At 70.4% G+C, this 113483-nt stretch carries 114 protein-coding genes and 3 tRNA genes (2 of these 117 running past the window's edge); 71 read left to right on the top strand and 46 right to left on the bottom strand.

Annotated features, from left to right (window positions below; all coding sequences use genetic code 11):
- Both KBX34_RS05030 and KBX34_RS05025 read right to left on the bottom strand, forming a co-directional pair.
- Positions 1-177, bottom strand: partial view of a metallophosphoesterase family protein gene (locus KBX34_RS05030; RefSeq protein WP_141911741.1) — the 5' portion only. It extends 1797 nt beyond the left edge of the window; only the first 177 of its 1974 coding nucleotides appear in the window; its start codon is at positions 175-177; the stop codon falls past the left edge of the window.
- A gap of 144 nt (positions 178-321) precedes the next feature.
- Positions 322-1620, bottom strand: a complete 1299-nt coding sequence (locus KBX34_RS05025) for a HupE/UreJ family protein (RefSeq protein WP_247671461.1) — start codon at positions 1618-1620, stop codon at positions 322-324.
- Between the two features lie 101 nt (positions 1621-1721).
- On the opposite strand from KBX34_RS05025, the gene KBX34_RS05020 reads away from it, so the two are divergent.
- On the top strand, positions 1722-2384 hold the full coding sequence (locus KBX34_RS05020; protein WP_088950647.1) for a hypothetical protein: 663 nt from the start codon (positions 1722-1724) through the stop codon (positions 2382-2384).
- Between the two features lie 19 nt (positions 2385-2403).
- On the opposite strand, the gene KBX34_RS05015 is transcribed toward KBX34_RS05020, so the two are convergent.
- Positions 2404-3024, bottom strand: a complete 621-nt coding sequence (locus KBX34_RS05015; protein ID WP_210923513.1) for a hypothetical protein — start codon at positions 3022-3024, stop codon at positions 2404-2406.
- On the opposite strand from KBX34_RS05015, the gene KBX34_RS05010 reads away from it, so the two are divergent.
- Complete coding sequence (locus KBX34_RS05010) at positions 3023-4306, top strand: hypothetical protein (RefSeq protein WP_210923512.1); 1284 nt, start codon at positions 3023-3025, stop codon at positions 4304-4306. The genes KBX34_RS05015 and KBX34_RS05010 overlap by 2 nt on opposite strands.
- Positions 4307-4400: 94 nt before the next feature.
- Here KBX34_RS05010 and KBX34_RS05005 read toward each other — a convergent pair whose 3' ends face one another.
- Positions 4401-5156, bottom strand: coding sequence for an SDR family NAD(P)-dependent oxidoreductase (locus KBX34_RS05005; protein ID WP_210923511.1), 756 nt, complete (start codon positions 5154-5156; stop codon positions 4401-4403).
- Positions 5157-5499: 343 nt separating this feature from the next.
- On the opposite strand from KBX34_RS05005, the gene KBX34_RS05000 reads away from it, so the two are divergent.
- The 8 genes from KBX34_RS05000 (at position 5500) to KBX34_RS04965 (ending at position 12397) form a co-directional block, all read left to right on the top strand.
- Positions 5500-6987: an MFS transporter gene (locus KBX34_RS05000; protein WP_210923510.1), complete on the top strand. Its 1488-nt coding sequence runs from the start codon at positions 5500-5502 to the stop codon at positions 6985-6987.
- Between the two features lie 114 nt (positions 6988-7101).
- Complete coding sequence (locus tag KBX34_RS04995) at positions 7102-7701, top strand: trans-aconitate 2-methyltransferase (RefSeq protein ID WP_210791522.1); 600 nt, start codon at positions 7102-7104, stop codon at positions 7699-7701.
- A 157-nt stretch (positions 7702-7858) separates the two neighbouring features.
- Entirely contained in the window at positions 7859-8194 is a 336-nt protein-coding gene (locus KBX34_RS04990; protein ID WP_088950652.1) for a hypothetical protein, read from the top strand.
- Positions 8195-8215: 21 nt separating this feature from the next.
- Positions 8216-8521, top strand: a complete 306-nt coding sequence (locus KBX34_RS04985; RefSeq protein ID WP_088950653.1) for a pore-forming ESAT-6 family protein — start codon at positions 8216-8218, stop codon at positions 8519-8521.
- 37 nt (positions 8522-8558) lie between these two features.
- Positions 8559-8918 carry a DUF6507 family protein gene (locus KBX34_RS04980; protein ID WP_088950654.1) on the top strand — a complete coding sequence of 120 codons (360 nt, stop codon included), beginning with the start codon at positions 8559-8561 and terminating at the stop codon, positions 8916-8918.
- Positions 8915-11269 (top strand): hypothetical protein, encoded by a 2355-nt coding sequence (locus KBX34_RS04975; protein ID WP_210923509.1) that lies wholly within the window; start codon positions 8915-8917, stop codon positions 11267-11269. The genes KBX34_RS04980 and KBX34_RS04975 overlap by 4 nt, the downstream gene beginning before the upstream one ends.
- Complete coding sequence (locus KBX34_RS04970; protein WP_210923507.1) at positions 11266-11961, top strand: hypothetical protein; 696 nt, start codon at positions 11266-11268, stop codon at positions 11959-11961. Before KBX34_RS04975 ends, KBX34_RS04970 begins: the two co-directional genes overlap by 4 nt.
- 100 nt (positions 11962-12061) lie before the next feature.
- Complete coding sequence (locus tag KBX34_RS04965) at positions 12062-12397, top strand: toxin-antitoxin system YwqK family antitoxin (RefSeq protein WP_210923505.1); 336 nt, start codon at positions 12062-12064, stop codon at positions 12395-12397.
- A 39-nt stretch (positions 12398-12436) separates the two neighbouring features.
- Here KBX34_RS04965 and KBX34_RS04960 read toward each other — a convergent pair whose 3' ends face one another.
- Both KBX34_RS04960 and KBX34_RS04955 read right to left on the bottom strand, forming a co-directional pair.
- Entirely contained in the window at positions 12437-12703 is a 267-nt protein-coding gene (locus KBX34_RS04960) for a hypothetical protein (protein ID WP_210923504.1), read from the bottom strand.
- Between the two features lie 132 nt (positions 12704-12835).
- Positions 12836-13543, bottom strand: coding sequence for a DUF899 family protein (locus KBX34_RS04955; protein ID WP_210923503.1), 708 nt, complete (start codon positions 13541-13543; stop codon positions 12836-12838).
- Between the two features lie 136 nt (positions 13544-13679).
- Here KBX34_RS04955 and KBX34_RS04950 point away from each other — a divergent pair, with 136 nt between their 5' ends.
- Positions 13680-14609 carry an RNA polymerase subunit sigma-70 gene (locus KBX34_RS04950; protein ID WP_210791531.1) on the top strand — a complete coding sequence of 310 codons (930 nt, stop codon included), beginning with the start codon at positions 13680-13682 and terminating at the stop codon, positions 14607-14609.
- Positions 14610-14695: 86 nt separating this feature from the next.
- Here KBX34_RS04950 and KBX34_RS04945 read toward each other — a convergent pair whose 3' ends face one another.
- The 7 genes from KBX34_RS04945 to KBX34_RS04915 form a co-directional block, all read right to left on the bottom strand.
- Complete coding sequence (locus KBX34_RS04945; protein ID WP_210923502.1) at positions 14696-15661, bottom strand: DUF6177 family protein; 966 nt, start codon at positions 15659-15661, stop codon at positions 14696-14698.
- Positions 15658-16017 carry a hypothetical protein gene (locus KBX34_RS04940; RefSeq protein ID WP_088950662.1) on the bottom strand — a complete coding sequence of 120 codons (360 nt, stop codon included), beginning with the start codon at positions 16015-16017 and terminating at the stop codon, positions 15658-15660. Before KBX34_RS04940 ends, KBX34_RS04945 begins: the two co-directional genes overlap by 4 nt.
- On the bottom strand, positions 16017-19976 hold the full coding sequence (gene eccCa, locus KBX34_RS04935; protein ID WP_210923501.1) for a type VII secretion protein EccCa: 3960 nt from the start codon (positions 19974-19976) through the stop codon (positions 16017-16019). Before eccCa ends, KBX34_RS04940 begins: the two co-directional genes overlap by 1 nt.
- Before the next feature lie 15 nt (positions 19977-19991).
- Positions 19992-21077 carry a hypothetical protein gene (locus KBX34_RS04930; protein ID WP_210923500.1) on the bottom strand — a complete coding sequence of 362 codons (1086 nt, stop codon included), beginning with the start codon at positions 21075-21077 and terminating at the stop codon, positions 19992-19994.
- Positions 21078-21090: 13 nt separating this feature from the next.
- Positions 21091-22416 (bottom strand): type VII secretion integral membrane protein EccD, encoded by a 1326-nt coding sequence (gene eccD / locus KBX34_RS04925; protein WP_210923499.1) that lies wholly within the window; start codon positions 22414-22416, stop codon positions 21091-21093.
- Positions 22413-22667: a hypothetical protein gene (locus KBX34_RS04920; RefSeq protein ID WP_088950666.1), complete on the bottom strand. Its 255-nt coding sequence runs from the start codon at positions 22665-22667 to the stop codon at positions 22413-22415. The genes eccD and KBX34_RS04920 overlap by 4 nt, the downstream gene beginning before the upstream one ends.
- 242 nt (positions 22668-22909) lie before the next feature.
- On the bottom strand, positions 22910-24451 hold the full coding sequence (locus KBX34_RS04915; RefSeq protein ID WP_141911773.1) for a non-reducing end alpha-L-arabinofuranosidase family hydrolase: 1542 nt from the start codon (positions 24449-24451) through the stop codon (positions 22910-22912).
- A gap of 654 nt (positions 24452-25105) precedes the next feature.
- On the opposite strand from KBX34_RS04915, the gene KBX34_RS04910 reads away from it, so the two are divergent.
- On the top strand, positions 25106-25873 hold the full coding sequence (locus KBX34_RS04910; protein ID WP_210923498.1) for a class I SAM-dependent methyltransferase: 768 nt from the start codon (positions 25106-25108) through the stop codon (positions 25871-25873).
- Here KBX34_RS04910 and KBX34_RS04905 read toward each other — a convergent pair.
- The 5 genes from KBX34_RS04905 to KBX34_RS04885 form a co-directional block, all read right to left on the bottom strand.
- Positions 25845-27083: an MFS transporter gene (locus KBX34_RS04905; protein WP_247671460.1), complete on the bottom strand. Its 1239-nt coding sequence runs from the start codon at positions 27081-27083 to the stop codon at positions 25845-25847. The genes KBX34_RS04910 and KBX34_RS04905 overlap by 29 nt on opposite strands.
- 224 nt (positions 27084-27307) lie before the next feature.
- Positions 27308-28087, bottom strand: coding sequence for an alpha/beta fold hydrolase (locus tag KBX34_RS04900; protein ID WP_210923489.1), 780 nt, complete (start codon positions 28085-28087; stop codon positions 27308-27310).
- Positions 28088-28090: 3 nt separating this feature from the next.
- Positions 28091-29026, bottom strand: a complete 936-nt coding sequence (locus KBX34_RS04895; RefSeq protein ID WP_307871328.1) for a sigma-70 family RNA polymerase sigma factor — start codon at positions 29024-29026, stop codon at positions 28091-28093.
- Between the two features lie 138 nt (positions 29027-29164).
- Positions 29165-29665, bottom strand: coding sequence for a DUF1772 domain-containing protein (locus KBX34_RS04890; protein WP_141911780.1), 501 nt, complete (start codon positions 29663-29665; stop codon positions 29165-29167).
- The gene (locus tag KBX34_RS04885; RefSeq protein WP_210923485.1) at positions 29662-30510 is read right to left on the bottom strand and encodes an NAD(P)H-binding protein; all 849 of its coding nucleotides are present in this window, start codon (positions 30508-30510) and stop codon (positions 29662-29664) included. Before KBX34_RS04885 ends, KBX34_RS04890 begins: the two co-directional genes overlap by 4 nt.
- 72 nt (positions 30511-30582) lie before the next feature.
- On the opposite strand from KBX34_RS04885, the gene KBX34_RS04880 reads away from it, so the two are divergent.
- From KBX34_RS04880 to KBX34_RS04870, 3 genes are all read left to right on the top strand, one after another.
- Positions 30583-31521: an AraC family transcriptional regulator gene (locus tag KBX34_RS04880; RefSeq protein WP_210923483.1), complete on the top strand. Its 939-nt coding sequence runs from the start codon at positions 30583-30585 to the stop codon at positions 31519-31521.
- Between the two features lie 91 nt (positions 31522-31612).
- Entirely contained in the window at positions 31613-32083 is a 471-nt protein-coding gene (locus KBX34_RS04875) for a TspO/MBR family protein (protein ID WP_088950673.1), read from the top strand.
- 731 nt (positions 32084-32814) lie between these two features.
- Entirely contained in the window at positions 32815-33207 is a 393-nt protein-coding gene (locus KBX34_RS04870; protein WP_307871331.1) for a dihydrofolate reductase family protein, read from the top strand.
- A gap of 80 nt (positions 33208-33287) precedes the next feature.
- Here the strand turns inward: KBX34_RS04870 and KBX34_RS04865 are convergent, their stop codons facing one another.
- Positions 33288-33899, bottom strand: coding sequence for a TetR/AcrR family transcriptional regulator (locus tag KBX34_RS04865; RefSeq protein ID WP_210791555.1), 612 nt, complete (start codon positions 33897-33899; stop codon positions 33288-33290).
- A gap of 208 nt (positions 33900-34107) precedes the next feature.
- Here KBX34_RS04865 and KBX34_RS04860 point away from each other — a divergent pair, with 208 nt between their 5' ends.
- The 5 genes from KBX34_RS04860 to KBX34_RS04840 all read left to right on the top strand — a co-directional run bounded on the left by KBX34_RS04860 (position 34108) and on the right by KBX34_RS04840 (position 41127).
- A complete protein-coding gene (locus KBX34_RS04860) occupies positions 34108-34710 on the top strand; it encodes an NADPH-dependent F420 reductase (RefSeq protein ID WP_141911792.1) in 603 nt (200 codons plus the stop codon).
- Positions 34711-34736: 26 nt separating this feature from the next.
- Entirely contained in the window at positions 34737-35717 is a 981-nt protein-coding gene (locus KBX34_RS04855; RefSeq protein WP_210923481.1) for an alcohol dehydrogenase catalytic domain-containing protein, read from the top strand.
- Positions 35718-35750: 33 nt separating this feature from the next.
- Positions 35751-36659 carry an NAD(P)H-binding protein gene (locus KBX34_RS04850; RefSeq protein ID WP_210791559.1) on the top strand — a complete coding sequence of 303 codons (909 nt, stop codon included), beginning with the start codon at positions 35751-35753 and terminating at the stop codon, positions 36657-36659.
- A 339-nt stretch (positions 36660-36998) separates the two neighbouring features.
- A complete protein-coding gene (locus KBX34_RS04845; RefSeq protein WP_210923479.1) occupies positions 36999-39947 on the top strand; it encodes a DUF4132 domain-containing protein in 2949 nt (982 codons plus the stop codon).
- 229 nt (positions 39948-40176) lie between these two features.
- Positions 40177-41127 carry a DUF1963 domain-containing protein gene (locus KBX34_RS04840; RefSeq protein ID WP_210923477.1) on the top strand — a complete coding sequence of 317 codons (951 nt, stop codon included), beginning with the start codon at positions 40177-40179 and terminating at the stop codon, positions 41125-41127.
- Positions 41128-41293: 166 nt separating this feature from the next.
- On the opposite strand, the gene KBX34_RS04835 is transcribed toward KBX34_RS04840, so the two are convergent.
- A tRNA-Arg gene (locus KBX34_RS04835) sits at positions 41294-41366 on the bottom strand.
- A 35-nt stretch (positions 41367-41401) separates the two neighbouring features.
- Positions 41402-41492, bottom strand: a tRNA-Ser gene (locus KBX34_RS04830).
- A gap of 145 nt (positions 41493-41637) precedes the next feature.
- Here KBX34_RS04830 and KBX34_RS33375 point away from each other — a divergent pair.
- Complete coding sequence (locus KBX34_RS33375) at positions 41638-43008, top strand: hypothetical protein (protein ID WP_247671459.1); 1371 nt, start codon at positions 41638-41640, stop codon at positions 43006-43008.
- 4 nt (positions 43009-43012) lie between these two features.
- Here the strand turns inward: KBX34_RS33375 and KBX34_RS04820 are convergent, their stop codons facing one another.
- A complete protein-coding gene (locus KBX34_RS04820) occupies positions 43013-43783 on the bottom strand; it encodes a CPBP family intramembrane glutamic endopeptidase (RefSeq protein WP_088950679.1) in 771 nt (256 codons plus the stop codon).
- Positions 43784-43928: 145 nt separating this feature from the next.
- Between KBX34_RS04820 and KBX34_RS04815 the strand changes: the two genes are divergently transcribed.
- Positions 43929-45044 carry a globin domain-containing protein gene (locus KBX34_RS04815; protein WP_088950680.1) on the top strand — a complete coding sequence of 372 codons (1116 nt, stop codon included), beginning with the start codon at positions 43929-43931 and terminating at the stop codon, positions 45042-45044.
- Between the two features lie 68 nt (positions 45045-45112).
- Here KBX34_RS04815 and KBX34_RS04810 read toward each other — a convergent pair whose 3' ends face one another.
- The gene (locus KBX34_RS04810; RefSeq protein ID WP_099849334.1) at positions 45113-46642 is read right to left on the bottom strand and encodes a peptide deformylase; all 1530 of its coding nucleotides are present in this window, start codon (positions 46640-46642) and stop codon (positions 45113-45115) included.
- Positions 46643-46973: 331 nt separating this feature from the next.
- Here KBX34_RS04810 and KBX34_RS04805 point away from each other — a divergent pair, with 331 nt between their 5' ends.
- Positions 46974-47750 (top strand): hypothetical protein, encoded by a 777-nt coding sequence (locus KBX34_RS04805; RefSeq protein ID WP_088952084.1) that lies wholly within the window; start codon positions 46974-46976, stop codon positions 47748-47750.
- Positions 47751-47756: 6 nt separating this feature from the next.
- On the opposite strand, the gene KBX34_RS04800 is transcribed toward KBX34_RS04805, so the two are convergent.
- Positions 47757-49586: a hypothetical protein gene (locus KBX34_RS04800; protein WP_247671458.1), complete on the bottom strand. Its 1830-nt coding sequence runs from the start codon at positions 49584-49586 to the stop codon at positions 47757-47759.
- A 213-nt stretch (positions 49587-49799) separates the two neighbouring features.
- On the opposite strand from KBX34_RS04800, the gene KBX34_RS04795 reads away from it, so the two are divergent.
- A complete protein-coding gene (locus KBX34_RS04795; RefSeq protein ID WP_088950682.1) occupies positions 49800-50510 on the top strand; it encodes a class I SAM-dependent methyltransferase in 711 nt (236 codons plus the stop codon).
- Positions 50511-50571: 61 nt separating this feature from the next.
- Here KBX34_RS04795 and KBX34_RS04790 read toward each other — a convergent pair whose 3' ends face one another.
- Positions 50572-51114 carry a YbhB/YbcL family Raf kinase inhibitor-like protein gene (locus KBX34_RS04790; protein WP_141911806.1) on the bottom strand — a complete coding sequence of 181 codons (543 nt, stop codon included), beginning with the start codon at positions 51112-51114 and terminating at the stop codon, positions 50572-50574.
- 143 nt (positions 51115-51257) lie between these two features.
- On the opposite strand from KBX34_RS04790, the gene KBX34_RS04785 reads away from it, so the two are divergent.
- The gene (locus tag KBX34_RS04785; protein ID WP_157744092.1) at positions 51258-51413 is read left to right on the top strand and encodes a hypothetical protein; all 156 of its coding nucleotides are present in this window, start codon (positions 51258-51260) and stop codon (positions 51411-51413) included.
- 94 nt (positions 51414-51507) lie between these two features.
- On the opposite strand, the gene KBX34_RS04780 is transcribed toward KBX34_RS04785, so the two are convergent.
- Positions 51508-51597 (bottom strand) — tRNA-Ser (locus tag KBX34_RS04780).
- 163 nt (positions 51598-51760) lie between these two features.
- Here KBX34_RS04780 and KBX34_RS04775 point away from each other — a divergent pair.
- A complete protein-coding gene (locus tag KBX34_RS04775) occupies positions 51761-52735 on the top strand; it encodes an NAD(P)H-quinone oxidoreductase (RefSeq protein WP_141911808.1) in 975 nt (324 codons plus the stop codon).
- 10 nt (positions 52736-52745) lie between these two features.
- Here the strand turns inward: KBX34_RS04775 and soxR are convergent, their stop codons facing one another.
- Positions 52746-53219 (bottom strand): redox-sensitive transcriptional activator SoxR, encoded by a 474-nt coding sequence (gene soxR, locus KBX34_RS04770; protein ID WP_088950686.1) that lies wholly within the window; start codon positions 53217-53219, stop codon positions 52746-52748.
- A gap of 47 nt (positions 53220-53266) precedes the next feature.
- Here soxR and KBX34_RS04765 point away from each other — a divergent pair, with 47 nt between their 5' ends.
- Together KBX34_RS04765 and KBX34_RS04760 are read left to right on the top strand one after the other, a co-directional pair.
- Complete coding sequence (locus tag KBX34_RS04765) at positions 53267-53962, top strand: transketolase (RefSeq protein ID WP_141911810.1); 696 nt, start codon at positions 53267-53269, stop codon at positions 53960-53962.
- Positions 53963-53967: 5 nt separating this feature from the next.
- Entirely contained in the window at positions 53968-54861 is an 894-nt protein-coding gene (locus KBX34_RS04760) for a transketolase family protein (RefSeq protein WP_210791607.1), read from the top strand.
- On the opposite strand, the gene KBX34_RS04755 is transcribed toward KBX34_RS04760, so the two are convergent.
- Entirely contained in the window at positions 54847-55554 is a 708-nt protein-coding gene (locus KBX34_RS04755) for a glycosyltransferase family 2 protein (RefSeq protein ID WP_088952086.1), read from the bottom strand. The genes KBX34_RS04760 and KBX34_RS04755 overlap by 15 nt on opposite strands.
- A 125-nt stretch (positions 55555-55679) precedes the next feature.
- On the opposite strand from KBX34_RS04755, the gene KBX34_RS04750 reads away from it, so the two are divergent.
- The gene (locus KBX34_RS04750) at positions 55680-57938 is read left to right on the top strand and encodes a glycosyltransferase family 39 protein (protein WP_210923475.1); all 2259 of its coding nucleotides are present in this window, start codon (positions 55680-55682) and stop codon (positions 57936-57938) included.
- A 164-nt stretch (positions 57939-58102) separates the two neighbouring features.
- Positions 58103-59704, top strand: a complete 1602-nt coding sequence (locus KBX34_RS04745) for a ricin-type beta-trefoil lectin domain protein (protein WP_210923473.1) — start codon at positions 58103-58105, stop codon at positions 59702-59704.
- A gap of 39 nt (positions 59705-59743) precedes the next feature.
- Here KBX34_RS04745 and KBX34_RS04740 read toward each other — a convergent pair whose 3' ends face one another.
- The 6 genes from KBX34_RS04740 to KBX34_RS04715 form a co-directional block, all read right to left on the bottom strand.
- On the bottom strand, positions 59744-60343 hold the full coding sequence (locus tag KBX34_RS04740) for a hypothetical protein (protein WP_210791613.1): 600 nt from the start codon (positions 60341-60343) through the stop codon (positions 59744-59746).
- Between the two features lie 56 nt (positions 60344-60399).
- Positions 60400-61866 (bottom strand): histidine kinase dimerization/phospho-acceptor domain-containing protein, encoded by a 1467-nt coding sequence (locus KBX34_RS04735; protein WP_374223654.1) that lies wholly within the window; start codon positions 61864-61866, stop codon positions 60400-60402.
- Positions 61859-62551: a response regulator transcription factor gene (locus KBX34_RS04730; protein WP_088950691.1), complete on the bottom strand. Its 693-nt coding sequence runs from the start codon at positions 62549-62551 to the stop codon at positions 61859-61861. Before KBX34_RS04730 ends, KBX34_RS04735 begins: the two co-directional genes overlap by 8 nt.
- 85 nt (positions 62552-62636) lie before the next feature.
- Entirely contained in the window at positions 62637-63149 is a 513-nt protein-coding gene (locus KBX34_RS04725; RefSeq protein WP_088950692.1) for a hypothetical protein, read from the bottom strand.
- 111 nt (positions 63150-63260) lie between these two features.
- Positions 63261-64274, bottom strand: a complete 1014-nt coding sequence (locus KBX34_RS04720; RefSeq protein ID WP_210923471.1) for a phosphotransferase — start codon at positions 64272-64274, stop codon at positions 63261-63263.
- A gap of 56 nt (positions 64275-64330) precedes the next feature.
- Positions 64331-65503, bottom strand: coding sequence for an acetyl-CoA C-acyltransferase (locus KBX34_RS04715; RefSeq protein ID WP_088950694.1), 1173 nt, complete (start codon positions 65501-65503; stop codon positions 64331-64333).
- A 112-nt stretch (positions 65504-65615) separates the two neighbouring features.
- Here KBX34_RS04715 and KBX34_RS04710 point away from each other — a divergent pair, with 112 nt between their 5' ends.
- Entirely contained in the window at positions 65616-66044 is a 429-nt protein-coding gene (locus KBX34_RS04710) for a PH domain-containing protein (RefSeq protein WP_374223653.1), read from the top strand.
- A gap of 4 nt (positions 66045-66048) precedes the next feature.
- On the opposite strand, the gene KBX34_RS04705 is transcribed toward KBX34_RS04710, so the two are convergent.
- Positions 66049-66960 carry a rhomboid family intramembrane serine protease gene (locus KBX34_RS04705; RefSeq protein ID WP_141911823.1) on the bottom strand — a complete coding sequence of 304 codons (912 nt, stop codon included), beginning with the start codon at positions 66958-66960 and terminating at the stop codon, positions 66049-66051.
- Positions 66961-67060: 100 nt separating this feature from the next.
- Positions 67061-67591 carry a peptidylprolyl isomerase gene (locus tag KBX34_RS04700; protein ID WP_088950697.1) on the bottom strand — a complete coding sequence of 177 codons (531 nt, stop codon included), beginning with the start codon at positions 67589-67591 and terminating at the stop codon, positions 67061-67063.
- Between the two features lie 84 nt (positions 67592-67675).
- Here KBX34_RS04700 and KBX34_RS04695 point away from each other — a divergent pair, with 84 nt between their 5' ends.
- Positions 67676-68488 (top strand): hypothetical protein, encoded by an 813-nt coding sequence (locus KBX34_RS04695; protein ID WP_210791619.1) that lies wholly within the window; start codon positions 67676-67678, stop codon positions 68486-68488.
- Positions 68489-68622: 134 nt separating this feature from the next.
- Here the strand turns inward: KBX34_RS04695 and corA are convergent, their stop codons facing one another.
- From corA to KBX34_RS04675, 4 genes are all read right to left on the bottom strand, one after another.
- Positions 68623-69771: a magnesium/cobalt transporter CorA gene (corA, locus tag KBX34_RS04690; protein ID WP_210791627.1), complete on the bottom strand. Its 1149-nt coding sequence runs from the start codon at positions 69769-69771 to the stop codon at positions 68623-68625.
- A 324-nt stretch (positions 69772-70095) separates the two neighbouring features.
- Positions 70096-71190: a PLP-dependent aminotransferase family protein gene (locus KBX34_RS04685; protein WP_210923468.1), complete on the bottom strand. Its 1095-nt coding sequence runs from the start codon at positions 71188-71190 to the stop codon at positions 70096-70098.
- A gap of 106 nt (positions 71191-71296) precedes the next feature.
- Complete coding sequence (locus KBX34_RS04680) at positions 71297-71755, bottom strand: ester cyclase (RefSeq protein WP_210791629.1); 459 nt, start codon at positions 71753-71755, stop codon at positions 71297-71299.
- A gap of 106 nt (positions 71756-71861) precedes the next feature.
- A complete protein-coding gene (locus KBX34_RS04675) occupies positions 71862-72257 on the bottom strand; it encodes a cyclic nucleotide-binding/CBS domain-containing protein (protein ID WP_088950701.1) in 396 nt (131 codons plus the stop codon).
- 113 nt (positions 72258-72370) lie between these two features.
- Between KBX34_RS04675 and KBX34_RS04670 the strand changes: the two genes are divergently transcribed.
- The 5 genes from KBX34_RS04670 to KBX34_RS04650 all read left to right on the top strand — a co-directional run bounded on the left by KBX34_RS04670 (position 72371) and on the right by KBX34_RS04650 (position 76156).
- Complete coding sequence (locus KBX34_RS04670) at positions 72371-72820, top strand: NUDIX hydrolase (protein WP_210791631.1); 450 nt, start codon at positions 72371-72373, stop codon at positions 72818-72820.
- Entirely contained in the window at positions 72817-73584 is a 768-nt protein-coding gene (locus KBX34_RS04665) for a hypothetical protein (protein WP_088950703.1), read from the top strand. Before KBX34_RS04670 ends, KBX34_RS04665 begins: the two co-directional genes overlap by 4 nt.
- 88 nt (positions 73585-73672) lie before the next feature.
- Positions 73673-74404, top strand: a complete 732-nt coding sequence (locus tag KBX34_RS04660; RefSeq protein WP_088950704.1) for a sugar phosphate nucleotidyltransferase — start codon at positions 73673-73675, stop codon at positions 74402-74404.
- Positions 74392-75459 carry an iron-containing alcohol dehydrogenase family protein gene (locus KBX34_RS04655; RefSeq protein WP_141911830.1) on the top strand — a complete coding sequence of 356 codons (1068 nt, stop codon included), beginning with the start codon at positions 74392-74394 and terminating at the stop codon, positions 75457-75459. The genes KBX34_RS04660 and KBX34_RS04655 overlap by 13 nt, the downstream gene beginning before the upstream one ends.
- Positions 75434-76156: a CDP-alcohol phosphatidyltransferase family protein gene (locus tag KBX34_RS04650; RefSeq protein ID WP_088950706.1), complete on the top strand. Its 723-nt coding sequence runs from the start codon at positions 75434-75436 to the stop codon at positions 76154-76156. Before KBX34_RS04655 ends, KBX34_RS04650 begins: the two co-directional genes overlap by 26 nt.
- A gap of 393 nt (positions 76157-76549) precedes the next feature.
- On the opposite strand, the gene KBX34_RS04645 is transcribed toward KBX34_RS04650, so the two are convergent.
- On the bottom strand, positions 76550-77821 hold the full coding sequence (locus KBX34_RS04645; protein WP_210923467.1) for a glycosyltransferase: 1272 nt from the start codon (positions 77819-77821) through the stop codon (positions 76550-76552).
- 164 nt (positions 77822-77985) lie between these two features.
- Here KBX34_RS04645 and KBX34_RS04640 point away from each other — a divergent pair, with 164 nt between their 5' ends.
- The 17 genes from KBX34_RS04640 to KBX34_RS04560 all read left to right on the top strand — a co-directional run bounded on the left by KBX34_RS04640 (position 77986) and on the right by KBX34_RS04560 (position 93988).
- Positions 77986-78846 carry an Fpg/Nei family DNA glycosylase gene (locus KBX34_RS04640; protein ID WP_088950708.1) on the top strand — a complete coding sequence of 287 codons (861 nt, stop codon included), beginning with the start codon at positions 77986-77988 and terminating at the stop codon, positions 78844-78846.
- A 264-nt stretch (positions 78847-79110) separates the two neighbouring features.
- A complete protein-coding gene (locus KBX34_RS04635) occupies positions 79111-80682 on the top strand; it encodes a sugar transferase (RefSeq protein WP_210923534.1) in 1572 nt (523 codons plus the stop codon).
- Positions 80683-80721: 39 nt separating this feature from the next.
- Complete coding sequence (locus KBX34_RS04630) at positions 80722-81948, top strand: sensor histidine kinase (protein WP_141911837.1); 1227 nt, start codon at positions 80722-80724, stop codon at positions 81946-81948.
- Positions 81949-81971: 23 nt separating this feature from the next.
- A complete protein-coding gene (locus tag KBX34_RS04625) occupies positions 81972-82733 on the top strand; it encodes a LytTR family DNA-binding domain-containing protein (protein WP_088950711.1) in 762 nt (253 codons plus the stop codon).
- A gap of 64 nt (positions 82734-82797) precedes the next feature.
- Positions 82798-83460 (top strand): DUF5701 family protein, encoded by a 663-nt coding sequence (locus tag KBX34_RS04620; protein ID WP_210923465.1) that lies wholly within the window; start codon positions 82798-82800, stop codon positions 83458-83460.
- Between the two features lie 196 nt (positions 83461-83656).
- Positions 83657-84334 (top strand): response regulator transcription factor, encoded by a 678-nt coding sequence (locus tag KBX34_RS04615; RefSeq protein WP_088950714.1) that lies wholly within the window; start codon positions 83657-83659, stop codon positions 84332-84334.
- Complete coding sequence (locus tag KBX34_RS04610) at positions 84331-85413, top strand: cell wall metabolism sensor histidine kinase WalK (protein ID WP_210923544.1); 1083 nt, start codon at positions 84331-84333, stop codon at positions 85411-85413. Before KBX34_RS04615 ends, KBX34_RS04610 begins: the two co-directional genes overlap by 4 nt.
- Positions 85410-87161 (top strand): DUF4153 domain-containing protein, encoded by a 1752-nt coding sequence (locus KBX34_RS04605; RefSeq protein ID WP_210923462.1) that lies wholly within the window; start codon positions 85410-85412, stop codon positions 87159-87161. The genes KBX34_RS04610 and KBX34_RS04605 overlap by 4 nt, the downstream gene beginning before the upstream one ends.
- Positions 87162-87205: 44 nt before the next feature.
- The gene (locus KBX34_RS04600; RefSeq protein WP_231927173.1) at positions 87206-87619 is read left to right on the top strand and encodes a hypothetical protein; all 414 of its coding nucleotides are present in this window, start codon (positions 87206-87208) and stop codon (positions 87617-87619) included.
- A gap of 1 nt (position 87620) precedes the next feature.
- Entirely contained in the window at positions 87621-89261 is a 1641-nt protein-coding gene (locus tag KBX34_RS04595; RefSeq protein ID WP_210791646.1) for a cation acetate symporter, read from the top strand.
- Positions 89262-89343: 82 nt separating this feature from the next.
- Positions 89344-89757, top strand: a complete 414-nt coding sequence (locus tag KBX34_RS04590) for a YbaB/EbfC family nucleoid-associated protein (protein ID WP_210791648.1) — start codon at positions 89344-89346, stop codon at positions 89755-89757.
- Position 89758: 1 nt separating this feature from the next.
- A complete protein-coding gene (locus tag KBX34_RS04585; protein ID WP_210791650.1) occupies positions 89759-90079 on the top strand; it encodes a hypothetical protein in 321 nt (106 codons plus the stop codon).
- A 6-nt stretch (positions 90080-90085) separates the two neighbouring features.
- Positions 90086-90580 (top strand): hypothetical protein, encoded by a 495-nt coding sequence (locus KBX34_RS04580; RefSeq protein ID WP_210923461.1) that lies wholly within the window; start codon positions 90086-90088, stop codon positions 90578-90580.
- Positions 90573-91073 (top strand): EndoU domain-containing protein, encoded by a 501-nt coding sequence (locus tag KBX34_RS04575; protein ID WP_307871327.1) that lies wholly within the window; start codon positions 90573-90575, stop codon positions 91071-91073. The genes KBX34_RS04580 and KBX34_RS04575 overlap by 8 nt, the downstream gene beginning before the upstream one ends.
- Positions 91070-91462 (top strand): hypothetical protein, encoded by a 393-nt coding sequence (locus KBX34_RS04570; protein ID WP_210791656.1) that lies wholly within the window; start codon positions 91070-91072, stop codon positions 91460-91462. Before KBX34_RS04575 ends, KBX34_RS04570 begins: the two co-directional genes overlap by 4 nt.
- Positions 91463-91544: 82 nt before the next feature.
- The gene (locus KBX34_RS04565) at positions 91545-92309 is read left to right on the top strand and encodes an ABC transporter ATP-binding protein (RefSeq protein ID WP_088950716.1); all 765 of its coding nucleotides are present in this window, start codon (positions 91545-91547) and stop codon (positions 92307-92309) included.
- Entirely contained in the window at positions 92294-93988 is a 1695-nt protein-coding gene (locus KBX34_RS04560) for an ABC transporter permease (protein WP_210923459.1), read from the top strand. Before KBX34_RS04565 ends, KBX34_RS04560 begins: the two co-directional genes overlap by 16 nt.
- On the opposite strand, the gene KBX34_RS04555 is transcribed toward KBX34_RS04560, so the two are convergent.
- On the bottom strand, positions 93985-94191 hold the full coding sequence (locus tag KBX34_RS04555) for a DUF397 domain-containing protein (protein WP_210791660.1): 207 nt from the start codon (positions 94189-94191) through the stop codon (positions 93985-93987). The two genes, KBX34_RS04560 and KBX34_RS04555, sit on opposite strands and share 4 nt — an antisense overlap.
- A complete protein-coding gene (locus tag KBX34_RS04550; protein WP_210791662.1) occupies positions 94188-94973 on the bottom strand; it encodes a helix-turn-helix transcriptional regulator in 786 nt (261 codons plus the stop codon). Before KBX34_RS04550 ends, KBX34_RS04555 begins: the two co-directional genes overlap by 4 nt.
- Before the next feature lie 414 nt (positions 94974-95387).
- On the opposite strand from KBX34_RS04550, the gene KBX34_RS04545 reads away from it, so the two are divergent.
- The 12 genes from KBX34_RS04545 to KBX34_RS04490 all read left to right on the top strand — a co-directional run bounded on the left by KBX34_RS04545 (position 95388) and on the right by KBX34_RS04490 (position 107471).
- Positions 95388-96140 (top strand): flavin reductase family protein, encoded by a 753-nt coding sequence (locus KBX34_RS04545; protein ID WP_210923533.1) that lies wholly within the window; start codon positions 95388-95390, stop codon positions 96138-96140.
- Positions 96141-96316: 176 nt separating this feature from the next.
- Positions 96317-96682, top strand: coding sequence for a DUF485 domain-containing protein (locus tag KBX34_RS04540; protein ID WP_088950720.1), 366 nt, complete (start codon positions 96317-96319; stop codon positions 96680-96682).
- Positions 96660-98351 (top strand): cation acetate symporter, encoded by a 1692-nt coding sequence (locus tag KBX34_RS04535; protein ID WP_210923457.1) that lies wholly within the window; start codon positions 96660-96662, stop codon positions 98349-98351. The genes KBX34_RS04540 and KBX34_RS04535 overlap by 23 nt, the downstream gene beginning before the upstream one ends.
- A gap of 80 nt (positions 98352-98431) precedes the next feature.
- Complete coding sequence (locus KBX34_RS04530) at positions 98432-99409, top strand: NAD-dependent epimerase/dehydratase family protein (protein WP_210923455.1); 978 nt, start codon at positions 98432-98434, stop codon at positions 99407-99409.
- A 76-nt stretch (positions 99410-99485) separates the two neighbouring features.
- The gene (locus KBX34_RS04525; RefSeq protein WP_210923453.1) at positions 99486-100712 is read left to right on the top strand and encodes an LCP family protein; all 1227 of its coding nucleotides are present in this window, start codon (positions 99486-99488) and stop codon (positions 100710-100712) included.
- 180 nt (positions 100713-100892) lie between these two features.
- Positions 100893-102170 (top strand): LCP family protein, encoded by a 1278-nt coding sequence (locus tag KBX34_RS04520; RefSeq protein ID WP_210791671.1) that lies wholly within the window; start codon positions 100893-100895, stop codon positions 102168-102170.
- Positions 102171-102370: 200 nt separating this feature from the next.
- Positions 102371-103309: an LCP family protein gene (locus tag KBX34_RS04515; protein WP_210792031.1), complete on the top strand. Its 939-nt coding sequence runs from the start codon at positions 102371-102373 to the stop codon at positions 103307-103309.
- 58 nt (positions 103310-103367) lie between these two features.
- Complete coding sequence (locus KBX34_RS04510) at positions 103368-103703, top strand: rhodanese-like domain-containing protein (RefSeq protein ID WP_030487745.1); 336 nt, start codon at positions 103368-103370, stop codon at positions 103701-103703.
- Between the two features lie 10 nt (positions 103704-103713).
- On the top strand, positions 103714-104502 hold the full coding sequence (locus tag KBX34_RS04505) for a glycerophosphodiester phosphodiesterase family protein (RefSeq protein WP_210923448.1): 789 nt from the start codon (positions 103714-103716) through the stop codon (positions 104500-104502).
- A 46-nt stretch (positions 104503-104548) separates the two neighbouring features.
- Positions 104549-106003: a PAS domain-containing sensor histidine kinase gene (locus tag KBX34_RS04500; RefSeq protein WP_210923447.1), complete on the top strand. Its 1455-nt coding sequence runs from the start codon at positions 104549-104551 to the stop codon at positions 106001-106003.
- Between the two features lie 60 nt (positions 106004-106063).
- A complete protein-coding gene (locus KBX34_RS04495) occupies positions 106064-106480 on the top strand; it encodes an ATP-binding protein (RefSeq protein ID WP_088950728.1) in 417 nt (138 codons plus the stop codon).
- 103 nt (positions 106481-106583) lie between these two features.
- Positions 106584-107471: a DUF5926 family protein gene (locus tag KBX34_RS04490; protein ID WP_088950729.1), complete on the top strand. Its 888-nt coding sequence runs from the start codon at positions 106584-106586 to the stop codon at positions 107469-107471.
- Here the strand turns inward: KBX34_RS04490 and KBX34_RS04485 are convergent.
- Positions 107458-108699, bottom strand: a complete 1242-nt coding sequence (locus KBX34_RS04485; RefSeq protein WP_088950730.1) for an arginine deiminase — start codon at positions 108697-108699, stop codon at positions 107458-107460. The genes KBX34_RS04490 and KBX34_RS04485 overlap by 14 nt on opposite strands.
- A 167-nt stretch (positions 108700-108866) precedes the next feature.
- On the opposite strand from KBX34_RS04485, the gene KBX34_RS04480 reads away from it, so the two are divergent.
- The 5 genes from KBX34_RS04480 to pheA all read left to right on the top strand — a co-directional run bounded on the left by KBX34_RS04480 (position 108867) and on the right by pheA (position 112376).
- On the top strand, positions 108867-109604 hold the full coding sequence (locus tag KBX34_RS04480; protein WP_088950731.1) for a hypothetical protein: 738 nt from the start codon (positions 108867-108869) through the stop codon (positions 109602-109604).
- A 169-nt stretch (positions 109605-109773) separates the two neighbouring features.
- Positions 109774-110232, top strand: coding sequence for a hypothetical protein (locus tag KBX34_RS04475; RefSeq protein ID WP_088950732.1), 459 nt, complete (start codon positions 109774-109776; stop codon positions 110230-110232).
- Positions 110233-110307: 75 nt separating this feature from the next.
- A complete protein-coding gene (locus KBX34_RS04470; RefSeq protein WP_210923446.1) occupies positions 110308-110697 on the top strand; it encodes an ACT domain-containing protein in 390 nt (129 codons plus the stop codon).
- A 202-nt stretch (positions 110698-110899) separates the two neighbouring features.
- Entirely contained in the window at positions 110900-111409 is a 510-nt protein-coding gene (locus tag KBX34_RS04465; protein WP_247671470.1) for a hypothetical protein, read from the top strand.
- Between the two features lie 10 nt (positions 111410-111419).
- The gene (pheA, locus tag KBX34_RS04460; protein WP_099856839.1) at positions 111420-112376 is read left to right on the top strand and encodes a prephenate dehydratase; all 957 of its coding nucleotides are present in this window, start codon (positions 111420-111422) and stop codon (positions 112374-112376) included.
- A 50-nt stretch (positions 112377-112426) separates the two neighbouring features.
- Here the strand turns inward: pheA and KBX34_RS04455 are convergent, their stop codons facing one another.
- Both KBX34_RS04455 and KBX34_RS04450 read right to left on the bottom strand, forming a co-directional pair.
- Complete coding sequence (locus tag KBX34_RS04455) at positions 112427-113149, bottom strand: AIM24 family protein (RefSeq protein WP_210923445.1); 723 nt, start codon at positions 113147-113149, stop codon at positions 112427-112429.
- 111 nt (positions 113150-113260) lie between these two features.
- Positions 113261-113483: the 3' portion of a metallopeptidase family protein gene (locus KBX34_RS04450; protein ID WP_172862248.1), read on the bottom strand. It continues 125 nt past the right edge of the window; the window shows 223 of its 348 coding nt (coding positions 126-348); its start codon lies off the right edge, out of view; its stop codon occupies positions 113261-113263.

Genomic DNA, 113483 nt, shown 5'->3' with positions numbered 1-113483 from the left:
CTCGTTGGCGCCGACGCCGAGGACCACGCTGCTGATCGTGGTGGACTCAGCCGCACTCGCGGTGGCCAGCAGGCCACTGCCGAGGGCCGCGCCCATTCCCAGGAAGCCGGCTGCGACCCCGGCCACCAGACGCCGCCGCACGAGCCCGGAGGCCCGTGTCGAGGTCTTCAATGTCATCGACATTGTTCCCTTTTCAAATAGAGAAATGGATCGTGCCTTCACCCGACGCTGGGGAAGCAGATCCACGCTTTCGCCGCCTGATGAACCAACCATGAACGTGATCTTGCGAAAGACTGCACTTCACGAACTACTTAGCCCTACTCATGATCCAGAAATGCGCTGGACAAACCAGATCAATCCCATAATGGACACGCCCGCAGAAACAACCCCGGTCGCCCAGAGGCCGGCTTTCGGCGCACGGCGGCGCAACACGAACAGCAGCGGGAACACGACAGCGATAATCGTCAACTGAACGACCTCGATGCCGACGTTGAACACCAGCAGCGACCACAGCAGGGTCCACGACCACGCCTCGTCGATGCCCAACGCGCCGGCGAAGCCCAGACCGTGCACCAGGCCGAAGCAGAACACCACCGCGAGGCGGATCCAGCCCGCTCGGTCGAGGCTGAAATGACCGGCCCCGGCCGTATCCAGGTCGGCCGCGTGCGCACCGCGCCGCCAGATCCCCCACAGGTGCCAGCCGGCGACGACGGCGATCGACAACGCGATGACCGGCTCCACGATCGCCGCCGGCACCTCGACCATGCCGAGGGCGGCGAGCATGAACGTCACCGAGTGCGCCAGGGTGAAGCTGGTGGCGGCGAGCACGATCTCGCGAAGGCGCCGCGATCCCGCGATCAACGCCAGCAGGAACAGGATGTGGTCGATCCCGGAGAGCAGATGCTCGGCGCCCAGCAGGAAGAACTCGCCGAACCGCTGGTACCAGGCCTGCCCGGTGGAGAAGGCCGGGTGGTCGGCGTCGAGCGCCGCACTGCCCGACCGGCCGTCGATCTCGTACGTGACGATCGTCTTGGTGCCCTTGACGTAGCCCTCGCCATCGGGGAAGAGACCGCTGCGCACCTCGTGCTCGTCGCCCCGCTCAGGGCAGGTCCAGTCCAGCAGCAGATCCGCGTACGGCACGCCCTCGCGCTCGCCGATCGCCGCGTCGCCCACCCCTGTCGGTCGGCAGGCCGCACTTCCCGACGTGACCGAGAAGCGGTCGGCGACGTACGCGAGGACCGTCGAGGCATGGCTCTTCAGGGCCGTCGCCTGGGCGGTGGCGTCACCCGCCTCGAACGCGGCCGTTCCCGCCTGGAAGAGCGGATCGGCGTCAGCGGAATCGGCGGCGGACACCACGAGGAGGTCGTATTCGAGCTCCAACGCCGTGCGGATGTGACCCTCGTCTCCCGCAGATATTTTCGCGTAGACCGTCGACGAAAAGCCGTGCGCGGACGCGGTTCCGGCGCCCAGAAAAGGAATCACCGCTGCGGCGATCCCGACAGCGGCGACGATTACGGTACGGCGGACGCGCCCTGACATGCGACTCCCTCGGTTGGCCAGTGCACGTTGCACGGCGCGGGTGAACACCAGCCCGCGCGCCGACGAACCGCCGGAAAACAAAGACCCCGAGCACCGATCCACGGATAGTTGGCGACCAGAATTGAGATAGGAATAGGAAGACGTACGCGCACTTTCCGCCACCACTCGAAAGGACGATCGCCTTGCGCCCCCCGCTCCGGGCCGTTGCCATGCTGGCCGCGACCGTCGCCCTGATCACCGGCTGCGACTCCGGCGACGACTGGTCACAGCCACACCCCGAGCCCGCCGCCATCGGCACTCTCGGCCCAGGATTCGTCGCCCCCTCCACCACACCCGCTCCGGAGGCGACGATCACGCCGCAGCCGGGCTCCTGGGACGGCGTCCACCCGCCGAAGGACTACCGGGTGGTGTTGCTGACCTCCGGGGACGACGACCCGACCAAGGTGCTCGTGACAGCCGTCAAGGAGTGGGCCGACGACGAGCACGTCGACCTCCGGACGATCGTCGTCGGCACTGCGCACGACGCCGTCTCCAGCATCGCCAAGGCCATGGAGATGGGCCCGGACCTCATCGTCGGCGCCGGCAACGACCTCATCGACCCCCTCGCGCTGGTCACCCCGAGCCACCTGGACGAGAAGTTCCTGGTGGTGGGCGCGGAACTGGCCGAGCCCACCCACAACGTCACAGCGGTGGACTGGGACGGCGCGTCGTTCCGCGGGGAAGGGCTGGGCGCGTCCTCGACGTACGACCCGAAGTCGTTCACGGCCGAGCGCTGCGCGGCCGCCATCCGGGCCGGCGTGGCCGCGGTCCTCAACGACCTGACCGGGATCGTCGTCTGGCTCTGATCCCGTCGGTCAGGTCTGCTCAGCGGGCCGGTCCGCGATCCTCGAACTCGTACGTGGTGGTCAGGCCCTCGGGCAGGTCGGGAACCAGGGCGTTGGTGCCGTCGACCACCTGGACGTAGCGCTTGCCCTGGAAGATCGAGTAGCTGCCGTCGGGGACCTGATCGATCCGGAAGAGCTGCGTCTCGGCGGCCGGGTCGCACCCCTGGCCGCGCACGCTGCCCGGCGCGGCGTCGTGCACGACGGTCATGCAGACCGCACCGGCACCCGTGGCCGAGGCGATCTGGTACCTGTCGCCCTGCGGGCGTAGGACCCAGAGCGACACGTCGTCGGTGCCCGGCTCGCTGGCGGCCCGCACCTGGTCGGTGCCAGGGCCGATCACCAACGCGGCTCCGCTCATGCCGGGCACCACGATCCGGACCTGACGCCTGCCACCGAGGATCTCCTGCGGACCGGCGGTGGCGGTCACGGATGGCACGACAGCCGGTGGGGCCTGGCTGGCCGGGCCGACATCGGGCGTGTCGACGTCGGCCCGTACCTGCGACAGCGCGGTGCCTGCGGCAACGGCCACGACAGCCAGCCCGGCTGCGGTGGCGGCCGCCCGGCGTCGGCCTCGTGGATGGTGCTCCAGAGCGCGTAACATGTCGACCCTGCTCGTGCAGCCGGTCCTGGACGTACGCGGTCCGGTCACCGAGGCGCTCGACGCCCGTAACGCCAAACCGGTCGCGTTGACCGTGCCGGAGCGCGACGCCGCAGCCATCTCGATCAACGTGAGCGCCAACTGGGACGACGGCTTCCGCTATCCAGGCGTGCAGCTCAGCGGCGTGTCCTTCGCGGACGTCTTCTTCGGCCGGATCGGGCCCGCGGTCGCGGCACCCGAGTTCACCGCCACGCTCGGTGTCGGGCTCGCCCGACCGGGCAGGGACGGCACCTTCCGGAACAGCCCCTACACGTACGACCTGGCGTACGTCCGCCCGGGCGACATGTTCACGGGCCTGACCAGGAAGCTCTCACCGAAGAACCTGGCCACCGTACGGACGACCTACCGGAGCCAGTCCACGGCGACGACGGCCGTCCGGTTGCACCGTGCGGCGGCGCCTGGCGGCTCGGGCCCGATCGGTTCGAGGACGCCGGTCGACCTGCCGTTCCGCGGCACCGAGTACCACAACACCGACGGTGGTATCAGCTGGACGTCCACGTTCGTCGAGGGCGACAACTCCACCACGCAGACGTCGACCTTCACGGCGGGCCGGTCGTACACCCAGACCTGGAACGCGGCGCCCTTCGGGCCCACCGTGGCCCAGGCACCGACGCTGTCGCCCCTGGGGTACGCGGGCCGCGACGGCGACACCATCTCGGTCGCGTCGTTGCCCCTGTTCGGGGATGCCACGGGTCGCCCCGCGAACCGCGATGACCGGCCGGTGCAGATCCGGCTGCTGCGTGACGGCAAGGAGATCGGCACCTCGGACAGCCCGTGGGCGGAGTTCGGGGTGCCCGCCGGCAAGGCGACCTACCGGCTGGAGGCGACGGCCACCCGGGGCGCACCGGACACCCTGTCGACGTCGGTCTCGGTGGCCTGGACCTTCACGTCGGCGCACACCACGTCGCCGCAACGGTTGCCGCTGACGACGGTCCGGTCGACGCCCGTGCTCGACGACACCAACACGGGCCGGGCGGGCCGGATCACGACCATCCCGCTGGCGCTGGATCGGCAGGCGGGCTCGACGGCGGCGGCCAACCGCAGTCTCGGCGTGTCCGCGTCGTTCGACGACGGCAGGACGTGGATCGCGTTGCCGGTGCTCCGGAACGTCGCCCTCATCAGTCACCCCCGGCGAGCCGGGTTCGTCTCGCTGCGGCTGACGGCCACCGACACCGCCGGCAACACGGTCACGGAGACGATCCAGCGGGCCTACCGGATCGCCTGACACACTGCCCGGTCCGGGGTGGCGGCCGTTTGAGCCGCCGCCCCGGACCGGACCTCAGTACCTCGGTGCCTCGGTGCCTCGGTGCCTCGGTGCTTCAGGCGGTGAGGGCACCGTCGATGGCGATGGACGCGCCGCTGATGAACGTGGCCTCGTCGCTGAGCAGGAACGTGGTGAGCGCCGCCACCTCGTCGGAGGTGCCGGCCCGTCCAGTCGGCTGCACCGACAGGTAGCGCTCCGCGGTCGACGGGGCCTGATTCACCACGTTCTGCCACAGTGGGGTGTCGATAAGGCCGGTGACCAGGGCGTTGACCCGCACACCGGAGCGCGCCACGTCGAGGGCCGCCGAGCGCGTCAGACCGATGACCCCGTGCTTCGACGCGTTGTACGCGGCCTGGGTCGCGTCACCCTTCACACCGGACACGGAGGCGTTGTTGACGATCGCGCCACCGCCGGAGGCGATGATTGCTGGCAGTTCGTACTTGAGGCCGTAGAACACGCTGGTCAGGTTGAGGGCCAGCGACCGGTGCCAGTCGGCACTGTCGGCGTCGCGGACACTGGCCATCGGACTCCCGCCGGCGTTGTTGAACGCGCCGTCCAGTCGCCCGAACTCCGACACCGCGCTGTCGACGAGCCGCGCCATCTCCTCCTCGACCGTCACGTCGGTGGGCACGAACAGCGCGTCGCCGCCCGCCTTCCTGATCTGCGCGGCCACCTCCTCGCCCCGGTCCTTGTCCCGGGCGCCGATGACGACGCTGGCACCTTCGGCGGCCGCCCGCTGCGCGAACGCCAGGCCCATGCCCTGCGTGCCGCCGGTCACGACCAGCACCTTTGCTTCCAACCGTCCGGACATCTCGTCTCACATTCACTCGACTGGTCAGCCGCCGCGCGGCTCAGGATCGAAGATCGCGGGTTGCCGGCGGTCGAACGTGTCCGGCCGGCCCGCAGGACCCACGAGGCGGAACGCTAGCCTTTTCTGGAACGGTCGACAAAGTAACGCCACTCACAGCTTTGGGGTTGAGGTGGCGATATCAGGCGTGGTTGGCCGGCTTCTAGCGCCCAGATCCCTCCAGGCGCGGTTGGCTGACCACCCCAACCCCCTGTAATCGAAGGCACATTCTGTGGCTGTCGTTCCACAACTTCGTTAGCGTTGGGCGGGTTGCGCAAATACCCATAAACCGCCCTTAAGGAATGCCATGCCCACACGTCACGCCGCCCCGCAGTCCCAGCGGTGGAAGGCACTGCTGTTCATCTCCATCGCTCAACTGATGGTGGTGCTCGACGGGGCCGTCATGAACATCGCGCTCCCCTCGGCGCAGCAGTCGCTGCACTTCACGGACGGGAGCAGGCAGTGGGTGGTCACCGCGTACGGTCTGGCCTTCGGCGGTCTGCTGCTGGTCGGTGGCCGGATCGGTGACATGGTCGGGCGCAAGCGCGTCTTCCTGATCGCACTGGCCGGGTTCGCGATCGCCTCGGCGATCGGCGGCCTGTCGGTCAACGCCGCGATGCTGCTGACCGCGAGGGCGTTGCAGGGTGTGTTCGCGGCCCTGCTCGCGCCGGCCGCGCTCGCGTTGCTCTCCCTGTCCTTTCCGCAGCCGAGGGAACGGGCGAAGGCCTTCGGCGTGTTCAGCGCGGTCTCGATCGCCGGTGGAGCGGTCGGTCTGATCGTCGGCGGTCTGCTCACCCAGTACCTGAACTGGCGTTTCTCGATGTTCGTCCTCGTCCCGGTGGCGATCATCGGGATCCTGGGCGGCAGTCGCACCGTCCACGACGACGGGGAGCGGCACCGTTCCCGGCTCGACCTTCCCGGCGTGGTGCTGGCCAGCCTCGGACTCGTCGGCCTGGTCTACGGCTTCGGCGTCGCCGAGAGCCGCGGATGGTCGTCGAGCGTGACCATCGGATCGTTCACCGCAGGCGTGCTGCTGCTGGCGGCCTTCATCCTGGTGCAGACGCAGGTCACGTCCCCGCTGCTGCCGATGCGCGTCCTGACCGAACGCAACCGGGCCGCCGCGTACCTCTCGGTCGGCCTTGCCATCGTCAGCATGTTCGGGATGTTCCTCCTGCTCAGCTACTACTTCCAGCAGGTCAAGGGATGGTCGCCGGTGCTGGCGGGCCTGGCGTTCATGCCGATGGCGGTGGCGCAGGCCATCGGGGCCACGCAGATCGGCGCCCGGCTGGCGCACCGGATGGCCCCCAGGCCGATCATGGTCGGCGGCTACCTCGTCACAGCGGTCGGTCTCGTGCTGCTCGCCCTGCTCGACGCGGACAGCGCCTTCCTGGAGATCGCGTTCGCCGAAGCGGTGATCGGGCTCGGCATCGGCACCGCGTTCATGCCCGCGATGAGCATCTCCACCCACGGCGTCGAACCCAGGGACGCCGGGGTTGCCTCCGCGATGATCAGCTCGTCGCAGCAGGTCGGTGGCTCGATCGGCACCGCACTGCTCAACACCATCGCGACCAGCTCGGCCGCCACCTATCTGGTGTCGCACAGCGGCCCAGCGGCCCAGGCCCACGAGAGGAACCAGGCGCTGATGCACGGCTACTCGGCCGCGTACTGGACCGCCGTCGGTTTCGTGGCGGCAGCAGCTCTGGTCTCCGCGGTCATGGTGAACGCCGGCGCCCCGAAGCATGCTCCGGCGTCAGCCGACGTCCTACCGGACATCGCGCCCTTACCCGCGCACTGATCGGCGCGACTCCGCGTGCCGGACGCACCACCGGTGATCGAGGACACGGTGCACCGATGCGTCCGGCAGGGTGGAATCTGATGCGTGAGCAGAGCAGGCACCACGGGTGACGTTGTGAAGCGCACTCTGCCCATCCACGATCCGGCTGGCGCCACCGGCGATGCCGCCTCCTCGCCGGACGAGCCGGCGCGTCCGACGACCGCCCACCGGCAGCGCTGGGCGATCCAGACGATGGCTGTCGCACCCGACGACAAGGTGCTGGAGATCGGATGCGGTCGGGGGGCCGCCGTTTCTCTGGTCGCCAGCCGACTCACGACCGGCCGGATCGTCGCCATCGACCGGGCCGCGACGATGGTGCGAATTGCCGCCAAACGGAACATGGCCCATATCAACGCCGGCCGAGCTGAAATTCAATGTGTCGGATTCGAGTCGGCGGACTTCGATTCGCTCCGTTTCGACAAGATCTTCGCAGTGAACGTCAGCATCTTCTGGCTGGGCGACGCAACACAGCAGATCGAACGGATGCGGAGCCTGCTGACGCCTGGTGGACGGCTCTACGTCTTCGGCGAGCGGCCCACAACCGCACACGCCACAGCGAACCTCACGTCGACCACGCTGCTGCTCGAAGCCCACGGGTTCGCGACAACCACAGCAAGCGCCACTCGCGGTAAGAGCCAGGTGCTCACCTGCGCGATCGGTACGCCAATCGGCTGAGCCGTGCATCTGCGGATGCGGTGGTGTGGTGATCTCCGTGGCCCCGCCGAGACAACCGCTATTTGATCTATCGCGGTCGGTGGATGTCCAACCGTGTCGCACGGGTGACGTAGCATTGACCGCGAACGTTATTCATCCCGGCACGGGGAGGAGCGGCATGAAGTTCGACATGGGAGCGCAGACTCTCGGCAGCCTCACCAAGCAGACCCAGGGTTCGTCTGATGATCTCGGCAGCCTGATCAAGCAGTTGATCGCTGCCGCTGAGCCGCTGCAGGGCAACTTCAACGGTGCCGGGCGGGTGGCATTCGATTCGTTCAAGGCCAACGCCGATTCGATCACCGCCTCTCTCAATTCCGCGCTGGGCGCGATTCTGGGCGGTCAGGGCGGAATGGATTCCGCGTTCGGCCAGGGTGACACCGAGATGGCCGACAACGCGTCGTCGGCGGCGGGCACCGCCAACTTCGACGCGGCCAGGTTCTCGAGCAGCCGCTGATTCCCGGGGGAGTGACAGGTTATGAGCACAGATCGACGCAGCTTTGACGTGGGCACCTCGCAGCAGGTCCAGAGTGACCTCGCCGGGATCATCGCCCGGCTGGAGGCCGTGATCTCGCAGCGCAGCGCCGACGTGTCGGCCGCGATGGCCGACTTCCAGGCCGACGGCGTCTCCGAGGAATACCGGACCGTCGAGGATCGGTGGAACCGCGCCGCAGGCGAGGTGCGCACGATCATCGATCTGGTCAAGACCACGATGGTCAAGAACGACGAGACGGCGACGACCACGCTGTCCAAGGCGCGCACGGCGGTGCAGTCCATCGGCTGAGTTGTTTTCCATCGAGTGTTGACGAGGGAGCACAAGCGTGAGCGCCTGGGATATCTCCCCCGGTGGAGTGCGCGACGTCCTGAATCGCACCCATGCCGCGGCCGCCCCGTTCGAGGGGCAGATGACCAAATTCAACTCGGCGCTGGAGGGCTCCGCCGTCCAGTCGAGTTCGGAGATCGTCGGCCAGGCACTTCAGGGCTTCGTTGAGTCGATCAAAACGGACCTCGAGTTCGTGTTCACTCGCACGGGGGCGTGCATGAATGCGGCGGCACAGGCGACCAACGCCTACGTCCAGGGTGATCTGGACATGGCCGCCAACGCGCAACGCAGTGCCTCGGCGGCACCCGACCCCTCGGCGACGATGCCGGGGCCGGGCCGTGGGGCGGTGCCGCGATGATCAATCCGGGGGAGATTCCCCAGATCCCCGGCAACATGGAGCAGTTGGCGACCCACGCACAGACGATCAAGACGACCGGTGTCGACTTTGCCAACACCGGTCAGACGATCGACACCACCTGGCAGGGGTTGGCTGCGGTATACGAGGCACCGGAGGCGGCACAACTGTTCGCCGCCTCCGGTCCGATACGCACCGTGTCGGCCTCGGTCGGTGAGGACGTCCAAGCCGTCGGCACCGCCCTGGCCACGTACGCCAGCGAGGTCAAGGAGATCAAGGCCCAACTCGCGGCGCTGAAGGGCCAGGCGGAGCAGTTCGTCGAGTCGACAAAGGACGACGACGACTGGCGTGAGGACGAGGGCAAGGTCAACCAGCACAACGGCCTGATCTCTGCGGTGAACACGCAGGTCGCGGCGTTCTTCGAGGCACAGCGCAAGTGCGCCAACACAATCAACGCCCTGTACGGGGGCCGCCAGTACCGCGCCGACAACGCCGACGGCCGAGCCGACGACGGCGAGTACGGCTTCAACGCCGACACGCTCAACGCCGCGGCCGGCGAGGACGGCGCTCTGCCCTGGGGCAGCAACGAGGAGCACGACCGCGGGTTCCTCGGTGACGTGGGCGCGTTCTTCGGTGGCATCGGTGAAGGCTTCGTCACCATGCTCGAAGACCTCGGCGGGCTGATCGGCCGCGACCCGACGACCGGCGAGTGGAGCTGGGGCACCGCCGGCCAGTCATGGTTGGGCCTCGGCAAGTTCGTCTGGGCGGTCTCCATCTACGTCAACCCGGTCACCATCGTGATCGACCAGACGGTCGGCATGCCGTTCCTGGAGAAGCGCGAGGCGGGCAACCTTCTCCTCAACGCCGGCAAGAGCATCATCGCCTACGACATGTGGAGTGAGGACAAGTCGAGGGCCGGCGGCCTCGCCACGTTCAACATCGTCTCCGCCGTCATCGGCACCAAGGGGGCCGGCTCCGGCGTACGCGGCGCAGGTGCCGCGGTCAACAGCATCCGGGGCAGCGCGACCGCCGCCCGAATCGGCGCCGGGCTGATCCGCGCCGGCAACTGGCTCGACAACCTGCCCACGGTGGGCGAGGTCGCCATCAACTTCGCCAAGAAGTTCGACATCCAGATTCCGCAGATCGGGCCCCTGCCCGCCATTGCCGGCGACGTGCCGGTCGGGCGCGGCTTCGACGTCGAGATGCCGAACGACCGCGGCGGCAACCCGATGAACATGGACGCTGGCAACGGCCCCGGCAACACACCCGGTGGGCGCACCCCGGGAGAGTCGACCACTGGCAACCTCCCCGGCGACAACACACCCGTCCGGAACGGGCCGGAAGACACGCCACCCGTGCGGAACATGCCGGAAGACAACACGCCGCCGGGCAACCTGCCGGAGGACAACACGCCTCCCGGCAACCTTCCGGAGGACACCACACCGGGCAACGTCCCCGACGACACCACGCCCGGCAACCTCCCCGACGACACCACGCCGGGCGGGGGAAGCCCGGACCGAGGGCGGGATCTCACCCCGGCCGAGCAGCAGCGGTTCGTCGATCAGGCCGAGCGTCTGGGTCCTGCAGCGCGGGCCCAGGTGGAGAACCTGCTCGCCCATACCGACCTGCCGGACGGTATGGCCAACCAGGCCGTCCGGGACTTCATGGACCTTCAGGACTCCGGTCGGCTGGCGGGAAGCGTCGACCGGCAGGGAGACATCTTCCGCGACATGCTCGACAACCTCAGCGGGGACCGCTCCGCCTTCGAGGGCGCGGCGACGGAGTTGCGTGCCGCGAACGATGTGATCCAGAGCGGCGACCTGGCCCCGGGCAGCAGGATCGGTCTGAATGTCGTCGCCGGCGAACGGGTCAACCTGGGCAACGGCACGGTCGTCGACACCGGTCGCATCCCCGAAGCCGATCTCGTCTACCAGACCGCTGACGGCAACGTGCATGTGGTCGAGGTAAAGGCCGCCGCGCAGACCGTGGCCAACAAGTTCCGATCCGACCCCGCCCAGTTGGAGCGCATGCTCGACTGGCGTGATGGCGCGCCGGGGCGGGAGGTGAGCATCCGGGTCGGCACCGACGAGGGTTGGACGGGGCTCTTCAGTCGCGCTGGCAACAACCCGCCGCAAATGGCGATCGAACGGCTCGCCGACCAGAACGTACCGATTACGATCGGCGGGCGTACCTTGTCGGGTGAGCAATTGGCCGCGCTGCACCAGGCGGTGGAACGGGCTGCGGCCGACCCGGCGCACCCGATGAAGAAGCCGGCTGCCTGGTTCGGCGAGCACCTGCCGAACCTCGACGCGGCACGTGACTTCCTCAGGCCCTACGGAGTTGATTTCCTGTGACCGGTCCCTGGGTTGCCCCCGAATTGCTGGCCGCCCTGCCACTTCCGTGGCGGCTGGCGGATCCCGTCGAGCGTGGCAAGGCGGCACGAGAGCTGTTGCCCGATCCACAGCAGCGGGCTGAAGCCCTACAGGCGTTGGAGATGTGTCTCGCCTACCTGGTGGACGTGAGGGACCGTTACGGCGACGAGACCGACTGGGGGCTTCCCAAGGAGTTCTTCGACGACTATTGGTTCATCCTCTACGCAGGGCTCAAGCAATCGATGCCGACCCTCGCCGACGTCACGCCCGAGAGGGTGCGCGACTGGGCCGAGGCGTACCTGGACCCGGAGGACGTCTTCGGTGCCACCTGGACGACGCCACCGGACGAGGTCGTTGACAGCATCGGTCGGTCGTGGGTCTTCTTCATCGTGCAAGGTGCGACGGAGAGTCTGGTTCGATGGCTCCGCGGCGTTGGACCTGAGCATCTGGACGATTGGGAGCGGGCCCGAGTGGTCGACCTGCTCAAGGAAGCCACTCCTCGTCTGCAGTGGCGTCTGACGATCATCACCATCCCGACGATTCTTGATCTCGGGGGCCCCGACCAGAAGAGCTACTTCGATCGACTGGCCAACGACCAGGGCCTGCACGAGAAGACCCGCGCCGAGGCGGAGAGTGTGAGCTCGTTCATCGACCGCGCACACGAGCCGATCTAGGGCCGTCGCGAGTGCGGCGGCCACCCTCGAGGCGGTGTCGGCCCTGGTCCTGTGCCGTGGTCAGGACGACTCGGGATCCGTCACCCCCCGGAGTAGGCACATGCGAGTCGAGTACGACGACGTTGAAATCGAGGACGACCTGCGGGTGACCCACCAGGGCGAACTCTTCACCGGCGAGGTGGTCGAACGCTCACCGCAGGGTCAGGTCATCGCCGTCACCACGTACTTCAAGGGCATGGAGGACGGACTCTCCGCCGAGTGGTACCCGAGTGGCGAGCGCAAGGCGGAGGGCAGCGCGCACTATGGCATAGCTGTCGGCGTCCACGAGGAGTGGCACCGCGACGGCAGCCCCGCCGCCCGTGTCGAGTTCGACGACCAGGGCAAACTGATCAGCCGCCAGCGCTGGGCCGAGGACGGCACCCCGCTCAAGAACTAGTACTCCAACGTCATTTGATCTGCCGACTGGCTTGCTCGGCTAGCTCATGAAGAAGATCATGGCCGCGAGGCTTGCCCCCATGGCCAGGTGCTCCCAACGGAGCAGGTCCGTGATCGGTCGATTGCGCAGCCGGACGAGTGCGGTCGCCATCCAGCAGAGGTAAGCCGCCGTGGCGGCGCGTAGCAACACGAGCGCCGGGTCATGGCCGGTGACGGTGCCGTGGTCCGTCCGGGGCCCGGCGGTCATGTGGTGGGTAGCCATCGACTCGCCGTGTTGATGCATCAGCACGGCGAGCGCCATGAGCACGGCCCCCGGCCATACGGTGCCACTCCAGCTCCGGGCCGCGCTCGGTCGGACCGCCGACGACGATTGCCACCGCCAAGGCCAGGAGCAGCAGCAGGCGGAGACTGCGGCCGACCGAGCATGATCATCAGGACGTCATCGCGGTGCGACGCCGGGGCGTGACCATTGCGCGGTGGGGCGGCCGTTGAGACGCCACGGGTGCCCGGTGACCCGCGGCCAGCCTTCAGGCGAGTTTTCCCAGTTCTCCTGCCGGCCGTACACCGTGAGGTCCAGGGCGTGGTAGGTGGTCATCAATGCCTCCACGCCCCGCCCGGTGGTCCAGTAGGTCTCGTAGACCTTGTCGCCGTCGCGCAGGTAGCACGCGATGAACCCGAAGTCACGACCGTCGGCCAGAGCCGGGTCGGAGTCTTTCGCCGAATACCAGGGGAACCTGTAGCCCATGAACTCCGCGAACGGGGCACTTTCGTCGTAGGGACCCTCGCAGAACACGGCGTAGGTGACGTCCCGAGCGTGCAGGTAGTCCAGCATCTGCAGGTGACAGGTCGAGAAGGTGCACCCCTCACACTGATGCTCGTGCGGTTTGCCGTCGTGCCACATGTGGAAGTAGGCGATGAGCATCCGGCGGCCCTCGAACACCTCCACCAGCGGGGTGTCCCCGCCTGGGCCCCGCACCGTCACCGTCGGCATCAAGGTCATCGGCAGCTGACGACGAGCGGCTGCGATCGCGTCTCCTTCGCGGGTATGGGCCTTCTCCCGGACCAGCAGTTCGTCGCGCTCGCGCAGCCAGGTCTCCCGGTCGACGACCGGGGGCGCGGCGGCGCTGGACGCGGGGGTTGCCGTCATGGCTATCTCCTTCGTGGAGTGGGGATCGGTCACAGATACAGACGACCGAGTCGGCGATCGTCATCGGTGACCGATGACGGATGGGTCCGCGGTCGTCAGTACGGTTGTGAGGACCAGTCAGCCCCGGGGAGATCACATGTCCGACTCGCCTGATGAGCAGGCGGTCTGGCTGCAGCGCGCTTTCGACGAGCACCGGCGTGAGCTACACGTCCACTGCTACCGCCTCGCCGGGAACGTCACCGACGCGGAGGACCTGGTGCAGGAGACCTTCCTGCGTGCCTGGCGGGCTCGCGACCGCTTCGAGGGTCGGGCGTCGGCGCGCACCTGGTTCTACCGGATCGCCACGAACGTCTTCCTCGACAGCCGCAAGGCGGCCGGTCACCGGACGGTACCGTACGGTGATCCGCTGGAGTGGTCCACCGAGCTCGGTCCCTATCCCGACGCTCTGCTGGCCGACGATCCGCAGACCGGTCTCGCCGCCCGGGAGACCGTCGAGCTGGCCGTGATCGCAGCGCTCATGTACCTGCCGCCGCGGCAGCGGGCGGCCTTCGTGCTGCGCGACGTCTACGGCTGGACGCCGCAGGAGATCGCCGCCGCGCTCGACACCGCCGTAGCGGCCGTCAACAGCCTCCTCCAGCGGGCCCGCCACACCCTCCGGCGGCGCGCTCCGTCGGACCCGAAGGACTGGCGCCGCCCGCAGCTCACCAGTGAGGACGAAGAGATCCTGCGCCGCTACGCCAACGCGAAGGACCCGGAGACTTTCCGGGCACTGCTCGCCGAGGACGTACGGATCACGATGCCGCCCGAGCCGCCGGTCGTCGGGATCGACGCGGCCGCGGAGTTCCTCGGCCGACCGCTCGACTGGCGTACGTTCCCCACCACGGCCAACGGGCGCCCGGCACTGATCAACTATCTCCGCCGGCCCGGCAGCCCGCACTACGAGGCGTTGGTCGTCGACGTACTCCGGATCGAGAACGGGAAGATCGTAGAGAGCAACGCCTTCATCGGTGCCCGTCACGTCGCCGCCTTCAGCATGCCCGCCACGCTCGACGCCGAAGCCAAGTGACGGTGGAGTACCAGGCGGCGGAGAGCTGAGCAGGTGATGCTGACAAGCGGTCGGCGAAAAATCTCGCGCAACGGCTCGCCGATCCCTCAGCCGGTGCCTTGGCGGTCGGTACGCAGGCCGTACCTGCGCAGCACTGCCGAGAGGTTCTCGTACGGGGCGCCCGGCCCGCTGTCCAACCTGTACCACCAGGATCGCCGCGCGCCCCTGCCGAGCGCCCGGCCCGGAATCACCTCGGGCTCGGAGTCGAGCGCCTGTTCCTGACGGCCGACCAGGATGCCCCACGGCAGCGCGGGAAGGCTCGGCGTGCTGGCCCGCTTTCCGCCGGACCGGCCCGGGTGCACGGCCACGATCATGCTGCGGACGGTCGACGCCAGCTTCTCGGCGAGTGCCTCGATCGTCGCCTCGTCAACAGCCGACAGTGGGGGGCCGGCCAGCCGGAGTTGTTCGCGGACGCCGACGTCGACCCGCTCGACAGTGAGGACACCGAGCAGCGCCGACCGGTTGTCGCCGCCGACGATCGCCACGCTGGTCGGTGCCGGTGCGCGCGTACGACAGAAGGACGTGAGGTCGCGGCGCGACCACGTCTCGGTCACCGGCTCGGCGACGCCCCACCCGGCCGGGTCGTTGCCGGTGAGAGCGCGCACGGCGGCCTCGGTGCTGGCGCCGAGGTCCAGGGCCTCGGTGGCCGGGTGCAGCGTGACGATCTGGATCTCCAGGCCGCCGGTCCACGGTTCGGAGGCCGGCAGCGCCCCGGCGCCCTGGGAGCCGTTGGCCGACGAGAAGCGGTGGCCGTCCCACTGCAGCGGCAGGCCGGTGAGACCGTCGCGGTACTGGTCGCCGGCGCGCACCACCCACTGCCCCTGTGCCTGCGCGAGCATCACCTCAACCGGGTACGTGATGAAGCCGTCGGCCGGAGTGACGAGCTGGAGCATCAACCCGTTGCGGACCGCGTCGACAGCGGCTTCGGCGAGCCAGGGCGACAGGCCGACCACCGTACGGTGCTGGTGCAGGACGATGGCCTTGTCGCTGATCGTGTCGGTCGTCCCCGTCATCGGTCCGCCCATGTCAGCCCTCCCGTTATCGATACGAGCGCGGCGGTGAAGCGGCGGGTCACCTCGGCGGCCTGCGGATCGCCGTCGGGTGCCCGGCTCTCCACCCACCAGACGCGGCCGCCGAAGGAGTCGTCGAGCGTGACCCCGAGCAGCCGCTCCGCCTCCCCTGGCACCTGGACCAGTCGCGCGGTCTCGACGGTCAGCAGCAGCCGCCCATCGCCGGGGTCGAACAACTGCACCAGCCCGGCCGAGTCGACAGTGTCCATCTTGAGGTCGGAGCCGACCGCGAGCAGGGCGCCGAGCATCGCGGCAGCGTCGGGCTCGGCGCGGCACAGGGCCACCGTGTCGTACGTCATCAGTGCTCCTTGGTCTCGCCGAGGTACGCGGTCTGGGTCATGCGTGGGGGGTGCCCGGGGCGGATGAGCTGCCCGCGCCCCACCGGTAGGACCATCGGCCGTACGCCAGTGAACAGTTGCCCCTCCGTCCGGTCACCGGACATGAGCAGGCCCAGGCAGCCGGCCTCGCGCACGGCCAGCGGGAACGGCTCGAACAGGCCACGTGAGGCGCCGGACACCCGGCGGGTCATCACGACGTGCAGCCCGGTGTCGCGCCCGGCCGCCACGTACGGGACGAACGCGCCGAGCGGTTGGCTGGCCGACGCGGCGAGGATGTCGTAGTCGTCGATGAGCAGCACGATCCGTGGACGTGCCGCCTCGGACGGCTGCCTCTTCGCCAGCTCCTTGCACACCGCCGCAGACAACTGCTGGGCGAGTGTCGCGTTGGTGGCGTAACCACCGAGGTAGGACTCCGGCACCACGTCGGCGAGCCCCCGACGCGGATCGAACACGGCGAACACCAGCTCGTCGGAGGTGAACTGCCCCATCAACTCCTCGGCCACCAGCCGCAGCAGGTTCGTCTTGCCGGTCCGCGGATCGCCGAGGACGAGGAGGTGCTGGTCGCGGCCGAAGAGGTCGAGCACGGCAGGGGTGAAGTCGCTCTCGAACCGGCCGAACGGCACCACCCCGTGCCCGGCCGGCGTGCCGGCGAGGTCGGCCACCGGCAGCACCGCGGGCAGCACCCGGACGGGCGGCGGCACGGGCCCCGACCACGATCCTCGTACCGACTGCACGGCCGCGACCAGGCCGGCGTTCGACGGGTCGGGCTGGCCGTCCAGGCGCGGAAGGGCAACCTGGGCGAACAGCTTGCCGCTGGTCAGCGCCCGGCCGGCCTGGTCCGCCGGGATACCCCGGGCCAGCCTGCCGTCAATGCTGGACTCGGCGGGCTCGGTGAGCCGCAGCTCGATCCGGTTGGCGAAGGCGACCTGCTGCGCGGCGCGCACCTCGTTCCACCGCCGGGCGGTGCCGATGACGTGGATGCCGTAGCGGCCACCCCGGGCGAGCAGGTCGTGCACCTTGGGTTCGAGGCTCTCGAACTCGGCGTTGAGCTGGCCGTACCCGTCGATCAACAGCACCACGTCGACGCAGCCGACCTCCGCGCGTACGCGCTCGTCGGCGGAACGCAGGTCGTTGATCGTGTCGAACTGGTGCTGTGTGTAGATGCGCTGACGTTGCGCGAGCATCGCGTGCACCTCGTCGACGGTGCGTCGGATGCGCTCGCGGTCCTCCCGACTGGCGACGCCGCCGACGTGGGGCAGCTCGGCCAGGCCGGCCAGTCCGTTACCCAGCAGGTCGATGCCGTAGATCCCGACGTCGGTCGGACGGTAGGTGGTGGCCAGGCCCAGCGCCAGGGTGCGCAGCGCTGTCGTCTTGCCGGTGCCGGGTCCACCAAGCACGAGGGCGTTGCCCCCGCCCACGGCCAGGTCGATCAGCCAGGGGCCCTGCCACTGGCGGGCCGGGTCGTCGAGGCGGCCCAACGGCACCGGCAGCCCGGTCGCGGCCTGCTCGGCGATGTCCAGGCGGAGCCCGTCCGGGGTGCTGCGGATCCCACCGGCCGCCTGGTCGAGGGTGAGCGCGGCCGGCAGCGGCGGTAGCCAGATGGCCTGGACACGCTGGTCGCTCATCGACATCTGCTCCACCACTGTCGACAGCAGCGTCGGGCCGGTGGTGCGTCTGGTCGCCTTCGGCTCCTCGGGTGCGTCGTCATCGGTGTCCCGGCGGACGGTGCCGAACACCGGCATCGGCTTCGCCAACGGGCCGACGATCGGGGCGAGCTCTGCTTCGGCGCCGTCGGTGAGCGGGCCGGACACGTAGGCGGCCTTGAACCGCTGGTAGATCGAGACGTCGACCTTCAGATACCCGTTGCCGGGCAACGGCGGCAACTGGAACGCGTCGACCGTGTCGAGAACGGTGCGCGACTCCATCTCGGTGAGCGTGCGCAGCCCGAGGCGGTAGGCCAGGTAGTTTTCCAGGCCGCGCATCTTGCCCTGCTCGACCCGCTGGCTGGACAGCAGCAGGTGCACCCCGATGGACCGGCCGATCCGCCCGATCCGGAGGAACAGGTCGATGAACTCCGACTTGGCGGCGAGCAGCTCGCCGAACTCGTCGATGAGCACGAGCAGATGCGGCAGCGGTGGGAGGGTGCTGCGCTCGCCCTGCACCGCGCGGAGCAGGTGGTACTCGACGATGTCGGTGACCTTGCCCGCGTCGGCGAGCAACTGCTGGCGGCGCTGCACCTCCCCGTCGAGGCTGGTGTACATCCGTTCCACCAGCGCGGCGTCGGCGACCAGGTTGGTGATCAGGCCGGAGACGTGCGGCATCTCGGCGAACGGTGCGAACGTCGCGCCACCCTTGTAGTCGACGAGCACCATCGCCAACCGGTCGGGCGGGTGGCTCGCCGCCAGGGCGAGCACGAGCGTCCGCAACAACTCACTCTTGCCCGACCCGGTGGCACCGACGCACAACCCGTGCGGACCCATCCCGAGCTGAGCGGACTCCTTGAGGTCGAGCAGCACCGGGCGTCCCACCGGGTCGACCCCGATCGGTACGCGCAGGAAGTCGCGCTCGCCCCGCGGCCGCCACAGCGTGGCGAGGTCCAGGTTCGTGGGATCGGACAGCCCCAGCAGATCCTGGAAGTCCGCCGGCGGGGTGCCCGTGCCGTCGTCGTAGGAGTCGGCCGACAGCCGCAGCGGCGCGATCCCCCGAGCGAGGCCCTCGACGAGCGGCACCGGCACCTCGTCGACAGTGCCGGTCACGGTCATCGGCGGCGACGCGGTGAGGTCCTCCAGGACGAGTGAGCTGCCGTCGATGGTAATCCGCCGGGAGATGTCGCCGGGCTCGTGCAGCCGGTCGGCGAGCAGGTGCACGACTGTGACACCAAGGCTCCCGAGGCCCACGAACTGGTCGGGGCTCGCCAACCCCCGCGCGACCTCGCCGTGGGCATCGTCGATGACCAGCAACCTCGACCGCGTACGGGCCTCGGCGCGCCCGGCATTGTGGCGGAAGGACTTGAGCGCGTTGGTGGCCCGCTCCTCCAGGTCGACGGCGAGCAGCTCGGCGAGCGTCTCGGGGGCGGTGACCAGCAGCGGGGTCGGGCCACTCGGGCCGATCGACGTCCGGTCGAGCAGGTGCGGCAGCCAGCGCGCCCACTGCCAGGTCACCGCCCGCTCCGGGGTGGTGACGATCGCGAGCGTCACGTCGTCGGGGGCGTGGAACGCGGCGACCTGGACGAGGATGGCGCTGGCGAGGGCGACCACCTCCGGGTGGTCCGGTGAGATCACGCTGACATCGCCGGCGCAGTCCAGGTCGACCCGCAGCGGCAGCCCCGGCGTCAGTTCGAAGCGGCGCATCAGCGAGTGGGCCTCGTGGCGCATGAACGGGTCGAGAGGGTTGGTCGGTGTGCTCTGCTCGCGCAGTTGGATCGGCCGGACGGGCAGCGCGCCCATGCCGACCCGTACCCGCAGGAAATCGATGTCGGCGCGGCGGCGCTCCCACAACCGCGCCGGGCTGCGCACGACGTCGAGCAGTCGGCTGACCGGCGGGTCGAGCACTGTCGCCTGCTCCTGGAGGCGCTGCTCGTCCTCGCGCAGTTGCTCGCGTAGCTCTTCCAGGTAGTCCTGGTACCGCTCGCGCTGGACCCGGCGCTGCCGACCGGCCTTGCCGAGCTGGGTGAGGTACATCGCCCCGGCGGCGGCCAGCGCGACGACCATGACCACCGCACCCAACGCCGCGAAGCCGGAGCCGCGCATGAACATCATCATGCTCATCGCCACCCCCGCGCCGGCCATCGGCAGCAGCGCCTGGAGCCCCACCGCGGATCGGCCGTCGGGCAGCTGCGGTGGTGCGTCCAGCACGAGCGGGTCCATGGTGGATGCCGGGCGGGCCATCCGGGTGGGGCGGTGCACCATGCGCGTCGACATCGGGGCGTCCTCCGCTTACATCCGCCTGGCCGCAGCCAGGGCGAACGCGGCCGCGCGGGTCGCCTCGACGAGCGTCGCCTCACCGATGCGCGACGGCGTGATGAGCGCGCCGGCAGCCAGGTGACGGTCGTAGGGCAACACCACCACCGGTACGGCTGTCTGCTCGATCAGCTCGCGCGCGGCGTCGTCGACGAGGGCGGCCCGGCCATCAGGGTTGCTGGAGTTCAGGACGACCACCACACGTGCCAGCCACGACCCGTACCCGCCGTCGATGATCCGCCGCAGTGCCTGGTAGGTGGCCCGGACCCCGTCCGGCGTCGCCGCGGCGACGAGCACCACCGAGTGCGCGTCGGACATGGCCGCCGCCGCGGTCCGCGACTCCAGGCCAGGTGGGCAGTCGACGACGGCGACAGCGAAGAGGCGCGAAAGTGACCGCGTCACCTCGCTGCACAGGGTCGGGTTGGCGGTGCCGCTCGGCAGCACCCACAGGCCCGTGCCGGTGCGCGGAAGGAACGGTTCGAGCGCGCGGAGATCACCGCCCCGTGCCCCGATCAGGTCGGGTGCCAGCCGGTCCAGGGGCGGTTCGCTCGGCACGCCGAGCCGCCAGGTCAGCGAGCCCTCGTACGGGTCGGCGTCGGCGGCGAGCACCGGATCGGACCGGCGCGCCGCGAAGACCGATGCCAGCACCGCCGCCACCGTGGTCTTTCCTGCCCCACCGTGCACGGAGGCCACCGCGATCCGCCGGCCGGTGTGCACCGGCACCTGCACCTCGGCGGCGAGGTCGGCGAGCGCCCGGGTCGCCCGGCTGCTGGTGAACATTCGGCTGGCGCTGCGCCACATTCGCCGCAGTGGCGGATCGCCGGCACGGATCCGCCGGACGATCGACAGGTCGTTCGGCTCCGACCCCGCAGGATCGTCAGGTGCCCGGGGCGTCGGTGCCGGTCGGGGGGCCTGCGCGGGCTGCGGCGGTGCCTGCGGTGCCGACGCCGGCTGGCGAGGAGCGGCAGCGGGGGTGGTCGAGCCGTCCTGCACCCGCCGCTGTGGTGGGTACGGTCCGTGCCCCCCGGAGTGGGTCGGGCCGGGCACCGGTGGAGCGCTCATGCCACCGCCTCAATCAGAACGTGGTGAGAAGTCGCGAGTAGAGCCCGAACACCCCGACCGCAACGGGCACCAGTGCCATCACGGTCAACGCCTCGGCGCGGTCGGCGTACTGCCGGGCTCGGGCCAGCGCGTGCGGTGGCGGCCGGTACGCCAGGATCACGAGGGCCACCGCGCAGACGGCCAGCGCCGTGAGCGCCGGACCCCACCACGCGTCGGGCGTATCCCGCACCCAGCGCGTCAGCAGGCCGCCCACGATCACCAGAGCACCGGTCACCAGCCCCACCACCTCGACGGCCAGCGGGAACGCACGCATCCGCAGCAGCAGAGCGCTCGCCACCAGGGCCGCCAGCACCAGCGCCCACGGGCCCGCCGCAGCCGCCAGGACGAGGCCGCCGAGCGTCGCCGACGTCGCCGTCGCCACGGCGGCCACGGCCAGCCCGCGGTGCGCGGAGTCGACAGCGGCCTCCACCGTCACGCGACTCACCAGCTCATCGTTGCTCCGCCGGTCGTCGAGGCGGGTGAGCCCGGACGCGATCATCGCGACCCGGGGCAGGAGCCCCAGCATTCCGACGGCCACGATCGTCAGCACCGCCGCGACACGCACGGCAGGCATGTCCAGCGCCAGCGGTACGCCCCAACCAGCCACCAGGGCCAGCACCGTCCCGCCACCGAGGACGCCGGCGCGACGGTTGCCCGTCACCGTGCCCACGGCGAGCACGACGCAGCCGACGCCGGCAGCCCAGAGCGCCCAGCGCAAGGTCTGCCCGTTCGTCAGCCCGGGCACCATGCTCATCGCCATCGCTGCACCGCTGAGCAGCACCGCCATCCCGACGGCCCGCTTGGCCACCAGCCCGACGAGGAGGCCGGACAGCGCGATCACGCCGCCGATCGCGCTCACCAGCGCGGCCCCCAGTCGCGGGGCGGCGAGCACGGCCGCCATCGTTGCAGCGAGCAGGCACACGGCGGTGGCGGTCCACATCCGGGCGGCAACGCCCCAGCGGCCGTACCTCCGGGAAAGGTCGTCGCCGACCTCGTCGGCGACGTCGTGCACGATCGCCGCCGGCGGCGCCTCGGAGATCGGGTCGACCCGTAGCATCGCGCCGTCCGGAACGGCCGCCTGTCGCAGGCTGCCGGCCGGATCGAGCACCGTGCCGTCGAGAGTGCTGATCTGGTATCCCCGTGAATCGTCCATCGGTCGGTGGCCGACCATGGCGACGATCTCGGGCAGGAGGAGGCCGAGCGGTTCGTCGGCCGGCAGCACCAGGTCGATGCGTCGACGCGCGCCGGCCAGGGTCACCCGGCTGAGCTGGCCTGCGGCGGGCGACTGTGCCTGGGTCATCGCGTGCCCTCCGACTGGACCGTCGGAGGGTTGCGGGCCTTCTGCTGATCGGCGATGACGTCCTTGAGGAAGGACCAGCCCACACACCCGGCGCAGGCCACGGCCGCCAAGACGAGCCCGATCCGCAGCCACCTGAACCCGTCACCCGTGGCACGGACCCGGCGCTGCCGGCCCCACAGCAGCAGCTCACGCATCCGGGCGCGGCGGACCGCGACCGACTCGATGAGCTGGGTGTCGTATTCACGAGCCACGGGCCGATTCTATCCACGCCCGCTAATCCGAAGGGGGTGTCGATCGTGAGGTGGCGACGGAGGTCGGGCCGCCAGCAAGATCCACGCGCCTGCATGTTCGCTCTTCGTGGAAAGAGCCCCCGGCGGATCACTCCGCCGAGGGCCCTTGTCCACCGCTTCGGTTACCTGGCCTGCCCGAACCCGCCGAGGACGACGATCTCAGGAGGCCGACAATCCGCGACGAGTCAGACCTGCGTCATGACTCAGCGCTGCAGGGTCAGCAGACCCGGCCGGTACGGCAGGAGGCCGTAGTCGACGCCGTTGGAGCTGGGGGAACGACCCTGGTAGAGCAGTTGCAGGTTGCAGGCGTTGACCGTCATCGTCTGGTCGGCACTGGTCCGCAGCAGCTCGCCGTGGCTGATGTCGTTGGTCCAGGTGGCACCGCTGTTGGCCTTGCCGGCGAAGGGGTTGCTCTCGCTGGCGGCCTGCGGCGTCCACGAACCGCCGAGGCTGGTGGCCGTGAACGAGCGGAAGTAGCGGCCCTGCGAGCCGATCGCCTCGACGATCATGAGGTACTTGTTCAGGCCCTGGAGCTTGTAGACCTGCGGGGCCTCGAACAGGTTGTTCGTGGTGTCGCTCATGATGGTCGTGTAGCTGCTGCCGAAGCTGCCCGGGAAGTTCCCGATCGGCATGCTGGCCCGGTAGATCTTGCCGTTGTCCCCGGCGAAGAACAGGTACATGTTCGTACCGTCGCCGATGAGAGTCTGATCGATCGGGCCGGTGCCGGAACCGGTGATGCTTCCGGTGAACAGCGTCTGCGGCGACGACCAACCGTTCGGGTTGGTCGGGTCGGTCGAGGTCCGGTAGGAGAACGCCGGCCCACCCCACTGGTAGGCGAGCACCCAGATGTTCTTCGGCGCGAAGTAGAACAACGACGGCGCCACAGTCCCCGAGTTCATCGCGTTCTGACTGGCCGAGGCCATCTGCGAGTAGTTCGAGAAGAGGCCGAAGTTCATCGAACCCCAGCTGGACCCGAAGTCGTGCGTGGTGGCGTAGACGAGCTGCTGGCCGTTGAACGGAGCAACAGTGAAGTCCTTCAGCGACACCCAACCCGACCTCGGGTTGGCCAGCACGCCCGTCGACGACCACCGGTACGTCGAGGGAAGGTCGCACGTGCCACCCGGCGGCGGAGTCGTCGGAGGCGGCGTGGTGGGGTTGCCGCCACCGTCGACGCGGACGAGCTGCCACTGCTGGTTCGCGCCGTTCCAGTCGTCGTACTGCACGATGTTGCCGCCGTCTGCGGTCGAGGCGCCCTGCACCTCCATCACCTTGTTGCTGTTGCGGTTGATCAGCCGGACGTAGCCGCTGTCCGAGTCGGCCAACCGGAACTGCTGGTTGGTGCTGTTGTTGTCAGTCCACTGCACGATGCTGGCGCCGTTGGCCGTCGAGAAGCCCGAGACGTCCAGCACCTTGCCGGACAGCCGGGACTTCAACCGGTAGTTGCCACTCCCGGAGTCGACGAACTGCCACTGCTGCTGGTTGCCGTTGTTGCGGGCCCACTGGGTGATCCGGGCGCCGTCATTCGTGGCCAGGTTGTAGACGTCCAGGGCCTTGCCGCTGTTGCGGTTGACCAACACGTACCACGCGGTCGTGTCGACCGTCGCCGCGGCGGCGGGTGACGACACCACTGCTGCGGCGACACCGCCGACCATCACCGCCATCGCGCCAGCAGCGAGAACTCGGGGCAACCACCATCGCCGCCGCGCCGGCGGCGCGATCGATGGAGACCTATCAAGGGCAGACATGATCCTCCTTCAATGACCAAGAGCCGAGCGGCCTGCCCGAAGATGGGCGCACCGCGACGCGTGGCCGGGCACATGCGTCGTAGTAGTTAGCGCTAACAAGACTTCTGCATGCCCTGGCGCACGCCTGATTCGAGGTCGACGAAGCAGGCTCGCCCGGTAAGCCAGAGGTGTCGTCGTCCTTAAGCATCGACTGTGAGCGATAACATGGCGTTCGTCAAGTCGTAACTTGCTGGGAACATCGGTCGATGGCGCACGGTGATCCTTGGACGTGATCACCATCCTCAGACGCCACCCCTTGCCTCCGGCCCGGACGCCACTCGGACCCTTGAGCGAGGCCCCTCGTGCGCGCTAACATCGACGGCTGCCCATGATGCGGCTCGCCTGCGGAGCGCCCGCCGCAGCGCGGCCGGCCGAATCGGCCAGACCCGCATCAGGATTCAGAACACCACCCGAAGCCCTCGACTGTCGCCTGGGCTCGGCTCGGTGACGCCTGCCCCGCACACCCGGTTGCCGGTAGCGCGTGAGCCGCGCACGGCCGGGCCCCAGGCGCGGAGACACCTTGCGGGGTGATGCGACGTCCAATATCGTCCCGATGTATCGGCTCGATATATCTAGGCGGCAATCTTCGGCCGCCCGATGGATCCGGGAGGTTCGATGAGGTCGATCGACTACGACACGGAGCAGCACCAGGACTACGCGCGAGGCCGGGCACTCGCCCAGCAGCAACTGCGCGAATGGCTCAGGGCCTTCGAAGCGGTACTGCCCGATCGGCGTCCGCTCACGGGGCTCGACGTCGGGTCGGGGACCGGCAGGTTCACACCCGCGCTGGCGGAGGCGTTCGGGCCGGTCACCGGCGTCGAGCCATCGGTCCGGATGCGCGAGGTCGCACAGACGCAACCCCAGCACCCGGACGTGCGGTATCTGGCCGGCGCCGCCGAGGACCTGCCGGTGGCGTCCGACAGCGTCGACTACGCACTCATGTTCCTGTCCTGGCACCACGTGCAGGACAAGCCCCGGGCAGCCCGGGAGCTGACCAGGGTGATCAGGCCCGGCGGCCGGCTGCTGCTGCGGGCGAACTTCAGCGACCACCATCCCCGGCCGTGGTGGCTGGCGCACTTCCCCAACGGGTACGAGCTGGACGCTGCCCTGTTTCAGCCCCTGCACGAGGTCATCGCGATGTTCACGTCCCTCGGCTGGCGCGTCGCCAGCTTCGACACTGTCACCGAGCCGTCCTCCGGCACCTACGGCGACATGCTCGAACGGCTGCGCCTGCGTACTCTCTCGTTCTTCGCGCAGCTCAGCCCCGACGACCTGGAGGCCGGCTTCCGCCGGTTGGAGGACGCCGTCGCCGCGGACCCCGACGCGCCGGCACCCGTCTTCGCCGAGCCGTTGCTCACCCTCGAACGCGCCAACGACTACTAGGTGCTGGGGCATCTCTGCGGTCCGTTGCCGCACCATCGGGCAGGGCGGAGCGGATCACGAGCGGACCGCGACGTCCCAGCGCCCACACGGCGAGCGCGAAGCAGCAGAGCGCCGTACCCGTGATCGTGACCGCTGCCCAGCCACCCACGGACCAGAGCGTGGTCGCGACGGCGGAGCCGACAGCCGCGCCGATGAAGTTGCTGACGGCCAGCGCAGTGTTGAGCCGGCTGCGGGCTTCGTGGGAGAGGGCGAACAGCCGCGCCCGATTGAGGAGGGCCTGCGTCTGGAGAGCAACGTCGATCATGACGATCACGGTGATGAGAAGGACGACGGACCGACCGGCGAACACCGCGACGACGAAGGCACACAGGGCCAGCACCCAGGCCGCACCGGTGGCCGGCAACGACCAACCGCGGTCGTGCAGACGACCGCCGCGCAGGCCGGAGAGGACACCAGCGAGCCCAGCCAACCCGAACAACCCGATCACCGGCGCCGGGTACCGGAACGGTGGGCCGCTGAGCAGGAACGTCAGCGCCGTCCAGAACAGCGAGAACGCGGCGAAGCCGGTGGCGGCCAGGACCAGCGTCCATCGAGCCGCTCGCTCGCGCATGACCACCGCGCCGACCGAGGCGAGAAGCTGTGGGTACGGCATGCGCGTCCGCGGTGCCAGCGGCGGAATCGCGCGGTAGAGCAGGACCGCGAGCAGCACGGCAACGACCGCGGCGAGGACGAAGATCGCACGCCACCCCGCGGCCTCGGCGACGAACCCGCTGATGGTGCGGGAGGCCAGGATCCCGGTGAGGGTCCCGGACCCGACGGTGCCGACCACCCGGCCACGGTCGGCAGCACCGGCGAGATCACCGGCGAGCGGCGTGAGGACCTGCCCGGAAATCGTCGTCACGCCGAGCAGGCCGAGTGCGAGCAGGAGTACGCCCATCGACGGCGCCAGCGCGCACAGCAACAGTGCGGTCGCCGAGGCCAACAGCATCAACGGGACGAACCGACGACGGTCGAGGACATCGCCGAGCGGCACGAGCAGCAGCACGCCGACGGCGTATCCGACCTGCGTCGCGGTGACGAGCCAGCCGGCCGTCGCGGTCGCGGTATGCAGGTCGCCTGCGATGAAGCCCAGCAGCGGCTGCGCCCAGTACAGGTTGCCGATGGCCACTCCCGCCGCCACCGCGAACAGGAACGTCAGTCGTCTGCTCATCTGCGACGGCGCTGTCATGCGGCTACTCCCGTCCCGGTAAGCCAGATGTCGGCGGCGGGTGCGACCCTCAGAGCTCTGCCTTCCACCCATTACTGCCAGCGGCGGCCGGATATCACCGTACGCGCCTGAGTGACAGCTCATGATCACCGTTGGCGACCATGTCCCCGACCGCTGAAAGCATGTTTCGAACCCCGGGGCTCTGAATCACCACCATCGGCGCCTTCTCAGATCCGCATGCTGCCGGACGCATTCGCAGCGGTGTGGTGGGCACGTGCGATGGGCATGTACGTAGGGACGGCGTCCGTGGTCAGGAACGTCAAGATCATGGTGCGCACCGTCTCGGCGTGTTCCAGCAGCAGCAAATGGCTGGCGTTCGGCAGCACGGCCAGCTCGGCAGTCGGTAGCGTCCGGTAGAGCGTCACCGTGTGATCGAGCGTGACCAGGTCGTCGTCCCCAGCTAGGACGAGGGTCCGGGCCGTAACGGCGTGCAGGTCGTCCGGGTCTGGGCTCGGCTCGGTAGCGACCGCATGGACGATTTTGTCGATGACAACCGGGAAGTGGTCACGGCCGTCTGGCGACACCTCGGCGTAGGCGTCAACGATTTCGGTGGGCATCGCACCACCCGCCTGTGGCTTGAAGATCAGTCCGTCGAGGTCATACGCGGTGCTGATCAGGACGAGGCGCTCGACCAGGTCAGCGCGGCGCATCGCCACCCGCAGCGCTACTGTGCCGCCGGCGCTGTAACCCACCAGCCGGGCTGGACCGCCGACCGTTCTTTCCAGGAACGCGATTGTGTCCTGCGCCATCAGCTCGATGGTGAGCGGGCCAGGCGCATCCGGCGTGCGGCCATGGCCGCGCCGGTCGGGCAGATAAATCTTGAACGTGTCGGCAAGCCCGTCGAGGTTGCCGGTGAAGCAGCGGCTGTCGGTCATCCCGCCGTGCAGCAGCACTACTGGGTCACCCGCGCCACGCTCGTCATGCCACATGTCAACGATGTCGTTCATGCACTACATACGGGACGACGGCTCCAGACTCATCGGCAGGCCGAACACCGGGAACAGGGACGGGTCGAGGTACGTCGTCACGCCCGAGATCAGTCCGTCGCGACAATCCAGGATGACCAGGCCCAACGCCTCCCCATCGCGGTACTGAGCAACCGTTGGTGACCCGTTGGCCGCAGAACGGACCAGCCGGTCATTGCCACATACACCGGCCGCGCCCAGCAGGGCAGCACGGATCGCGGCGCGTCCTTCGAGCCACCACGCGAACGGCGGCATCGACATCGTCGCGTCCTCGCGGAGCAGCGCCACCAGGCCGTCGACGTCGGAAGTGGTGAACGCCTGGACGTACCGCTTGAGCAAGTTCTCGTCGATCTCTCCGCTCCCCCCGGGTGGTCGCCGCGTGGACATGGTGGCCCGCGCACGTTGCAGGGCGCTGTTAATCGCAGACGGGCTGCTGTCGAGCAGTCCGGCTACCTCTTCTGCCGACCAGCAGAGCACCTCGCGCAGAATGAGCACCGCCCGCTGGCGTGGCGGCAGGTACTGCAGGGCAGCGACGAACGCCAGCCGGATCGTCTCGCGCTGCACGGCCAGTTCGGCCGGGTCGCTGCCGACGGACAGCACAAGCCGGTCAGGAATTGGTTGTACGAAGGTGGCGGCACCCAACGGCGCACCGAGGTTCCCCCCGGCGGGCGAGGACGGGCCGAGGTCCATCGCGAGCGCGCGCCGTTGGACGCTACGGGTCATGTCGAGGCAGACGTTGGTAGCGATCCGGTGCAGCCAGGTGCGCAGACCAGCTTTGCGCTCGTCGAATCGGTCGGCGTTTTTCCAAGCGCGGTACAGGGTCTCCTGGACGGCGTCCTCGGCCTCGGCGGCGCAGCCGAGCATGCGGTAGCAGTAGCCGATCAATTCGACCCGGTGCGCTTCCAAGCGATCCTCGAACACCACAGGTTTCCCCCGATATACATCCATTGATCCTTCGCCGCCGGTGCTGTCGGCGGGCGCATCGTACGGATGCGAGATTGGCGACCGTGGGCGCGGACCCCGCGAGGTCTGTGAAGCCCTCACCCCGTTGTAAAAGCATCATCCGGTGGCGCGGCCATAGACGACCAGAGCCCAGGAGAGGCAGCCGAAGGCGGCCGTGCTGGCCAGCGCGCGGACGATGTTCCAGGTGACCCAGCTCGATTCGAAGTGCGCGCGTACGGCTGCGAGATCAGCGATGTGGCCGGGATCGCCGGCTGACGCCAGTTTGTCGTTGAGCGGGACGTTGACGGCGGTGGTGATGACGAACATCGCCAGGTACAGGGTGAGCCCGACGATGATCCACGGCAGGGCCGGGCGGCCGTCTCCGCGCCAGGCCAGGAGAGCCGAGAGTGCGGCGAACACCAGTGCGCCCAGGAAGCTCAGCATGAACCAGCCGTTGACGATGGCCACGTTGATCCGCTGCATCACGCCGACGAACGTCTGGTCGTCGGCCGTTCTGAGTGCGGGCATGACCGCGTAGGCGAAGGCGGCGAACAGCCCTGCCATGAGTCCGCTGGTGATGGTGGCGGCGATCAGTGACACCTGCTGCGCAACTCTCATGATGTCTGTCCCTTGTCCCAGACGCCGGTGGCGGCGGTGTCGGTGGCGTAGTCGGCGAAGTCGCGGGGCGGTCGACCCAGGGCGCGCTGGACCCCGTCGCCCAGATGGGAGTTGCGCCCGTCCAGCACGGTCGTGAACAGGTACATCAGCAGCTCCACGACCCCGGGCGGCGTGCCCTCCGCGGTGAGCGCCGCCGCGTAGTCGTCGGGGGGCACCTGAACGAAATCGATACGGCGGCCCGTGGCTGTGGAGATCTCGGCGATCGCCTCAGCGAAGGTGAGCAGCCGAGGACCGGTCAGCTCGTAGACCTGCCCCGCGTGCCCGTCCTCGGTCAAAGCCGCCACGGCCACCTCGGCGATGTCGTCGACGTCCACGAACGGCTCGGGCACGTTCCCCACCGGCAGGACGACCTCGCCGCCCAGCAACGGCTCCAGCAGATAGTCCTCGCTGAAATTCTGGCTGAACCAGCTGGACCGCAGGATCGTCCACTCGACCCCGGCCGACTGGACGAGTCTCTCGCTGGCCCCTGCCTCGTCCTCACCGCGACCGGACAGCAGCACCAGCCGCGAGACCCCGGACGCCACCGCAAGCTCAGCGAACGCCCCGACCGTCTCGGGCGCGCCCGGCACCGCCAGGTCCGGGTAGTAGGACACATACACCGATCCGACCCCCTGAAGCACCGGCGCCCAGGTCGTCCGGTCCGTCCAGTCGAACGGCTCGGCAGCGGAGCGGGAACCAGCCCGAACAGGCACTCCGCTCCCCTGCAGCCGCTCGACGATGCGGCGGCCGGTCTTGCCGGTTCCGCCGAGTACCAGGACCGTCTTCCGCTCTCGTTCCTTCGTCATAGGGATCATTGAAATGCAGCGGCGTGAGACTGTGGATAGCCAAAGCTCGCGACTCTGTGTGTAATCGTCTACGTGGACGCAGTCGCCAGTCTCCTCAACGGACCCCGAGCCCAGGGCGCGTTCCTCCTCCGCTCGGTCCTGACCCCGCCCTGGTCGATGCGGATCGAGGACCAGGCGCCACTCACCCTGGTTGCCATGGTCCAGGGGGACGCCTGGGTCCTCGCCGACGAGAGTGCCGCCGTACGCCTCGGTCCCGGCGACCTGGCGATCATTCGCGGCCCCGACCCGTACACGGTCGCCGACGACCCGGCCACGGCACCGCAGGTCATCATTCATCCGGGCCAGCTCTGCACGACCCCGGACGGGCAGGAACTGCCCGAGATGATGGAGCTGGGCGTACGCACCTGGGGCAACAGCCCGGACGGCCCCACAATGCTGCTCACCGGCACCTACACGATGCGGGGCGAGGTCAGCCAGCGACTCCTGAGCGCACTGCCACCGCTGCTGGTGGTCGCGGGCCACTCCTGGGACTCCCCGTTGGTCCCGCTGCTGGCCGCCGAGATCGTCAAGGACGACCCGGGGCAGGAAGCGGTCCTCGACCGGTTGCTCGACCTGCTGCTCATCGCCGCGCTGCGCGAGTGGTTCGCCCGACCTGCGGCCAAAGCCCCCGGCTGGTACAGAGCGCACAGCGATCCGATCGTCGGCCGGGCTCTGCAGATGCTCCACAACAACCCGGCCCAACCCTGGACCGTCGCCTCGCTGGCCGCCAGGACCGGGGTCTCCCGGGCGGCGCTGGCCCGCCGCTTCACCGCGCTCGTCGGCGAACCGCCCATGTCGTACCTCACCGAGTGGCGACTGGCCCTGGCAGCCGACCTGCTTCGTGAGCCAGGAGCCACAGTCGGCGCCGTCGCCCGGCACGTCGGCTACGGCAGTTCCTTCGCCCTGAGCACGGCCTTCAAACGCAACCGCGGTGTCAGCCCGCGAGAACACCGACTGGCTGCCGGACAGTAGCGGGCACCGGCATCGAGACGGCGCTGCCAGTCGGATGTTGAGTCGGTAACCGGGCGCGGTTGATCCGTCGCAGGCCGGGTAGCTGAACATCATGCGACTACCAACCCTGGTCAAGACCGCAGCGGCGGTCACCGTGACGGCCGCCGCAGGAGCGACGGTCACCGACGCTTCCTCGCGCTGGTACCAGCGGCTCCGCAAGCCGACCTGGCAACCCCCACCCGTGGCGTTCCCGCTGGCATGGACGCCGCTCTACGCGCTGATCGCAGTGGCCGGCGCCCGTGTGCTGGACCGCACCAGCGAAGCCGACCGCGCCGCGTTCACCCGCGCCTACGCACTCAACCTGGCCCTCAACTTCGGGTGGAGCGCGCTGTTCTTCAAGGCCCAGAAGCCTGCCGTCGCGCTGGCCGAAATCGCCGCACTCAACGCCTCCAACTTCGTGCTGCTTCGCCGCGCCTCGCAAACCGACCGCGTTGCGGCCGTCGCACTGGCCCCGTACGCCGCGTGGACGCTCTTCGCCACCGCCCTCAACGGAACCATCGTCCGTCTCAACACCAACAGGTGAGGCCGTGGTTAGCAGATCCCTCAACATCGCGGGATGGCATCGAGTTGCCGAACGGTTTCGGCGGGACTATCAGAGTTCGCCGGCGGCCCACTCAGCTAGCCGGCGCGTCATCGATTCCAGCCGCTGTCGGAACCCGTCGCGCAGCTGCTGCTCCTGCGCTGCGTGTACACCCGCCGGAACATCTGCCCAGAACTCCTGAGTCAGACGGCATGAGTCAGGGTCGAGCGCCTCGATGGTGAGTGCGCTCCAGCTAGGACACCAGGAGGTAAGACTACGGGTAACTGCGCGACGGCCGGGATCAAGCTCAGTCACCTCATGCAGGACACCCATTCGGCCGCCTGGGGTCCGCTCTACGAAAGCCTGGATTTCGCCGACTCCCTCCCGACCTGGGAGAGCCACGGCTACCTCCGCCTCAAAGAGCTTGAGAGAAGATGCCGGGTCCCACATGAACGAAAAGGCCGCTTCCGCGCTCCGTGGTAGGTCAACGGCGGCCGTCTCTCGTACCTGAACGGGCCTGGTTGTCACTCTGACCATGCGTAGGCGTGTGCGCATGCCGCATCGTCTCAGGTGTTCGTGAGAGGCGGGGGCGGAGGCTGGCGGCTAGGGCTGACTCGGCAGTTCCCTGCCCTCTGGGGCTGCCGGTACGCGCGGTGTTGTCGCGCAGGGGGCCCTCGTGCCCGGCCCGGACCCGATCGGCCCAGCCTTGAGCATGCCCTGGTACGTCCCCGGCGATCTGCGCGACCGGCTCTACGCTGACCGACGATGAAGCCGATTGGAACCCGACGACGGTCCTACGCGGTGACCCTGCCGACGAGGTACGCCGCCTCAAGGAGCTTCCCGGCAAGGAGCTCCAGGTTCACGGAAGCTGGAAACTCGTGCAGACGCTGCACCAGGCAGGACTCGTCGATGTCTACCGGCTACTCCAATACCCGGTCATCGTCGGCACGGGAAAGCGCCTGTTCCCGGACGGATCGACGCCCGCGACGTTCGCAACCGTCGAAGAGACCTCGCGCGTACTGCCCGGCGGCGTCGTCTCGCTGACCCTCAACCCCACGAGCCTCGGCGCGATCTCCGCAGGCGCGTACACGGTCGACGAAGGGCGCTCGGCGACGGTCCTCGACTGACAACGGTGCCCGACCGGCTTCGAGGTGGCGCGGGAACGGTTGCTGGTTGCCGCACTCAACAGCACCGCCTGAGAGGCCGTTCAAGCCTGCTTGAGCCGAGAGTTGTTCGCCTTGAGGATCTCGTCCGCCAGGGCCGGGGAGGACCTGACGACCGCTCGCGAGACGACGAGCGCGCCGACCATCTGACTGAACAGAGCAATGGCCTGCTCGCGGGCCTGTTCGACATCCAGGTGAGTGCCGGACTGACTGGCGTTCTCAAGCACCATCTCTGTGATGACACTGAAGAAGCCCTCGAGCCCGTGCTGGTACTCGGATTGGGCCGCGACGCCTTCACGTCCGACATCCGTGACCAACGCGGCGGACGCGCAGCCGATTTCGGGATGGTCACGGTGCTCGACGGCCAGGTACTGGTCGAAGATGTGATCCAGGGCCGCCCGGGCCGAGCCGGGATGTTCTTCGCGGATGCCGGCCAGATCGCCGAGGGAGCTGCCGAAGCCCTGCCGGATGACTTCCAGGGCGAGCTCATCCTTGGAGCCGAAGTGATTGTAGAAGCCGCCGTGCGTCATCTCGGCGGCCTTCATCAGCTCGGCGATGCCGATCCCGTTGACGCCGTGGGTCCGGAAACCCCGACCTGCGGCCTCGATGATCTTGTCGTGGTTGAGCTTCTTCCGCTCCGGCGTGAGGCGGGGCACGTGAGTCTCCTTCCCGGGCGGGTGGCGCACCCGAGCCACTGCTGAACAGGGCCGACGCCACCCGAACCTTCGATGATACCCATCATCAATGATGCCCGTCACGTCGGCACCCACCTTGACAGTTAACGATGTCAACCATCATTATTCCTTTGATGACGGTCGTCATCGTAAGAGGCCTCAAGGGGTCTGCAACGGACAGAGGTTGGGTATGGACGTGGGAACGATCGGGGCGGGTACGGTCGCGCAGGCCATTGCCAGCCACCTCGTGGCTGCGGGCCACCGCGTGATGCTGAGCAACAGCCGCGGGCCGGCGTCGCTGAACGAGGTCGTGGCCGGATTAGGGCCGCTGGCCAGCGCCGGCACGGTCGCCCAAGCCGCGGCAGCCGACATGGTGTTCCTCGCCGTCCGGTGGAGCGATGTACCGACTGCGCTGGCCGGTGTGCCCGCCTGGAAAGGGCGCATCCTGGTGGACGCCACCAATCACATCGTAGGTCAGACGCCCGCCGACCTCGCCGATCTCGGCGACGAGACCAGCAGCGAGATTGTCGCCCGCCACGCCCCCGGCGCGCGGGTGGTGAAGGCCTTCAGCACCTTGTATGGGCAGTACATCGCGGCTGATCCCCAGCACGCCGAGGGCCGTCAGCTCCTCTTCTGCGCCGGAGATGACACCGAGGCGAAAACGCTCGTCCAGCAGACGTTCGAGGCCGTCGGCTTCGCGCCGGTAGACGCGGGGCCGTTGCGCGAAGGCGGCCGCCTCATGCAGGTCGGAACGGGTCCGCTCTCTGCTCTGCACGCTCTCAAACAGGACTGACCCCCAACGTCCGACAGGAGTATCCATTGAAGGCACTGGCCTATGAGAAGGCCCACCCGCTCGAAGAGTTCGCCCTGAAGCTCACGGATACGGACGAACCGCAGATGCGTGAGAGCGATCTGCTGATCGAGGTTCGGGCCGTGGGCGTCAACCCGGGCGAGGCGTCCGTCCGAAAGCTGCGCAGTGCACCCCCGGGTGGGCGGGTCATCCTCGGCTGGGAGTTCGCCGGAGTGGTAGCCAGGACAGGATCGGCGACGCAGGGATTCGCCGTCGGAGACCGCGTCATGGGGACCGGAGACGTCACCCGGGACGGCTGCTGGGCCGAACGCCTGGCCGTTGACCACCGGGTCGTCGCCCGGATTCCGGATCAGCTCTCCTTCGCCGATGCCGCTTCCTTGCCGATCGGCGGCCTCACCGCCTCCGAAGCCTTGTTCCGGGCCCAGGACGGCCTGCCCACTGGGGTCGAGAACGTCCTGGTGGTAGGCGGCGCCGGAGGCGTGGGTTCGCTGGCGACGCAACTGCTCAAGAGCAAGACCTCCGCCCTGGTGCTCAGCACGGCTTCCCGGCCTGACTCCCGCGAGTGGTGCACGGCCATGGGGGCCGACCTGGTGCTCGGCCACACAGCGGACGTCGCCGGCCAGCTGCGGAACGCGGGCGTCGACCGGATCGATCTGGTGCTCTCCACCAAGGGAACCGCCGCCAACATCGGCTGGATCGCCGACGTCCTGCGGCCGTTCGGCCATGTGGCAACCACCGACCTCACCGGCACCACCGACATCGAGCCCCTGATCCAAAAATCCGTTTCCCTGCACGTGGAGATGGTTTTCAGCCGTGTCATCGCCGGCCACAACCTCCACCGCCAAGGTCAGATTCTTGCCGATCTGGCGGGCCACGTACGTCCCATCGTGACGACGCAGCTGCACGGTCTCACTGCGGATTCCATGCGGGAGGCTCACCGGCTGGCCGAAAGCGGACGCACCATCGGCAAAACCGTCATCAGCGTCTGAACACCGACCGAACTACAGAAAAGGAATGGACACATGGAAAAGCTGCTCGTCACTGGAGCCACGGGAAACCTCGGCCGCCTGACCCTGCAACTCCTCCTTGAACGCCTGCCCGCCGAGCAACTGGCCGGACTTTCCCGCAACCCCGACCGGGCAGCCGATCTGACTGAGCGTGGTGTGGACATCCGCCAGGGCGACTACTTCGACTATGCCTCGCTCGTACGGGCCTTCGACGGCGTGGACAAGCTCCTGCTCGTCTCGGCGGTGGCCTTCACCGATCGAAACACCCAGCACTACAACGCCATCACGGCCGCGAAGCAGGCCGGTGTCAAGCATGTGATCTACACGGCGATCCAGCGCGACGAGGACCTCGGCATCAATCAGGTGGGCGTCACCGAGTCCGACGTCTTTACGGAGCAGACCCTGCGTGCTTCCGGACTGACCTACACCATCCTGCGTAACCCGATCTACCTCGACTATCTGGAGCAATACCTCGCGGCCGACGTGTACGAGAAGGGCCTGCGAGTTCCCCCCGGCGAGGGCACTATGGCGCCCGCGCTGCTGCGCGACCTCGCAGCAGGCAACGTGGCCGTGCTCACCCAGGCCGGCCACGAGAACAAGACCTACACGCTCAACGGCAGCCAAGCGGCGTCCTACCGGGACATCGCCGCCACATTGAGCGAGATCCACGGCCAGCCGGTCCCCTACCTGCCCGTCCCGGTTGAAGAATTCCTCGAAAGTTACCTCCAGAAGGACGTTCCCGGCCCGGTCGCCGAGTTCCTGACGGCCTGGGTCGCAGGTGTCGGCCTCGGATCGTTCAGCAAGCACACCGACGATCTGGAGCGGCTGATCGGGTACCGGCCCACCGGCTACCGCGAATTCCTCGAGAAGAACTACCCCGCGGTTGGTCCGGGAACGACGAATGAGTCAGCGCGCAGCGCATGATCGCCCAGACCAGCCCGGAGCCTCGCAAGCCGTCCGGTAGTGGGCGGCGCTCTCCCAGACGGCGGAGTTGAGTAACGCGCCGGCTCTACCGGTGCCGGCCTGGAACCGCGCAGGGACGAACCTCGGCGCCGACCTGAACCGACGCAGGACATCACCCCGGTAGGCAACCCGATCCTCACTCTGGTCCGGGGCTCCGTCACCCTCAGAAACCGGTCCGATGACGGAAAGACCCTCGCACACTTCCGCTGCGCTGCGGCCCCGTGGAACACCGTCCGCTGTGGACGATCTGTGTCATACCGATGTACTACCCTCCCCGCGAACTGTGGACGAGGAGGCTTTATGCGCAGGTTCGTCATGCCGGACGAGGACGCCTGGCACATGCCGAAGGATTGGTCGGGCCGTGTCCATCCGCGGCGAGGTGGCCGGTGGCGGCCAGCAATTGCCGATCCGGCGGGCGCCGAGCAGCGGCTTCGGGACCTCCTCGCGACGGACAAGGCCGCGAAGCAACGCGCCAGCGTGCTGGGCCGCAACGCCGTCTTCGACACGGCGCTGCTTGCCGCCGGTGAGCGGCATCTGCGGACACTAGATGACGCCCCGATCGCCGCCGCGGTGGCGGCACTGCTGACCGTCTATCGCAATGTGCCCGCCGACGGGCAGGGTTTGGTGGACGGGTGGGTGGCCCGGGCCGGGCTGCTGTTCGCGGTCCGGGCCGTCGTGGCGGCGAACCAGATCTGCCACACCGGTGAGCTCTGGACCCGCGCCTCCGAGGGCGACACCTACGAGCAGGGGTGGCGCGGCGATGACCTCGGCGCCACGTACGCGGTGGCCCGGGCGGTCCGGCGTCACCTCGCGGTCGCGTCGGACCGGGATTACAGGGAGGCGGAATCCGTCCTGGCCGAGCATCGGAGCTTCCCGGCCGGCCGCATCTTGGCCTCCTACCTGATGCCGACCCGGCAGGACTGGGTGGACGAGGACTGCGCGGCGGCAGCGGCCTGGTTCGACGAGCCCGGCCGGGAGGAGTGGATCCAGGCCGACCACCGCACGATGTCCGGGATCCTGTTGCTGGCCGCGAGCCGCACCGAGCATCTCGAGCAACTGCGCGGCGCGATCCGCCCCACGCTGCTCGGCTTCGAGGAACCCGGGGACGCCCTCACGGTGCTGGACGGTGTGGGACCGGCCGCCGTCACCTTTCTGGCTGGCGAATTCTATCTGGAACTGCTCTACCTGCACGAATGGAACGGCCTGAACCAGCCGACACGGCTCAACCCGGATGCGGCCCGGTTCGTCGCCGGCACACCCAGCGACGACGCGATGCGGATCCTGGTCCGCGACCACCTGGACGAGAAGCCGTGGCGGCCGGGGAACCTGCTCAAGTCGGGCGTGCTGACCCGCTACCCGCTGCGGGTTCTGCGTGTCCTCGCCGAGCGCGACGACGCGGTGTCGCGTGACCTGTTCGGCGCGATGGTGCTCACCGAGCCACGTTGGATCCCGCACCTGGCCGGGCCGGGCCGCGCCCGGGCGGAGGAGATCGTCGCGAACGGCGGGGCCGGGCTCGGCGCCGGGTGGGCGACAATGCTGGACCAGCAGGACTACTACCGTGGCATCGACGGCGCGGACAATGTGAGACGGGCCGTGGCCGCGCTGGCCGCGATCCCGACCGAAGAGGCGTTCGGGCTCGTCGTGGACCGGGTCGAGCGCCAATACTTCCGGCCGGCGTTGCTGGCGGCGGCCAAGCGCGATCCCGGGACGGCGCTGCGGGCACTGCTCACCAGCGCCACCGAGCCACTCGTCATCGAGTTGCTGCGCGACCACGTTCTCGCGTACCCCCAGTCGGTGGCGACCCTCGACGACGACGGGCGGGCCCGCGTCCAGGCGATCGCCGGTCTGCCTTCCCCCGGCCCGCGGGGCGTGGTGCCGCCGGTTCTGGCCGGCGTGCTGCCGCAGGAACCGGACCTGCCGGAATGGCTGATCCCCGCCAAGCTTGCCGAGGTCACCGTCCGCGACACCGGCGAGAGACTGGCCCCGGAGGCGGTCCACCGGCTGTGTGTGCTGCTCGCCCTCTCCACGATCACCGAGCCGCGACCGGAGCTCATTGCCGCCCGTGACATCTGCGAGCCACGACAGCTGGGCGCTTTCGCCTGGGCCGTCCTCGAGCAGTGGCGGGCGGCCGAATACTCGCCGAAGAGCGGCATCGCGCTGGTGTCCATCGCCGCGCTCGGTGACGACACCACCGTCGCCGACCTGGTGGCCGTACTCCCGCAATGGTCGTCCGCCAGCGCCCGGATCCGCGCCGCGATGGACGTGCTCGCCGCGATCGGCACCGACTTCGCCCTGACCCAGCTGCATCGACTCAGCCGCAGAGCGTCAACCGCCGGTCTGCGCGAGCACGCCTCCCAACGACTCGCCGGCACAGCCGCCGCCCGCGGCCTGAGCCCCGAGCAACTCGCCGACCGGATCGTGCCGGACCTGGGTCTTGACGCCGACGGCCGAACGATCCTGGACTACGGGCCACGCCGTTTCACGGTGGATCTCGACGAGCAGTTGCAACCGTGGATCGCGGCCTCAGACGGACGCCGGTTGTCCCGGCTGCCGCGCCCTGCGGCCACCGACGATCCGGTGCTGGCGCCGGCGGCGTACGCGCGGTTCGCCGACCTGAAGAAGGAGGTCAAGCAGATCGGCGGCGACCGGATCCGGGCCATCGAGGACGCCATGGTCACCGGGCGCCGGTGGAGTGCGGCCGAGTTCCGCGCCCTGTTCCTGGATCACCCGCTGATGTGGCAGCTCACCCACCGGCTGGTGTGGGCGGCGACCGGCGAACACGGCACCGTCAGCTTCCGGGTCGCCGAGGACCGGACGTTCGCCGACCTGCACGACCAGACATGGCAGCTCGATGACACGGCCACCGTCGCCGTGCCGCACCCGTGGCACCTCGGTGACGACAGGGCCGCCTGGTCGGAGATCTTCGCCGACTACGCCATCATCCAGCCGTTCCCCCAACTGGGCCGCGAGCTGGCAACACCGGGCGAGGTAGACCTGGCTACCTTCGCCGGCATGAAGGTCGACGCACGGAAACTGTTCGTGCTCACCTCGAAGGGCTGGCGCTTCGGCGACGACCACACCTCGGTCCTGCGCGACTGGCCGCAGACAGTCAAGATCACGTATACGCCTCGATATAACTGGCATGACCCGGACCAACCCAAGACCCTGACTGGCGTACGCGGGTGCGATGGCCTGGGCCCCGTCGCGTTCTGCGAGGTGGTGCGAGACCTGGGCTATTTGACGAGCTGATCCGCGGCTCGGGGGCGCGGCAACGACCCCCGAACCCACCGCCGCCTCACTGCTGTGACGATCGCGGCTCGTCCGGGCCGGACGGCGGCCAAGATGTTCGAACGGGGCACCCATTTCGACCGCAAGGGCACGACTACGACATCCTGGCCGCCGCGGTGGGCGAGCAGCCGAAGAGCGGATACGAGAAGCCTGCCGCCGCCGGTTATTCAGGCCTGTCAGTATGACGTCCGTGGATCACTACGAGCTTTTTTGGCGAGCCGCGACCGACGCGGGTTTCACCAAGACCGAGACGGCGACGTTCGCCGAGCTGCTGCGCTTCGCCATCTGCACGACTCAGCAGGACAACGGCGAGATCGCAGCCCATCCTGGGGACCTGCCGCCCGGGCAGCCTGCCGACCTGCTTGTCGGCCGGGCCGGCGGCCTACCGCAGCTCCCGGTCGGCATGCCGTGGCCCACCGACCCGGAGGGCTACCCGCTGCCGTTCATCGCGTCCTTCGACTGTGCCGCGCTGCCGCGGGTCGAGCGCCTGCCGCTACCGTCGGACGGCTCCCTGCTGGTGTTCCTGCATCACGAAGAGGACTACGACGTCTGTGAGCGCAGCGGCGAGCAGCAGTACGGGCGGCTGCTGTATGTGCGCGCCGGCACGGAGACCGCGGCGCAGCTGCCGGCTGACTACGCTGCCCATCCCTACTACGCGAACCGTGACTTCATCGCCCCCGAGCAGGACCTTTTCGCTGTCGTCCACGCCGACCCACCCTCCTGGTTGACCGCGGAGGATGCGGACCTGTCCGTCTTTCAGCAGCAGCTGGCGCGCGACATGCCGCATCGTCGGGAACTGTGTGCCCTGGTCGACCGGCTCCGGCCGGCCGCCAACTCCGCCGCCTTCCAGTTCGGCGGCTACTCGTGGCACACCGGCGGCAAGTCCTACGGCCACCTGTACGACGACCCTGAGCTGGAGATGGCGGAGAAGAAGCTTCGAGGCCGCCTGACCGGCATCAGCCGCACCCAAGAGGCCTTCCTCGTGGAACAGAAGTTGCAGCGGATCCGCCGGGAGTGGCTCCCGTTGGTGCAATTCGAGACCCGTGACGACGTCTACTTCGGCCGCTTCATGATCCGCGTCGACGACCTCGCCGCCCAGCGGTTCGACCGCGCTGTCTCCTGGACCGAGTTCACCGAATGAGCGAGGACAGGTGTTGTCCCGTACGGGCGGAGCTCAAGCGCCTTCAGAAACCGCGACCATCACCACCCGATCACCACGCACTCACTAGATGGGATTCTCAGGAGTGAAAATGGGAAAGAAGAAGGCCGTGACCCCTGTTTCCACAGGTCACGGCCTTGATCTCTTGTGCGCCCGAAGGGACTCGAACCCCTAACCTTCTGATCCGTAGTCAGATGCTCTATCCATTGAGCTACGGGCGCTCGTCCTCAGCCAGTGTACACACCTGACTTTCGCGCGGAGACTCCGGGATTCGAACCCGGGAGGGGCTTTAAGACCCCAACCGCATTAGCAGTGCGGCGCCATAGACCAGACTAGGCGAAGTCTCCCTGGTGGCCCGTAGACCACCGCGCCCGAGGATACAGGTCGCCACCCACCGGGAGCAAAACGACTTCCGGGGTACGCCCCCCGGGACCGTCCGCCCTCGTGTTTCACCGCTGTGCGGCGGCGTGATCGGGACTACGCTCCATCGATATGCAGGAGCAGCCGCCCAGCGAGCCGACCCGTCGAGAGCCTGCTGAAAGAGCGCGTCGGCGCTCCCCGCGGGCCACCTTCACGCCGCCGACTGCCGCCGATCAGCCCGCCGAGACGGCGGTGCCGCCGCCAGCCGCTCCGGCGAGCCAGCGCCCCCGCCGGGCGAAACCCGCCCCGGCGGTGCTGTTCCAACCACCGGATCCGGACCGGCCGCTGCCCCGACAGCCCAGGCGCGCCCCGACCAGCGACGCGGGCGCCGAGCAGCCACAGCCACAGCCGCCGACCGGCGATACGAACGGCGACCGACCAGCTCCCCCGAGCGTCGACGCGAGCACCAGCCAGCCAGACCCGGCGAACGCCAAGCAGGCAGGCCCGGCAAACGCCGAGCAGCCACGCCCGGCGACCCCCGACCAGCCACGCCCTGCGGCCGACGACCAGCCGAGCCCGCAGGCCGCCACGGCAGCCACCGACCCACCACGACAGGCAGCACGCGTCGAGCCCAAGGCCCGGACCACCTCCGTTCGCAAGGCTGCTCCGAAGAAGGCAGCCGAGGCCACCGTCGAGGTGACCCCGACCACACCGGCACCGCGCAAGCGCGCCGCCAGTCCCGCCAAACGCACGGCATCCCCTCGCAAGAGCACGACGCCGAGGAAAGCCGTCCCCGAGCCCGCGGCCGAGCAGCACACGCCGCTGGCATCTCCCGCCGGGCAGCAGGTCGAGCCCGCTTTGGCGCGTACCCCGGAATCGGAGCTGCGGGCGGTCGCCGCGCGCGTGCTCGACCACCCGGGCTTCGCGCCGGAGCTGTTGGCTCTGGCGGCCGTGCGGACGCTCGGGCCCGGCGCGGCCGACTGGGCAGGGCGGTTGCGTGCCCGGTATCCGGACGCGCCGGCGGACGGCCTGGCCCGGTTGGCCACCCGGCGGTTCGTCCGCTCGGCGGGCGCGGGTGGGGCGACGGCGGCCCTGGCCGGGTTCTTCGCGCCGCTGGCCGAGCTGACGTCGGTGCTGTGGACGCACGCCAACCTGGTGCTGCACCTGGCCGCGGCGTACGGCAGGGATCCGGCGCATCCCGACCGGGCCGTCGAGCTGCTGGTCCTCACCCAGGTGCACCCGGACGCGGCGAGCGCGGAGGCGGCCCTGACTGCCGCGCAGGCGGCGGGCGACCCGGTCGAGGGGGCCTGGCCGCGGGCTGCGGAGGCCGCCTGGCGGCTGGCCGCCCCGCTCACGGCGCAGGCCGGTGGCTGGGTGGCGTTGCGGCTGGTGGCCCGGTTGCTGCCGGGCGCGGCGGTGCTGGCGGCGGCGCTGGGTGACGCGGCGGCGGCCGACCGGCTCGCGTCCCGAGCGGTGGCCGTCTACCGACCCGACCGGCGCTGAGCCGTCAGAGCCAGTCGAACCACTCCCGGGGCAGCAGCGCGTAGCCGACGAAGGCGACCACGTCGAGCAGGGTGTGCGCGATGATCAGCGGCATCACCCGCCGGGTGCGCAGGTAGAACAGGCTGAACACCACGCCCATCACCGCGTTGCCGACGAACGCGCCGAAGCCCTGGTAGAGGTGGTACGAGCCGCGCAGCAGGGCGCTGGCCGCGATGATCGCGGCGAGCCGCCACTGGAGCTGGCGAAGCCTGGTGACCAGGTAGCCGACCACGATCACCTCCTCCAGCACGGCGTTCTGCACGGCCGCGAGGATCAGCACCGGGACCGTCCACCAGACCTGCGGGAGTGCCGCCGGCACCAGCGTGGCGTTGATGCCGAGTTGGGCCGCCACCCAGAACAGGGCCAGCCCGGGCAGGCCGATCAGCGCCGCCAGGCCGGCACCACGGGCCAGGTCCTGACCGGGCCGCCGCGCGTCCAGGCCGAGCGCCCGTGCCGGGTCGCCGGGGTCCCGGGTGAGCAGGTGTACGGCGAGCAGCACCGGAAGCAGCGCGAAGACGATGCCGAGCAACTGGTAGGTGAGGTCCAGCCAGGGTCGGCTCGACGCCGAGGTGTTCAGCGAGGCGGTCTGCTTGGAGAGCGGACCCTCGGCGGTCAGCTTCGCGATGATCGAGACCACCGCGTAGACCGCTGACTGACCGAGGGAGAGGCCGAGGACCAGCAGCGTCTCGGTGCCCAGCAGTCGGCGGGACACCGGGCGGGTCAGCTCAACGGTCACCGCACCACTCTGCCCGACAGGCGGCACCCGGGGCACGGCCGACCGGCCAGCATGAGCCGATCGCACATTCTGTGCGACCAGTCGACACTCTCCGTGGAGATTCTATGGGCGCCCGATCCGCCGCCGTCTGGAGAAGGAGCGCCCCGTGGACAACCTCGCGCGGTTGCTGAAGGAGAGCTGGACCCTGGTCGAGGACGACCGGGCCCGGCTGACCGACCACTTCTACGCCCGAGTGTTCCTGCTCGACCCTGCGCTGCGGCAACTCTTCCCGGTGCAGATGAGCGGCCAGGGCGACCGCCTGCTGGAAGCGATCATCGCGGCCATCCACACGGTCGACGACCCGGAGAGCTTCGACGAGTTCCTCCGGGCGCTGGGCCGCGACCACCGCAAGTACCACGTCGATGACCGGCACTACGCGACGATGGGAGTCGCCTTGCTGGACGCGCTGCGCAGCACCGCCGGCGACGGCTGGAACCTGGAGTACGACCAGGCGTGGCGCGAGGCGTACGCCGCGATCGCCGCCCTGATGGTGGCCGGGGCGGCGGCCGACGACGGCCCGCCGTTCTGGCACGCCGAGGTGCTGACCCACCAGCGGTACGGCCCGGACACCGCCGTGCTGACCTGCCGGGCGTTGCAGCATCCGCTGCGCTGGAAGGCGGGCCAGTACGTGAGCCTGGAGGTGCCGCGCCACCACCCCCGGGTGTGGCGGAACTACTCGGTGGCGAACGCCCCGAACGACGACAACGTGCTGGAGTTCCACGTGCGGTCGCCGGGTGCCGGCTGGGTTTCCGGTGCGCTGGTGCGTCGGGTGCGACCGGGCGAGCTGCTCCGCCTCGCGGCGCCGATGGGGTCGATGACCCTGGACCGCTCCTCGGAACGGGACATCCTCTGCGTGGCGGGCGGGGTCGGCCTGGCGCCGATCAAGGCCCTGGTGGAGGAGCTGGCCAGCTACAACCGGACCCGCTGGGTGCACGTCTTCTACGGCGCCCGGCAGGCGGGGGACCTGTACGGCCTGGCCGGCTTGCAGGAGCTGGTGGCCGTACACCCGTGGTTGTCGGTCACCCCGGCGTGCAGCGAGGACCCGGACTTCGACGGTGAGCAGGGCGACATCGCGGACGTGGTGGCCCGCTACGGCCCGTGGACCACGCACGACTGCTTCGTCTCCGGCTCGGCCCGGATGGTCCGGTCCACCCTGCGGGTGCTCGCCGCGGACGACGTGCCGCCACCGCAGATCCGCTACGACACCTTCGGTGACCTCTAGACGTTCCTCCCCCCACACCGGGGCGCGTGCCCCTGCCCCCTGGGGCACGCGCCCCGGTCCCTCGTCGGTCAGTAGCGCCAGGGGTGCCCGGTCTCGCGGTATTCCTCCACCGGCACCAGCGGCACGCCGGGCGCCATCCGGTCGACGTAGAGCCGCCCCTCCAGGTGGTCGATCTCGTGGGCGACCAGCCGGGCCATGCCGAACTCGAACGAGGTGATGACCCGGCTGCCGTCCCACTGAGCGTGCTCCACGTCCAGTCGGAGCGGCCGGGGCACCAGACCCCGGAAGTCGAAGAAGGAAAGGCAGCCCTCGTACTGCTCGTCGGTGTCCGGGTCGGCGTCGACCACCCGGGGGTTGAGCAGCACGACCGGCTCCGCCGAGCGATCCGGCGGCCGGACCACTGCCACCGCCCGGTCGATGCCGAGCTGCGGGGCAGCCACCCCCACCCCCTTGCTGAACGGGTGCAGCTCGTCGAGCCGGGCCAGGGCCGTGACGAGCCGGTCGACCAGGTCCCGGGCAACCGGCTCCTCCACGGGCAGGTCGAACGGCCGGACGCGTCGGCGGAGCAGGTCGGCGCCGCGTTGCACGATGCCGAGCCCGCGCATCCGGTCGCTGGGCCGGACCCGGACGCCGCCGGGACCGCTGTCGGGTTCGGTCTCCGGTCGGGCGCGGAAGCGCCACTGCATCCGGTAGCGGGCGTTCAGCGGCGGGTCGTCGGTCTGCCAGTCGTAGATCGCCCGGTCGCCCTCGTCGTGCCGTTGCGGGGCCGTCCGCAGCGGGCCCTCCTCCGCGGAGAGGGAGGTTTCCACGCCCCAGACCTGCGGGTCGAGCCTCACCGGCAGGTCCAGTCGTACGGCGAGCTGCCGGGTGGGCAGCCGGACGGCGCGTTGGAACCAGGGGCCCCACTTCTCGTGCCCGACGCTGTACGCGTACTCGATGGTGGCCCGGTCGCCCGGGTAGAGCGGGAAGCGCCGCTCCCCGTTCTCGAAGAGCAGCCAGATCTCCTTGAACGCGTCCCGATCGTGTTTGGCCCGCCAGTGCATCGGCTCCGGGTCGCCGCCGCCGTCGTCCCTGCGGGCCTGCAGTTGCAGCTCGGCGAACGTGAGCGGGTGCTCCCGGTGGTGCCGGTTGGAGCGGCCGGGGTCGTTCGGGTAGCGGTCGACGGCGACCCTGGCCAGGTAACGGGTGACGGGCTCGGTGCCGGCGTTGTACAGCTCGCGGTGGATCACGCACCGGTAGCCCTCGTCGGTGTGGGTGAGGGAGGCGAGTTCGCGCTCCACTACGAGGCCGGTGCCCGGCGGCAGCCACTGACCGGGCAGGTACGGCTCCCGGTGTGGTTGACCGGCGCGGGCGTGCCGCAGGTCGTCGTACTCCCGGAAGCGCTGCCAGATCGCGCCGCTGGCCTCCAGGACGGCCTCGGCGCGGCGGGCGAAGTCCTCGGTCGGACGGTGCCGGCGCCCCTCGACGTGACTCACGTAGGACGGGTCGAACCCCATCAGGACGGCCAGTTGCTTCTTGGACAGCCCTCGCCCGGTCCGTTGCCGGGCGAGCTCGGCCGCGAAGGAGTCGGCAGCCCGTTCGAGGGGTGAGGTCGTCATCAGCTTCCTCGTGGCCGGGGCTATAAGTTTCACGTTCTGTGCCCGAGCACACACGCATCTGGCACCTTGCCGACACACTGCTTGACAATCCACCGACAAACGTCGATCCTCTGGCAGCGTTTCCCCGTGTTGACGCCGGGTAGTACGCGAGGCACGGAGCGCTTTTCCCGCCGGAAAACCGGCGTGACCTGGGCCTCCCGATTTGGCCAAGGTGAGGCTTCCCTTAGACCAGAGGGCATGGTTAGGCTAGCCTTAGCTCAGGACGGCACTGGTCGTCCGCCGAGGTTCGCTCCTCGGTCACGCGGACGGGGGACCTCAGGTGACAGCGGTGCTGCCGAGGCGCGACGCCACCGCCACGCCACTCGCCCCCGTCACCGCGGCGCTCCGTGCCATGTTCGGCACCGACGACCTTCCCGGGCTCGCCCGGGGCCTGGTGGTCGAAGACGAGCTCGGCTGGGCGCCCGCCACCACCCTGATCGACGGCAGTCGGCTGCCAGAGCTGCTGAACGGCGCCGCTGTCCGCTGGGGTGGCACCCCGCACGCCTGCGCCGCGCTGGCCTGGAAGTCGTACAGCTACTGGACCGCACTGCCGGTCGTGCTCGGCTGGGCCTCCGCCCGGCGGGTGCCGCTGCTCGACCCGGCCGACGTGCTGATCCACTTCGAGGACCACCGGCAGCTGCTCACCATGGGCCTGCGCCGTGGCATCACCGTGGCGGTGCTGCCGAACGACCCGCTGGCGCTCGCCGGCCTGCCGGAGGTGCGGGTCGTCGCCGACGAGGCGGAGCTGCTGGGCGCACTGCGCGCCTCCCTGCTCGACGCCCACCTGGCACCGCTCATCACGGCGATCCAGTCAGAGGTGCGGGTGGGCACCCGGACGCTGCTCGGCTCAGTCGCCTCCGGCATCGCACACGGCATCCTGCGGGCCGCCGACAACCTGCCCGGCTCCACGGTGCAGAGCATCGACACCCTGCTCGGCGCACTCGACCTGGCCGACCTGATCGAGCTGGTGCCGGGGCCGACCGGTGAGCCGAGCGTGCAGCGGCGCACCTGCTGCCTCGCCTTCACCCTGCCGCGGCCGAAGGTCTGCCAGGGCTGCTGCGTTCGCTAGTGGGATTCAGTCGGTCAACGGCCGCACGTCCCACACCCACGCACCGCCGGTGAAGACCGGCTGGATCCCGGTCAGCTCGGTCATCCCCCGACGCAGCGCGGCCTCGTGCTCCTGCGGGCCGAGGATGACCACGCCGGCCCGCCAGAACCGCAGGTCGTCGACCGCCTTGACCCGTGCCTGCGGGGTGATCGGCGGCACCGCCCCGGTACGTCGGATGGTGGAGAAGAAGCTGCTGGTGGGGCGCGGCGTGGCACCGAACAGGGCGACCTTGGGAGGGTCGGCGTTCGGACGGGTGTCCGGGCCCAGGAAGTAGCCACGAGCCAGCGGCATGTCCAGCCGGGTCTCGGCGGACCAGCGCAGCGGCTCCGCGTAGGTGGTGTCCGGCAACGGCAGGGTCACCACACTGCGCCCACCGGTCACGTACGGACGCCAGGCCCCACTGGTCACGAAGGTGGGCACCGGGTCCAGATGGGCCACGGGCAGCGGAGTGGGCACGATCGGCAACAGGGCCATCACGAGCACCGTGGCGGTGACGAAGCGGATCTGCCCGCGGGCGGCCGGGTGCGAGCGGGCCAACTCGTGGGCGCGTTGCGCACCGAAGGCGAGCAGCAGGCCGACGATCGGGGTGATCGCCAACGCCCACCGTGTCGGCACCACCGAGTGCAGGATGGGCAGGTTCTCCAGCGCCGCCCAGGGACCGGGCACACCCGTACCCCGGTTGTCGAAGCGGACCTCGCGGCCCAACGAGAGCACCGCGAAGAGCAACCCGAGCGCGGCGAGCGCGAGCACCACGACCGAGCGGCGCATCCACCACACCAGGGCGATCACCAGCACCACCAGCGCCCAACCGAAGAAGCTGTTCTCCTCGGTCGGGTTCTTGGCCAGGCCGGCGGCGGTGCGAGGGCTGCCGGCGAGTGACTCGCGGGAGTACGCGACGAACGAGGCGAGGTCGCTGGAGTAGCCACGGATCAGGCGGGACAGCCCGGAGTACGCGCCCGGCCCGAAGAACTGCACGTAGAGCGGATACGCGAGCAGCAGCCCGGAGACCCCGGCGGCGACGGCAAGGCCGGCGAGGAAGGGTCGGATCCGCGATCGTAGCTCCGGGCGGCCGAGGGCGAGCACGCCGACGACCACGCCGAGCCCGATCGCGGTCATCAGCAGGATCTCCAGGTTGAGGAAGGCCTGCCAGACGATCACGAGCGCGAGGAGGACCCCGTTGCGCAGCCAACGGCCCGGTTCACCGAGTCGCAGCGTGCGCCAGATGATCAGTGGCACGACGAACTGCGACACGATGTTCGGATGCCCGTTGGCGTGCGACACCATGGCGGGCGCGTACGCGCAGAAGCCGGCGCCCAGCCACGCGGGCCCCCGGGTGCCGATCAGGACCCGGGAGAGCAGGAAGTACCAGGCTGTGGCGGTGGCAATCAGGCCGAGGGTGAGAAAGACCAGGAATGCCGCCCGGGGCCCGAACAGCAGAGTGATCGGGGTCAACGGCAATGAAATGGATAATACGGACGTATTAGCCATCAGATTCACGCCGTCCGGGACGTTCATCTGGTCGGAATGGAATGGATATGCAAAATGCGTCACGACTCGCGCACCGTGCGCCATCATCCATTCGAACTGCGACTGATCTGACTGGTTGTCCCGCACATCACTGCCCGGGTCCAACCAGAGCCGACCGGTGACCCAGAAGCCGAGCACCACGAAGCTCAGCACGGCGGCCAGATCGGCCCACTTCCCGCTGCGGGACGGCCGAGCATCACCAGAGGTCCCCTGCGCCGACGACGCGGCGGCCGGACCGTCGCTGGGCACGTCCGGTTCGGGAGTAGTCATGACAATTCATAGGGTAGTCAGGGCCTGGCGCTGCCGTGACATGTTTCGGGGTACTGCCGTACTATGTGCCGGGTTCGCCGACCGCCGATCACGAACCCACCCCCCGACCACAATTCGGCCACCCCCGATGCCCCGATTCTTCTGCCGTCCCAGCGGATGATTCACTCTGTCGGTCCAGGCACGGGTCGAGTTCATATCGTGAGGAATCGACGCATGGCAGAAATCACTGGGGATCAGCGCGTGCAGTCCGAGGTCCTGGAAGGCCTGGCCACCGCTGTCAACCACCGTCGCTGGTTCATCGAACTGGCCGTGCCGTACCTCGGCGACGACCCGATCGAGATCGGCAGCGGCCTCGGTGACTACGCCCTGGAATGGTCGCAGCGGCTGCCCCGGTTCACCGCCACCGAGGCCGACCCGGACCGGCTGCTGCAGCTCAAGGAGCGCCTCGCCGAGCGGCCGAACATCGACGTCCGGCAGATGCTGCTGCCGCACGAGGACGGGGGCGACTACAGCTCCGCGGTCTCGTACAACGTCCTGGAGCACATCGAGGACCACGTGGGCGCGCTGCGCAGCATGCGCGACCTGGTCCGGCCCGGCGGCGCCGTGATCATCATCGTGCCGGCATTCCAGTTCGCGATGGGCCCGGCCGACATCGCCACCGGGCACGTCCGCCGCTACACGAAGAAGACGCTCCAGGCGGCGATGACCGAGGCCGGCCTGACCGTCGAAAAGATCCACTACGCCAACGCGCTGGGGCTGATCGGCTACTTCATGGCCACCAAGGTCTTCCGGCTGATGCCGAAGGAGGGCCCGATGGTGAAGGTGTACGACACCGTCGTCCTGCCCGCCACCAAGGCCGCCGAGCAGCTCGTCCGGCCCCCGTTCGGGCAGTCCGTCTTCGCGGTGGCCCGCGTTCCGTCCTGACCCGCCACCCCGCGATCTTGCACTCTGTTTCGCCAGCACGTGCAAGATCGCGGGGTACGGATCATTCCTTGATCTGGTACGTCGGGCGGATCACCGCTCGGGCCAGGGTGTGGAACGTGAGGTTGAAGCCGACGTAGGCGGGCGTGGCGTCCGGGGTCAGGTCCAGTCGGTCGACGTCCACGGCGTGCACCGCGAAGACGTACCGGTGCGGGCGGTCACCAGCCGGCGGAGCCGCACCGCCATAGCCGTGCTGGCCGTAGTCGTTGCGGACCGAGAACGCCCCGCCGAGGTCCGTGCCCGCCGCGCCGTCGGCGCCGCTGGGCAACTGCGTGACGTCGACCGGCAGGTTCACCAGCACCCAGTGCCAGAGACCGCTGCCGGTCGGCGCGTCGGGGTCGTAGCAGGTCACCGCGAAACTCTTCGTCTCGGCGGGGAAATCCGACCAGGTCAGCTGCGGCGAGACGTCGTCACCTCCGACGCTGTCATGCGCGTGCCGGACGTCCATGGGCTCGCCGTTCTGCACGTCGTCACTCGTCAACGTGAACGAGGGCAGCGTCGGCAGCAGCTCGTACGGGTCCGGGGCAATCGGTCGTTCCAGGGTCATCGGGACGCGTCCTTCCGGTGTGCGGAGTTACCAGCCCCTTCTTACCCCGCCGCAGCCCCTCCAACGACCGGAAGTACGCGCTCACCGAGGGTGGTTTGCCAGAGCTACCGTTGAGGTCGGGCAACGTTCCTCAGGGGGACACCGTGGCCGGCATCTGGCGGGACTTCGTGGCAGCGGTCTTCACCGCGTTCCGCCGCCGGGACGAGCAGGCCATCGCCGAGGAACGCCGACGCGCGGTGGAGCGACTGGCCGAGGAGACGATCCGCGAGGCCCGACGGCCCACAGACCCGCCGGAGTGACCGGCCCATGACCCACCCGCCTTCAGGCGGTATCCAGGGCGCGCCGACACGCCGATTTCATGGAAACCGAGTCGATCAGCGATCGCGAGCGTCGTGGCGGAGGGTGTGGGATTCGAACCCACGAAGACATCGCTGCCTTACCGGTTTTCAAGACCAGCGCCATCGGCCACTAGGCGAACCCTCCCAGGCCGCCACCCGCAGGCGTACGGCCACGCATAGTCTGCCACGGCTCCCGTCGGGCGGCCCGGCGTCCCTCCCCGAATGCGGCGGCCAGGCGGTCCGTCGCGTCCACAGTGGGCTGGAGGGTGCACCTGCGGTGCCGGGCGAGATCGGGTAAGACTGACTCCATGAAGGCGATCACCATCCCGCAGCCCGGTGGACCCGAAGCGCTGGTCTGGGCCGAGGTGCCCGACCCGGAGCCGGGCCCCGGCGAGGTGATCGTGGATGTGCGGGCCAGCGGGGTCAACCGCGCTGACCTGCTGCAACGGCAGGGGCACTATCCGCCACCGCCGGGCGCGTCCGCGTACCCCGGGTTGGAATGCTCTGGGGTGATCACCGAGGTCGGTTCGGAGGTCGCCGGGTGGGCGGTCGGGCAGCAGGTCTGCGCGCTGCTGTCCGGCGGCGGGTACGCCGAGCGGGTCGCGGTCCCCGCCGGGCAGTTGCTCCCGGTGCCGGCCTGCGACTCGGTGGACGCCGCAGGGCTGCCCGAGGTGGCCTGCACGGTCTGGTCGAACCTGGTCCAGGTGGGTCGGCTCAGCGCGGGCGACACGCTGCTGGTGCACGGCGGGGGCAGTGGGATCGGCACCTTCGCGGTCCAGCTCGGGGCGGCCCTCGGCGCGACCGTCGTGACCACCGCCCGGGCGGCCAAGCACTCCCGACTGCGTGAGCTGGGCGCGTCGCACCCGATCGACTACCGCGAGCAGGACTTCGTGGAGGAGGTCCGGCGGGTCACCGACGGTCGCGGCGCGGACGTGATCCTGGACATCATGGGCGCGTCCTACCTGGGTCGGAACGTCTCCGCGCTGGCGACCGGCGGTCGGCTGGTGGTGATCGGCATGCAGGGTGGGCGCAAGGCTGAGCTGGATCTCGGTGCACTGCTGACGAAGCGGGCGACCGTCGCCGCGACCTCGCTGCGCTCCCGACCGATCGCGGAGAAGGCGGAGATCGTCCAGGGCGTACGGGACGAGGTGTGGCCGTTGATCGAGGCGGGCAGGATCCGCCCGGTGGTGGACCGGCGGCTGCCGATGACCGAGGCGGCCGAGGCGCACCGGCTCGTCGAGTCGAACGATCACTTCGGCAAGGTCCTGCTCACCCTCGGGTGAGCAGCCGGCGTCAGGCGGGTGAGCCCGCCGGTGTCGGATCGTCGGCCGGTCGGGGCAGCACCAGCCGGGCGCCCGGGCCCTCGCCGGCCAGCGCGTCCCCGGGGTTGTTGAGCGTGCAGCGCTGCAACGACAGGCAGCCGCAGCCGATGCAGCCGTCCAGGTCGTCGCGGAGCTTGGTGAGCAGCCGGATCCGCTCGTCCAGCCGGCTCCGCCAGCTCGCGGAGAGCCGCGCCCAGTCCTGTGGGCTGGGCGTACGGGCTTCGGGGAGCGAGTCCAGTGCCGCGCGGATCTCGTCGAGGGAGACGCCGACCTGTTGGGAGATCCGGATGAAGGCCACCCGCCGCAACTCGGCGCGGGCGTACCGGCGCTGGTTGCCGCCGGTCCGATCGGCGCGGATCAGCCCCAGTCGCTCGTAGTAGCGCAGCGCCGACGGCGCCACGCCCGAGCGGACCGACAGCTCGCCGATCGTCAGTAGATCCTGCATCACCAGGTCCTTGAGTTGAAGTCCACTTCAACTTACACAGTAGTGGCATGACGATCACAGTGACCACCAACACCGGCTCCCGACTTCCCGGGCTGATCCGACGACTGACCGGCGACGAGAAGCACGCGCCGAGCGCGCACTCGACCATCGACGTGCTCCAGGTGCTCTACGACCGGGTGCTGCGGGTCACCCCCGACACCGCCGACGACCCGGAACGCGACAGGTTCCTGCTCTCCAAGGGCCACGGACCGGCCGCCTACTACGCGGTGCTCGCCGCGCACGGCTTCATCCCGGAAGCCTGGCTCGACGACCTGGCCGGGCCGGCGAGCCGACTCGGCCATCATCCGGACCGGCTACTGGTCCCCGGAGTCGAGATCGGTTCCGGCTCGCTCGGGCACGGGCTCGGGCTGGCCGTCGGCAGCGCCCTCGGGCTACGGGCCCAGGGGCTGCTCAAACCCCGGGTGTACGTGTTGCTCGGCGACGCCGAACTGGACGAGGGCTCCAACCACGAGGCGATCGCGTACGCCGGTGCCACCGGCCTGGCGAACCTCACCGCGATCGTGGTCGACAACTCGTCGGCCACCCACGGCTGGGCGGGCGGCATCGCCAGCCGGTTCACCGTCAACGGCTGGACCGCCGACACCGTCGACGGCCGCAACCACACCGACCTGTACGTGGCGCTGACCGGGCACCGGCCGGGACGGCCGCACCTCGTCGTCGCCCACGTCGAGAACAAGGGATGACCGCCATGCGTGACGCCTTCATCGACGCCACCACCGCGCTGCTCGACGACGACCCGCGGACCGCAATCGTGCTGGCCGACATCTCGGCCACCCAGTTCGCGCCGGCCGGCACCCGCCACCCGGACCGGGTGTTCAATGTCGGCATCCGGGAGCAACTGATGATCGGGGTGGCCGGCGGGCTCGCCCTGACCGGGCTTCGCCCGATCGTGCACTCCTACGCGACGTTCCTGGTGGACCGGGCGTACGAGCAGATCAAACTGGATCTGGACCACCAGGGCGTGGGCGCGGTCATGGTCAGCATCGGAGCATCGTTCGACGGGTCAGCTGAGGGCCGGACCCACCAGTCGCCCGGCGACGTGGCGCTCTTCGACTCGTTGGGCGACGGCTGGACGGTGCGGGTGCCCGGCCACCCCGACGAGGTCGCACCGCTGCTGCGCGAGGCGGCGATCACCGACGATCCGGTCTACCTGCGGCTGAGCGAGCAGCGCAACGCCCGGGCGTACCCGGACGCCGACCGGTTGCGGGTGATCCGGCAGGGTGGGACGAACGCGCCGCTCGTGCTGGCTGTCGGGCCGATGCTCGATCCCACCCTGGCAGCGACCGAGGGGATGGCCGTGACAGTCGCGTACACCCACACTCCCCGGCCGTTCGACACGTCCGGGTTGCGGGCGCTCGCCCCGACCGAGGTGGTGCTGGTCGAGCCGTACCTGTCAGGAACGTCGAGCGCGGTCGTCAGCCGGGCCATGGCGGAGGTGCCGCATCGGCTGCTCGCCCTCGGGGTGGATCAGACCGACCTGCGCCGATACGGACATCCGGCCGACCACGCCCGGTGGCACGGCCTGGATGCCGACGGTCTGCGCCGGTCGATCAGTGCGTTTCTGGGATCAGCGCGCGGGTGACGCGGTGGAACGGCGGCGGGCGCGTTCGCGGCCGAGGATCCAGATCGCCTCGACGCCGTCCTTCCAGGTGATCTTCTTGCCCTCTTCCCGGCCACGAGCCCGGTAGCTGATCGGCACCTCGTAGGGGCGGATCCGGCGACGCAGCAGCTTGCCGGTCACCTCGGCCTCCATGCCGAAGCCGCGCGAGCGCACTTCGAGCGACCGGTAGAGCGCCACCGGCATCAGCTTGAAGCAGGTCTCCAGGTCGCCGATGTACGAGTTGAACAGCACGTTGGCCGCCATCGTGACGCCCTTGTTGCCCATCACGTACCAGAAGCTGTAGGCGCTGTGGCTGCCAAAGGTGCGATTGCCGTAGACGACAGTGGCCCGCCCGTCGAGCACCGGGTCGAGCAGCTTGGGGATGTCCTGCGGGTCGTACTCCAGGTCGGCGTCGAGGATGACCATGTAGTCGCCCTCCGCGCTGTCGACCGCCGTCTTGATGGCGGCACCCTTACCGGCGTTGCGCTGGTGGGTGATGACACGCAGACGTGCGTCGTCGGCGCGGCCGAGGACCTCGCCGGTGCCGTCCCGGCTGCCGTCGTCGACGACGACCAACTCGATTTCGCAGGGATAGTCAACCGCCAACGCCTGCTTGAGGGCATCCGCGATGCGTTCTTCCTCGTTGTAGACCGGCATGAGGATCGAGAGCTTCAAGGGAATCTCCACGGTGGCGGCAACACGTCGGGCACAGCCTAGCCTGGCTGGTTGACCTTCGATATGCCGCCACCATCGGGGCCGTCGGCGTGGCTAGCGCAGACGAATGGTGTTTACTACCCGCCATGTCGGCTGGCGGCTCTCTGCTCGCGGCGGTTCCCGCCGCCGGGGCGCTCCTGCTCACCGTCGCGATGAGGCCGCGCGAGGTCGGCGCGGTCGCGCCTCTACGGCTCGCCGTGGTGCGCGCCGCGCTGCTCACCGGCGTGTACGCGGTGCTCGTCGTCGAACTTCTCGGCGCGTTGCACGCGCTGACCCGGCCGGCCTTCGCCGCCGCGTGGCTGCTCTTCCTGGCCGCCGCCGCGACAGCAGCCGGTCTGCGGCAGCGACGCGCGACCCGTACCGCGCCGACGCTCACCGCCGCACCGCGACCGGTGCCGGTCGGTGCCGTGGTGTCCGGCGGCAGCGCCGACCCGCCCGCCGCCGTCGAGCGCGGTGCGACCGGGCCCGACCCCACGCCGACCCGCGCCGTCCGGGCACCGTCCGGCCTGCTCGCCGTGGCCCTCGACGCCTGGCGTACGGCGGGACGCGGCGAGCGGCTGCTCGTCGGCGCGATCGGCGGACTGGTCCTGCTGGAGCTGCTGGTCGCGCTGCTGGCCGAGCCGAACAACTTCGACTCACAGACCTATCACCTGCCGAAGGTGGAGCACTGGGTGGCTCAGGGTGACCTGGACTTCTGGCCCACCGCCATCCACCGGCAGGTGACCATCCCGCCCGGAGCCGAGTACCTGCTGCTGCACCTTCGCCTCCTCACCGGCGGGGACCACCTGTACAACCTGGTGCAGTGGGCAGCCGGAGTGCTCTGCCTCCTGGTGGTCGCACGGATCACCGCGCAGCTCGGCGGCAGCCGGCGGGCCCAGCTGCTCACCGCGTTCGTGTTGGCGACCACGCCGATGGTGGTGCTCCAGGCGACCAGCACGCAGACCGACCTGGTCTGCGCGGCGTGGGTGACCTGCGCGGCGACCCTCGTGCTGGACGGGCTGCGTCGGCGGACAGGCTGGGGCACGGTGCTCGGGTTGGGGGCGGCCACCGGTCTGACCGCGGTGACCAAGACCAGTGGTCTGATCGCGGTCGGGCCGCTGCTGCTGCTCTGGGGGTTGGCCCAGCTCCGGCTGGCGCTGACCGCGAGCACGGCGACGCCCGGCCCGACGGCCGCCGGCGCGGCACCACCCAACCCGACGGCCGGCGCGGCATCGCCCGGCCCGACGGCGGCCGGCGGGGATCGGCAGCCTCGGCCGGTCGGCGGGCTAGCTCGCACGGTCGGCGCCTCGGTGTTGATCCTGCTGGTCGCGGCCGTGGTGGTCGGCCCGTTCCTGGCCCGGGTGACCGCCGAGTTCGGGCACCCGCTGGGGCCGCCCCGGCTGCGCGAGTCGATCCCGATGGAACGGCACGACCCGCAGTCCATCCTGGTCAACGCTCTGCGGATCGGGCACACCGCGTTCGACACGCCGCTGGCGCCCCTGCACCGGGCCGGAGCCGAGGCGATCATCGACGGAGCGGGCGCGATCGGGGTCGACCCGCAGGACCGTGCGATCACCTTCGGTCGGGAGATCTTTCCGGAGCCGGCCTGGTATCCGGACGAGGACCGGGTGGCGTTCCCCCTGACCGGGGCGCTGGTGCTGATCGGCGCGGTAGTCGCACTCGCCCGTCCGCGCCGGATCGATCCCGAGCAGGCCGGGCCGCTGCGCGCGTACGCGGTGGTGGTGTTGGCCGCCGTCCTGTTGCACACCTCGATGATCAAGTGGCAGCCGTGGGGCAACCGGCTGATCCTCTACGCCGTGGTGCTGGCCGTGCCGCTGGCCGGGCTCTGGCTCGACGCGCTCTTCCGCCGCCGCCGCGCGAACCCGGGTCGGCAAGGAGCCCGCCGGTCGGTGGCCACGCTGACGGCGGTCACCGTGCTGGCCACCTCGGCGCTGGCCGGTGTGCTCGCGCTGTCGTACGGCTTTCCGCGACGGCTGGTCGGTGCCGGTTCGGTCTTCACCACCTCGGACTGGGACACCCGGTTCCTGCGGCGTCCGCAGTGGGCCGACGAGTTCCGCTGGGCCGCGACGGCGGTCCGCGACAGCGGCGCCCGACGGATCGGGCTGGTGCAGCAGAACGACAACTGGGAGTACCCGTGGTGGCTGCTGCTCCGGCAGCCGGACGGGGGTTCGCCGGACCTGGTGGCGTTGCAGTCGGTGCTGCCGGAGCGACCGCCGGCGGACCCTGCCTCGGTCGACGCGATCGTCTGCACCGGCAGTCCTCCGGCCTGCACGAAGCTGGTCCCGGCCGGCTGGCGGCTGGAGTTCCGCGGCTACGTCGGCTACGCCCTGCCGCCGGGCCGCTGACCCGGCGGTCTGCTTCGGCGCATCTCGATCGCCCGGATAGTCCGATCCGGGCGGTTCTGCAGCCTGCGCGCAAGGATCCGAGACGCATTCACATCCATTGATCCGCACGTTACCTTCTGGTAACTCAGTCGACGTCCCGCGACTGAGCCGAAAGGAGTGCGTCGATGCCTGCAATCCCCGCCAGGCCCGAACGCGCGACCCGACGACGGGCCATCACCGTCGCCGTGGCCGTCGCCGCCCTCGTCCTACCGATGCTCGCCGGACCGGCCACCCCCGCCACCGCCGCCGACCGTCCAACCGTCCAACCACTCCCCGCCAACCTCGAGGCCATCCGGGCCGCCGAGGCCACCGCCCTCTACGGCACCCCCGCGATCCGCCCGATCGAGCAACGCCGCACCGCGCTGATCACCATGGGCGACAGCCAGATCTCCGGCGAGGGAGTCGGCAACTACGTGCCCGGCACCCACCAGGACGGCAACTGGTGCGACCGCTCGTACGACCAGGCGGTGTTCCGCACCGGCATCCCGTCCGACGCGAGATACAACATCGCCTGCTCCGGCGCCACCCCGTGGAACCTCATCGCCGGCGGCCCGACCCAGCACAACGAGCTGAACCAGGGCGACTACCTGGGCATCAAGGCGCGCAACACGCACGTGAAACTGATCTGGGTGGTGGTCGGCGCGAACGGAGACGGCACCATCCAGTTCGGCCCCGTCGCCACCGACTGCGCGGTCAGCCGGGTCTTCCTCCAGGGCAACTGCTACCCCGACTACACCGACCAGTGGACGATCCGCACCGACGGCAGCCGCCGGGCGGTTGCGGACGCCCTCACCGACATCCGACAGACCATGACCAGGGCCGGCTACCTGCGCACGGACTACGAGCTGGTGCTCATGTCGTACCCGAGCCCGGCCAGCCCGGACGTTGAGGACAACCCGAACTTCCCCGGCTGGTACTCCGGCGGCTGCCTGCTCTACCTGGCCGACGCCGCGTTCGCCCGCAACAAGGCGGTGCCGCTGTTCGAGTCGGCGCTGCGCGCGGCGGCCACCCAGACCGGCACCCGCTACCTGGACGCCAGCCGGCTCTTCCACGGCCACGAGGTGTGCACCGACAACACCTCGGTCCGCGGCCTCAACATCGAGATCGGGATCTGGAACGAGAACGCCGCCCGGCAGTCGTTCCACCCCAACGCCCGCGGGCACGGCATGTTCGCCCAGTGCATCACCCAGTTCTGGAACTCCGGACAGAACCAGGCCACCTGCGTCGACCCGGCCAGCACCGGCGCTGGCGTGCTCTACCCGGGCCTGATGCAGTTCAAGCAGTTGCGCAACCCTGCCACCAACACCTGCGTCGACGGTAAGGGTTACGACTCCCGCAACGGCACCGCCCAGCAGTCGTACGGCTGCCACGGCGGGCGCAACCAGGGCTTCTGGTACGACGCGGCCAAGCGGTCACTGCACTCGGAGCTGTCCCACGACCGTTGCCTCGATGTCGCCGGCGCATCGATGACGGCCGGCACGGCGGTCAACATCTACGACTGCAACGGCACTGCCGCCCAGCAGTTCGCCTTCGTCGGCAACCAGATCAAGCCGACCGCCGCCAGCAACCTCTGCGTGGCGTTCGACAGCCCGTCGTCGGGCGCTCCCCGGCTGCGGTTGGCCACCTGCTCCACCAGCACCCGGCAGCAGTGGTCGTTCGAGGCCCGTACCGCCGCCAACCCGGTCGGCTACGGTCACGACGACTTCATCGGCTCCCGCGTCTACTGACGGAAGGAGGGGCCCCTGGTCGACTCAGGGGCCCCTCGCTCACTTCGTGCGGGGGATGAGGACGAGTCGCGCCACGCCCTTGTCGCCGTCCTTCGCGCCGGCGACGCCGAGCGTCGCGCCGACCTTCACCTCGCTCGGCTGCACTGTGGCGCGCCGCTCGACGACCCGCAGGTCCTCGCCGAAGGTCCAGGTCATGGTGAAGCCGTCGGTCGACCTGACGGTCATCGAGTCGCCGTCGATCGCGGTCACCTCGCCGCGCTGCACGGCGACGGTCTGCGTACCGCCGTCCTTCGTCTTCACGACCGCCTCACCGTGCAGGGTGTTCTTCCGCAGCAGCACCCGGGCCTGCCGGCGCTTGCGCCACTCCTCGCCGCGCTTCTCCCGGGCCTTGTCCCTGGCGGTGGGGGATGCACCCGGCGTCGGGGTGGCCGGCGCGGCGACGGTCTGCACGTCCAGGTCGTCGGCGTCGAAGCCCATCGCGGTCAGCGCCTGACCCTCCACGCCCATCGCGGCGGCAACCTCGACGGCGGCCTCCCGGGCAGGCTGGCTGGCCACCTCGGCCGCACCGCAGCCGCTGACGCCCAGCGTGACCGCCGCGAGCAGTGCCGTGGTGCCGGTGGCGAATCCCCAACGTGGCATGACGTTCCCTCTCGTCCGTGGAGCCCTCAGCATCTCCGTCGAGGACGAGCGGAGCGTCAGGCCGATGTTCGAGCCAGGTAAGGATCGCCGGGCAGTCGGACCGTGAAGGCGGCACCGCCCTCCGGCGCGTGCCCGGCGGCGATCTCTCCGCCCAGCCGGCGGACCAGGCCGGCGGCCAGCGCCAACCCCAGCCCGCTGCCCACCTTGCGCACACCCCGGTAACGCTGGTGCAGTGCCCCGCGTTCGAACGCCACCGCCAGGTCGTCGTCGGTGAAGCCGGGCCCGCCGTCCCGGACCTCCAGCTCACCGCCGGAGGCCGGGTCCGCACCCGCCGCCCGGACCGCGAGCACCACCGGCGAACCCGGGGGTACGACCCGCAGCGCGTTCTCCAGTAACCCGTCCAGCACCTGCCTGATTCGCCCCGGATCGGTGTACGCGGGCACCGGCTGACCTGGCGTCTCCAACCGGAACGGCACGCCCACCGCCGCGCACCGGCCGGACCAGGTCGGCTCCGCGTGAACGGCCAACTGGGTGAGGTCCACCGGCACCGGTTCGAGCGGGAAGTCGGCGGCCTCCAGCCGGGCCAGCGCCAGCAGGTCCCCGATCAGCCGGTCCAGGTGTTGGGCCTCAGCCAGCATCGTCCGACCGGTGTCGACGGTGTCGTCCGGGCCGAGCACCCCGTCGGCGAGTGCCTCGGCGTACCCCCGGATCGCGGTCAGCGGGGTGCGCAGCTCGTGCGAGACGGACAGCAGGAACTCCCGCTGCCGCCCCTCACTGGTGGCCAGCGCACCGGCCAGACCGTTCAACGCCTCGGCCAGGTCGGCGACCTCGTCCGGTGACTCGACCGGCACCCGGACGGCGCGGTCGCCGGCGCGTAGCCGGGCGGCGGCGGTGGCCGCGACGCGGATCGGCCGGGCCAACCGGCGGGCCAGCAGCAACCCGGCCACCACGCCGGCGGCCAACCCGGCCAGCAGCGGTAACCAGAGGCTCAGCAGCACCCGGGCCCACAACCCGTTCGCCGAGGGGCGGGAGAGCACCACGCCGTTGCCGTTGGCGAGCGCCCGGCCCTCGACCAGGGCACGTTCGCCGTTGACGACGCGCCGGACCGACACGTTGCGCCCCTGCCCGATCCGCTGCACCACCCGAGGTGGCAGACCCGGCCGGTCGACCGCTCCGCGCCGGATCAGGTACGCGTCGATGCCCTGGTTGCGCAGTTGCTGGATGAGCCGCTCCTCGTCGGCGCTGCGACCCCGGTCCAGACGGGTGCGCAGCACCTCGGCCGCGAGCCGGGCCTGCGCGGCGAGCGCCTCCTGGTCGCGCCGCTCTGCGCCACGGATCGCCAACGGCACCGCCACGATCGCGGTGACCAGCACCGACACCAGCGCCACCGCGCAGGTGACCAGCACCGCACGGGCGGTGAGCGTACGGCCGAGGCCGCCACGTCGAGGTGCGGCGGGTGGGGAGGTGCCAACCACCGGCAGCGACATGGTCGGCGACCCGGCGCGCCCGGATTGGTCAGGCATCGACCGCGTACCCGACGCCACGGTGGGTCCGGATCACGCTGGCCGGGCCGAGCTTCGCCCGCACCTGGGCGACGTGCACGTCGACCGTGCGGGTGCCGGCGTGCGCCGCGTACCCCCAGACCCCGGCCAGCAGCTCCTCCCGGGTGAAGACCCGACCGGGCCGGGCCATCAGATGGGCCAGCAGGTCGAACTCGGTGGAGGTGAGCTGCACCGGTGCGCCAGCGGCGGTGACCGTTCGGCGGGCCGGGTCGAGCGTCACCGGGCCGACGACGCGCTGCCGGTCCGCGCCCTCCGGGCCGCCGGCGGAGCGACGCAGCACCGCGCGCACCCGGGCGACCAGCTCCCGGGGGCTGAACGGCTTGGTCACGTAGTCGTCGGCGCCCAACTCCAGGCCGACGATCCGATCGACCTCGTCGTCGCGGGCGGTGAGGAAGATGACCGGGGTCCAGTCGCCGGCCTCGCGCAGCTGGCGGCAGATCTCGGTGCCGGGCAGGCCCGGCAGGGCGATGTCCAGGACGCAGGCCACCGGGCGGATCCGGCGGGCGGCGCTCAGGCCAGCCGCGCCGTCGCGTTCCAGGTGGACGCCGAAGCCGTCCCGGGTGAGATAGAGCCGGACCAGGTCGGCGATGGCCGGCTCGTCCTCGACCACGAGGACGAGCCCGCGGTGCGGCGGTTCGACGGTCACCGGCCCATGATTGCCGACCCGGTGGACCCGGCGCGATCGGTGCGTGTTCGAGTCAGGTAAAGGCGACGCAAAGCCCGGTCGGGCGTCAGCTCACCACGGCGGGGCGGAACGCGTTGGGCCGCGCGGCGGCCGGCGCGTCACCGATGGTGGCGAGGATGCGCTCACGGGGCACCCGCAGGCGGGTCCGAAAGGCATGGTTGAGCAACGCGTCGAGCTGCCAGACCTGCTTCGGGTGACTGGTGCGGATCAGGAACCGCTCGCGGATCCCGTCGATCGCGGTGGCCGCCATCTCGACCGACTGGAGTCGCGGGTCCGGGCTCCAGGTGACGTTGCTCAGCTCGCGCAACTCGGTGTTGAGATGCAGGCGCAGACGGTGCAGTAGTCGGGTCTGCTGGGTGACCACCAGTCGACGGTGGGTGAGCAGCAGCAGATAGTCGCCGGTGACCGGGCGGTCGGGGCGGCTGCAACGGGTGACCAGGATGGTGGCGTCACCGGAGCCGACGCAGCGCCGGAAGACCGGCATGTGCCGGCTCACGGTCTGCACGGCCAGGCCAGCCTCGGCGGCGGCCGGAAGGAACGTTCGGGAGAAGACGTCCATGACCTGCCCAACGACGTCTTCGGCGGGGTGACGTGGGTCACGCGGGTTTTTTGGAAGTTCCACGCCGCAGGTCGCACTGCCTGTCCGACTTCCGACTTGGACGGATCGTGGTCAGGAGTCCGGTTGAAGAGGGCTTGCGGCGAACAGCTCCTCCAGCCAACCGGGGACCGCGTCGGCGTACTCGGCACGGGACTCGTCGACGATGTCCAGGGCTCGCCGCCAGGACAGCGACCGGCTCACCGGCCCCAGGCCGATCGCAAGGTCGGCGGCCTCGACAAGGGTTCGGCGGTCGTACCGGTCGGTCCACGCCTCCAGGTAGGCGTCGCGCAGCCGCGCCAACCCCGTGTCGTCGGCCGCCAGCTTCTTCGCGTGCCGGATGGACCGCAAAGTCACCAGCAGCGTGCCGAACGGGTGCGCCACGGAGGCGTCGCCCCAGTCGAAGTAGCGGTAGCCGTCCGGGCCCGCGAAGACGTTGCCGTCGTGCAGGTCGTCGTGCTGCACGGTGGCCGGGATGCCGATGTCGGCGAGCCGGCGGCACCGCTCGGCGTACGACGGCAGCTCCGCCCGCAGCCGCTCATGCAGGTCGGGACTGAGCCCGCCCTCGGCACCGATCAGCAGCGACCCGCGATCGTCGAGCAGCTCGGCGAGGAGCCCGGCCAACACCTCGGGGCGGTGGTCCGGCACACCCAGTGCGACCAGTTCGTCGGCGCGCGGCGCGGTGGTCAGTTGGAGCGCCGCGTACCCGGGTAGTGCCCGCTCCCAGTGCGCCAGATCGGGGTCGCGCGCCAGCACGTCGCGCAACGACTCGCCGCCGTCGGGCAGCAGCGACCAGCCCTGCTCCGGGTCCACCGCGATCGGTGTCAGCACCCGTTCCGGTGTCAGCTCGGCGAGCGTCGCGATCAGGGCGGCCTCGTGCACGGTGCCGGGGTTGTTGGCCTTGAACCAGACCGGGCCGTCGTCGGTGGGCACCCGCCAGACCAGGGACCACGGGCGCACCCGAGGCTCCACCAGACCCGTCACCCGCCGGCCGGCCTGGCTCAACCTCGTGTCGACCCAGGACCGGGCCCGCACCTGCCACTGCTCACTGGACCAGTCGGGGGCACGCTCACCGGCGATCGTCGTCACGCTGGGCACCTTAGGCGGCCCTCCCGGGCCGGGGCGAGGCGTTTTCCCCAGCGGTGTCAGACCAGCTCGACGATGGTGGCGTTGGCCATTCCGCCGCCCTCGCACATGGTCTGCAGGCCGTAGCGGATCCCGTTGTCCCGCATGTGCTGGAGCATCGTGGTCATGATCCGGGCACCGGAGCCGCCGAGCGGGTGACCGAGTGCGATCGCCCCACCACGCGGGTTGAGCCGCTCCGGGTCCGCCTCGGTCTCGGCCAGCCAGGCCAGTGGCACCGGGGCGAACGCCTCGTTCACCTCGTACACACCGATCTCCTCGATGCCCAGCCCCGCGCGGCGCAGCGCCTTCGCGGTGGCCGGGATGGGGGCGGTGAGCATGGTGACCGGGTCGTCGGCGGCGACCACGGCGGTGTGGATCCGGGCAAGCGGCCGAAGGCCGTGCCGGCTGGCCCACTCGGAGGTCGTCACCGCGAGGGCCGCGGCGCCGTCGGAGATCTGGGACGCGGACCCGGCGGTCACCACGCCGTCGGCACGGAACGGCGTGGCCAGCTCGCCGAGCTTGGCCAGGGTCGTGTCCCGGCGGATGCCCTCGTCGGCGGCGAACTTGCCACCATCGCCGAGTGGCACCGGCGTGAGCTCCGGGTCGAACGCGCCAGCGTCCTGTGCGGCGGCTGCCTTCTCGTGGCTGGCCAGCGCGAACTCGTCGAGCTGGGTGCGCGAGAGGCGCCACCGCCGGGCGATCAGCTCGGCACCGACGCCCTGGTTGAACGGCAGTGGCGCGTCGTCGGCGAAGCCCTCGACACCCCGGTAACGGTCCCGGAGCTGGTCGCTGAACGGCATACCGCCGGCCACACTGGAGCCCATCGGCACCCGGGTCATCGACTCCACCCCGCCGGCGACCACCAGGTCAGCCTGGCCGGAGAGCACCGTCGCGGCGGCGAAGTGCAGTGCCTGCTGGCTGGAGCCGCACTGCCGGTCCAGCGTCGTGCCGGGGACCGTCTCGGGCCAGCCGGCGGCGAGCACGCCGTTGCGGGCGATGTTCCACGACTGCTCGCCGACCTGGGACACGCAGCCCCAGAAGACGTCGTCGACCTGCGCCGGGTCGAGCCCGGTGCGCTCGGCGAGGGCGCGCAGCACGTGCGCCGAGAGATCGACCGGGTGGACGCCGGCGAGGCTGCCCTTGCGCCGCCCGACCGGGGTACGTACCGCGCCGACGATGACCGCGTCACTCATGTTTACTCCCCGGTAACTTGGGCTGTCCCGATCCTACGTCGTCCCAGGACCGACCGTCCGGCCCCACCAACACGAGATGCCGGAATCCGACGGCCGCTGGCATGCTGGGCGGGTGGATGAGATCACCGGGGCCCGGCAGTGGCGAGTGCCGTCGAGTCTGCCAGCGGCGAAGCTGGCCGGCGCCGTCCTGCTCGTCGCCCTCGGGCTGCTCTTCGCCGACGGCGACCCGGTCCGCCTGGTGGTGGCCGTCCTGGCCGCGGTCACGGTGGCCGTCTGGGCGGTACGCGACCTGGTCGTGCCGGTCCGGTTGGCGGTGGACCCGGCGGGGCTCACCGTCATCCACGGGTTCGCGGGCCGGCGGCTGCTGCCCTGGTCGACGGTCGAGGCGATCACCGTCGACCGTCGGCCACGGTTGGGGCTGACCAGCGAGACCCTGGAGATCGACGCGGGCAACTCGCTGCACCTCTTCGGCCGCTACGACCTGGGAGCCACCCCGGAAGAGGTCGCCACCGCACTGCGTGCCGCCCGCCCGAACCCCTGAGCTGTCAGCCGAGCAGTTGGGCGGTCCGGAAGAGCACGAGCGCGAGCAGGACCACCAGGATGATCGCCGCTCCGGCGACCTGCACCAACGTTCGCCGGCCACGAGGCGCGTACGCGAGCACCAACGCCATCAGCGCGCCGACGACCAGCCCACCGAGGTGCCCGGGGATCGAGATGCCCGGCACCGCCAGCGTGAACACCAGGTTGATCACCAGGATCGGGATGATCCGGGAGATGTCCCGACCCAGCTTGCGTTCAATGATGATCAGTGCGGCGAAGAGACCGAACACGGCTGTCGACGCCCCGACGGTGGCGGCCCGCGGGCTGCTGAACAGGTAGGCGGCCACGTTGCCGCCCAGACCGGCGATCAGGTAGAGCGCGGCGAAACGGACCCGCCCGAGGTTGGCCTCCAGCGACCGACCGAGCACCCACAACGCCCACATGTTGAGCAGCAGGTGCAGCACGCCGTAGTGCAGGAACATCGCGGTGACCAGCCTGTACCACTGGCCCTCGGCGATCCCACCGAGCGTGTAGTCGGACAGGTATGCCCGGCCGAGCACCGCACCCCACTCGGTCAGCGGCGTGCTGCCACCCATGAGGCCGCCGAAACCGGAGCCCCCCATCGCCGCGTCCCCACCCCGAGCCGAGGCGATGGAGAGCAGCAGGAGCAGCGCGTTCACCGCGATCAGGGTCTTCGTGACATAGCCGTGCCGGCCGGCCGTACCACCACCGAAGGCGGTACGCGCCGGCCGGACACTGCGACGACCCTCGTTGACGCACTCCGGGCACTGGTGCCCGACCGACGCATCGCGCATGCAGTCCGGACAGATCGGCCGGTCGCAGCGGCTGCACCGGACATAGGTCTCCCGGCCGGGGTGCCGGTAGCAGACCGGGGTGGTCGGCGGAGACTCGCTCACCGGGCCGACCCTCCGTCCACCGCCGCGCGAACCACCGGCGCAGGCCGGTGCGGTGCTCCGGAGCGCTCAATCATGCGAGCAAAGGTACCTCGCCCGTTGGTCAGGAAGCAGACCGCTCGATCTCGACCCGCTCGATGACGACGTCCTGGAGCGGACGGTCGCTCGGGCCGGTCGGGGTGCTGGCGATCGAGTCGACGACCTTCACCGACTGCTCGTCGGCGACCTGCCCGAAGATGGTGTGCCGGTTGTTGAGGTGCGGCGTCGGCGACACGGTGATGAAGAACTGCGAACCGTTGGTGCCCGGTCCGGCGTTCGCCATCGCCAGCAGGTACGGCCGGTCGAAGCGCAGCTCCGGGTGGAACTCGTCCGCGAACTTGTAGCCCGGTCCGCCCCGGCCGGTGCCGGTCGGGTCGCCCATCTGGACCATGAATCCGCTGATCACGCGGTGCGAGATGGTGCCGTCGTAGTACGGCCCACTGCCCGGCTGACCGGTGCGCGGGTCGGTGTACTCCCGGTTGCCCTCAGCCAGGTCGATGAAGTTGCGGACCGTCTTCGGCGCGTGGTTCGGGAAGAGCTCCAGCCGGATCGGGCCAGCGTTGGTGTGCAGGGTGGCGTAGACAGCCTCGGCCACGGGTACTCCTCACTTGTTGGTCAGTTCCATGCGGATCCTCCCATGTGCCCGATCTGGCATCGCGGAGGCATCCGAAGGTGGAGGATGACGAAGGAACAACTCCCAGGAGGTAGGACCGTGTTTGGATTCGGGCGGCGTAAGTCCCAGGGGCAGCTGGCCAAGGCCGAGCTGAACCAGAGCATCAGCCACCTGATGCAGGCAGCCAACCACGCAGCCAAGGGCGCTGGCGCAACCGTCGGTCCGCGGGTCCAGGTGGCCCGGGGCTACGTGGCGCCGACCGCGGCGAAGGTGCGCGACCGCGCGTCGACCGGCTGGGGGGAGACACTCACCACGCTGGCACCGCTGGCCGCGGCGGCCCGTGACGGCGCCGCGCAGGCAGGGCCGCTGACCAGGAAGGCCAAGTCGAAGACCATGCGGATCACCGGTAAGAAGAAGCAGCCGCGTCGTCGCGGCTCGATGATGACCGGCCTGTTGGCAGCGGGCGTCGTCGCCGGCGTGGCCGGCGCGGTGGCCATGCGCCGTCGCCGCGAGCAGCAGGAGTGGGCCGAGTACGACCCGACCCGCACCCTGGAGCCGATGCGCGACGAGGTCGACTCGATCGAGGTGCGCACGCCGTCCGCCACCAAGGGGAGCGACGGGTCCGCGATGACCGGCGGGTCCGCCATGACCGGTACGGCGGGGATGACGGGTGCGGCGGGGATGACGGGTGCCGGCAGCTCGGCGGTGGCCGGCGGCAGCAGCGCCAGCACCACCGGCACGGCCAAGCAGACCAGCGTCCGGCCGACCGACAAGGTCCCCTCGGTCGCCGAGGGTGCCACGGACGTCTCCGGCCGGCCGACCGACGACCTCACCAAGGCACTGGGCAAGGACACGGCCCGCACCAACGGCCGTCGCTGACCCAGCGACAACGCATCGAGCGCCGGCGCAGCGGGGTCACCCCCGCTCGCCGGCGCTGTCGCGTGCCAGCGCTCGGCGTGCGCTCCGCGTCAGCGGCGGTCAGGTGGCAGAGCGGGTGCTTCCGCCCCCGGCGGTCAGAGCCAGCCGTTGCGGCGGAACCAGCGGTAGAGGGCCAGCGAGATGCCGAGCATGATGGCCAGGACCACCGGGTAGCCGTACGTCATCTTCAGCTCGGGCATGTTGTCGAAGTTCATCCCGTAGATACCGGCGATGGCGGTCCACACCGCGGCGATACCGGCCCAGGCGGCGATCTTGCGCATGTCGTTGTTCTGGTCGACGGTGACCTGGGCGAGCCGCGCCTGGAGGATCGAGTTCAGCAGGTCGTCGTAGGAGTTGACCTGCTCCACGGTGCGGCTCAGGTGGTCCTGCACATCCCGGAAGTAGCGGCGGATCTCCTTGGGCACGTCCCGGTTGACCTGGGAGGTCAGCGTCATCAGCGGCCGCTGCAACGGCACCACCGCCCGCTTGAACTCCACCAGCTCCCGCTTCATCTGATAGATCCGCTGGATCCGCCCATGGCTGTGGCGGTCGAAGACCTCGGCCTCCAGCATGTCCAGGTCGTCCTCCAGTTGGTCGGCCACCTCCAGGTAGAGGTCGACCACCCGGTCGGTCACCCCGTACGCCACCGCCCACGGGCCCTGGAGCAGCAGATCCTCCTTGGTCTCCAGGTCAGCGCGGATCGGGGCGAGCCGGCAGGCGTCCCCGTGCCGGACGCTGATCACGAAGTTCGGGCCGATGAAGAGCATCACCTGCCCGGTCTCCACGACCTCGGAGTTCTCGGTCAGCTCGGCGTGCTCGCAGTACCTCGCGGTACGCAGCACCAGGAAGACGACATCGCCGAACCGCTCCAGCTTGGGGCGCTGCTCCGCCTTGACGGCGTCCTCGACGGCGAGTTCGTGCAGACCGTAGGTCTCCGCGATGGCGGTCATCTCGGCCAGCTCCGGTTGGTGCAGACCGAGCCAGACGAAGCCGTGCTCCTCGCGGCGGGCCGCCGCCAGGGCGTCCGCGTACGTCCACTCGCCGGGTTGCCGCTTGCCGTCGACGTACAACGCGCAGTCGACCACCGAGCTGCGGTCGGTGCCGGTCGGGGTCGGCACGGGCGGCGAGCCGTCGGCGTTGAGGATCCGGGTCATCGCCCGGACCGGGGAGGGCCAGGCCCGAGGTCGCAACACCCGACCGGGGGTGGACGACGCCGTCCGGTCCCGCTCTGTGCGATCCGTCATCGCGTCACCTCCCACGCTCGGCTGCGGCTTGCAGGCTACGCCGACTGTCGTCGAGGACATGTGTGACGGCGGTCGCGTGGGGGTGGTGCCGGGTGGGCCGGGCCGCATCGGGGGGTGTGCGGGGACGACACGGCCCACCCGACACCGGTGGGGGCGGGAGGTTGTGCTGCCGCATCGTCCGAGATGGGGGGCCGGCCCGGAGGCCGGGCGGTGATCTCCGCTACATCACGGACGACGCTCGCAGCATTGTGGGCCGCCGGCCGCCCCGGACGGGAGTCCCGGGACGGCCAGCATCGTCGTTCTGTCAGGAACCCGACAGCTGGCTCAGGCGCGGACGGCCTCGACGGCCTCCGCGAGGCGACGGACACCCTCGTCGATCCGGTCGGCGGTCACCGCCGAGAAGGCCAACCGGAGGGCGTGCTGCCCACCGTCCAGCACGAAGTCACTGCCCTTGACCACGGCGACCCCACGCTCGGCGGCAGCCGGAGCGAGCCGGTCGACCAGTACGTCCTCCGGGAACTCCACCCAGAGGAAGTAGCCGCCGTCGGGCTCCACGAAGCGCGCCTGCGGCAGGTGCCGGCGCAACGACTCGGCGAGCACCTGGGCCCGCTCACCCAGCGCCGCGCGGACCGTCTCGATCGAGCGGTCGATGTCACCGGAGACGCAGAACTGGTGCACGATCGCCTGCGACATCATGCCGGGCGAGATGTAGAGGCTGGTCGCGTTCTTGGCGATGTCGGCGATCAGGTCCGCCGGGCCGATCAGATAACCGACCCGGACACCCGGGCAGACCGTCTTGGTGAAGCTCGACGCGTGCACCACCACGTTGCGGGTGTCCAGCGAGAGCATCGACGGCAGCGCCTCGCCACGGAAGCGGATGTCCGCGTACGGGTCGTCCTCGAAGATCGTGAACTCGTACTCGGCGGCCAGGTCGAGCAACTCCCGACGCTTCCCCTCCGAGAGCGTCATGCCGGCCGGGTTCTGGTAGTTCGGGATCACGTGCGCGAGCCGGGGTCGGATCCCCGACTCCAGCAGCTTGCGCAGCTCGGCAGTGTCCAGGCCGTCCGGCTGGACCGAGATGCCGTGCAGCTCGCTGCCCATCCGCTGGAGGTTGAGCAGCGTCCGGTCGTACGTCGGGCGTTCCACCACCACCGCGTCGCCCGGGCGGACCAGGTGGTCGAAGAGGAACGCGTCGGCCTGAAGCGACCCGTTGGTGACCAGCACCTGGTTGGCTTCCACCCCGTGCTTCTCGGCGATCCACTTTCGCAGCGGAAGGTAGCCGACGGAGGTGCCGTACGCCGTGACCCCCGCAGGGTCGGCGTCGAAGGCGCGGACGGCGGCGGCCTTGAGCCCCTCGACATCGACGATGTCCAGCGAGGGAGCCCCACGGGCAAAGGAGATCAACTGCTCGGCGGTCATGGATGTTGAGCGTACGGGCGGCGATGGGGGACGCGCGGACGGCACGGCGATGTCCGCATCCTGAGCCACCGGGACGGGTGACCCGACTCCACCGGTCGGCGACAGATCAGACCGGAAGGGCGAGCGCGTCGTGGTGCGCCGCCCGGGAAAGTCCCTCCAACTGCACGCCGAGCGCGTCGAGGAGCTGGCTCCAGTCGAAGTAGGAGCGCCAAGCGGTGATCCGACCCTTGCGGGCTCGGACCACGTCGGCCACCTCCCAGCTCACCAGCCGGCCGGTGGGAGCGACGGTGCCGTACGGCGAATGCAGCGTGCCGGTGTGGGTGCCGGTCAGACGCAGCTCGACGGCGGCGCCACCGCCGGTGCGAACCGTGCCCAGCGGGTCGACCCGCAGGTCCGGGAAGGCACCCGTCCAGGTGCGCAGGAGTGCGGGCAGCTCGATGGGCCGGACCGTCACGCCCGGCATGGAGTAGAACGCCTCCGGGGCGTAGAGATCCGGTAGACGGGCCACGTCCCGACGCAGGAGCATGGCGTACTGCTGCTCGACCAGCCGCTCCGCGTCGCGCATCGGGACCTCCCCCGCGGGCCACGGCATCTCCGCGCCCGCGAGGAATCCCTACCCGTCTATCCGGGCACGCACACCTGCGCGGGCCGAGATTCCGGCCCCGGCCGGGTCAGGTCGTGGAGACGGCGGCCTGATCCTCCGCCCACACCCGCATGATGTCCCGCACGGAGATCACCCCGGCCACCTCCCGACCGTCCAGTACCACCAGGTGCCGGAACCCGCCCCGGGCCATCGCCGCGGCGGCCTCGGCCACCGTCCACTCCGGCCCCGCGTAGACCACGTCCCAGGTCAGGTGGGCACCGGTGCGTTCCACGTCACAGTCCAGGCCTGCGCCAATTGCCTTCAACACGTCGCGTTCGGTCATGATCCCGACGCCCTCGGAGTCCGGATCGATCACGACCGCCGACCCGACACCGCGGGCCGACATCATCCGGGCCGCCTGGCGGAGCGTGTGCTCCGGACCGACGACGAGGACCTGGCTGGACATCGCATCCCGTACCTGCATCACACATCACTCCCTTGGGACGGTGGCATCCGGTACCGACATGGTCGTCCGTGGATGTTTCCGGGACAAGACCGAGCCTCGGGGCAACAGCGGACGCTCGCTACTGTCGAGCGGTGTCCACCGAGCCCCTGCGCTGCGCCGGCGCGCTGATCGTCGACCACGACGGCCGCATCTTCTTTCAGCGCCGCTCACCCCAACGGCGCCTCTTCCCCAACTGCTGGGACATCGTCGGCGGCCACCTGGACCCCGGCGAGGACATCGACGAGGCGCTGCGCCGGGAGATCACCGAGGAGACCGGCTGGGTCCTCTCGCACGTCCTCGGCCAGGTGGGCGAGTACCACTACGTCGGCGACGACGGCCTGGCCCGCATCGAGTACGACTTCCTGGTCCGCGTCGACGGCGACCTCGACCGCCCGAGGCTGGAGGCCGGCAAGCACACCGAATACCGCTGGCTGGCCGAGGACGAGGTGACAGTGCTGGACGAGCACCGCCACGTCAACGACGGGCTGATCCGGCGGATCGCGGAAGAGGGCTTCGCCGTCCTGCGGTCGATCGGTCTGTGAACACCGTCGAGCTGGCGCCGCACCGGTTCGCCGGGCTGCTCGCCCCGGCCGTGGACCGGGCCTTCCGCGCCGGCATGCTGGCCGGCCGCGACGGTGGCGGAGCCGTTCTGTCCCAGCGGTACGGAGGAGTGGCGGCGACCGGCTTCCTGGTCGACCTGCGCACCCGACTCGCGGCACCCGGTGGCACTGTCGACGGGCCCGGCTTCGCGGCCATCACCCGTTACCAGGACCCGGTCGTCTGCCGGCGGACGGTGGACAAGCAGGTGGCGTACGGGATGCTCCACCGCGGCCCGGACGGCACACTCTCCGCCACCGAACGGGGGGCGGCCTTCCTCACCGAGCTGTACCAGGTGCACGCCGAGGTCACCGAGGAACTGTGGGCCGGGCACGGCGAACGGGTGTCACGGCTGGTGGCAGCCCTCGGCCGGCTGCTGTCGTACGCCCTGGTGCTGGCCGACGAGGCCGGTGACCGCGGCGGCTCCGCCTTCGCTGCGATGGCACCCCCGCACGAGCCGGACGGCATCCCGTCGGGCGTGCTGCTGCTCAACCGGCTCGGCACGTTGCGATACCACCGGGCCGACGCGCACGCCGCAGCCTGGGAAGCCGCCGGGCACACCGCATCGAGCGTCGCCGCCCTGCCGGCCGGCCCCGAGCGGACCGCCATCGAGCTGGAGACCGACCGACGGGCGGCCGGCCCGTACGCCGCTCTCGGCGCGGAGGAGCGACTGACGATGCTCGCCGACCTGGCGGCGTTGCCCGGCTGACCCGGCTGACCCGGTTGACCACAGCGGCCCGACCAAGCGGCGCTATCCTCCAGCGATGACGGGGAGCAGGACGAGGGAGGATGTCGCGATGATCGGAATGGTGCTCGCGGCCGGAGCGGGACGCCGGCTGCGCCCGTACACCGACACCCTGCCCAAGGCGTTGGTGCCGGTGGACGGCGAGACCACGATCCTGGACATCGCGCTGGGCAACCTCGCCGAGGTCGGGCTCACCGACGTCGTGATCGTGGTCGGCTACGCGGCGGACGCGGTCCGTGAGCGGCAGGCCGACCTGGAGAAGCGGTACGGGGTGACGATCACCCTGGTGCACAACGACAAGGCCGAGGAGTGGAACAACGCCTACTCGCTCTGGCTGGCCCGGGAATACTTCGCGCGCGGGGTGCTGCTGGTCAACGGGGACACCGTGCACCCGGTGAGCGTGGAGAAGACCCTGCTCGCCGAGCGTGGCCCGGGCATCCTGCTCGCAGTGGACACCCTCAAGCCGCTGGCCGAGGAGGAGATGAAGACCACCTTCGACGCCGCCGGTCAGCTCACCCGGATCACCAAGATCATGGACCCGGGCGAGGCGTACGGGGAGTACATCGGCGCCACGCTCATCGAGCCGCAGGTCGCCGACGCCCTCGCCGACGCGCTGGAGGCGACCTGGCGACGGGACCCGAACCTCTACTACGAGGACGGCTACCAGGAGTTCTCCGACCGGGGCGGGGAGGTGCGGGCGGCGCCGATCGGTGACGTCCCCTGGGTCGAGGTCGACAACCACGCCGACCTGGCCCGCGCGCGGGAGATCGCGTGCCGCTACTAGCTCGGAGCATCCTCACCCCGCTGCACATCGACGTGCGACGCGGGGCGGTCGCCGACCTGGGCGCGATCCTGGCCGACGGGCGAATCTCCTCCGGGGGTGACGTCGCGGTGGTGGTCGGCCCCGGTCAGGGCGCCCAGATCGCGGAGCTGATCCGACCGTCGCTGCGCTCCGCGGACGTCTTCACCGTCTCCGGCGGGACGCTGGACGCCGCCGACGACCTGGGCGGCAAACTCCGCGCCCGGTCGTACGACGCGGTCGTCGGCATCGGCGGCGGCAAGACCATCGACGTGGCCAAGTACGCGGCGACCCGTCGGGGCCTCCCGATGGTGTCGGTGGCGACCAGCCTCGCCAACGACGGGATCGCCTCCCCGGTGGCCAGCCTGATCACCGACGGGATCAAGGGCTCCTACGGCGTCCACATCCCGATCGGGGTGATCGTCGACCTGGACTTCGTGGAGAGCGGCCCGGACCGGCACAACCGGGCCGGCATCGGCGACGTGATCAGCAACATCAGCGCGCTGGCCGACTGGGAGCTGTCCCGGCAGGTACGCGGTGAACCGGTCGACGGGCTGGCCGCCTCGCTCTCCCGAGCGGGCGCCGAGGCGGTGCTCAACCATCCGGGCGACATGAGCGACGACGCCTTCGTGATCGTCCTCGCCGAGGCGTTGATCTCCAGCGGCCTGGCGATGGCTGTCGACGGCACCAGCCGTCCGTGCAGCGGCGGCTGCCACGAGATCATGCACGCGGTCGACTCACTCTTCCCCGGCACCGCCTCACACGGCGAGCTGGCCGGGCTGGGCGCGCTGTTCTGCACCTGGCTGCGCGGGGACCTGCGCCGGTTCGGGGAGATGTCGGCCTGCCTCGCCCGACACGGTCTGCCCCGGCTCCCCGCCGAGGTGGCGCTCACCGACGACCAGTTCGTCGAGGCGGTGCAGTTCGCGCCGCGTACCCGGCCGGACCGCTACACCATCCTGGAGCACCTGGCGCTGTCGCCTACCGAGACGCGGGAGCGGCTGGCAGACTACGCCGGTGCAATCCGCGACCAGCTTGGCTGACCCCCGTCCCACCGTCGCCGACTTCCACCGGGTGAACCGGGGCGGCGGCCTGTTCAGCGAGTCGATCAGCCAGTGGCTGGGGGCCGTCTTCGCGTTGGTCGCCCAGCGGCTCGGGTTGCGCCCCACCGCGCTGACCATCAGCAACCTGGTGCTCGGGCTGGCCACCTCGGTCACCGTCGTGGCGCTCGCCGGCCCGGTCGCCGACGGCGACGTGCCGGCCTGGGCGGTCGGCCTGCTCGCCCTGATCGGCTGGCAGGTGGCGTACTCCCTGGACTGCGCCGACGGGCAGCTGGCCCGGGTGACCGGCCAGGGCAGCGCGGCCGGCGCCCGGATCGACATCCTCTGCGACGTGGCCGCGCAGATCGCCCTGGTGGCCGCGCTCGCCGCGACCGCCGTGGCGCAGGAACCCTCCACCCCGACCTGGCTGGTGGCGACCTTCGCGGGCACCTGGATGGTCAACCTGGTCACCTCGGTGATGCAGGCCGGCCCGAACGCCGCCAGCATGGTCACCTCGACCTCGCTGCCGGTCCGCGTGGTGAAGCTGATCCGCGACTACGGCGCGGTGATCTTCGTGGCCGCCCTGGTGCTGGCCGTGGCGCCCGCGCTGGTCCTCTGGGTGATGGTCGCGTTCACCATCGTCAACGGCGGCTTCCTGCTCGCCAGCATCGCCTTCTCCGCCCGCGCCTCCCTGCGCTGACCGCCACCGCCCAGAACGCGTCCGCACGCGCCACCCGCGCCGCTCGCCCGCACAGGCGCGCCGCTCGCGCCCTTGGCCCGCTCGCCCTCACGCCGAACGCCCGCACGCCCTCACGCCGAACGCCCGCACGCCGCACGCCGCAGGCCGCACGCCGCAGGCCGCACGCCGCACGCCGCAGGCCGCACGCCGCACGCCGCACGCCCGCAAGATCCACCCAACTTCCCCGAAGTTGCTGCCTCGGGCTCGCGTGAGACCCCAACATCCCTGATGTTGCGCGGATCTTGCCGGCAGATCCGCCCGCCCGGTTCTACGGTGCGGCGCGGCGCGGTGCGACCCGGCGCAGTCCCAAGATCGTGCGGAAGCGTCAGGTGCGGACGCGTCAGGTGCGGCGGTTCAGACGTGGTTGGGGTTGCGGGCTACGCCCGCGTAGATGTCGATGAGCTGCTTGGTGACCACGTCGGGGTGGAAGGTGCGCTCGTAGCGAGCGCGGGCGGTCAGCGCCAGCCCGGGGGCGCCGGCCCGGGCGATGGGCAGGGCGGCGGCGAGCGCGGCGGGCTCCGGTGCGACGACCCAGCCGGCATCGCCCAGACCGATCCCGTCCGGCATCGGCGACCCACCACCACCGCCGGCGACGGCGGAGGCGACCTGCGCCGGGCCGGTGCCGGCGGGCTCGTGCGGGGCGTCGGCTCCGACCAGGTAGGGGATGCCGCCCAACGCCGTGCCGAGCACCGGCCGGCCGCTGGCCAACGCCTCGATGATCACGGTCGGCAGTACGTCGTGCCACATGGAGGCGGCGATCACCACCGCGCTCCCCTCGACGGCGGCCCGCACCCCGGCACGGTCGAGTTGACCGAGGTAGACGACGTCGGCCCGCTCGGCGGCGGCTGCCTCCACGAGCGGGCGCAGCTCGCCGTCGCCCGCTATGCGCAGCGTGCCCAGCGCACCCACCGGGTGCCGGCGCCAGGCGTCCAGCAGCAGGTCGACGCCCTTCTCCGGGGAGAGCCGGGCCATGTAGAGGAACCCGTCACCGAGCGGCGTCGGCCGGCCCGGGTCGGGCACCGAGTTCGGCTTCACCACGATCCGTTCGTCCGGTATGCCGTAGTCACGGAGGTGATCGGCGATCGCCGAGGTGAGCGCGACGTACCGGTCGACGGAGCGCCAGGTGCCCCGGTGCACGGCAAGGGTGGTCGCCATCAACGCGCTCTGGGCCGCCGAGTCGCGGTAGCAGCGGTGCTTGATCGCCGGCACACCCAGCGCCCGGCCCTTGCAGTCCTGGCAGATCACGCCGTCGCGGAAGTAGATCCCCGAGGAGCAGACCTGCCGGTAGTTGTGCACGGTCTGCACCACCGGCACGCCGTGGCGGTGCGCGGTCCGCACCACCCACGGCGACAGCAGGGGGTACGGGTTGTGCAGGTGCAGAACGTCCGGTCGGTGCTCGGTGAGCAGTCGGCTCAGGTCGTGCTGGGCGCGCGGCGCCCAGATCGGCGAGATCGGCAGCAGCGCCTTCGCCACCTTCGACATCGACGGGATCTCGTCGGAGCTGCGGATGAACGGCAGCACCTCGACGCCGGCGGCGGTCAGCTGAGCGATCTCCGAGTCGACGATCGTGTTCTCGCCGGAGGGCTGTGCTTCCCGGTACCGGTTGTGCGCCACCACGATTTTCACGGAGCCTTGCCTTTCGTTCGCGGCCGTGCCGGCTTCTGCCCCCCGCCTGCGCGAAGGCTCGCTAGATCACGTCTGCGGGGCTCGCAGGCTCACGCCTCGCGCTCGCGACAGGGACTCGCGAGCTGATTCCGCACGCTCACCGGAAAGAAGGCTACCGTTGTGTCGTGCCCGAGCTACCGGAGGTTGAGGCGCTCGCGGGTTACCTGCGACAGCGCGCGGTGGGGCGGCGTGTCGACCGGCTGGAGATCGCCGCGATCAGCGCCCTGAAAACGTACGAACCGGCACCGACAGCGGTTGCCGGTCGAGCGGTGGTCGATGCCAGCCGGCACGGCAAGTTCCTCGACGTGCTCTTCGAGGGCGACCTGCACCTGGTGGTGCACCTGGCACGGGCTGGCTGGCTGCACTATCGGGAGGCGTTCCCGTCCACCACCCCGTTGCGTCCCGGCAAGGGCCCGATCGCGGTGCGCGTACGCCTCGACGACGGGTCCGGCTTCGACCTGACCGAGGCCGGCACCCAGAAGAAGCTGGCCGCGTACCTGGTCAACGACCTGGCGACGGTGCCCGGGGTGGCCAAGTTGGGCCCGGACGCGCTCTCCGCGGACCTGCCCACCTTCGCCGAGCGGCTGCGGAGCCGGCGGGGGCAGGTCAAGGGGGTGCTGACCGACCAGTCGGTGCTGTCCGGGGTGGGCAACGCATACTCCGACGAGATCCTGCACGCCGCGAAGCTGTCCCCGTTCGCGATCACCAACCGGCTCACCGACGACCAGATCGCCACCCTGCACGCGGCCACCCGGCAGGTCCTCGGTGACGCGGTCGAGCGGTCCCTCGGTCAGCGGGCGGCGGAGCTGAAGGGCGAGAAGCGGTCCGGGTTGAAGGTGCACGCCCGCACCGGGCTGCCCTGCCCGGTGTGCGGGGACACCGTGCGTGAGGTGTCGTTCGCCGATTCGAGCCTTCAGTACTGCGCGACGTGCCAGACCGGCGGCAAGCCGCTCGCTGACCGACGGTTGTCTCGTCTCGTACGGTGAGTAGCCCCACTCGGCGACTACGGAGCGGAATCGCCCTTACTGAGCGGAAGCTCCGGTCCGCCATTCTGGCCACGCGCGCATCCATCGGTATAGTGGCCCGGTCCCCGGCTTCTGAAATGGTGCGGAGCCGGCCAGATCCCGCCGGCACCATCGGTCGCCAATCTCCTTCGGGGCGGCGACCGGTCGGAGCCCGCGTGGGAGACTGGGACGGTGGGCGACCCGGGCCCTCACTGCGAGTGAGCGGCCCGTGTCATGCGGGAGGACATGGGTGAGGTGACGGCAAGCCTCCAGCGCCCGGTATCCAACGAAGGCCGGAGCAAACTCGTGCGGCACGTCGACAGCTTCGAGATCCAGCCGCCGACGCCGTCGTCACACAACGGCGTCCCCCGCTCGGCGTGGACCAGGGCGCGACGTCGTGTCTCCCGTTGGCACCGCCCCTACATCGCGATCCTGCTGCTGCTCGACTTCGGCGCGGCAGCGTTCGCCAGCTGGATCGCGATCCAGCTCTTCGACCAGGCCGCCTCCGGATTCTCCGGCACCAAGCAGGACCCGACCTGGTTCCACACGATCTCCTACCTGCTGCTTCCGCTCGGCTGGGTGGTCATCCTCTGGAGCAACCGGGCGTACGACCGGCGCTACCTGGGGTTGGGCCCGGACGAGTTCAAGCGGGTGATCCGGGCGGCGGTGACGGTCGCCGCGAGCGTCTCGTTCCTCGCCTTCTCCACAGTGACCCAGCTCTCCCGGTTCACCGTGGGCACGGCGCTGCTCGGTGCGACGCTGCTGATCCTCTGGGGCCGGTTCGTGGCCCGCTGGGCGCTGCACTACATCCGGCGGCGGGCCGGTCAGGCCGCGCACCGGATGGTGCTGGTCGGCACCCTGCCCGAGTGCCTGGAGGTCTACGCGGCGGTCACCCGCAACCCGAACGCCGGGCTGGTGCCCGTCGCCATCCACATCACCGACGGCTATGCGGCGGCCCGGGGCATGCCGACCCCGGTTCCGATCTACGCCGGTCGCGACGTTCTCGCCCTGGTCCGGGAGGTCGGTGGCGACACGATCGCCGTCTGTGGGTCGGCCAGCGCCGAGCCGGGCGAGCTGCGCCGGCTGGCCTGGCAGTTGGAGGGCTCCGGGGTCGACCTGGTGGTCGCACCGCAGTTGACCGACATCGCCGGCCCCCGGGTGCACATCCGGCCGATCGAGGGTCTGCCGCTGCTGCACGTCGAGGAACCGACCCTCTCCGGGCCGGCGCTGCTGGCCAAGAACCTGATGGACCGGGTCGCCGCCGGTCTCGGCCTGCTGCTGCTGATTCCGCTCTTCGCGGGCATCGCCGTGGCGATCACGATCTCCGACCGGGGTCCGGTCTTCTTCCGCCAGCCCCGGGTGGGGCACGAGGGGCGCACGTTCCGGGTGTGGAAGTTCCGGACCATGTACGTCGACGCCGAGGACCGGCTGGCCAGCCTTGTCGACCGCAACGAGACCGACGGCATGCTGTTCAAGATGAAGCAGGACCCGCGGGTCTTCCCGGTGGGTCGCTTCCTGCGGGCCACCTCGCTGGACGAGCTGCCGCAGCTGATCAACGTGCTCTGGGGTGAGATGTCGCTGGTCGGGCCCCGCCCGCTGCCGGCCGACGACGGCGACTTCCTGGGCGACGTGCGCCGCCGCCTGCTGGTCCGCCCCGGCATGACCGGGCTGTGGCAGGTCTCCGGCCGCTCCGACCTGTCCTGGGACGAGTCGGTCCGACTGGACCTCTACTACGTCGACAACTGGTCGCTGGCGTACGACCTCAGCATCCTGTGGCGCACCGTCGGCGTGGTGCTCGCCCGCAAGGGCGCGTACTAGGGGCTTGGCGCGCAGGCCCGCAGGGGCAAGGATCGCTGCGTGGCTGCCAACCTCTCCGCCGTGGTCGGCGTCGTCTCGCTCGTCACCGCGCTGACCGCCGCCCTGTTGGCGGTGCTGCGTCTGCGGGCTCGCCGGGGCATCGCCACCGCCACCCAACGGGCCACCTACGAGGTGCTGCACACCGCCGGTCTGGCCGCCGAGCCGCTGCGAGCCGGGTTGAGCGAGGCGGGCGCGGCGAAGGCCGTACGCCATCTGCGGGCTCTCGTGGGCGCGGCCGGGCTGGCGCTCGCCGACGCCGACCGGCTGCTGGCCCTCGATGGGCGCGGCACGCACCACGGTGAGCAACTGCTCGCGGCGGCCCAGCGGACGGTGGACACCGGCCGCTCGACGGTGCTCGGTGAGCAGGAGCTGCACTGCGACCGGGTCGACTGCCCGATCCGAGGGGCGGTGGTCGCGCCGTTGCAGGGGGCGGACGGCCGGGTGGTCGGCGCGTTGGTTGCCATCGCCGACGGCCCACCACCGCCGGGGTTGGTGCAGGCCACCCTGGAGACGGCGCACTGGGCCGGTAACCAGCTCGCCCTGGCTGAGCTGGATTCGTCCCGCGAGCGGCTGGCCCGCGCCGAGATCCGCGCGTTGCGGGCGCAGATCAGCCCGCACTTCATCTACAACGCGCTGACCGCGATCGGGTCGTTCGTCCGCACCGACCCGGAGCGGGCCCGCGAGTTGATCCTGGAGTTCGCGGAGTTCACCCGGTACTCCTTCCGGGCGCACGGGGAGTTCACCACCCTCGCCGAGGAGCTGCGCTCGATCGACCGCTACCTCACCATCGAGCGGGCTCGATTCGGCGACCGGTTGCAGGTGCGGTTGCAGATCGCCCCGGAGGTGCTGCCTGTGACGTTGCCGTTCCTCTGCCTGCAACCGCTGGTGGAGAACGCGGTTCGCCACGGGTTGTCCCGCAAGCCGGGCACGGGCATGGTGAGCATCGAGGCCCGGGACGCGGGCGCGGAATGCCACATCACGGTGGAGGACGACGGAGTGGGAATGGATCCGACCACGCTGACCGCCGGCATCGCCGAGCTGGCCCGCGGCACTGGCGACCCGGGCGACGACACGGGCCAGCACGTCGGTCTTTCCAACGTCGACGAGCGGCTGCGGTCGGTCTTCGGGGACCGGTTCGGCCTGGTCGTGGAGACCGGGCTGGGCTCGGGCACGAAGGTGAGCATGCGGGTGCCGAAGTTCCACCCCGGCGTACGGGCAGGGTCGTGAGCGAGCGAAGCGGGACGGGTGCGGTGAACGCGTCCGGTTTTCTGCGGGTGCTGGCGGTGGACGACGAGCCGCCCGCACTCGACGAGCTGGCGTACCACCTGCGGGCCGACCCCCGGGTGGCCCGGCTGCACACGGCCGGTGACGCGACGGAGGCGCTGCGGCTGCTCCGGGACGGTGACGTGGACGTGGTCTTCCTGGACATCCGGATGCCCGGGCTGGACGGGATGGAGCTGGCCCGGGTGCTGCGCCGGTTCGCCCGGCCGCCGGCGATCGTCTTCGTCACCGCGTACGACGACGGCGCGGTGGACGCCTTCGACCTGGGTGCCACCGACTACGTGCGCAAACCCGTTCGCGCCGACCGGCTGGCCGAGTCACTGCGTCGGGTGATCGGGTCGCGGGTGGTGCCGTCGCACCCGGCGGCGCTGGCCCGCGCCGAGGAGGACCCGACCATCCCCATCGAGTTGGCCGGCACCACCCGGATGCTGCCCCGCTCGGCGGTGCGGTGGGTGGAGGCGCAGGGTGACTACGCCCGGTTGCACACCGCCGAGGGGTCGCACCTGGTGCGGGTCTCGCTGGCCACACTGGCGGAGCGTTGGGCGGATGCCGGTTTCGTCCGGGTGCACCGGTCGTACCTGGTGCAGTTGAAGTTGATCGCAGAGCTGCGGCTGGTCAACTCCGGCTACGTCGTGGTGATCGACTCCACCGAGCTGCCGGTGAGCCGGCGGCACACCCGGGAGCTGAAGGACAAGCTGGTCAGGGCCGCGAAGCAGGACTGGAGTCGCTGATCCGGGAATGAGACGTCGCCTGCCGTACGTTGTACGCTAGTCCGTACGACTTCCGGAGGCTGCCGTGACTGATTCCCCGTTCGACGCCGAGACCGAGTTCGACCGTCAGGTCGACCGACTGGTCCAGCTCGGCTACCCCGACCTCGCCGGACTGCCCGAGCGCGCCTTCCGCGACCTGCTAGCGCCGCTGCGCGCGAGGGCGATCGAGGGTGCCGACGGGCTGTCCGCCCCCACCGACGCCCGGGTGCCCTTCCTGCTGGTCATCACCCGCGACCTCGTCGGCGTGCAGGAACGACTGGAGCTCACCACGCTGGCCGGCAAACGCAAGCCCGGCGTCCTGGACCGCCACTACGCCGAGGACGACCTGCCGCGCTTCGACCCGATCAAGGAGCTGGAGGTGCCGGCCGGACCGGCGTACCTGCTCTTCGACGTCGACCGGGGCGAGGAGTTCCGCAACCTGGCCCCGGCCACCGCCATGGAGGGGATCACCGCCCAGGGTCGGCTGCCGCTCACCATCGACGAAGGTCTGGCCTTCGTCACGCTGCACCCGGCCGCGCTGGCGAGCAACCGGTGCTTCTCGCTCGTCGGGTCCCGATGCGGCGACAAGCGGGTGCCTGCGCTCTGGATCAGCCAGGGCGCGCCGAAACTGGGCTGGTGCTGGTACGGCAACCCGCACACCTGGCTCGGCTCCGCCTCCGCCCGCCCGGAGCGCATCGGTCTGGAGTGACCGACGGCCGGTGCCACCAGGTCCGGCCTCGATCGACTCGGATTCCTGGAAGTCGGGGCGTCCGGCCCGCCCGGATGCCCCGACTTCCCGAATGTCCAGTCCACACGGCAGTTATCCACAGCCGTGAACCGTTCTCCACAGGTTATTCACAACGCCACCCACTGATCTCCACGGCGGCTCCCTACAGTCGAGACCCATGACGCAACGCCGGGTACTGGTGGTCGAGGACGAACGGACCATCGCCGAATCCATTGCTGCCCGCCTCCGCGCCGAGGGCTTCAGCGTGGAGATCGCGGCGGACGGGCCCAGCGCGGTCGAGCAGTTTCGCAGCGGCCAGCCGGACCTCGTCGTCCTGGACGTGATGCTGCCCGGCTTCGACGGCCTGGAGGTGTGCCGGCGGATCCAGGCCGACCGTGCGGTGCCGGTGCTGATGCTCACCGCCCGCGACGACGAGACGGACCTGTTGGTGGGGCTCGCGGTCGGTGCGGACGACTACCTAACCAAGCCTTTCTCGATGCGGGAGCTGGCCGCGCGGGTGCACGTCCTGCTGCGCCGGGTGGATCGGGCCGCCACCCCCGCGCCGCCAGCCATCCGCCTCGGCGACATCGAGATCAACGAGGCCGAGCGGCGGGTCCGCCGGGACGGCGCGGACGTGCACCTCACGCCGACGGAGTTCGACCTGCTGGTCCACCTCGCCGGGCGGCCCCGCACGGTGCTTCCCCGGGAACGGCTGCTCGCCGATGTCTGGGGATGGGTCGACGGGAGCGGCACCCGCACTGTGGACAGCCACATCAAGGCCCTACGCCGAAAGCTGGGCGCCGATCTCATCCGCACCGTGCACGGGGTCGGCTACGCGCTGGAGCTGCCGTCGTGACCGCCGCCCTGCCCACCCGCCTGGACCGGGTGCTGGAACTGCTGCCCCGCCCGCTGGATCCGGTGCGCTCGATCAAGCTGAAACTGGGCGTGCTGCTGGTCGTCTCCGGTGCGGCCGGCCTCGGGTACTTCTCGTACGGCATCGGCTGGCCACCACCGGTGACCTCGGCGACCGCCATCGCCGTCGCCCTACTCACCTCCCAGGTCCTCGCCCACGGGATGACGTCGCCGCTGCGGGAGATGACGGCGGCGGCCGGCGCGATGGCCCGGGGCGACTACACACGACGGATACGCGCCACCTCCCGCGACGAGGTCGGTGAGCTGGCCCAGGCGTTCAACAAGATGGCCGCCGACCTCCATGCCGCGGACCAGCGCCGGCGTGAGCTGATCGCCAACGTCTCACACGAGCTGCGTACGCCGATCACCGCGTTGCAGGGCGTGTTGGAGAACATGGTGGACGGGGTGGCCGATCCCGAGCCCGCGGCGCTGCGCTCGGCGCTGGCCCAGACCGAACGGCTCGGACACCTCGTCGCCGACCTGCTCGACCTGTCCCGCCTAGACGCCGGGGTGGTGCCGCTGCGGCGGGTGCGGATGGACGTGTGGGACTTCCTCGACGAGGCGGTGGAGCACGCGACGGCCAGCGCGTCCGGCGCCGGCATGGATGTGCACTTCGAGCTTCGCGAGTTGCTGACACCGCTGACGGTCAACGCGGACCCGTGGCGGTTGCACCAGGTGTTCGCGAACCTGCTCGACAACGCGGCGCGGCACAGCCCACCCGGCGGCGTCGTGCGGGTCAGCGCCGAGGAACACGGTGACCAGCTCCGGTTCGAGGTGAGCGACGAGGGCCAGGGCATTCCGGCGGACGAGCGTTCCCGGGTCTTCGAGCGGTTCACCCGCGGCGACCGGGCGGCCGGCGGCGGGACGGGTCTCGGTCTGGCGATCGCGCGATGGGTCGTCGAGTTGCACGGCGGCCAGATCCGGGTCCTCGATCCGGTCGGACCGCACCGGGGAGACCAGCCCGGCTGTCGCATCCAGGTCACCATCCCGATCGACGGGCCACACCGAAAAGAGGCCGCATGACCAGCCCTGGCAGCGTTCCCGTTCCGGCCACCGGGCCGACCGGAGCGCAGATCCCCCCACCCGGCAGACCCGGCACGGTTGCCCCGGCGGCCACCGGTCGGCCCCAACCGTGGCCGGTCACGCCGGCCCTGCCCAGGCCGCCGTCACTGATCGCGCGCCGCTGGCCAGGGCCGTCCGGCTCCGCCCGACCTCTGGTCCTGGCGGCCTTGGCGGCGGCGACCGTCGTCGGCGCGTCCACGCTCACGATGGTTCGTCCCGGTCTCGGCTGGCTGGTGGCCGCGCTGGCCGGCGCTGCCGCACTCGTCACCGCCACGCTGAACACCACCGCCCCGCCTTCGATTACGCCGACGAACACCCCCACGCCTGCGGCACCATCCGGGCCGACGAGCCCCGGAACGGTCGCCGCGACACCGACCGCCACGCCGGCTCCGCCAGCCGCGGCGACCACCGCCCGTCCCGGTGCCACGGGGGCACCGGGGCGGGCGGCACAGGTCGCCTGGGCTGCCGCGACGGTCGCGTTGGTCGCCGTCGGCACGGTCCGGGCCGCCGGCTGGCTCTTCGCCCTGTGCCTGCTCGCGGCCGCGGTGACCGGGACGCTCGCGGTGACCGGTGGGCGAAGCCCGCTCGGGATGCTGGTCGCCGCGACGCTGCCGCCCGCCGCGACGGTACGGGCGCTCCCCTGGGCGGTACGCGGGCTGCGGTTCGGGCAGTCGGCCACCTCGGGTATCGCGGTCGGGCGCATTCTGACCAGCCTGGCGATCTCGGCCGGCCTGCTGCTGCTGTTCGGTCTGCTCTTCTCCTCCGCCGACGCGGTATTCGAGAACCTGGTCACCGGCCTGCTGCCAGACGTCTCGTCGGTCGGAGTGTTCGGCTGGCTGGCGCGGCTGGCGCTGATCGGCGGAGCCCTGCTCGGTGGCGCGTTCCTGGTCAGCCGTCCACCCGATCTGGAGGGGCTGCGCCCGACACCACCCCGACCGGCTCACCGGTTGGAGTGGACCCTCCCGCTGGTGTTGCTGGTCGCCCTGTTCAGCGTGTTCGTGCTGGTCCAGCTGACGGTGTTGTTCGGCGGCGCGGGGCACGTCCTGCGCACGGCCGGGCTCACCTACGCCCAGTACGCCCGCGGCGGGTTCTGGCAGCTGCTCGCCGTCACCGCACTCACCCTGCTGGTGATCGCGATCGCCGCCCGCCGGGCACCGAAGGCCACCCGGGCGGACCGTCTGCTGGTGCGCGTCCTGCTCGGCACGCTCACCGGGCTCACCCTGGTGATCGTCGCCTCGGCGCTGTACCGGATGCAGGTCTATGCGGACGCCTACGGCGCCACCCGGCTTCGGCTCGTGGTGGCGACCATCGAACTCTGGCTCGGGCTGCTCTTCGTGCTGGTCGGGGTGGCGGTGGTGCGGTTGCGGGCCGACTGGCTGCCCCGGTTGGTGATCGGCACGGCGGTGCTGGCCCTGCTCGGACTGGCTCTGGTGAACCCGGACCGGTTGATCGCCGACCGGAACGTCGACCGGTACCTGCAGACCGGCAGGCTGGACGTCACCTACCTGTCCGGGCTGTCGGCGGACGCCGTACCGGCACTGGCCCGGCTGCCCGAGCCGATGCGCGTCTGCGCGCTGGGGCAGATCGCCGCCGAGCTGCCCTCGGACGGCCTGTGGGGGACGAACCTCGGCCGGGATCGGGCGCGGCGTGAACTCAGCAACATCCCGCTGACCGCGCGGGCCGACTGCAACGGTGGCCGGTCCTGGTGACCGGAGCGGCTTGACAATCCCGCGCGGCGGGTGAGACTGCCGGGGTGGCCAAGCAACTCCCTGACGTGGGGTCGGGCGGTGCGGTACCGCCGCCCCGGCGGGCTCGGATCGTGCTGGCCGAGATCACACGGCAGGACACCCGCGCCGAACGGACCCGCGCCGAGCTGGCCCAGCAGACCCAGGTCGGTGAGGCGCTGGTCCGCGGCCTGGTCCGGGCCCAACTCGCGCTGGCGTTGCGGCTCTCACTGGTGGTGGTCATCGGGTTGGGTGGGCTGCCGTGGCTGTTCGCCATCGCGCCGTCGCTGGGCCGGACCACCATCGCCGGCGTCAACCTGCCGTGGCTGCTGCTCGGGGTCGCCTCCTTCCCGTTCCTGATCGGGGTGGGCTGGGCGTACGTGCGGCTGGCCGAGCGCAACGAGCAGGACTTCAGCGACCTGGTGCAGCGGCCGGAGCGCTGAGGTGAGCAACGATTTTGTGGTTCCGGCCATCGTGGCGGTCACCCTGGTCACCGTCGGGATCGGCTTCTACGGGCTGCGGCTGGCCCGGACCACGTCGGACTTCCTGGTCGCGTCGCGGGCAATCAGCCCAACGTGGAACGCCGCCGCGATCGGCGGGGAGTACCTGTCGGCGGCGAGCTTCCTGGGCATCGCCGGCCTGGTCCTCAAGGACGGCGTGGACGTGCTCTGGTACCCGGTGGGGTTCGCCGCCGGCTACCTCGCCCTGCTGCTCTTCGTGGCGGCACCGCTGCGCCGCTCCGGCGCGTTCACCCTGCCCGACTTCTGCGAGCTGCGGCTGGGGTCCCGCCGGCTGCGCATCCTGGCCACCGCCTTCGTGATCTTCATCGGTTGGCTGTACCTGGTGCCGCAGCTCCAGGGCGCCGGGCTGACGCTGGCAACGGTGGCCGGCTCCCCGTACCCGGTGGGCGCCCTGCTGGTGGCCGCCGTGGTTACCGCGAACGTGGCGCTAGGTGGGATGCGGGCGATCACCTTCGTGCAGGCGTTCCAGTACTGGCTCAAGCTGACCGCGCTCGCCGTACCGGTGATCTTCCTGGCGTTGCAGTGGCAGGCCGACGGTCGCCCGGCGGTGACCCCGCCCGACGGGCCGACGTTCCGGGTCGCGACCACCGTCGTGGTCGAGCACCGCGCGACCCTCACCCTGCCCGACGGCGAGATCCGGGAGGTACGCCCCGGCGACGAGCTGACCTTCGCCGCCGGCGACCCGGTGCCGGACGTGTCCGGGGTGGCCGCCGACGCCAGCGACTGGTTGCTGCCCAGCGCCGCGGGTGACGACGACCGAGGGCTCTTCGGGACGTACTCGCTGATCCTTGCCACGTTCCTGGGCACCATGGGCCTGCCGCACGTGCTGGTCCGCTTCTACACCAACCCCGACGGCGCGGCGGCCCGCCGGACCACCCTGGTCGTGCTGGCCCTGGTCGGCGCCTTCTATCTGCTGCCCACCCTGTACGGGGTGCTCGGCCGGATCTACACCCCGCAGTTGCTGGTCAGCGGGCAGACCGACGCGGTGGTGGTGCTGCTGCCCGGCGCGGCCCTCGGCGACGGGACGGTCGGGCGGCTGCTCACCGCGCTGGTCTCGGCGGGCGCGTTCGCGGCCTTCCTCTCCACGTCGTCCGGGCTGCTGACCAGCGTCGCCGGGGTGATCTCGACGGATGTGCTCGGCCGAGGCTCGGTACGCGGCTTCCGTCTGGCCACGGTGATCGCCGGAGCGGTGCCGACGGTGCTGGCGCTGCACGTCTCCGGGCTGGACGTGTCGCAGGTGGTCGGGCTGGCCTTCGCGGTCGCCGCGTCGAGCTTCTGTCCGCTGCTGGTGCTCGGCATCTGGTGGCGTGGCCTGACCGACCTTGGCGCCGCCGCCGGTGTGCTGGTCGGCGGCGGGGCGGCGATCGGCGCGGTGCTGGTCACCGTGCTCGGCCCGCCGCTGTCCGGCTGGCCGGCCACGCTCACCACCCAGCCGGCCGCCTGGACGGTGCCGTTGGCCTTCACCGTGATGGTCGCGGTGTCGATGGCGACCCGCCGCCGGGCGCCGGCCGACGTCGCCGCCACCATGCTCCGCCTGCACACCCCGGAAGCCCTCCGGATGTAAAGCGCCGGAGACGGTGGGCGCCGGAGACGGGGGCCGAGGTCGAGGGCTGAAGCGGGAGCCGACAACTCACTACACTGCGCTCGTGACGTACCCCTCGGATCTGAACAGATCGATTTCCGAGCTGCTGTCGACGCTCGGTCGCAATGACGCTGGCAGCGCTGCCGAGGCGGCGCCGGTCGTGCAGGGCGTGGGTGAGGCGGCCGACGGGATGGTCCGGGTGGTGGCGCTCCCCGGTGGACAGATCGAGTCGGTCTGGATCGACCCCCGCTTGATGCGCTCTGCTTCGGAGACCCTGGCCGAGCACGTCCGGGAGGCGACAAACGCTGCTCTGACGGACCTCCGCTCGGCAGTGGCCGCCGTCGCGGTCGCGCCGGACACCACGGCGTTGCTGGAGCAACTGCGCGAGGTGCAGCGCAGCGCTGTGCCGCAGTTGCAGGGCATCATCGACACCCTCGGCGACGTCCAGGATCGGCTCTCTTCCGGTAGGCGGCCCTGACATGGCCCGGGTTGTGAACCCGGACGGGCTGCGCGATGCCGGCACCAACCTGCAGGACATCTCCGACCGTTTCCTCACTGAGCTGCGGGCATTCATGGCCGACCTGCAGGGGTTCGGCGCGCCCTGGGGAGGCGACGACATCGGCAGCCTGATCGGTGCGGCCTGCGAGGAGGTGACCGCGTACGCCGCCCAGTGCTTCGAGTCCGCAATCGAGGAGCTCGGCGTGGTCGGCGTCGACCTCAACCGGATGGCGCATCTGATCGACGAGGACGAGCGGGCTGTCGCGGAGCGCCTAGCCGGGCTCGGTCAGCAGTTGGGATGAGCTGACATGGGACTGCAACTGCCGGGTGAGCTGGTCACCTTCCTCAGCATGATCGGTTACGACTGGCCGCAGGCGGACGAGACGGCCCTGGTCGAGATGGGGCAGCGCTGGCTCGCCTTCAGCGGCACACTGCAGACCCTGACGGCGGAGGCGGGGCAGGCAGCCCAGCCGGTCGGAACCGGCAACGCCGGTGCCGACATCGAGGCCTTCCAGCGGTACTGGACCGAGCAGGACGGCCCGGTGCAGGTGTTGCAGGACGGGGCGCTCGCGGCCACCCTGGCCGGCACCGGGCTCATGGTCGTCGCGGCCATCGTGCTGGCCTTGAAGATCCAGGTCATCGTGCAGCTGGTGATCCTGGGCATCCAGATCGCGCAGGCGGTGGCGACCGCGGTCGCGACGTTCGGGGCCACCCTCGCGGAGATCCCGATCTTCCAGGTGATCACCCGGGAGATCGTCGGTCTGCTGATCGACGAGGTGATGGGCGCACTCCTCGATGGGTAAGCGCGCCCGGGGGAAATTCATCCGCGCCGCCCTGTCCCACCTGCGCAAACAACGGGCGCGAGCGCGTCGCGGGCAACGGTCCGGCATGACGCCGGAACGGCTCCGGCACACGCTGCTGGGCGAGCGGGACGGTCGAGCCTCCGGTTGGCACCACCGACCAGGTGGCATCGATCCACCCGGCGCGAAGCTGATCAAGGTGACGAAGCGGGACAATCGCACCGGTGTCTACAACGGCAGGGTTGCGATGTTGAACCGACGAAACGGTGAGTGGCGGGAGAAGCGCGGCGGGAGCACCTTCTTCCCCGACCACTGGACACCCCAGGACGTCGACAACGCGATCACCCGGGGGTTCCACTCCCCCGACGTCGTGAAGGACCCAGAGACTGGACGCTGGTCGGGCAAGTTCAACGGTGTCCACCTGAAAGGCTTCTACGATCCGGAGACCGATACCCTCGCCCACGGTTTCCCGACTCTTCCTGGAGGCACTCCTTGAGCATCGAGTTCCACTGGTCGCAGGAGCGCATCGCGGAATACCACTCCACTGACCGGCGGCTCGCCTGCCTGGGGATGTGGTTGACCGACGACATCCAGAGCGTGCACGAGCTCTGCCTCGATCTGTTGGCCGACCTGGAGGACATCGCAGCCGGGCGGAAGGAGACCGAGAGTTGGGAGGGCAACGCCTGGGCTGCCGAACTCAGCGCAGAGGGCGTCGATCTGCAGAACCTCTGGCGTGACGTGCTCAACGCCCACTATCCGCTCGCGGAGACCCGCCGGGTGGTGGCGCAGTACTGGCGGTTGCTCGCCGAGGACCCGGACCGCACACGTGCGGTGGCCGAGTGGGAGCGCGAGAACGGTCGCCAGCACCCTTATCCGGCGCTCTGAGGGGCCTGTCCACCTCGGGGATGATCTCGGGTCCGCCCGTCGCGGGACGACAGAGCTGGCGATCGGCGGATAACGTCGGCGCATGACTGTTGAGCACCCCGCGCTCGCACTGCGTGGCCTGGCCAAGCGGTTCGACGGCACGATCGCGGTGGCCGGCGTCGACCTGGACGTCCCCGCCGGCTCCTTCTACGGCCTTCTCGGCCCGAACGGCGCCGGCAAGACGACGACCCTGTCGATGGCGGTCGGGCTGTTACGCCCGGACGCCGGCTCGGCCCGGGTGCTCGGGCAGGACGTCTGGCAGGACCCGGTGGCCGCCAAGCGGCTGCTCGGCGTGATGCCCGACGGTGTGCGCCTGTTCGACCGGCTGACCGGGGCGGAGCTGCTGGCGTACAACGGTTTGTTGCGGGGGATGGACCCGGCGGTGGTCGACCAGCGGGCCGCGGAGCTGCTGGACGTGCTGGCGCTCGGCGACGCCGGTCGGACGCTGGTGGTGGACTACTCGGCGGGGATGAAGAAGAAGATCGGCCTGGCCTGCGCGCTGCTGCACGGCCCTCGGGTGCTGGTGTTGGACGAGCCGTTCGAGGCGGTCGACCCGGTCTCCGCCGCGCTGATCCGGGACATCCTCACCAGGTACGCGGCCGGCGGCGGCACCGTGGTCTTCTCCAGTCACGTGATGGAGGTCGTCGAACGGCTCTGCTCGCACGTGGCGATCCTGGCCAGCGGCACCATCAAGCGGGTCGGGACGATCGGCGAGGTCCGTGGTGACCGCTCGCTGGAGCAGGTCTTCGTCGAGGTGGTCGGCGGGCGCACCGCGACGGGTGAGGAGCTGTCGTGGCTGTCCCGGTGAGCACGGACGCCGCGCCCGTACGCACGGTCTCCGCCCGGCACTTCGTACGGCTCAAGCTACGCGTGATGGGCAACAACTTCCGCGGCCAGGGCTGGCGGATCGCGATGTTCATCGGTGGCGTGTTCCTCGGCCTCTGGTTCGCCGCCAGCGGCTTCTTCCTCTTTGCCCTGCCCGGCCTGACGGGCGATGGGCAGTACGCGGTGCTGGTCGCGGCGGCGGGCGGTGGCCTGCTGGTGCTTGGTTGGCTGCTCCTGCCGCTGGTCTTCTTCGGTGTGGACGAGACACTGGACCCGGCCCGGTTCGCGCTGCTGCCGCTGCCCCGCCGCACTCTGGTGACCGGCCTGTTCGCGGCGGCTCTGGTGAGCGTGCCGGTGCTGGCGGTGCTGATCGCGTCGTTCGGGTTGGTGCTCACCGCCTGGTCGTTGGGCGGTTGGTCGGCGGGGCTGGTGGCGGTGGTCGGTGTGATCGCCGGGCTGCTGCTCTGCGTGGCCGCCAGCCGGGCGGTGACGAGCGCCTTCGCGACCATGTTGCGGTCTCGTCGGGTCCGCGACCTGGCGGCCGTGCTGCTGGCGGTGACTGCCGCGCTGCTCGGTCCGTTGCAGGTGTTCGGTCTCGCCGCGCTGCGGGAGGCCGACTGGACCCGGTTGACCGGTGTGGCGACCGTGATCGGTTGGACGCCGTTCGGCGCGCCGTGGACCGCCGGCATCGACGTAGCCCAGGGGCGGGTGTGGGCGGCCCCGGTCAAGTTGCTGATCACGGTGGTGGCGCTCGGCGCCCTGCTGGCGTGGTGGTCGCGGTCGCTGGAGTCGGCGATGGTGGGTGCGGCGAGCGCCGGTAAGGCTCCGGTGCGGGCCGGGGTCACCGGCGGCGCGGTCGCCCAACTTTTCCCCCGGGTCGCCACCTGGGCCGGCCGGGACCGGTTCGGTGCCCTGGTCGCCCGGGAGGCCCGCTACTGGTGGCGGGACGCCCGCCGCCGGGCCAACCTGATCACGATCGCGGTGGTCGGCATCTTCGTGCCCGTGATGATCAACCTGGGTGGCGCGGGTTTCGTGGCCGGGGACGGGCCCGATTCGACGACGAGTGCCGCCAACAGCTCACCGGTCCTGGTCACCATCTCCATGCTCTTCGTGGGTGTGGTCGCCGCGGTCACCCTGGCCAACCAGTTCGGCTTCGACGGCAGCGCGTACGCCGTGAACGTGGTGGCCGGGGTGCCCGGTCGGGTCGAGCTGGGCGCACGGATGACGGCCTTCTCGCTGTACGTCCTGCCGATGCTGGCGTTCGTCGCGGTGGTGCTGTCGATCGTGCTCGGCCGGCCAGGTTGGATCGGGCTCACCATCGGCGGCCTGGTCGCCACCTACGGTGCCGGGCTGGCGGTGAACAGCCTGGTGTCGGTGCTCGGGGCGTACTCGCTGCCGGAGACGAGCAACCCGTTCGCGATGAACAGCGGCGCGGGTATGGCGAAGGGGCTGCTCACCCTGCTGGCGATGCTCGCCTCGGCGGTCGCCGCGGTGCCGATGGTGGTGGCCGCTGCGCTGCTCGGTGACGCGTGGCTCTGGCTGGCCCTGCCGGTGGGTGCGGCGTACGGGCTGGGGGCGGCGCTGCTGGGCGCGTACCTGGCCGGTGACGTCCTGGACCGACGCCAACCGGAGCTGCTGGCCACGGTCACCCCACGCCGTTAGCCGGTCTGCCGGCTGGGGGCCAGGGCAGCGTCGGCGACGAAGCCACGCCAAGCGGCCGGAGCGAAGGTGAGGGTCGGGCCCGACCGGTCCTTGCTGTCCCGAACCAGCACGACGCCGGGCAGATTGTCCGCCACCTCGACGCAATTGCCGCCGGAGTCGGTCGACCGAGTGGAGGTGCGCCAATGTGGTTCGTTGAGCGTCATGGTGTCACCTTCAGCTTCCGGATCAGATCCATTGAGGCGCTTGTGGAGAGTGCTTCGCCGAGGAGGCTATCCCATTTGCGATCAATCAATCGGAGTATCTCCGGGTCGTCAATAACGTGTCCGCGAGCGGCATTCTCCAGGTAGAGCACCCTGTCCCCGTCTGGCAGATCGGCGAACACGAAGCCGCCCCCAAAGCCGACATGCTCCCCGACGCTCAGTGGGATGACGTGCAACCGGACGAACGGCAGGTCGGCCACCTCAAGCAATCGGCCAAGCTGGGCATCGAGCACGACCGGGCCGCCCACCGGCCGGTAAAGGCCCGTCTCGTCCACCAGGAAAACGCAATACGGCGGCATACTCCGGGACAGCAGCAGTTGGCGTTCCAACCGAACCGCAACAAGCTCGTCGACCACAGCCGGCGGATGCAGTCCACCGGCCGAGATGACAGCGCGGGCGTATTCCTCGGTCTGGAGAAGACCGGGCACGAGGCATGCCTCGAAGGCACGTAGGCGCGTCGCCTGCTGCTCGTATCCGCGCCACGGGACGAACCAGGATGGACCGCGCTCCTGGTCGGCAGCCTTGAGGAGTTCGGCGAGGAGGCCGCCGGTGGCGAGGGCCTCGTCGGCGGCGACCGCGAATTCCATTGTCGGCCGACGCCGCCCGGTCTCGATGGCGGCCACCGTGGACGGACTCCACTTGGTCAGCGAGGCCAGAGCCTCCTGGGACACCTCGGCACCGGCTCGGGCGGCCTTCAACGCCCGTACCCACATCTCGACGTTCATCCTTACCTCTCCGGTAAGTACGTGACCCCGCTGCGTAGTAAGCCCTGGCATCCTCCCCTCTCCGCGCCCCTCGGTCCAGGGTGGATGACACGCGGCCCGGCCGGTGGAGGCGATGTCCCGGCGTCCGGTCCTGCGATCGGGCCGCCCTGGTCATCCCCCCGATCGGGGCGGCCCTCGTCGACCGGGAGGAGATCAGCCATGTTCGGGTTCGTCCGTGGCAGGAACGGGGCGCGGCGCCGTCCGGATGCGTCGTGCCACCGGCGCGGCCGCCCGCGCCAAGTGCTCGTGGCCAAGATCCGCACAACATCAGGGTTGTTGGTGCCTCCCGCGTGTCGGAGGCAGCAACATCCGGGAAGTTGCTCGGATCTTGGAGCGTGACGTGGAGCGTCACCGGTGAGCCGCCCGCACCTGCCGATGCGGCCGCTGTGGCGGTGTCGGGGCTGCGGCGCGCTCTGGCCGTGCCAGCCGGCGCGGCTGGCGCTGCTCGCCGAGTACCGGCACGACCGTGTGGGGCTGCTGGTCTACCTGGGCTCGGCGATGGCGGAGGCGGGCGATCAACTCGCCCGCCTCAATGGGCGCCCCGCCGACCTGCACGAGCGCTTCCTTGGTTGGGCGAGGGTCCGGGGCGGCACAATGTTTCACGTGAATCATGAGCCGGGCGCCGAGATCCATTCCACCGACCCGTTCGCGGTGCCGAGCGGGCAGCGATCGCCGGTGCGTCGACTGCGCGGCCGGCTCGCCGCGCCGGTGACCCTCTGGACGGCCCCCGGCCCGGCCGGGCTCACGGTGTCGTCCACCCTGGTCGCCGAGGGGGAGCCGGACCGGCTGGTCGGGCTGATCGACGCGGAGTCCGACTTCTGGGCGGCAGCCGAGGAGGCGGGCCGGTTCGCTGTCACGCCGCTCGGCCCGCCGCACCGGCAGCTCGCCGACCGGTTCGCCGGCCTGTTCCCCTCTCCGGGTGGGCTCTTCGCCGCGGACACGTGGATCGAGACGCCCTACGGGCCGGTGCCGGCGGACGCGGGCGGTTGGGCCGCCTGCCGGCTGGACACCGCCCGGGAGTACGGCTGGGGCCTTTTGGTGGAGGCCACCATCGAGGCTGTCGACCTGGCCGATGAGGCCGCTCCGCTGCTGCACTATCGCGGTCGGTACCACGAGCTGCCGAGCTGAACGGGCGACCCCCGGGGACCGACCGGTCACCGGGGTGATCTGAGTCACTCGGCGCAGCCAGGCAACCGCTCGGCGCACTCGACGACCGACGTCGATCTCGGCCTTCCCCGTCGGGGAGCGCGCTCTTTACGGTGCGCGAAACTCCCTCTGACGCCTGTGAAGGTGGTGATCCACAGATGTCCACGGACACACCCGCTCCGGCTGCTTCCCAGTCGGACAAGTACCTGGCCGTACAACGGTCGGACGAGTTCGCCGGGCTGCGGCGTGCGCTGCGCGGCTTCGTCTTCCCGATGACCGTCGCGTTCTTCCTGTGGTATGCGCTCTACGTCATTCTCTCCGCGTACGCCCGGGACTTCATGGGCACGAAGCTGTTCGGCAGCAACATCAACGTCGCGCTGGTCTTCGGCCTGCTCCAGTTCGTCTCCACGTTCCTGATCGCCTGGCTCTACTCCCGGTACGCGGACCGGAAGATCGACCCCATCGCCGACCGGATCCGCGCCGAGATCGGGGAGGTGACCCGTGAAGACGGTTCACGCGGTTGAGACGTTCCTCGCGGCTGAGGCGGGCAATCACACCGCCCGCAACCTGACCATCACGCTGTTCCTGGTCTTCGTGGCGGTGACCCTGGCCATCACGATCTGGGCCAGCCGGCAGACGAAGACGGCAACCGACTTCTACGCGGGCGGCCGGTCCTTCTCCGGTTTCCAGAACGGCATGGCGATCGGCGGCGACTACATGTCGGCCGCGTCGTTCCTCGGCATCGCCGGCATCATCGCGCTCTACGGCTACGACGGCTTCCTCTACTCGATCGGCTTCCTGGTCGCCTGGCTGGTGGCCCTCCTGCTGGTCGCGGAGCTGCTGCGTAACTCGGGCCGGTACACGATGGCCGACGTGCTGGCCTTCCGGATGCGCCAGCGTCCGGTGCGTACGGCGGCGGCGGTCTCCACCATCACGGTGTCGATCTTCTATCTGCTCGCGCAGATGGTGGGTGCCGGCGCGCTGGTCGCGCTGCTGCTCGGCATCAAGCCGGGGACGACCTTCCTCGGCATGGACGCGTCCACCGCGAAGATCGCCACCATCATCATGGTCGGCGCTCTGATGATCATCTACGTCACCGTGGGTGGTATGAAGGGCACCACCTACGTGCAGATCGTCAAGGCGTTCCTGCTCATGGGCGGCGCGCTGCTGATGACGATCCTGGTGCTGGCGAAGTTCAACTTCAACCTGTCGGCGCTCCTGGGCCAGGCCGCCGAGGCGTCCGGCAAGGGCAGCGCGTTCCTCGAACCCGGGTTGCGGTACGGGGTCGAGGTCGCCGGCAACTCGACGCAGACCTTCTACAACAAGGTGGACCTGCTGTCGCTGGGTATCGCCCTGGTGCTCGGCACCGCCGGCCTGCCGCACATCCTGATCCGCTTCTACACGGTGCCGACTGCGAAGGCGGCCCGTAAGAGCGTGCTCTGGGCGATCGGCATCATCGGCACCTTCTACCTGCTCACCCTGGCCCTCGGCTTCGGTGCGGCGGCGTTGGTGGGCAGCGCGGCGATCACCGCGCAGGACAAGGCCGGCAACACCGCGGCGCCCCAGCTGGCCGAAGCGCTCGGAATCGACTTCTTCGGCGGCGAACTGGGTGGTGCGGCACTGCTGGCGATCATCGCGGCGGTCGCCTTCGCGACCATCCTGGCGGTGGTCGCCGGGTTGACGTTGGCCTCGTCGTCCAGCCTGGCGCACGACTTCTACGCCAACGTCATCAAGCGGGGTGAGACGTCGGAGCGGCAGGAGGTACGCGTCGCCCGCATCTCCGCCCTGGTGATCGGCGCGGTGTCGATCGCCCTGTCGATCTACGCACAGAACCTCAACGTGGCGTTCCTGGTGGCGCTGGCCTTCGCGGTCGCCGCCTCGGGCAACCTGCCGGCGATCCTCTACAGCCTCTTCTGGCGGCGGTTCAACACCTCCGGCGCGGTGTGGGCGATCTACGGCGGTCTGATCTCGGCCGTGCTGCTGGTGTTCTTCTCGCCGGTGGTCTCCGGCGCGGCGACGTCGATGTTCCCGGACCACGACTGGCAGTGGTTCCCGCTGTCCAACCCGGGCATCCTCTCCATCCCGTTCGGTTTCCTGTGCGGGTGGATCGGCACCGTCATCTCCAAGGAGCACGACGAGGACAAGTACGCGGAGCTGGAGGTGCGGGCCCTCACGGGCTCCGGCGCCCACTGATCCGAGAGCTCGTCACGAGAGGCCCCCTGTGCTCAACAGGGGGTCTCTTCGTGCAAATGGGGGTCGGTAGGCTGACCGGCATGAAGGTTGCTGAGCGCTTCGGTTCCGGTCACCGCGTTCTCGTCACCGGCGGCGCCGGTTTCGTCCCGTCGCACCTGGTGGATTCCCTGATCGCCCGGGGCTGCACGGTGGTGGCGCTGGACAACTTCGTGACCGGCTCCAAGGAGAACGTCGCCCACCTGCTGGACCGGCCCACCTTCACGCTCGTCGAGGCGGACCTCTCCGACGGCCTGCAGACCGACCACCCGGCGCTGGCCGAGCGGTTCGACGCGATCCTGCACATGGCCTCGCCGGCCAGCCCCACCGACTTCGCCCAACTGCCGGTGGAGATCCTCCGGGTCGGCTCGGTGGGCACCCTGCACCTGCTGGAGCGCGCGGTCGCCGACGGCGCCCGGTTCCTGATGGCCTCCACCTCCGAGGCGTACGGGGACCCGAAGGAGCACCCGCAGCGCGAGACCTACTGGGGCAACGTCAACCCGATCGGGATCCGCAGCGTCTACGACGAGGCCAAGCGCTTCTCCGAGGCCGCGACGATGGCGTACCACCGCTACCGCGGGCTCGACGGGGCGATCGTCCGGATCTTCAACACGTACGGTCCGCGGATGCGCCCGGACGACGGCCGCGCCATCCCCACGTTCATCTCCCAGGCGCTGCGCGGCGAGCCGATCACCGTGCACGGCACCGGCAACCAGACCCGGTCAATCTGCTTCGTCGAGGACCTGGTGCGGGGCATCCTGCTGCTGCTCGACTCGACCGAGACGGGCCCGGTCAACTGCGGCACCGAGCACGAGCTGACCATGCGGCAACTCGCCGAGTTGATCGTGTCGCTCTCCGACAGCAGCTCCGAGGTGACCTTCGTCACCCGCAGCTCGGACGACCCGGAGATGCGCCGCCCCGATCTCACGCTCGCCCGTGAACTGCTCGGATACGAGCCGACGGTCGCGCCCGAAGATGGCCTGCGACGCACGATTGAGCACTTCCGGGCACGGCTAGGGTAACCAGTTCACCGCGTACCGCCTGCCGCTGAGTGTCGCCTGAAGGCGGCGGTGGCTCCCGCTACGTACCCTGAGTTACATGTCCGCGACTTCGTCTGCCGGCGTCCCGCATCCGTACCTGCACCGCAGCGCCGGGCGCGCGTCGGTGCCCGGCCCCGATCGGGGCGCCTCCGGGCGTGCCCGTCCGACCGAGGCGCGCTTCTACCCGTCGTACGACGAGGAGGAGCCCAGGCCCGGCGGCCCGACGGGGCCACGCGGGCCCGGCGGCCCGGGTGGTGCCGGCGGGTCCGGGCGGCGTGGCCCGCGACCGCGCTGGGGTCGGATCGCCCTGGTGGCCGGGGTCGCGGTGCTGGTGCTGGCGTTGCTCGGCAGCGTGGGGGCCTGGTTCTACGCCCGCAACCTCAACAACGACCTGGCCCGCACCGACCCGTTCGCGGAGATCACCGGTGGCCGGCCGGTCAAGGCCGTCGACGGCGCGCTGAACATCCTGCTGGTCGGCAGCGACTCACGGGACCCGGACGCGCCTGTCGACACCAGGAGTGAGTGGCGCGCCGACACGGTCATCGTGATGCACATCCCGGCCGACCACCAGGAGGCCTACCTGGTCTCTATTCCGCGTGACCTCTACGTGCCGATCCCGGAGAGCGCCGGCGCGGACTGCGACTCCGGTGAGCGCGCGAAGATCAACGCGGCGTTCGCGTTCGGCGGGCTGCCGCTGGCGGTACGCACCGTGGAGTGCTTCACCGACGTGCGGATCGACCATGTGATGGCGATCGACTTCGGCGGGTTCAAGGAGGTCACCGACGCCCTCGGCGGGGTGGACCTGAAGGTGGAGCGGACGGTCACCTCGATCCACAAGCCGTACCGGACGTTCACCAAGGGCACCAACCACATGGACGGCGCGGAGGCTCTGGACTGGATCCGGCAGCGTAAGCAGTTCCCGGATGGGGACTTCGCCCGGATGCGGCACCAGCAGGAGTTCCTTCGGGCGCTGATGGACAAGGCGGCGAGCAGCGGCACGCTGGCGAACCCGAAGAAGCTCAACGATTTCCTCCAGTCGGTGACCGCGGCCGTAACCGTTGACCAGGGTTTCTCGGTTACAGACATGGCGCTGCAGTTCCGCAACCTGCGCGGCCAGAACCTCACCTTTGTGACCAGCCCGAACTCGGGCAGCGAGACGAGAAACGGCGAGTCGGTGGTCGTCTCGGACCGGGAGAAGGCGCTTGCCATGTACAAGGCCATGTCGGCGGACACCATGGCGGACTGGGTCAAGGCCAACCCGCCGAAGGGCAACGCCGGCGGCTGACCGAGGCGGGCACCCCGCTGCCGACGGCCCGCCGGCGAACCCGCCGTTCGGGTCATCGAGTGGCGACGATCGACTGAATCCGGGAAGATCGACATCCGATTGATCCGAGATGAACTCGCCAAGTCGTTTTCATGTCCGTACAGTGGTGCCGCCCCCTCCTGATCACGAGCTGGAGCACGAATGCCGGTTCAGGCCAGTCGTCGCCCTTCCTCCTCCGGGTCTGCCGCGCCCAGCGGCCGGATCTCTGCGGCCATACCAGTGCAGCCACGCCCCTCGGGCGGCGGACCGGGCGGTCGTCCGCCCGGCGGCGGCGACGGCGGCAGTTCGGGTGGCGGTGGCGCGGGTGGCGGTGGGTCGGCGAAGAAGCGGACCAAGCGCAAGGACCCCCTCTGGGCCCGGCTGACAGTGGTGTTCGGGGCGGTGCTGATGCTCAGCAGCGGGGCGGCCATCGTCGGCACCAAGGTGGTGATCGGGCAGGCGACCGGCGGCATCGCCCAGCGCAACCTGCTGGGGGAGGCCGGCAAGTCCGACGCCGAGGGCGGGGCGAGCCTGGAGGGGCCGATCGACATGCTGCTGCTGGGCGTGGACGCCCGGGAGCGCTGGGCCGCCGACAACGTCCGCTCGGACAGCATCATCATCCTGCACATCCCGGCCACGCACGACCAGGCGTACCTGATCTCCATCCCCCGGGACACCGAGGTGCAGATCCCCCCGTTCAAGAAGAGCGGCTACGCCGGAGGCAGCGGAAAGATCAATGGAGCGTTCCAGGCCGGCGCCGCCAACGGTGGTGGCTGGGAGGGTGGCGCGCAGCTGATGGCGCAGACGATCAAGCGCCTCACCGGGATCAGCTTCGACGGCGCGGCGATCATCAACTTCGGTGGCTTCAAGAACGTCATCGACACCCTGGGCACGGTGCGCATCTGCGTCAGCCAGGAAGTCGAGTCGCTGCACATGTCGTACGTCGACGGCAAGCCGATGTGGAACGCCGACGCCAAGAAGACCGGCAAGGCGCGCACCCCGGTGGTGCACAAGAAGGGCTGCCAGGAGATGGAGGGCTGGGCTGCACTGGACTACTCCCGGCAGCGCAAGACCCTCCGCAACGGCGACTACGACCGCCAGCAGAACCAGCAGCAGCTGATCAAGGCAATGGCCAAGAAGGCCACCGACCGCGGGATGCTGACCAACCCGGCCAAGATCAAGCAGTTGATCAAGGCGGCCGGCGAGGCGTCCGTGCTGGACACCGGCGGCGTGCCGATCGAGGACTTCATCTTCACCATGCGTGGGGTCACCGGCAACGAGCTGACCATGCTCAAGACCAACAACGGCACCTTCAACGCCAACGGCAACAACACCGAGGGTCTGAACGAGGAGACCAAGGAGATGTTCCGGGCGGTCAAGCAGGACAAGCTCGCCGAGTTCGTCTTCACCCACCCCGAGGTGATCTCCAACCGCAAGTGACGGCCGGGAGTCGCGAAAACCCAGCGACGGCATCGTCACCGCCCGTAGCCTGACGTGAACAGGTTTCACGTATCGGCTGCGGGGAGGCGGTCACGTCCAGGTGGGGACGGAACGCGGCGGGCCGGGCCGGAGCGGCCCCGTCGGCCCGAGCACGCCGCGCCCGCGGGTCACGGATCATGCTCGGCGTCGGCCTGGTCCTCGTGCTGCTGGCCGGGCTCGCCGTGGCCGGGATCAGGACGCTGAGCAACCGGTACGAGCGAACGGTGACCAAGGAGCAGTTGCTCGACGCCGACTCCCGCACCGACCGCACCGACCTGGACGGGCCGCTCAACTACCTCCTGGTCGGCTCCGACCGCCGCCCCGGAGGCAGCGGGCCGGACCAACGCTCCGACACCATCCTCATCGTGCACGTACCCGCCGGCCAGCGGGAGGCGTACCTCGTCTCCATTCCCCGTGACCTGCTGGTCGCCATCCCGGCCGGGAACGGCTTCGGCGGCGGCCAGGACAAGATCAATGCGGCGTACGAGCACGGCGGCGGCGGGCAGGCCGGCGCCCAACTGCTCTCCGCCACGCTGACCCGGCTCACCGGCATCCGGTTCGACGGTGCCGCACTGATCGACTTCTCCGGCTTCCGCAAGGTCATCGACCTGCTCGGCGGGGTGCAGATGTGCGTGGACACCGAGGTCCGCTCGATCCACACCAACCGGGTCTTTCCCGTCGGCTGTCAGCAGATGGACGGGGCACAGGCACTTGACTACGTCCGGCAGCGCTACGACCTGCCCGGCGGCGACTACGACCGGCAGCACCACCAGCAACAGTTGCTCCGGGCGATGCTGGACAGCGCCGGCAGGGCGGACCTCCGCAGCAACCCGATCAAGCTCGACCAGGTGCTCCGGGCGGTCGGCGGGTCGTTGACCGTCGACACCAACGGCGTACCCCTGGAGGACCTGCTCCTCGCGCTGCGCGCGCTGCCGCCCGACGGAATGCGCGGCGTCCAGGTGCCCTCGTCACCGCAGACCATCGACGAGGTCTCGTACGTGGTGCTGGACAACGGGGGCAACGGGCTGTTCGAGGCGGTTCGCGGCACCCGGGTGCCCTCCTGGGCGCAGGCCAACCCCCGCTGGGTGACCCGGTTGTGACGGTGTCGACGGCCGGGTCGGTGCCGAACCGGCCGACGAGGATCTAGTGTTGCTTCCTGTGTTCGGACCCCAGGTTCCCACCGTGCCCGTGACCGAGATCGCCGACGAGACCTACCTGCTGGATGTGCGGGAGGACGACGAGTGGGCGGCCGGCCACGCCCCCACCGCTCACCACCTGCCGATGATGGAGCTGCCGGCACGGCTGGCCGAGGTGCCCACCGACCGGGAGGTGGCGGTCGTCTGCCGTTCCGGCGGCCGCTCCGCCCAGGTCGTCGCCTACCTGATCAACAACGGCTGGGAGCAGGTGCGCAACGCCGACGGCGGGATGCGCCAGTGGGCTGCCGTCGGCCGACCGGTGGTCGACGCGAACGGGCAGCCCGGCCAGGTCATCTGAGGCGGACGGCATGGGCGGGCCACTGGTCTTCGCGCACCGCGGCGCCTCGTACGACCTTCCCGAGCACACCCTCGCCGCGTACCTTCGCGCTCTCGACGAGGGCGCCGACGGCCTGGAGTGCGACGTCCGGCTGACCCGGGACGGGCATCTGGTCTGCGTACACGACCGTCGACTCGACCGCACCAGCAACGGTCGCGGTCTGGTCAGCGCGCGTACGCTCGCCGAGCTGGACGCACTGGACTTCGGCTCGTGGCATCCGGGCAGCGCACCGAGCGGCGACCTGCCGCCGGACGACTCGCACACCCGGCTACTCACCCTGGCCCGGCTGCTGGACGCGGTGCTCGACGCCGGCCGGCCGGTCCGGCTGCTGGTCGAGACGAAGCACCCGTCCCGCTACGGCTCGAACGTGGAACGCCGACTGGTCAGCCTGCTGCGCCGCTACGGGCTGGCCGACCCGGCGCCGGACGACCCGGTGCAGGTCACCGTGATGTCGTTCTCCCCGCTGGCGGTCCGCCGGGTGCGCGAACTCGCCCCGACGCTGCCCACCGTGCTGTTGCTGGAGGTGTTGCCGCCCTGGCTGCGGTTGGGCCGGCTGCCGTTCGGCTCCCGCATCGCCGGGCCCGGCATCGGCCTGGTCCGGGGCCGTCCGCAGCTGCTGCCCGCGCTCCAAGCGGCCGGCAACGAGGTGTACGTCTGGACGGTCAACGAGCCCACCGACCTGGAGCTGGTGCTGTCCGCCGGGGTGGACGGGATCATCACCGACCGGCCGGCGTACGCCCTCGCCCGGCTGGGCCGCTGACGGGCGGGGGTGCCCAAATCCGGGCCGACGGGGCAGACTCGCCCCCATGCCGGAGCGTATTGACTTCCCCGCTCTCCTCGCCGGCCACACCGTCGTGATCGAGATGATCAATTCTGGGGACGCCGGCCTGCCGGTCCTCACCCAGCTCCTCCGGGTGGCCCAGCCGGCACTCGGCGCGACCGGTATGGCGTTCGTCGAGTTCGGTCCGACCGGTGGTCGCGTGATCTCCGCGACCGGCGCGGCGGAATGGGCCCTCGGTCGTCCGCTGGCCGCCGACGACCCGGACACCGTCTGTCTGCTCGCCGGGCCACGGGTACGCCAGGCACGGGTGGACCACCTCAACGGCAAGCTGGCCGGCGAGCTGAGCGGCAGCGACCTGCACTGGATGGTGGTCTCCCGGGCGGAGATCGGCGGCCACATCGTCGGGAGCATGCACGCGCTCTACTCGGACGACGACGAGCCGGGCCCGGACCAGCAGGCGGTGATCGGCTACCTCGCCTCCTGCGTCGCGCACATGTACGGCGACCAGAGCGGCCTGCCGGTGCACGGCGACGGCCCGGTGGTGGCGGCACTCGCCGACGGGCTGGCCGTCGTCGACCGGGACGGGCACGTCCGACTCTGGAACCCGGCCGCCGCCCAGGTCACCGGGCGGTCGGTCGAGCAGGCGCTAAGCGCGCCGTTGCCGTTCCCGCTGCCTCCCTCCGGCCAGGTCCGGGACCACCGGATGCCGGACGGCCGCTGGCTGCGGATCACCTCCGGCGAGCTGCCCGGTCCGGGCACGTTGCGGGTGGTCACCTTCCGCGACATCACCGACCAGCAGCGCCGCGACCACGACCGGGAACTGTTCGTCGCGGTGACCAGCCACGAGCTGCGCACCCCGGTCACCGTCATCAAGGGGTACGCGGACACCCTCACCGACCACTGGGAGTCGCTCACCGAGGTGGACCGGCGGCAGGCCGCCCGGGTGATCGGGCAGCGTGCCAACGAGTTGGCCCGGTTGGTCGACCGTCTCCTCTCCTCGGCCGCCGAGACCGGGCCGGGGGACGACCCCGCGACCCCCTTCGACCTCGGCGAGGCGCTGCGCTCCGCCGTCGGGGACCTGCCGGCGGACCTGCGTCACCGGCTGGTGCTGCTCCTCCCGACCGACCTGCCCAAGGCGCTCGGCCACCGGCCCAGCCTGGCCACGGTGTTGACCGAGCTGACGACCAACGCCGGCAAGTACTCGGCACCGGACTCCCCGATCGAGATCACCGCCTCCGTGGACGGTCAACTGGTGGCGTTCCGGGTCAGCGACCGGGGCATCGGCATCCGACCGGAGCACGTGGAGCGGGCCTTCGACCGGTTCTGGCAGGGCGAGTCCGGCGACCGGCGCGGCTATCCGGGGGCAGGGCTCGGCCTCTATCTCGTCCGCCGGATCGTTGAACAACAGAATGGATGGGTATCCCTACGTCCGAGGACCGGCGGCGGTACGGTCGCAGAGGTGCGGCTACCACGCGGTTGACCGAGGTGGCGCGACGTGGAGGCGACGGTGGCAGCGGCAACGAGAGAGCGGGCGTGGTGCGTGGTGGTTCCCCACCACCCGGTCGGGGCACGGCTGGCCCGGCACCGGCTCGCCGGCGAGTTGGCGGACGTCGTACCCCCGACGCTTCTCGCGGATCTGATCGCGGTGCTCGCGGAGTTGGTGGGTAACGCCGTGCGGCACGCCCGGCCGCTGCCCGGCGGAGTCATCCGGGTGGCCTGGCACCTACGCCCCTCGGCCGAGGGCGCTCTGATCCAGTTGCGGGTCACCGACGGCGGTGCGAGCACCGGGCCGCGGATCCGGACAGCCAGCCTCGACGCGGCGGACGGGCGAGGGCTGCACATCGTGGCCGGTCTGGCCACCCGTTGGGGAGTCGAGCGCGACGGCATGGGCCAGCGCGTCTGGGCCGAGTTCGACCCGGTGCCGGCACCCCGACCCGACCTGGTGCCGGCACGCTGACCGTCCTTGATCATGACCTCGTCGGTGTGACCGGTGCTCGACGGGCTCGGGATGGGTGGGTCCCGCCCACGGAAAGCCGGTCGGGGCTCTAGGCTGTGACGCCGTGAGCAAGCGTCGAAAGAGCCAGCGCACCGCAGCCGACACCGCCCCCCGCCGGGAGAAGGTGCGGGACATCTTCGTGCCGCGTCCGTTCGACGGGCTGGTCGACGAACCCGAGTGGATCGCCCTGCGCGAGTTGGTGCCGGCCGCCTCCGCGCCGCTGCGACTGGCACCCGCCCTGGTCGAGGAGTTCGGCGACCGGTCGGCGACGCTCGCCACGGTGCTGCCGATGGCCGCCCCGGCGATCAGCAAGCCGGACGGTCGAGTGCTCATCGGCCTCCAGCGCCACCAGCAGTCCGGTGACGTCTCCCGGGACCTGGCCGAGGCGCTGCTCTGCGCACTGCGGACCGAGCCGGGTGGCCAGGTGGCCGTGCCGCCGCTGCCCGGCCCCGGCCCACGCCTCCAGGACATCCTCGCGGACGGTCCACTGGACATCACGATGCACGAGGGTTTCGAGTTCTGGCTCGACCCCGGGGCCGGCGATGATCCGACCGTCCAGGCGTCTCTGGAGCGAGCCAACGCGGCGATCTACCCGACCGTGCGGTTGACCGCCGCGAAGGCCGCGTACTGGTGTCAGGTCCCGGAGAAGGCACACGTGCGCTGGGTGTTGCCCGAGGACGAGGACGCCGCCCTGGACGCGCTGGCCCGCCTCGGCGCGGCCGGTTCGCTGACGCTCGGCGAGCAGACCAAGTTCGCCGGCATGTTCCGCGCGCACGGTCGTCTGGTGCCGGTCTGGGACCTGCCGGAGGAGACTCCGGCCGCCGACTGGGAGGACCCGGTGGCGCAGTTCGCGAAGCGGTACGCGGAGGCGCTCGCCGCCACCGACCCGCTGGACGCCGCCGGCCGACGCGCCCGTCAGGGGCTGCTCGGCCGCCAGCTCACCCTCCGCTGAGCCCGGCCCGGCCCGTTCCGGCCGGCAACGGCTCGCGGGTGATCGGGCAGGACATGCAGCGCGGCCCTCCCCGGCCGGACCCCAGCTCGGAGCCGGCGATCGGGATCACCTCGATGCCGGCTCGCTCCAACTGTGCGTTCGTCTCGGTGTTGCGCTCGTAGCCCACGCAGAGCCGGGGCGCCAGCGCGAGGGTGTTGTTGCCGTCGTCCCACTGCTCGCGTTCCGCGGTGACCGGGTCCAGCCCGGTGTCGATGACCCGGAGCAGGTCGAGGTCCATCGCGTCGGCGGCGGCCCGCAGAAACGGCGCCGGCCCGTCCACCCGCGGGTCCTCACCGTCCGCGCCGGCGATGACGGTGTACGCCGACAGCGTGCTCGCGATGTTGGGGTACATCAGCACGGCGTCCACGTCGACCATCGTGCAGACGGTGTCGAGGTGCATGGTGGCGCGCTTCTGGGCGATCGGCACCACCAGGATGGTGTGGGCCAGGCCGGCGGCGAAGACCTGCCGACCGAGGCGTTCGGCACCGGCCGGTGTGGTCCGTTCGCCCACCCCGACCGCCAGCACCCCGGGCGCGAGCAGCAGCACGTCCCCGCCCTCAAGGTGTTCGAGGTTGGGGCGGTAGACGAACTCGGTGCCGGCGAAGCGCGGGTGGTGCCGGTAGATGGCGTCGGTCAGCGTGGTTTCGCGGCGGCGGGCGGGCATGGCCAGGCTGGTGACGCCGACCCGGTCGCCGATCCAGAGCGACGAGTCTCGGGTGAACAGCAGGTTGGGCAGCGGGTCGATGACGAAGTCGTGCCGATCCATCAGGGTGTAGACCAGCCCGCCGGGCCGCTCCGAGCTGATCCGCAGTTCCTCGTGGGCCAGCCCGGCGGTCAGCACGTCGGCCAGGGCCGCCGGGTCCAGGTAGGAGAGGTGGTCGGCGACGCGGGCCCGCAGGGTGTCGCCGAGCCGTCGGGAGCGCAGCACCTGTTCGGTGAGCTCGGCGCGAGCGTCCGCGACGGCAAGCGTCTCGGCCAGCAGGGTGGCCAGGTAGAGCACCTCCACCCCGCGCTCGCGCAGGGCGGCCGCGAACGCGTCGTGCTCCTCCTGGGCCCGCCCGACCCAGGGGATCGCGTCGAACAGGAGCGAGTCGTTGTTGCGTGGGGTGAGCCGGGCCAGTTCGGGGCCGGGCCGGTGCAGCAGTACGGTGCCGAGCCGCCCGACTTCACTGTCGACGTAGTGGGTCACTCCCGCAGCGTAGGGCAGGGTTTGGCGGCATCCGAGAAAAGAACTGTGGATGAATATGGCATTCATCCACAGTCATTCCGGCGCTCCGGCTTGCCGAACCCCGGTAGTGGCAACGTAGGGTAGTGGGGACATAACTTCGAGGGACCTTTTGCCGGAGGTCGACGACGATGACTGTCTTTCCCGCACGACGAGCCGTACCGTCCGCTCGGGCACTGCCGCCCGTCGCGGTGCCACACCCCCGTGCCGAGTCGACGGGGGTTCTCGAACCAGTCCGTCCGACACCGCTCGAGTGGGCCCGCCGCCGTCGGGCCGAGCGAGGGGCGCGCCGCCTGGAGGCGGCCGGGGCGCGGGCGCTGGGCCAACTCGATCACCTCGGGCCTGCCTGGCACGTGATCGAGTGGCCGCGCACCGACGTGACAGACATCCTCGACCGCGGTCAGGACGAGCGCGCCGGGTTCCTCGCCATCGGGCCGAGCGGCCTCTTCGCCGTGACCATCGCCGACCACGGCCGGGCCAGAGTGCTCGTCGCCGGGGACGTCGTGCAGATCAACGGCAAGCGACCGCCGTACGTGGCCGAGTCCCGCCGGGACGCCAAGCGGGCCAGCAAGGCCCTCTCCGACGCGGTGGGGCTGCCCGTCCCGGTGACGCCGGTGCTGACCTTCGTCGGCTCCGGCGTTATCAGTGTCTACGGCCTTCCGAAGGACTGTCTGATGGCCACCCACCGCGAGCTGGATCGGCTTCTCGTGGCCGGTGGCAGTCGGATCAGCCCTGCCACGGCCGAGAAGCTGTCCCGGGTCGCACAGCACCCTGGCACCTGGCTGAACGGCACGTACCGTCCAGCTGCCGACTACCGGTGGTATGACGAGGGCCGAACGGCCGCTGACAAGCCGGCCAGTCGCCGGTAACGTCACCGGCGACGCCACGCGGCTCCGGTCCCCCGTCCACCTCACCGGCTTCCCGCGCCGTCACCGGCCGCCTCGGTTCAGGCTGTGCGGCCAGGGTGACCAGGTGCGCTCGGTGATTCGTCGGCGACCCGCTAGCGTGGACAGTCGATCGGTGCACATAGGAGGCGCGGTGGCCCACGTCGAACTTTCGCTCTCGGAAGCGTTCGTGCCGGCGGCGCGGGCCTCGACAGAGCCGGAGTCCGACAATGTCGGCCAATGGTCCTCGACAGTGTCCCGGGCCGACGAGCCGTGCCTGCTGATCGACGCCGACACGAGGGTGGTGGCGATCTCCACGGCCGGCTGCGAGCTGCTCTGTCTGGGCGAGCCGGGCGCTCTGATCGGGCGACCGCTGCTCGACGGAGGGCTGCGCCTGCTCGATTTCACCGCCAACCGGGGCGAGCTGACCGAGGCCGAGGCCGACAAGATCCCGCCCCTGCTGGCGCTCTCCTCCGGCCGACTCGCTCGTGGGCTGCTCCGGGTGCAGGCCGCCTCGGCCGACAACTCCGACGCGACCGTCGACGCGATCTCCACTCCGGTGCTCACCGACGGCACCGTCGCCGGTTCGCTCACCTTCTTCTCCGAGGTCTGACCTGCGGCGGAGTGTGTTGTTCACCGCACGCGGCGTTGCTGGGATGAGCCCGCGCGCAGGCCGTAGGGTGCCCTCATGCTCGATATCGCGCTGCTGCCGGGGGACTACGCCGTGTGCCGCCTGGCCGCCGGCACCACCCTGCCGTACGCGTTGTCCAGCGGGCTTCGCGACACCGACGTGGTCACGGTGAGCTGGACCTCCGACGGGATCTCCGTGATCTGCCCGACCGACCGGGCTCCGGCACAGGCCATGGTGGAAACCGTGTGGCGCTGTCTGCGGGTCACCGCCCCGGTGGGTATGGCCGCCATCGGCAGCCTTGCCGCGCTGGTCGACCCGCTGGCCGAGGCACGGGTCAGCGTGGTCACGTTCTCCACCTTCGACACCGACTATCTGCTGGTGCCGGCTGTCCGGCTGACCGAGGGCACTGCCGCGCTACAGCGCGCCGGGCACCGCGTCACCGGCTGAGCTTCACCCCCACCGGCCGCTCACCCTACGATGGGCTCGGCCACCCCGGCCGCGACGAATTCTCCGATGTCCCGAGGATCGGCCCGTGCCGTTCACCCCACCCCGCCCCGCGTCTCCCCCATCGCGGGCGACGATCCACATCTCACCGGCGACTCGTGGCCGGTCGACCGGTCGCGTCCCCGCAGGGACCGCCGCCCGGGTCCTGCCGGTCGCACTCGCGGTGTTCGTCGTCACGGTGCTGGCCGGCTGTGGCGCCCCACCCGAGCTGAGTGAGCCGACCGCCCTGCCCACCCACACCGCGGCACCGACGCCACCTGGCGCGAGCACCGCTCCCGCCACCCCGCAGGTGACCGCACCGCCGCCCGTCGCGGTCACGCCCACCGCCGATGCCGGTCTGGTCGCGACCGCCTGCCGCAACGGGCCGACCGGGCAGCGGGTGGTGCAACTGTTGCGCGGGCGGGCGGGAGTCCTCCCGGCCAACGTCCGGGTCCAGGTCCGCACCGGCCCACTCTGCGCCGCCGACTGGCAGTTCACCGTGCTGGAGGTGACCGGCCACGAGGAACTCCAGGTGGTGACCCGGGGCCAGGCGGCCGCACCGACGCTGGTCACGGCCGGCACGGACGTCTGCACCATCGAGGTACGCGCCACCGGCCCCGCCGGTATCCGTGCCCTCGCCTGTGAGGCCGGTCCGGCCGCCGGCCCGGGTGCGTAGGCTGATCGGCATGCCGGGAACACCGCCGACACGTTTCGTCTACCTCGGGCCGGAGGGCACCTTCGCCGAGCAGGCCCTGCGTTCCGTCCCCGCCGCCGAGCGCGGCACCCGTACGCCCGCCCGCAGCGTCGGTGAGGCACTGGACAGCGTCCGTGACTCCGACGCCGATGCCGCGCTGGTGCCGCTGGAAAACTCGATCGGCGGCGCGGTCGGCGTCACGCTGGACGAGATGGCCGAGGGCGAGCCGCTGGTGATCACCCGGGAGGTGATCCTGCCGGTGGAGTTCGTGCTCGGCGCCCGACCCGGCACGTCACTGACCTCGATCCGGACGGTGGCGGCCCACCCGCAGGCGTCCACCCAGTGCCGGGGCTGGCTGCGCGACCACCTGCCCGACACCGTCGTGGTCGACGTGCTGTCCAACGGCGCGGCTGCCGCCGGTGCCGGTGCCGGCGAGTACGACGCGGCGATCTGCGCACCGATCGGGGCGACCCGGCACCGGCTCGCGATACTCGCCGACAAGATCGCGGATCATCCCGACGCGGTGACCCGGTTCGTGCTGGTGTCCCGTCCCGGGCCGCCCCCACCGCCGACCGGCGACGACCTCACCTCGCTCGCGGTCTACATCGCCCACGACCGTGTCGGCGCGCTGCTGTCGGTGCTGATGGAGCTGGCCGTCCGCGGGGTCAACCTGACCCGCATCGAGTCCCGCCCGACCGGGGAGGCGCTGGGCCGGTACGTCTTCTTCCTGGACTGCACCGGTCACGTGGCCGACGTCCGCCTGGGCGAGGCGTTGCAGGGGCTCCGCCGGGTCTGCGCCGACGTCCGGTTCCTGGGCTCGTATCCCCGGCACCGGTGGGCCGAGTCGGCGGGCGAGCGGCCGGTGCCCGCACCGGCCGGCCTCTCCGACGTCGACTACGCCGACGCGGCAGCCTGGCTGGCCCGACTGCGCACCGGCGAGCTGACCTGACCAGGCGCGGGACGCCCCCCAAAAACTCGGGAGCGCCCGCACCGCCGCTGTCAGCTCAGCAGACCGCCGAGCAGACCGCCCTCCTGCTGCTGCTGGCCACTGCCCATGACCGGCGGCTCCTCGGACGGCTGCACCACCACGAAGCCCTGGCCGGCGAAGCTCATCGTGAACGACTCACCGGTGCGTCGGCCCAGCAGCGTGCCGAGGCCGATCTGCTCGGCCCGGTGGTAGCCGGTCTGGAGGTTGGCCGACCAGCAGACCGCGGCCTGCGGGTCGACGTACGTCGGGGCGTCCACGTTGAGCACGACCGGCGTGCCCCTGGTGGTGATGGCGATCCGGCCGTAGCCGCTGAACACACAGTTGAACAGGCCGGACGACGAGGCCATCCCGGCGCCGCCGACCATCCTGATGTCGTACTGCAGGGTCGAGTCGAAGGCGAGCACGCTGGAGCCGTTGATGGAGAGGGCGTCGCCCGGCTCCAGGTCGATGATGTGCACGTCCTTGGCCAGCTCGGCGAGGAAGACGTCACCCTGGCCGGAGACCTTCATCAGCGGGACGCCCTCGCCGGTGAGCTTCTGCTTGAGGAACTTGCCGAGCCCACCCGAGCCCAACGCCTGGAACTGCACATTTCCCTGGTAGGCGACCATCGACCCGACCCGGGCCATCGCCTCACCGTTGAGCTCGATCTTCAACATCTTGGAGTTCTGCAGCCGCATGCCGGGCTGTGCGGACTCCTTTTCCAGATTCTCCGAGGAGAACAGCTCGCTGCGCATGAAAGGGTGCCTCCTGACAGGGTTGCGGTCGCTGCACCGAAGGTAGGCGACCCGGGCAACCACGTGCCAGCGGCCGCGCTGCGAGGACCGGCTGCCGTTGACCGGTGGCGCTCAGCCCCAGCCCAGCGCGTGCAGCCGCTCGTCGTCGATGCCGAAGTGGTGGGCGATCTCGTGCACCACGGTCACCGCCACCTCGTCGATGACGTCGTCGTCGTTGTCGCAGATCCGCAGGATCGGGTGTCGGTAGATGAAGATCCGGTCCGGCAGGACGCCGGAGTAGTCCCAGCCGCGGCTGGTGAGGGCGTGACCCTCGTAGAGACCGAGCAGGTCGGCC

This window comes from Micromonospora sp. M61, assembly GCF_018070245.1.
Lineage (GTDB): Bacteria > Actinomycetota > Actinomycetes > Mycobacteriales > Micromonosporaceae > Micromonospora > Micromonospora zamorensis.
This window is presented reverse-complemented; position numbering and strand designations above follow the sequence as displayed.

What these genes read in the sequence shown, in the direction of transcription:
- KBX34_RS05010 (WP_210923512.1), top strand. Translation starts at nt 3,023, where the DNA reads ATGTCGACCCTGCTCGTGCAGCCGGTCCTGGACGTACGCGGTCCGGTC.
- KBX34_RS05015 (WP_210923513.1), bottom strand. Translation starts at nt 3,024, where the DNA reads ATGTTACGCGCTCTGGAGCACCATCCACGAGGCCGACGCCGGGCGGCC.
- KBX34_RS05005 (WP_210923511.1), bottom strand. Translation starts at nt 5,156, where the DNA reads ATGTCCGGACGGTTGGAAGCAAAGGTGCTGGTCGTGACCGGCGGCACG.
- KBX34_RS05000 (WP_210923510.1), top strand. Translation starts at nt 5,500, where the DNA reads ATGCCCACACGTCACGCCGCCCCGCAGTCCCAGCGGTGGAAGGCACTG.
- KBX34_RS04990 (WP_088950652.1), top strand. Translation starts at nt 7,859, where the DNA reads ATGAAGTTCGACATGGGAGCGCAGACTCTCGGCAGCCTCACCAAGCAG.
- KBX34_RS04985 (WP_088950653.1), top strand. Translation starts at nt 8,216, where the DNA reads ATGAGCACAGATCGACGCAGCTTTGACGTGGGCACCTCGCAGCAGGTC.
- KBX34_RS04975 (WP_210923509.1), top strand. Translation starts at nt 8,915, where the DNA reads ATGATCAATCCGGGGGAGATTCCCCAGATCCCCGGCAACATGGAGCAG.
- KBX34_RS04965 (WP_210923505.1), top strand. Translation starts at nt 12,062, where the DNA reads ATGCGAGTCGAGTACGACGACGTTGAAATCGAGGACGACCTGCGGGTG.
- KBX34_RS04955 (WP_210923503.1), bottom strand. Translation starts at nt 13,543, where the DNA reads ATGACGGCAACCCCCGCGTCCAGCGCCGCCGCGCCCCCGGTCGTCGAC.
- KBX34_RS04950 (WP_210791531.1), top strand. Translation starts at nt 13,680, where the DNA reads ATGTCCGACTCGCCTGATGAGCAGGCGGTCTGGCTGCAGCGCGCTTTC.
- KBX34_RS04945 (WP_210923502.1), bottom strand. Translation starts at nt 15,661, where the DNA reads ATGACGGGGACGACCGACACGATCAGCGACAAGGCCATCGTCCTGCAC.
- KBX34_RS04940 (WP_088950662.1), bottom strand. Translation starts at nt 16,017, where the DNA reads ATGACGTACGACACGGTGGCCCTGTGCCGCGCCGAGCCCGACGCTGCC.
- eccCa (WP_210923501.1), bottom strand. Translation starts at nt 19,976, where the DNA reads ATGTCGACGCGCATGGTGCACCGCCCCACCCGGATGGCCCGCCCGGCA.
- KBX34_RS04930 (WP_210923500.1), bottom strand. Translation starts at nt 21,077, where the DNA reads ATGAGCGCTCCACCGGTGCCCGGCCCGACCCACTCCGGGGGGCACGGA.
- eccD (WP_210923499.1), bottom strand. Translation starts at nt 22,416, where the DNA reads ATGACCCAGGCACAGTCGCCCGCCGCAGGCCAGCTCAGCCGGGTGACC.
- KBX34_RS04915 (WP_141911773.1), bottom strand. Translation starts at nt 24,451, where the DNA reads ATGTCTGCCCTTGATAGGTCTCCATCGATCGCGCCGCCGGCGCGGCGG.
- KBX34_RS04910 (WP_210923498.1), top strand. Translation starts at nt 25,106, where the DNA reads ATGAGGTCGATCGACTACGACACGGAGCAGCACCAGGACTACGCGCGA.
- KBX34_RS04905 (WP_247671460.1), bottom strand. Translation starts at nt 27,083, where the DNA reads ATGAGCAGACGACTGACGTTCCTGTTCGCGGTGGCGGCGGGAGTGGCC.
- KBX34_RS04900 (WP_210923489.1), bottom strand. Translation starts at nt 28,087, where the DNA reads ATGAACGACATCGTTGACATGTGGCATGACGAGCGTGGCGCGGGTGAC.
- KBX34_RS04890 (WP_141911780.1), bottom strand. Translation starts at nt 29,665, where the DNA reads ATGAGAGTTGCGCAGCAGGTGTCACTGATCGCCGCCACCATCACCAGC.
- KBX34_RS04885 (WP_210923485.1), bottom strand. Translation starts at nt 30,510, where the DNA reads ATGACGAAGGAACGAGAGCGGAAGACGGTCCTGGTACTCGGCGGAACC.
- KBX34_RS04875 (WP_088950673.1), top strand. Translation starts at nt 31,613, where the DNA reads ATGCGACTACCAACCCTGGTCAAGACCGCAGCGGCGGTCACCGTGACG.
- KBX34_RS04860 (WP_141911792.1), top strand. Translation starts at nt 34,108, where the DNA reads ATGGACGTGGGAACGATCGGGGCGGGTACGGTCGCGCAGGCCATTGCC.
- KBX34_RS04850 (WP_210791559.1), top strand. Translation starts at nt 35,751, where the DNA reads ATGGAAAAGCTGCTCGTCACTGGAGCCACGGGAAACCTCGGCCGCCTG.
- KBX34_RS04845 (WP_210923479.1), top strand. Translation starts at nt 36,999, where the DNA reads ATGCGCAGGTTCGTCATGCCGGACGAGGACGCCTGGCACATGCCGAAG.
- KBX34_RS33375 (WP_247671459.1), top strand. Translation starts at nt 41,638, where the DNA reads ATGCAGGAGCAGCCGCCCAGCGAGCCGACCCGTCGAGAGCCTGCTGAA.
- KBX34_RS04810 (WP_099849334.1), bottom strand. Translation starts at nt 46,642, where the DNA reads ATGACGACCTCACCCCTCGAACGGGCTGCCGACTCCTTCGCGGCCGAG.
- KBX34_RS04800 (WP_247671458.1), bottom strand. Translation starts at nt 49,586, where the DNA reads ATGACTACTCCCGAACCGGACGTGCCCAGCGACGGTCCGGCCGCCGCG.
- KBX34_RS04795 (WP_088950682.1), top strand. Translation starts at nt 49,800, where the DNA reads ATGGCAGAAATCACTGGGGATCAGCGCGTGCAGTCCGAGGTCCTGGAA.
- KBX34_RS04790 (WP_141911806.1), bottom strand. Translation starts at nt 51,114, where the DNA reads ATGACCCTGGAACGACCGATTGCCCCGGACCCGTACGAGCTGCTGCCG.
- KBX34_RS04775 (WP_141911808.1), top strand. Translation starts at nt 51,761, where the DNA reads ATGAAGGCGATCACCATCCCGCAGCCCGGTGGACCCGAAGCGCTGGTC.
- soxR (WP_088950686.1), bottom strand. Translation starts at nt 53,219, where the DNA reads ATGCAGGATCTACTGACGATCGGCGAGCTGTCGGTCCGCTCGGGCGTG.
- KBX34_RS04765 (WP_141911810.1), top strand. Translation starts at nt 53,267, where the DNA reads ATGACGATCACAGTGACCACCAACACCGGCTCCCGACTTCCCGGGCTG.
- KBX34_RS04760 (WP_210791607.1), top strand. Translation starts at nt 53,968, where the DNA reads ATGCGTGACGCCTTCATCGACGCCACCACCGCGCTGCTCGACGACGAC.
- KBX34_RS04750 (WP_210923475.1), top strand. Translation starts at nt 55,680, where the DNA reads ATGTCGGCTGGCGGCTCTCTGCTCGCGGCGGTTCCCGCCGCCGGGGCG.
- KBX34_RS04745 (WP_210923473.1), top strand. Translation starts at nt 58,103, where the DNA reads ATGCCTGCAATCCCCGCCAGGCCCGAACGCGCGACCCGACGACGGGCC.
- KBX34_RS04740 (WP_210791613.1), bottom strand. Translation starts at nt 60,343, where the DNA reads ATGCCACGTTGGGGATTCGCCACCGGCACCACGGCACTGCTCGCGGCG.
- KBX34_RS04735 (WP_374223654.1), bottom strand. Translation starts at nt 61,866, where the DNA reads ATGCCTGACCAATCCGGGCGCGCCGGGTCGCCGACCATGTCGCTGCCG.
- KBX34_RS04725 (WP_088950692.1), bottom strand. Translation starts at nt 63,149, where the DNA reads ATGGACGTCTTCTCCCGAACGTTCCTTCCGGCCGCCGCCGAGGCTGGC.
- KBX34_RS04715 (WP_088950694.1), bottom strand. Translation starts at nt 65,503, where the DNA reads ATGAGTGACGCGGTCATCGTCGGCGCGGTACGTACCCCGGTCGGGCGG.
- KBX34_RS04695 (WP_210791619.1), top strand. Translation starts at nt 67,676, where the DNA reads ATGACGAAGGAACAACTCCCAGGAGGTAGGACCGTGTTTGGATTCGGG.
- corA (WP_210791627.1), bottom strand. Translation starts at nt 69,771, where the DNA reads ATGACGGATCGCACAGAGCGGGACCGGACGGCGTCGTCCACCCCCGGT.
- KBX34_RS04685 (WP_210923468.1), bottom strand. Translation starts at nt 71,190, where the DNA reads ATGACCGCCGAGCAGTTGATCTCCTTTGCCCGTGGGGCTCCCTCGCTG.
- KBX34_RS04680 (WP_210791629.1), bottom strand. Translation starts at nt 71,755, where the DNA reads ATGCGCGACGCGGAGCGGCTGGTCGAGCAGCAGTACGCCATGCTCCTG.
- KBX34_RS04675 (WP_088950701.1), bottom strand. Translation starts at nt 72,257, where the DNA reads ATGCAGGTACGGGATGCGATGTCCAGCCAGGTCCTCGTCGTCGGTCCG.
- KBX34_RS04660 (WP_088950704.1), top strand. Translation starts at nt 73,673, where the DNA reads ATGATCGGAATGGTGCTCGCGGCCGGAGCGGGACGCCGGCTGCGCCCG.
- KBX34_RS04635 (WP_210923534.1), top strand. Translation starts at nt 79,111, where the DNA reads ATGGGTGAGGTGACGGCAAGCCTCCAGCGCCCGGTATCCAACGAAGGC.
- KBX34_RS04615 (WP_088950714.1), top strand. Translation starts at nt 83,657, where the DNA reads ATGACGCAACGCCGGGTACTGGTGGTCGAGGACGAACGGACCATCGCC.
- KBX34_RS04605 (WP_210923462.1), top strand. Translation starts at nt 85,410, where the DNA reads ATGACCAGCCCTGGCAGCGTTCCCGTTCCGGCCACCGGGCCGACCGGA.
- KBX34_RS04585 (WP_210791650.1), top strand. Translation starts at nt 89,759, where the DNA reads ATGGCCCGGGTTGTGAACCCGGACGGGCTGCGCGATGCCGGCACCAAC.
- KBX34_RS04580 (WP_210923461.1), top strand. Translation starts at nt 90,086, where the DNA reads ATGGGACTGCAACTGCCGGGTGAGCTGGTCACCTTCCTCAGCATGATC.
- KBX34_RS04575 (WP_307871327.1), top strand. Translation starts at nt 90,573, where the DNA reads ATGGGTAAGCGCGCCCGGGGGAAATTCATCCGCGCCGCCCTGTCCCAC.
- KBX34_RS04565 (WP_088950716.1), top strand. Translation starts at nt 91,545, where the DNA reads ATGACTGTTGAGCACCCCGCGCTCGCACTGCGTGGCCTGGCCAAGCGG.
- KBX34_RS04555 (WP_210791660.1), bottom strand. Translation starts at nt 94,191, where the DNA reads ATGACGCTCAACGAACCACATTGGCGCACCTCCACTCGGTCGACCGAC.
- KBX34_RS04550 (WP_210791662.1), bottom strand. Translation starts at nt 94,973, where the DNA reads ATGAACGTCGAGATGTGGGTACGGGCGTTGAAGGCCGCCCGAGCCGGT.
- KBX34_RS04545 (WP_210923533.1), top strand. Translation starts at nt 95,388, where the DNA reads ATGCGGCCGCTGTGGCGGTGTCGGGGCTGCGGCGCGCTCTGGCCGTGC.
- KBX34_RS04540 (WP_088950720.1), top strand. Translation starts at nt 96,317, where the DNA reads ATGTCCACGGACACACCCGCTCCGGCTGCTTCCCAGTCGGACAAGTAC.
- KBX34_RS04530 (WP_210923455.1), top strand. Translation starts at nt 98,432, where the DNA reads ATGAAGGTTGCTGAGCGCTTCGGTTCCGGTCACCGCGTTCTCGTCACC.
- KBX34_RS04525 (WP_210923453.1), top strand. Translation starts at nt 99,486, where the DNA reads ATGTCCGCGACTTCGTCTGCCGGCGTCCCGCATCCGTACCTGCACCGC.
- KBX34_RS04520 (WP_210791671.1), top strand. Translation starts at nt 100,893, where the DNA reads ATGCCGGTTCAGGCCAGTCGTCGCCCTTCCTCCTCCGGGTCTGCCGCG.
- KBX34_RS04505 (WP_210923448.1), top strand. Translation starts at nt 103,714, where the DNA reads ATGGGCGGGCCACTGGTCTTCGCGCACCGCGGCGCCTCGTACGACCTT.
- KBX34_RS04500 (WP_210923447.1), top strand. Translation starts at nt 104,549, where the DNA reads ATGCCGGAGCGTATTGACTTCCCCGCTCTCCTCGCCGGCCACACCGTC.
- KBX34_RS04480 (WP_088950731.1), top strand. Translation starts at nt 108,867, where the DNA reads ATGACTGTCTTTCCCGCACGACGAGCCGTACCGTCCGCTCGGGCACTG.
- KBX34_RS04470 (WP_210923446.1), top strand. Translation starts at nt 110,308, where the DNA reads ATGCTCGATATCGCGCTGCTGCCGGGGGACTACGCCGTGTGCCGCCTG.
- pheA (WP_099856839.1), top strand. Translation starts at nt 111,420, where the DNA reads ATGCCGGGAACACCGCCGACACGTTTCGTCTACCTCGGGCCGGAGGGC.
- KBX34_RS04455 (WP_210923445.1), bottom strand. Translation starts at nt 113,149, where the DNA reads ATGCGCAGCGAGCTGTTCTCCTCGGAGAATCTGGAAAAGGAGTCCGCA.